Origin of the sequence: Salirhabdus euzebyi (assembly GCF_014207435.1) — a bacterium.
Taxonomy (GTDB): Bacteria; Bacillota; Bacilli; order Bacillales; family Alkalibacillaceae; genus Salirhabdus; species Salirhabdus euzebyi.
Map to the genome: position 1 here is coordinate 1 of NZ_JACHGH010000010.1, position 115,343 is coordinate 115,343.

General features: G+C 33.9%; 102 protein-coding genes and 1 riboswitch. Of the genes, 92 read left to right on the top strand and 10 right to left on the bottom strand.

Features of this window, described 5'->3' with window-relative positions:
• The 45 genes from HNQ94_RS14730 to HNQ94_RS14950 all read left to right on the top strand — a co-directional run.
• Positions 1-270 (top strand): PA14 domain-containing protein (locus HNQ94_RS14730; protein ID WP_260400954.1); only part of this gene is annotated, 270 nt, incomplete at its 5' end.
• A gap of 288 nt (positions 271-558) precedes the next feature.
• Positions 559-1,344 carry a glycosyltransferase family 2 protein gene (locus HNQ94_RS14735; protein ID WP_246200031.1) on the top strand — a complete coding sequence of 262 codons (786 nt, stop codon included), beginning with the start codon at positions 559-561 and terminating at the stop codon, positions 1,342-1,344.
• Between the two features lie 53 nt (positions 1,345-1,397).
• The gene (locus tag HNQ94_RS14740) at positions 1,398-2,798 is read left to right on the top strand and encodes a hypothetical protein (RefSeq protein ID WP_174496906.1); all 1,401 of its coding nucleotides are present in this window, start codon (positions 1,398-1,400) and stop codon (positions 2,796-2,798) included.
• On the top strand, positions 2,799-3,641 hold the full coding sequence (locus tag HNQ94_RS14745) for a glycosyltransferase (RefSeq protein ID WP_174496907.1): 843 nt from the start codon (positions 2,799-2,801) through the stop codon (positions 3,639-3,641). It begins immediately after the preceding gene.
• 4 nt (positions 3,642-3,645) lie between these two features.
• Complete coding sequence (locus tag HNQ94_RS14750) at positions 3,646-4,359, top strand: glycosyltransferase family 2 protein (protein ID WP_217423889.1); 714 nt, start codon at positions 3,646-3,648, stop codon at positions 4,357-4,359.
• Positions 4,360-4,440: 81 nt separating this feature from the next.
• Positions 4,441-5,313 (top strand): glucose-1-phosphate thymidylyltransferase RfbA, encoded by an 873-nt coding sequence (gene rfbA / locus HNQ94_RS14755; protein WP_174496908.1) that lies wholly within the window; start codon positions 4,441-4,443, stop codon positions 5,311-5,313.
• Between the two features lie 19 nt (positions 5,314-5,332).
• Positions 5,333-5,890 carry a dTDP-4-dehydrorhamnose 3,5-epimerase gene (gene rfbC, locus HNQ94_RS14760; RefSeq protein ID WP_174496909.1) on the top strand — a complete coding sequence of 186 codons (558 nt, stop codon included), beginning with the start codon at positions 5,333-5,335 and terminating at the stop codon, positions 5,888-5,890.
• 10 nt (positions 5,891-5,900) lie between these two features.
• The gene (gene rfbB / locus HNQ94_RS14765) at positions 5,901-6,923 is read left to right on the top strand and encodes a dTDP-glucose 4,6-dehydratase (protein ID WP_174496910.1); all 1,023 of its coding nucleotides are present in this window, start codon (positions 5,901-5,903) and stop codon (positions 6,921-6,923) included.
• Positions 6,923-7,768 (top strand): dTDP-4-dehydrorhamnose reductase, encoded by an 846-nt coding sequence (gene rfbD / locus HNQ94_RS14770; RefSeq protein WP_174496911.1) that lies wholly within the window; start codon positions 6,923-6,925, stop codon positions 7,766-7,768. The genes rfbB and rfbD overlap by 1 nt, the downstream gene beginning before the upstream one ends.
• A 358-nt stretch (positions 7,769-8,126) precedes the next feature.
• Positions 8,127-9,233 carry an MraY family glycosyltransferase gene (locus HNQ94_RS14775; protein WP_174496912.1) on the top strand — a complete coding sequence of 369 codons (1,107 nt, stop codon included), beginning with the start codon at positions 8,127-8,129 and terminating at the stop codon, positions 9,231-9,233.
• A gap of 127 nt (positions 9,234-9,360) precedes the next feature.
• The gene (gene galU, locus HNQ94_RS14780; protein WP_174496913.1) at positions 9,361-10,230 is read left to right on the top strand and encodes a UTP--glucose-1-phosphate uridylyltransferase GalU; all 870 of its coding nucleotides are present in this window, start codon (positions 9,361-9,363) and stop codon (positions 10,228-10,230) included.
• Positions 10,231-10,636: 406 nt separating this feature from the next.
• Entirely contained in the window at positions 10,637-12,361 is a 1,725-nt protein-coding gene (locus tag HNQ94_RS14785; RefSeq protein ID WP_174496914.1) for a phospho-sugar mutase, read from the top strand.
• A gap of 166 nt (positions 12,362-12,527) precedes the next feature.
• Complete coding sequence (locus tag HNQ94_RS14790) at positions 12,528-13,694, top strand: nucleotide sugar dehydrogenase (protein ID WP_174496915.1); 1,167 nt, start codon at positions 12,528-12,530, stop codon at positions 13,692-13,694.
• A gap of 232 nt (positions 13,695-13,926) precedes the next feature.
• On the top strand, positions 13,927-14,247 hold the full coding sequence (locus HNQ94_RS14795; RefSeq protein WP_174496916.1) for a hypothetical protein: 321 nt from the start codon (positions 13,927-13,929) through the stop codon (positions 14,245-14,247).
• Complete coding sequence (locus HNQ94_RS14800; RefSeq protein WP_174496917.1) at positions 14,231-15,796, top strand: LTA synthase family protein; 1,566 nt, start codon at positions 14,231-14,233, stop codon at positions 15,794-15,796. The genes HNQ94_RS14795 and HNQ94_RS14800 overlap by 17 nt, the downstream gene beginning before the upstream one ends.
• A gap of 153 nt (positions 15,797-15,949) precedes the next feature.
• Complete coding sequence (locus HNQ94_RS14805; RefSeq protein ID WP_174496918.1) at positions 15,950-16,996, top strand: DUF4309 domain-containing protein; 1,047 nt, start codon at positions 15,950-15,952, stop codon at positions 16,994-16,996.
• 175 nt (positions 16,997-17,171) lie between these two features.
• Positions 17,172-17,816 (top strand): hypothetical protein, encoded by a 645-nt coding sequence (locus tag HNQ94_RS14810; RefSeq protein ID WP_174496919.1) that lies wholly within the window; start codon positions 17,172-17,174, stop codon positions 17,814-17,816.
• Between the two features lie 66 nt (positions 17,817-17,882).
• Positions 17,883-18,053, top strand: coding sequence for a YwzD family small protein (locus HNQ94_RS14815; RefSeq protein WP_174496920.1), 171 nt, complete (start codon positions 17,883-17,885; stop codon positions 18,051-18,053).
• A gap of 212 nt (positions 18,054-18,265) precedes the next feature.
• Positions 18,266-19,027: a YveK family protein gene (locus HNQ94_RS14820; protein WP_174496921.1), complete on the top strand. Its 762-nt coding sequence runs from the start codon at positions 18,266-18,268 to the stop codon at positions 19,025-19,027.
• Positions 19,017-19,712, top strand: a complete 696-nt coding sequence (locus tag HNQ94_RS14825) for a CpsD/CapB family tyrosine-protein kinase (protein ID WP_174496922.1) — start codon at positions 19,017-19,019, stop codon at positions 19,710-19,712. Before HNQ94_RS14820 ends, HNQ94_RS14825 begins: the two co-directional genes overlap by 11 nt.
• Positions 19,713-20,021: 309 nt before the next feature.
• Complete coding sequence (locus HNQ94_RS14830) at positions 20,022-20,789, top strand: tyrosine-protein phosphatase (RefSeq protein WP_174496923.1); 768 nt, start codon at positions 20,022-20,024, stop codon at positions 20,787-20,789.
• A gap of 528 nt (positions 20,790-21,317) precedes the next feature.
• The gene (galU, locus tag HNQ94_RS14835; RefSeq protein WP_174496924.1) at positions 21,318-22,196 is read left to right on the top strand and encodes a UTP--glucose-1-phosphate uridylyltransferase GalU; all 879 of its coding nucleotides are present in this window, start codon (positions 21,318-21,320) and stop codon (positions 22,194-22,196) included.
• Between the two features lie 42 nt (positions 22,197-22,238).
• Complete coding sequence (locus tag HNQ94_RS14840; protein WP_174496925.1) at positions 22,239-24,065, top strand: polysaccharide biosynthesis protein; 1,827 nt, start codon at positions 22,239-22,241, stop codon at positions 24,063-24,065.
• A 32-nt stretch (positions 24,066-24,097) separates the two neighbouring features.
• Positions 24,098-24,478 (top strand): type II secretion system protein, encoded by a 381-nt coding sequence (locus HNQ94_RS14845; protein WP_246200032.1) that lies wholly within the window; start codon positions 24,098-24,100, stop codon positions 24,476-24,478.
• 555 nt (positions 24,479-25,033) lie between these two features.
• Entirely contained in the window at positions 25,034-26,164 is a 1,131-nt protein-coding gene (locus tag HNQ94_RS14850; protein WP_174496926.1) for a DegT/DnrJ/EryC1/StrS family aminotransferase, read from the top strand.
• A complete protein-coding gene (locus HNQ94_RS14855) occupies positions 26,164-26,796 on the top strand; it encodes a sugar transferase (protein WP_221452588.1) in 633 nt (210 codons plus the stop codon). The genes HNQ94_RS14850 and HNQ94_RS14855 overlap by 1 nt, the downstream gene beginning before the upstream one ends.
• Positions 26,797-26,896: 100 nt before the next feature.
• On the top strand, positions 26,897-28,063 hold the full coding sequence (locus HNQ94_RS14860) for a glycosyltransferase family 4 protein (RefSeq protein WP_174496927.1): 1,167 nt from the start codon (positions 26,897-26,899) through the stop codon (positions 28,061-28,063).
• A gap of 1 nt (position 28,064) precedes the next feature.
• Complete coding sequence (gmd, locus tag HNQ94_RS14865) at positions 28,065-29,144, top strand: GDP-mannose 4,6-dehydratase (RefSeq protein WP_174496928.1); 1,080 nt, start codon at positions 28,065-28,067, stop codon at positions 29,142-29,144.
• Positions 29,145-29,156: 12 nt separating this feature from the next.
• Entirely contained in the window at positions 29,157-30,089 is a 933-nt protein-coding gene (gene fcl, locus HNQ94_RS14870; RefSeq protein WP_174496929.1) for a GDP-L-fucose synthase, read from the top strand.
• Positions 30,090-30,222: 133 nt separating this feature from the next.
• Positions 30,223-31,203 carry an NAD-dependent 4,6-dehydratase LegB gene (locus tag HNQ94_RS14875; protein ID WP_174496930.1) on the top strand — a complete coding sequence of 327 codons (981 nt, stop codon included), beginning with the start codon at positions 30,223-30,225 and terminating at the stop codon, positions 31,201-31,203.
• A gap of 12 nt (positions 31,204-31,215) precedes the next feature.
• Positions 31,216-32,406 (top strand): LegC family aminotransferase, encoded by a 1,191-nt coding sequence (locus HNQ94_RS14880; protein WP_174496931.1) that lies wholly within the window; start codon positions 31,216-31,218, stop codon positions 32,404-32,406.
• Positions 32,399-33,457, top strand: a complete 1,059-nt coding sequence (locus HNQ94_RS14885) for a nucleotidyltransferase family protein (protein WP_174496932.1) — start codon at positions 32,399-32,401, stop codon at positions 33,455-33,457. Before HNQ94_RS14880 ends, HNQ94_RS14885 begins: the two co-directional genes overlap by 8 nt.
• A 98-nt stretch (positions 33,458-33,555) precedes the next feature.
• The gene (locus HNQ94_RS14890; RefSeq protein ID WP_174496933.1) at positions 33,556-34,410 is read left to right on the top strand and encodes a glycosyltransferase; all 855 of its coding nucleotides are present in this window, start codon (positions 33,556-33,558) and stop codon (positions 34,408-34,410) included.
• A gap of 4 nt (positions 34,411-34,414) precedes the next feature.
• Entirely contained in the window at positions 34,415-35,464 is a 1,050-nt protein-coding gene (locus tag HNQ94_RS14895) for an N-acetylneuraminate synthase family protein (RefSeq protein WP_174496934.1), read from the top strand.
• Between the two features lie 20 nt (positions 35,465-35,484).
• Complete coding sequence (locus HNQ94_RS14900) at positions 35,485-36,171, top strand: acylneuraminate cytidylyltransferase family protein (RefSeq protein ID WP_174496935.1); 687 nt, start codon at positions 35,485-35,487, stop codon at positions 36,169-36,171.
• Between the two features lie 37 nt (positions 36,172-36,208).
• Positions 36,209-37,516 (top strand): capsular polysaccharide export protein, LipB/KpsS family, encoded by a 1,308-nt coding sequence (locus HNQ94_RS14905; RefSeq protein ID WP_174496936.1) that lies wholly within the window; start codon positions 36,209-36,211, stop codon positions 37,514-37,516.
• 48 nt (positions 37,517-37,564) lie between these two features.
• A complete protein-coding gene (locus tag HNQ94_RS14910) occupies positions 37,565-39,259 on the top strand; it encodes an asparagine synthase-related protein (protein WP_174496937.1) in 1,695 nt (564 codons plus the stop codon).
• 9 nt (positions 39,260-39,268) lie between these two features.
• Complete coding sequence (murJ, locus tag HNQ94_RS14915) at positions 39,269-40,789, top strand: murein biosynthesis integral membrane protein MurJ (protein WP_174496938.1); 1,521 nt, start codon at positions 39,269-39,271, stop codon at positions 40,787-40,789.
• A gap of 78 nt (positions 40,790-40,867) precedes the next feature.
• Positions 40,868-42,118: an O-antigen polymerase gene (locus tag HNQ94_RS14920; protein ID WP_174496939.1), complete on the top strand. Its 1,251-nt coding sequence runs from the start codon at positions 40,868-40,870 to the stop codon at positions 42,116-42,118.
• Between the two features lie 31 nt (positions 42,119-42,149).
• Positions 42,150-42,788 carry an acetyltransferase gene (locus tag HNQ94_RS14925; RefSeq protein ID WP_174496940.1) on the top strand — a complete coding sequence of 213 codons (639 nt, stop codon included), beginning with the start codon at positions 42,150-42,152 and terminating at the stop codon, positions 42,786-42,788.
• A gap of 36 nt (positions 42,789-42,824) precedes the next feature.
• Positions 42,825-43,052, top strand: a complete 228-nt coding sequence (locus tag HNQ94_RS14930) for an acyl carrier protein (protein ID WP_174496941.1) — start codon at positions 42,825-42,827, stop codon at positions 43,050-43,052.
• A 1-nt stretch (position 43,053) separates the two neighbouring features.
• On the top strand, positions 43,054-44,301 hold the full coding sequence (locus HNQ94_RS14935; protein WP_174496942.1) for an ANL family adenylate-forming protein: 1,248 nt from the start codon (positions 43,054-43,056) through the stop codon (positions 44,299-44,301).
• A complete protein-coding gene (locus HNQ94_RS14940) occupies positions 44,298-45,023 on the top strand; it encodes an SDR family NAD(P)-dependent oxidoreductase (protein WP_174496943.1) in 726 nt (241 codons plus the stop codon). Before HNQ94_RS14935 ends, HNQ94_RS14940 begins: the two co-directional genes overlap by 4 nt.
• Positions 45,024-45,278: 255 nt before the next feature.
• Positions 45,279-46,649 (top strand): sugar phosphate nucleotidyltransferase, encoded by a 1,371-nt coding sequence (locus tag HNQ94_RS14945; RefSeq protein WP_174496944.1) that lies wholly within the window; start codon positions 45,279-45,281, stop codon positions 46,647-46,649.
• A 117-nt stretch (positions 46,650-46,766) separates the two neighbouring features.
• Positions 46,767-47,801 (top strand): glycosyltransferase, encoded by a 1,035-nt coding sequence (locus HNQ94_RS14950; RefSeq protein WP_174496945.1) that lies wholly within the window; start codon positions 46,767-46,769, stop codon positions 47,799-47,801.
• 20 nt (positions 47,802-47,821) lie between these two features.
• Here the strand turns inward: HNQ94_RS14950 and istB are convergent, their stop codons facing one another.
• Both istB and istA read right to left on the bottom strand, forming a co-directional pair.
• Positions 47,822-48,586 carry an IS21-like element helper ATPase IstB gene (istB, locus tag HNQ94_RS14955; protein WP_174496946.1) on the bottom strand — a complete coding sequence of 255 codons (765 nt, stop codon included), beginning with the start codon at positions 48,584-48,586 and terminating at the stop codon, positions 47,822-47,824.
• Positions 48,583-50,151 carry an IS21 family transposase gene (gene istA / locus HNQ94_RS14960; RefSeq protein ID WP_174496947.1) on the bottom strand — a complete coding sequence of 523 codons (1,569 nt, stop codon included), beginning with the start codon at positions 50,149-50,151 and terminating at the stop codon, positions 48,583-48,585. Before istA ends, istB begins: the two co-directional genes overlap by 4 nt.
• 357 nt (positions 50,152-50,508) lie before the next feature.
• On the opposite strand from istA, the gene HNQ94_RS14965 reads away from it, so the two are divergent.
• The 3 genes from HNQ94_RS14965 to HNQ94_RS19670 all read left to right on the top strand — a co-directional run bounded on the left by HNQ94_RS14965 (position 50,509) and on the right by HNQ94_RS19670 (position 53,467).
• The gene (locus HNQ94_RS14965; protein WP_174496948.1) at positions 50,509-50,715 is read left to right on the top strand and encodes a hypothetical protein; all 207 of its coding nucleotides are present in this window, start codon (positions 50,509-50,511) and stop codon (positions 50,713-50,715) included.
• A gap of 497 nt (positions 50,716-51,212) precedes the next feature.
• The gene (locus HNQ94_RS14970; protein WP_174496949.1) at positions 51,213-52,895 is read left to right on the top strand and encodes a tyrosine-type recombinase/integrase; all 1,683 of its coding nucleotides are present in this window, start codon (positions 51,213-51,215) and stop codon (positions 52,893-52,895) included.
• Positions 52,896-53,215: 320 nt separating this feature from the next.
• Positions 53,216-53,301, top strand: a riboswitch (cyclic di-GMP riboswitch).
• Between the two features lie 40 nt (positions 53,302-53,341).
• A complete protein-coding gene (locus HNQ94_RS19670) occupies positions 53,342-53,467 on the top strand; it encodes a hypothetical protein (protein WP_260400955.1) in 126 nt (41 codons plus the stop codon).
• A gap of 93 nt (positions 53,468-53,560) precedes the next feature.
• On the opposite strand, the gene HNQ94_RS14975 is transcribed toward HNQ94_RS19670, so the two are convergent.
• From HNQ94_RS14975 to HNQ94_RS14985, 3 genes are all read right to left on the bottom strand, one after another.
• Positions 53,561-54,028 (bottom strand): competence protein ComK, encoded by a 468-nt coding sequence (locus HNQ94_RS14975; RefSeq protein ID WP_174496950.1) that lies wholly within the window; start codon positions 54,026-54,028, stop codon positions 53,561-53,563.
• An 89-nt stretch (positions 54,029-54,117) separates the two neighbouring features.
• Complete coding sequence (locus HNQ94_RS14980; protein WP_174496951.1) at positions 54,118-54,369, bottom strand: helix-turn-helix domain-containing protein; 252 nt, start codon at positions 54,367-54,369, stop codon at positions 54,118-54,120.
• 139 nt (positions 54,370-54,508) lie between these two features.
• Positions 54,509-55,018 (bottom strand): sigma-70 family RNA polymerase sigma factor, encoded by a 510-nt coding sequence (locus HNQ94_RS14985; RefSeq protein ID WP_174496952.1) that lies wholly within the window; start codon positions 55,016-55,018, stop codon positions 54,509-54,511.
• Between the two features lie 314 nt (positions 55,019-55,332).
• On the opposite strand from HNQ94_RS14985, the gene HNQ94_RS14990 reads away from it, so the two are divergent.
• Together HNQ94_RS14990 and HNQ94_RS14995 are read left to right on the top strand one after the other, a co-directional pair.
• A complete protein-coding gene (locus HNQ94_RS14990; RefSeq protein ID WP_174496953.1) occupies positions 55,333-56,646 on the top strand; it encodes a hypothetical protein in 1,314 nt (437 codons plus the stop codon).
• A 111-nt stretch (positions 56,647-56,757) separates the two neighbouring features.
• On the top strand, positions 56,758-57,528 hold the full coding sequence (locus HNQ94_RS14995; protein ID WP_174496954.1) for an SGNH/GDSL hydrolase family protein: 771 nt from the start codon (positions 56,758-56,760) through the stop codon (positions 57,526-57,528).
• A gap of 113 nt (positions 57,529-57,641) precedes the next feature.
• Here HNQ94_RS14995 and HNQ94_RS15000 read toward each other — a convergent pair whose 3' ends face one another.
• Positions 57,642-59,372 (bottom strand): alginate O-acetyltransferase AlgX-related protein, encoded by a 1,731-nt coding sequence (locus HNQ94_RS15000; RefSeq protein WP_174496955.1) that lies wholly within the window; start codon positions 59,370-59,372, stop codon positions 57,642-57,644.
• Between the two features lie 12 nt (positions 59,373-59,384).
• Positions 59,385-60,839, bottom strand: coding sequence for an MBOAT family O-acyltransferase (locus tag HNQ94_RS15005; RefSeq protein ID WP_174496956.1), 1,455 nt, complete (start codon positions 60,837-60,839; stop codon positions 59,385-59,387).
• Positions 60,840-61,491: 652 nt separating this feature from the next.
• Here HNQ94_RS15005 and HNQ94_RS15010 point away from each other — a divergent pair.
• From HNQ94_RS15010 to HNQ94_RS15075, 14 genes are all read left to right on the top strand, one after another.
• Positions 61,492-61,998, top strand: coding sequence for a nucleotide-binding domain containing protein (locus HNQ94_RS15010; RefSeq protein ID WP_282960579.1), 507 nt, complete (start codon positions 61,492-61,494; stop codon positions 61,996-61,998).
• Entirely contained in the window at positions 61,991-62,143 is a 153-nt protein-coding gene (locus tag HNQ94_RS15015) for a hypothetical protein (RefSeq protein WP_174496957.1), read from the top strand. The genes HNQ94_RS15010 and HNQ94_RS15015 overlap by 8 nt, the downstream gene beginning before the upstream one ends.
• A gap of 169 nt (positions 62,144-62,312) precedes the next feature.
• On the top strand, positions 62,313-62,756 hold the full coding sequence (locus HNQ94_RS15020) for a zinc-ribbon domain-containing protein (protein WP_174496958.1): 444 nt from the start codon (positions 62,313-62,315) through the stop codon (positions 62,754-62,756).
• A 140-nt stretch (positions 62,757-62,896) separates the two neighbouring features.
• Positions 62,897-64,816, top strand: a complete 1,920-nt coding sequence (locus HNQ94_RS15025; protein WP_174496959.1) for a beta-N-acetylhexosaminidase — start codon at positions 62,897-62,899, stop codon at positions 64,814-64,816.
• A 615-nt stretch (positions 64,817-65,431) separates the two neighbouring features.
• Positions 65,432-66,784 (top strand): hypothetical protein, encoded by a 1,353-nt coding sequence (locus HNQ94_RS15030; protein ID WP_174496960.1) that lies wholly within the window; start codon positions 65,432-65,434, stop codon positions 66,782-66,784.
• Positions 66,785-66,969: 185 nt separating this feature from the next.
• Positions 66,970-67,749 carry an IclR family transcriptional regulator gene (locus HNQ94_RS15035; protein ID WP_174496961.1) on the top strand — a complete coding sequence of 260 codons (780 nt, stop codon included), beginning with the start codon at positions 66,970-66,972 and terminating at the stop codon, positions 67,747-67,749.
• A gap of 37 nt (positions 67,750-67,786) precedes the next feature.
• On the top strand, positions 67,787-68,539 hold the full coding sequence (locus HNQ94_RS15040) for an SDR family NAD(P)-dependent oxidoreductase (protein WP_174496962.1): 753 nt from the start codon (positions 67,787-67,789) through the stop codon (positions 68,537-68,539).
• Between the two features lie 27 nt (positions 68,540-68,566).
• Entirely contained in the window at positions 68,567-69,643 is a 1,077-nt protein-coding gene (locus HNQ94_RS15045; protein ID WP_174496963.1) for a zinc-dependent alcohol dehydrogenase, read from the top strand.
• On the top strand, positions 69,640-70,143 hold the full coding sequence (locus tag HNQ94_RS15050; protein WP_174496964.1) for a DUF1850 domain-containing protein: 504 nt from the start codon (positions 69,640-69,642) through the stop codon (positions 70,141-70,143). Before HNQ94_RS15045 ends, HNQ94_RS15050 begins: the two co-directional genes overlap by 4 nt.
• Positions 70,144-70,147: 4 nt before the next feature.
• The gene (locus tag HNQ94_RS15055) at positions 70,148-72,097 is read left to right on the top strand and encodes a TRAP transporter permease (RefSeq protein ID WP_174496965.1); all 1,950 of its coding nucleotides are present in this window, start codon (positions 70,148-70,150) and stop codon (positions 72,095-72,097) included.
• 58 nt (positions 72,098-72,155) lie between these two features.
• Complete coding sequence (locus HNQ94_RS15060; RefSeq protein ID WP_174496966.1) at positions 72,156-73,103, top strand: TAXI family TRAP transporter solute-binding subunit; 948 nt, start codon at positions 72,156-72,158, stop codon at positions 73,101-73,103.
• A gap of 62 nt (positions 73,104-73,165) precedes the next feature.
• On the top strand, positions 73,166-74,707 hold the full coding sequence (locus tag HNQ94_RS15065; protein WP_174496967.1) for a class I adenylate-forming enzyme family protein: 1,542 nt from the start codon (positions 73,166-73,168) through the stop codon (positions 74,705-74,707).
• A 40-nt stretch (positions 74,708-74,747) separates the two neighbouring features.
• A complete protein-coding gene (locus tag HNQ94_RS15070; RefSeq protein WP_174496968.1) occupies positions 74,748-76,505 on the top strand; it encodes a thiamine pyrophosphate-binding protein in 1,758 nt (585 codons plus the stop codon).
• 28 nt (positions 76,506-76,533) lie between these two features.
• The gene (locus HNQ94_RS15075) at positions 76,534-77,286 is read left to right on the top strand and encodes a citryl-CoA lyase (RefSeq protein ID WP_174496969.1); all 753 of its coding nucleotides are present in this window, start codon (positions 76,534-76,536) and stop codon (positions 77,284-77,286) included.
• A gap of 153 nt (positions 77,287-77,439) precedes the next feature.
• Here HNQ94_RS15075 and HNQ94_RS15080 read toward each other — a convergent pair whose 3' ends face one another.
• The gene (locus tag HNQ94_RS15080; protein WP_174496970.1) at positions 77,440-79,839 is read right to left on the bottom strand and encodes a S8 family serine peptidase; all 2,400 of its coding nucleotides are present in this window, start codon (positions 79,837-79,839) and stop codon (positions 77,440-77,442) included.
• Positions 79,840-80,646: 807 nt separating this feature from the next.
• Between HNQ94_RS15080 and HNQ94_RS15085 the strand changes: the two genes are divergently transcribed.
• The 21 genes from HNQ94_RS15085 (at position 80,647) to HNQ94_RS15185 (ending at position 103,909) form a co-directional block, all read left to right on the top strand.
• Positions 80,647-81,552 (top strand): dihydrodipicolinate synthase family protein, encoded by a 906-nt coding sequence (locus tag HNQ94_RS15085; protein WP_174496971.1) that lies wholly within the window; start codon positions 80,647-80,649, stop codon positions 81,550-81,552.
• Between the two features lie 67 nt (positions 81,553-81,619).
• On the top strand, positions 81,620-82,642 hold the full coding sequence (locus HNQ94_RS15090) for a LacI family DNA-binding transcriptional regulator (RefSeq protein ID WP_174496972.1): 1,023 nt from the start codon (positions 81,620-81,622) through the stop codon (positions 82,640-82,642).
• Between the two features lie 231 nt (positions 82,643-82,873).
• On the top strand, positions 82,874-83,884 hold the full coding sequence (locus tag HNQ94_RS15095; RefSeq protein ID WP_246200033.1) for a tripartite tricarboxylate transporter substrate binding protein: 1,011 nt from the start codon (positions 82,874-82,876) through the stop codon (positions 83,882-83,884).
• 45 nt (positions 83,885-83,929) lie between these two features.
• Positions 83,930-84,376, top strand: a complete 447-nt coding sequence (locus HNQ94_RS15100) for a tripartite tricarboxylate transporter TctB family protein (RefSeq protein ID WP_174496973.1) — start codon at positions 83,930-83,932, stop codon at positions 84,374-84,376.
• Between the two features lie 15 nt (positions 84,377-84,391).
• A complete protein-coding gene (locus HNQ94_RS15105; RefSeq protein ID WP_246200034.1) occupies positions 84,392-85,876 on the top strand; it encodes a tripartite tricarboxylate transporter permease in 1,485 nt (494 codons plus the stop codon).
• 185 nt (positions 85,877-86,061) lie between these two features.
• Positions 86,062-86,958, top strand: coding sequence for a ribokinase (rbsK, locus tag HNQ94_RS15110; protein ID WP_174496974.1), 897 nt, complete (start codon positions 86,062-86,064; stop codon positions 86,956-86,958).
• 326 nt (positions 86,959-87,284) lie between these two features.
• Positions 87,285-88,049: a DeoR/GlpR family DNA-binding transcription regulator gene (locus HNQ94_RS15115; protein WP_174496975.1), complete on the top strand. Its 765-nt coding sequence runs from the start codon at positions 87,285-87,287 to the stop codon at positions 88,047-88,049.
• 138 nt (positions 88,050-88,187) lie between these two features.
• Positions 88,188-88,994 (top strand): BtpA/SgcQ family protein, encoded by an 807-nt coding sequence (locus tag HNQ94_RS15120; RefSeq protein WP_174496976.1) that lies wholly within the window; start codon positions 88,188-88,190, stop codon positions 88,992-88,994.
• Between the two features lie 444 nt (positions 88,995-89,438).
• A complete protein-coding gene (gene pdxA, locus HNQ94_RS15125) occupies positions 89,439-90,443 on the top strand; it encodes a 4-hydroxythreonine-4-phosphate dehydrogenase PdxA (RefSeq protein ID WP_174496977.1) in 1,005 nt (334 codons plus the stop codon).
• A 187-nt stretch (positions 90,444-90,630) separates the two neighbouring features.
• On the top strand, positions 90,631-91,428 hold the full coding sequence (locus HNQ94_RS15130; protein ID WP_174496978.1) for an SDR family oxidoreductase: 798 nt from the start codon (positions 90,631-90,633) through the stop codon (positions 91,426-91,428).
• Between the two features lie 29 nt (positions 91,429-91,457).
• Entirely contained in the window at positions 91,458-92,123 is a 666-nt protein-coding gene (locus HNQ94_RS15135; RefSeq protein ID WP_217423890.1) for a cyclase family protein, read from the top strand.
• Positions 92,124-92,204: 81 nt separating this feature from the next.
• Positions 92,205-93,728, top strand: coding sequence for an FGGY-family carbohydrate kinase (locus tag HNQ94_RS15140; RefSeq protein WP_174496980.1), 1,524 nt, complete (start codon positions 92,205-92,207; stop codon positions 93,726-93,728).
• Between the two features lie 46 nt (positions 93,729-93,774).
• Entirely contained in the window at positions 93,775-94,866 is a 1,092-nt protein-coding gene (locus HNQ94_RS15145; RefSeq protein WP_174496981.1) for a M42 family metallopeptidase, read from the top strand.
• Between the two features lie 114 nt (positions 94,867-94,980).
• Positions 94,981-96,024 carry an autoinducer 2 ABC transporter substrate-binding protein gene (locus HNQ94_RS15150; RefSeq protein WP_174496982.1) on the top strand — a complete coding sequence of 348 codons (1,044 nt, stop codon included), beginning with the start codon at positions 94,981-94,983 and terminating at the stop codon, positions 96,022-96,024.
• A 145-nt stretch (positions 96,025-96,169) separates the two neighbouring features.
• Positions 96,170-97,636 carry a sugar ABC transporter ATP-binding protein gene (locus HNQ94_RS15155; protein WP_217423891.1) on the top strand — a complete coding sequence of 489 codons (1,467 nt, stop codon included), beginning with the start codon at positions 96,170-96,172 and terminating at the stop codon, positions 97,634-97,636.
• Between the two features lie 30 nt (positions 97,637-97,666).
• Positions 97,667-98,665, top strand: coding sequence for an ABC transporter permease (locus HNQ94_RS15160; protein WP_174496983.1), 999 nt, complete (start codon positions 97,667-97,669; stop codon positions 98,663-98,665).
• Between the two features lie 82 nt (positions 98,666-98,747).
• Positions 98,748-99,788: an ABC transporter permease gene (locus HNQ94_RS15165; protein ID WP_174496984.1), complete on the top strand. Its 1,041-nt coding sequence runs from the start codon at positions 98,748-98,750 to the stop codon at positions 99,786-99,788.
• A gap of 180 nt (positions 99,789-99,968) precedes the next feature.
• Positions 99,969-100,733 (top strand): DeoR/GlpR family DNA-binding transcription regulator, encoded by a 765-nt coding sequence (locus HNQ94_RS15170; RefSeq protein WP_174496985.1) that lies wholly within the window; start codon positions 99,969-99,971, stop codon positions 100,731-100,733.
• A 1-nt stretch (position 100,734) separates the two neighbouring features.
• The gene (locus tag HNQ94_RS15175; RefSeq protein WP_174496986.1) at positions 100,735-102,045 is read left to right on the top strand and encodes a four-carbon acid sugar kinase family protein; all 1,311 of its coding nucleotides are present in this window, start codon (positions 100,735-100,737) and stop codon (positions 102,043-102,045) included.
• Positions 102,046-102,067: 22 nt separating this feature from the next.
• Positions 102,068-103,486, top strand: coding sequence for a four-carbon acid sugar kinase family protein (locus HNQ94_RS15180; protein ID WP_174496987.1), 1,419 nt, complete (start codon positions 102,068-102,070; stop codon positions 103,484-103,486).
• A 39-nt stretch (positions 103,487-103,525) separates the two neighbouring features.
• Positions 103,526-103,909 carry a cupin domain-containing protein gene (locus HNQ94_RS15185; RefSeq protein WP_174496988.1) on the top strand — a complete coding sequence of 128 codons (384 nt, stop codon included), beginning with the start codon at positions 103,526-103,528 and terminating at the stop codon, positions 103,907-103,909.
• A gap of 50 nt (positions 103,910-103,959) precedes the next feature.
• On the opposite strand, the gene HNQ94_RS15190 is transcribed toward HNQ94_RS15185, so the two are convergent.
• Both HNQ94_RS15190 and HNQ94_RS15195 read right to left on the bottom strand, forming a co-directional pair.
• Positions 103,960-105,090 (bottom strand): response regulator transcription factor, encoded by a 1,131-nt coding sequence (locus HNQ94_RS15190; RefSeq protein ID WP_174496989.1) that lies wholly within the window; start codon positions 105,088-105,090, stop codon positions 103,960-103,962.
• A gap of 4 nt (positions 105,091-105,094) precedes the next feature.
• Positions 105,095-106,867, bottom strand: a complete 1,773-nt coding sequence (locus tag HNQ94_RS15195; protein WP_174496990.1) for a cache domain-containing sensor histidine kinase — start codon at positions 106,865-106,867, stop codon at positions 105,095-105,097.
• Between the two features lie 122 nt (positions 106,868-106,989).
• Here HNQ94_RS15195 and HNQ94_RS15200 point away from each other — a divergent pair, with 122 nt between their 5' ends.
• The 7 genes from HNQ94_RS15200 (at position 106,990) to HNQ94_RS15230 (ending at position 115,195) form a co-directional block, all read left to right on the top strand.
• Positions 106,990-108,009 (top strand): ABC transporter substrate-binding protein, encoded by a 1,020-nt coding sequence (locus HNQ94_RS15200; RefSeq protein ID WP_174496991.1) that lies wholly within the window; start codon positions 106,990-106,992, stop codon positions 108,007-108,009.
• A gap of 177 nt (positions 108,010-108,186) precedes the next feature.
• Complete coding sequence (locus HNQ94_RS15205; protein WP_174496992.1) at positions 108,187-109,299, top strand: ABC transporter ATP-binding protein; 1,113 nt, start codon at positions 108,187-108,189, stop codon at positions 109,297-109,299.
• Positions 109,274-110,944, top strand: coding sequence for an ABC transporter permease (locus HNQ94_RS15210; RefSeq protein WP_174496993.1), 1,671 nt, complete (start codon positions 109,274-109,276; stop codon positions 110,942-110,944). Before HNQ94_RS15205 ends, HNQ94_RS15210 begins: the two co-directional genes overlap by 26 nt.
• Positions 110,945-111,116: 172 nt before the next feature.
• Entirely contained in the window at positions 111,117-112,529 is a 1,413-nt protein-coding gene (locus HNQ94_RS15215; protein ID WP_174496994.1) for a phosphohexomutase domain-containing protein, read from the top strand.
• Between the two features lie 30 nt (positions 112,530-112,559).
• The gene (locus HNQ94_RS15220; protein WP_174496995.1) at positions 112,560-113,711 is read left to right on the top strand and encodes an ABC transporter substrate-binding protein; all 1,152 of its coding nucleotides are present in this window, start codon (positions 112,560-112,562) and stop codon (positions 113,709-113,711) included.
• A 14-nt stretch (positions 113,712-113,725) separates the two neighbouring features.
• Positions 113,726-114,352, top strand: a complete 627-nt coding sequence (locus HNQ94_RS15225; RefSeq protein WP_174496996.1) for an NUDIX hydrolase — start codon at positions 113,726-113,728, stop codon at positions 114,350-114,352.
• Positions 114,353-114,364: 12 nt separating this feature from the next.
• Positions 114,365-115,195: a hypothetical protein gene (locus HNQ94_RS15230; RefSeq protein ID WP_174496997.1), complete on the top strand. Its 831-nt coding sequence runs from the start codon at positions 114,365-114,367 to the stop codon at positions 115,193-115,195.
• Positions 115,196-115,343: the final 148 nt, after the last annotated feature.

Below are 115,343 nucleotides of genomic sequence, written 5' to 3' on the forward strand. Positions count from 1 at the left end.
TTTTCAGCTAGATACACAACAGCAAAAAGAGTGGAGTCTGGTGAATACATCTTACGTGCAAGAGCAGACGATGGGATCCGTGTTTATGTTGATGGAGAGTTAGTAATAGGCCGTTGGACTAATAGTTCATTTAGGGAAGATAATATCAAGATAACTATTGCGGACCGAGTGAATGTACCAGCTGGTGAAGAAAATATTCACTGGATAGAAGTTGAGTATTATGATTATTTAAGCGTGGGCAAAGTAGAAGTTCTTCTGGAGCAATCCTAAAGTTAAATGATAAAGGCATTGTTTTTAAACAATGCCTTTTTATCATTTATTAATTAATCAATTCAATATTGAAAATTTATATTATTTGTATTTCATTTTAATAAATAGAGAGACTATAGCTATGTTCATGTTTTAAAGATAGATCTTTTAAAAAGATAACAAATAGGTAAGGTTATTCATGATTTTAGTGCGAAACCAAAGAAATAGTATGATATAATTATTTTTTGAAATGCTGTTATTTTGCCAATTCAAAAATTATTGTATTAAATGAAAGAGTGCGTGGGAAATTTGGATAAAAAAAAACTTGCAATAAGTATAGTAACGTATAACAGTGAACATATATTTAAGGTTCTTGAAAATATCAAACAAGAGTTTGGCGATAATGATAGTTTTCGCTTTTTAATTTTTGATAATAATTCCGAAGAAGAATATAGAAACCGCCTAAGAGAATATCAGGATTTTGCCGATATTACGTTTAATAAAGAAAATAATGGTTTTGGATTTGGACATAATTTTAATTTGTTAAGTGCCAAGGAAGATTATTTTCTGGTTTTCAACCCAGATATCATACTCACAAGAAAGAATCTTGAGGAAATGATTAATATAATGGACCATGACGAAACCATAGCCTTATTAGTACCTAAGGTATTAAATGCTGATGGCACCACTCAACACTTAATTCGTGACCGTGTTTCAGTTTTTGATTATTTTTTGCGTTTCGTTCCATTTAAGTTTGTGAAGAGAATATTTAACAAACGTTTAGAGACCTATGAGTGTAGGAGAATAGAGAACTCACGTATGACTGATATACGAATTGGATCTGGATGTTTTATGTTAATTCGAGGGAATGACTTTAAAGAGATAAACGGGTTTGATGATAGATACTTTATGTATTTTGAAGACTATGACCTTTGTCTGGAACTAAAAAAACGGGGCAAAAGAGTTGTATACACACCATTCTCATCTGTAGTTCATTACTATGAGAGAGGCGCTCATAAGAACTGGAAGCTTTTTAAATTATTTATCAAATCAATGGTAAAATATTTCAATAAATGGGGCTGGCGTTTTTTCTAAAAGATACAAAAGAACAATTCAACTAGATATTTTATAACTGGGGGAAGAAAGAAATGAATAGGTTTGAAAAAATATTACTTACCGTTTTATTTATAGAACTATTTGTTGGTGGTGGAGGTCGACTTATTGACTTTGGCTTTTTATCGATCCGCCAAGTTTTATTTTTGCTACTAATTGCAACATTTTTAATTAGGATAATAAAAGAAAGAGCAATTTTAAATAAAGAAATTAACACATTTTTCCGTTTTACAGCAGTAACTATAGGTGTTTATTTGTTAATGGGATGGTTTATTGTTAGTGCTATCATTGGTTTTATAAATGGACATTCGACTTCTATAATTATAATGGATTTTTTAAGGGTATCTTATTTTGCAGCATATTTCCCTTTGGCATATTATATAACAAAGGATAGGTTCTCTGTGGAAAGGGTAATTTGTCTTTTAAAATACAGTGCACTTACTGTAGCAGTTTTTACGATTCTTATTGCATTATTAGGTAAAACATTCTTTGCTCCTAATTTTGATGCTTTTTATAGATTTATGAATACCATAATGAATGATGACTTATTTTTCAGACCTAGTAACAGTGTCTTTTATAAAAGTCATTTATTTGTAGTTCTTGGATTGGTTATTTCACTAAATTCTGTTCTAGGAAAAAAATATACAAAAGTTGATCTTTTAAACATAGTTTTATGTTCCATTTCAATAATATGGTCAGAAACTAGAGGATTCCTTTTAGCGTTTATGATAAGTGTTATTATGATTATAATATTGGATACTAAAGTTATAATAGACCCTGTGAAAGGAATAACTAGAAAGATAAAAGCATTACTAAATTCAAAAGTATTTATAAAAAAATCAATTATTTTGTTATTAGTGTTTATTTCAGTTCCTTTCCTATATAAAAGTATGACTTTGGAGAGATTTGGAGTAGCGGAGGAAACTCTTGAAGAAGATGAAATAGTGGAATCAGATGTTGACAATCCTGATTCAAAAGAGAATGAGGATGACAAGAGTAGTTTTGAGCCAGATGTAAACGATATAAGCATAAATGCAAGAATGAGCTTTATTCTTGCCTCGAAGGATATCTTAATTAGCAATCCAAGTAACCTTATTATCGGTACAGGTTATGGAGCTGAGATTGATGGAAGAGTAAATGGTATTGAAATGAGTTTTCTAGATATATTAGTAGAACAAGGATTGGTAGGTCTGTCAATTTGGTTTTTCTTGTTTCTTTTGGTATTTCTAAATATCCTTTATGTTTATAAACGAGGTGAGAAATTAGGCTCATTGGATATATCCCTCCTATCAGCTTTCATGGGACTCTTATTATTAACCAACATTAATCCATTTATTAACAATCCTATCGGAATTATTTTTTTCTTATTACTTCTTGTATATTCTCAAAATCGAAAAGAACAAGTAAAGTTAAAAAATAAAAATGGGGTTCTTTAATTGAAAATAACAATTGTAATTGTTTTGTATAATCAAAAAGTAGAAAGTAGTAAAACGTTCATATCACTTAATGAATCTTTAATGAATGTGAAGGGGGTTGTGGAAGACTTAGGGATTATCTTATACGATAACAGCCCTGAAAAACAAAACTTCAACCCTCATCAATATCAAAATCTCAAATTGTCATATGTACACGATAAAAGGAATATGGGAATAGCAACAGCTTACAATTATGCTTTTGATTGTGCACAAGAATATGATAGCGAATGGTTGTTACTTTTAGATCATGACACTGAAATAACACCTAATTATATTAACAAAATATTTGATTATTTAGATTATGAAAAAAATGTTGTGGCTCTAGTACCAATGGTGAATAGTGGGGGAACAATGATATCCCCTGTACATAGTTCTTCCCTGCGCCCTCTAAATGAAGAGAGGCCTTCAGTTGGGCTTCAATGCCGCCCTATAATGGCAATAAATTCCGGTACACTTGTTCGTTTGTCTTTCCTTAAAGAAATTGGGGGCTTCAATGAGGAATTTCCATTAGACTATTTGGATCATTGGCTGTTTTATGAAATATATGCTAGGGAGTATAAAGTATATATATTAAATGTCTATTTAGAACATGATTTATCCGTTATGAACTATAACAATGTTTCATATGAACGCTATCAAAGTATTTTGGATGCCGAAATAAATTTTTATAAAAACTATAAAAAAGATATGTATAAAATGTATCGAAAGCAATTATTAAAACGTCTTATTAAACAAATACTATTAGTGAAAAATAAAAAAGTGGCATTTTATACTTTGCGTCGGTTTCTTTCGATGAAGGGTTAGGTGTATGATGATTTCTGTTTGCATGGCAACATATAATGGTGAAAAATTTGTTATACAACAATTAGAATCAGTTCTTAAACAGCTAAATGATACAGACGAAATCATTGTTGTTGATGATGGATCTAAAGATCGAACTGTGGAGTTAATTAAAAGAAACTTTGGTGAACGAGTAAAGGTTAACCTTAATGAGAATAACTTAGGTGTCATAAAGAGTTTTGAAAAAGCTATTAAAATGGCAAAAGGTGAATATATTTTCCTTTGTGATCAAGATGATGTTTGGGAAGAAGTTAAAGTGAGTAAGATTTTAGAAGCGTTTAAAAACGAGAACGCGATGTTAGTTACACACGATGCACTTGTTGTTGATGCGAGTTTTGAAGTAATTCACCCTTCATGGAATGAGTATAATGGTAATAAAGTTAAACAAAATATTATTGGAAATTTACTAAAAAACGCTTTCACGGGTTGTATGATGGCCTTTCGAAAAGAACTAGTCCCGTACATTGTTCCATTTCCTCAATCAATTGAAATGCATGATCAATGGATTGCCTTAGTATGTAAAATTGAAAAAAAGAAGATAGTGCATCTTAGTGAGCCTCTCATGAAATATGTTCGGCACGGGAATAATGTTACCGGGATGAAAAAAAGGTCAATAGCAGAACAAGTAAAAGGACGATTGGGAACAATTAAATCAGTTAAACAGTACAAAAATAAAAAATGATTTGTTATTTAGTTTCTATTTTCTTACAATGTTGGTAGGGATTTTTTAGTAGAGAAATTAATTAATTAGGAGTTGATAGTTTTGAAAGGAATTATTTTAGCTGGCGGAAGTGGAACTCGTTTATATCCTTTAACAAAAGTAGTATCAAAGCAATTGTTACCGGTTTATGATAAACCTATGGTATATTACCCAATTTCCGTATTAATGCTTGCAGGGATTAAAGATATTTTAGTTATTTCTACACCTGAGGATATTTCTCGTTTTGAACAAATTTTAGGTGATGGGTCGGATTTAGGTATTAACTTTTCATATGCAGTTCAACCAGAACCAGGCGGATTAGCTCAAGCGTTTATAATTGGTGAAGAATTTATTGGTGATGACAATGTTGCATTAGTATTAGGAGACAATATATTCTATGGGCATGGTCTTTCTCAATTATTGCAAAATGCTGTTTCGAGAGAAAAGGGAGCATCCGTATTTGGATATTATGTAAATGATCCTGAAAGATTTGGTGTGGTTGAATTTGACAGTAATGGAAAGGCTGTATCTATAGAAGAAAAACCTAGTCAACCTAAATCCAACTATGCAGTAACAGGTCTTTATTTTTATGACAATCGTGTAGTCGATATTGCTAAAAATATAAAACCTTCAGATCGAGGAGAACTAGAAATTACGGATGTAAACAAAAAATATTTAGAGCTTGGGGATTTAAGTGTGGAATTATTAGGCCGAGGATATGCATGGCTTGATACAGGTACCCATGAATCTCTACTTGAAGCTTCTCAATTTATCGAAACAATTGAAAAGCGTCAATCGTTAAAAATTGCTTGCCTTGAGGAGATTGCATATAAAATGGGCTATATTAATAAGGACAAGCTATTAGAATTGGCAGAACCTTTAATGAAAAATCAGTATGGTCAATATTTAGCAAAAATAGCAAATCAAGCAAAGTAATTTGAAATGAGGGCAGGTAATGAATTTAATTAAAACCAAAATACCGGATGTGTTGATATTAGAACCAAAAGTGTTTGGAGATCACCGTGGTTATTTTATGGAAAGCTATAATAAAAATGTTTATGAACAGTTAGGCTTAAAATATGAATTTATTCAAGACAACCAATCATTATCTGAGGCCGTGGGAACGTTAAGAGGATTACACTTCCAATTAAATCCTAAAGCACAAACGAAAGTAGTAAGGTGCATAACGGGTGCTATCTATGATGTAGCAGTCGATATACGTAAGGGATCTCCTACATATGGAGAATGGATTGGAGTTATTTTAACGGAATATAATAAGCGCCAATTATTGGTTCCGAAAGGTTTCGCACATGGATTTTGCACCCTAGTACCAAACACAACAGTTGCCTACAAGGTTGACGAATATTATTCTCCTGAACATGATGGTGGCATTCTTTGGAATGATCCTGCGCTAGGAATAGAGTGGCCAACTAATTCACCAGTATTATCAGAGAAAGATACAAAGCATCCAACACTAGAAAAAGCTGATTTGAATTTTATATTTGAAAAATAGGAGGTAGCTCATGAAATTATTAGTAACGGGTGGAGCAGGATTTATTGGAAGTAACTTTGTTAGATATATGGTTAGAAAGTATCCTGAATACCAAATAGTAAATGTAGATTTGATGACATATGCTGGAAACCTTGAGAATTTAAAAGAAGTGGAAAAAGCACCTAATTATAAATTTGTGCAAGGTGATATTGCAGATAGAGAGTTTGTTAATGGTTTGTTCGAAGAGGAAAAATTTGATTTTGTTTTAAACTTTGCTGCAGAATCACATGTGGATAGAAGTATCACAAACCCGGATGTATTTGTTCGTACAAACGTTCAAGGTACCCAAGTACTTTTAGATGCTGCAAAAAATATTGGAGTTAAAAAGTATTTGCAGGTTTCAACGGATGAAGTATACGGAACCTTGGGTGAAACTGGATATTTTACTGAAAAAACTCCTTTAGAACCAAATAGTCCATATAGTGCTAGTAAAGCAGGTGCAGACTTATTAGTTCGTGCATATCATGAGACATTTGGATTACCAGTAAATATTACTCGTTGTTCCAATAACTATGGTCCATTCCATTTCCCAGAAAAGTTGATTCCACTAATTATTATTAATGCGCTGAATGATAAGGAATTACCTGTATATGGAGATGGTCTAAATGTTCGTGATTGGTTACACGTAGAGGACCATTGCCAAGCAATAGATTTAGTGCTACACAATGGACGAAATGGTGAAGTTTACAATGTAGGTGGAAATAATGAACGTACAAACATTGAAATTGTAAAGACGATCTTAAAGCATCTAAATAAGCCAGAATCATTAATTAAGTTCGTAAAAGACCGTCCGGGACATGATCGTCGCTATGCAATTGATGCGACAAAACTCCGAACTGAATTAGGATGGAACCCAAAATATAACTTTGATACAGGAATTGAACAAACCGTTAACTGGTATCTGAACAACCAAGATTGGTGGGAAAACATCATCTCTGGAGAGTATCAACAGTACTTTCAAAAACAGTATGGGGACAGGCTAGAGGTAGAATAATGATTGCATTCGTAACAGGAGTAAATGGTCAGCTAGGATATGATGTAGTAAAGCAATTAAAACACAAAGGGAAACATGAAGTTTTTGGTTTTAATCGGTCAGAACTAGACGTTACAGACGAAGATGCAGTTTTCCAACTTGTTAATAAAATTAAACCAAATGTAATCTTACATTGTGCAGCTTATACAAACGTTGATGGTGCAGAAGAAGATGAAGGTACAGCATATAATGTCAATGCATTAGGTACAAAATATTTGGCTCAAGCAGCCAAAGAAGTCGGTGCCAAAATGGTTTACGTAAGTACTGATTATGTATTTAATGGTTCCGCAAATGAACCATATGAAGTGGATGATCCTACGGAACCATTAGGAGCTTATGGTAGGACGAAATTAGCTGGAGAACAATTCCTTAAAGAATTGGTTAATGAGTGTTATATTGTAAGAACGGCTTGGGTTTATGGAATTAATGGAAATAATTTCGTCAAAACAATGATGAAATTAGGAACTGAACGTGATGAAATTGGGGTTGTATACGATCAGGTAGGCTCCCCAACATATACCGTTGATTTAGCTAATTTCATGCTGGAGCTTATGGAAACTGAAAAGTATGGTACGTATCATTTTACGAATGATGGAATTTGTTCTTGGTATGATTTTGCAGTTGAAATTTTCAAACAATCAGGAATAGATGTAAAAGTAAATGCATTAACAACCGAGCAGTTTCCTAGACCTGCTGCACGGCCGAAGTATTCCGTGCTAAGTAAAAAAGAACTAGAAAACCAAGGTTTTTTAAAACCACGCAGTTGGAATGAAGCCTTGGCAGCATATCTGGATGAACTAAAATAAATATTTATTAAAGGAGGGACAAAGAATTTTTTTTGACCCTCTTTTTTTGTGTTCAACAAGCGAATAGTTTATTAGTTTTTAAAAAAGCTGAAACATTTCTCTGTATAGTAACGTCTAACTATTCGAAATTCATTTTATTTAATTTAGGTCTTTTCAAAAGTGTTTGAGTAAAGTAATATGGTTTAAGGAATTCAAAATTCTGTAAATATTAGGTTTAGAATTTTTTAAACTTGACAAATATATTAAATATCTAGCAAACTTTTACCCAAATTAACAGAGTATGATAAAATGATTTCTAATATTAAAGATTACTAATTCTAATGTTTAATACAAATATGCTATTAGCATGGAGGGAATTATGTTACTTTTCACTTTAATTCTATGTTTTGTAACGGCTTTAGCTATAACGCCACTAATCAAAATGTTAGCTTATAAAATAGGGGCAACGGATAATCCTGATCACAGAAAGGTCCATCAAGTTGTGATGCCAAGATTAGGCGGATTAGCAATATTTATGAGTTTTATATTAGGTGTACTTATTATTAATCCAAGTGAACACTTCCACTTGCCTATTATAGATTTAAGTACTACTAGTATCCACCTACCTATTGTTATTGGTAGTTTCATAATTATTTTTACAGGAATTTGTGATGATATTATACAAATATCTCCTAAATGGAAATTACTTGGCCAACTTGTTGCTGCTATTATTGTGGTCGTTGTTGGTGATATTAGACTAGAGTTTATTAATTTACCATTTGGAGGTCAATTAAGCTTTGGTGAATATCTCAGCATTCCAATTACACTGATTTGGATAATTGGTATTACAAATGCTATTAATTTAATTGACGGCTTAGACGGTCTGGCAGCAGGAGTTTCTGCTATTGCTTTATTTTCTATTGCAGGCATGGCTGTAATGATGGGTAATCCGTATGTGATGGTTATGGCTTTAATTGTAGGCGTATCCGCGCTAGGGTTTCTTGTATTTAATTTCTATCCCGCAAAAATATTTATGGGAGACACGGGAGCCTTATTTTTAGGCTATATGATTTCTGTACTTTCTTTATTAGGCTTTAAAAATGTTACTTTTGTTTCTCTTATTGTACCGATCCTAATTTTGGCTGTTCCAATTTTAGATACAGCCTTTGCAATAATTCGCAGATTAATAAATAAGCAGCCACTTTCTTCACCTGATAAATCTCATATGCATCATTGCTTGATTCGAATTGGTTACACACATAAGCAAACTGTATTGGTTATTTACCTAATGAGTGCGATGTTTGGAATTGCAGCATTTATTTTTTCGCAAACAACAATTTGGGGTTCATTCATCGTATTGTTATTTATATTAGTTGCTGTTGAATTACTTGTAGAGAAGATAGGTTTAATTAAAGAGGATTATAAGCCACTTTTAAACTTTATTAATGCAAGAAAACCAATGAAATCTAAGTATAAAAATCTGTAAAAATTAGTAAAGCTACCTGTCTTTATTCTCTTAACTACAGGTAGCTTATATTTATAAAGAAGAGTTATATGTTAAACTAAGAATGATAATAATACTAAAGATAACATGTGGCAAAGGGGAAGAGTGAATGAAACGTGTGAAAAAGGCTATTATTCCTGCTGCGGGCCTCGGAACAAGATTTTTACCAGCAACCAAAGCAATGCCGAAAGAAATGCTTCCAATTGTAGATAAGCCTACCATTCAATTTATAGTTGAAGAAGCAATAGAGTCGGGAATTGAAGATATTATTATTGTGACTGGAAAAGGAAAGCGTTCCATTGAGGATCACTTCGATAGTAACTTTGAGCTTGAAGAAAATCTAATGAAAAAAGAGAAATACGATTTACTTGAAAAAGTGAAAAAATCATCGCAGGTAGACTTACATTATATTCGTCAAAAGGAGCCACTCGGTCTTGGACATGCCGTTTGGTGTGCAAGAAAATTCATTGGTGATGAGCCGTTTGGAGTTTTACTCGGTGATGATATTGTACAAGCCGAAACACCAGGTTTACGTCAGCTCATTATGCAGTACGAGGAGACTGGAGGATCTGTAATAGGTGTTCAAAGGGTAAGTGATGAAGAGACTCATCGTTATGGCATTGTAGATGCTGGAAATAAAGAGGGGCATCGTTATGCTGTTAATACTTTAGTAGAAAAACCTGCTCCGGGTACTGCTCCTTCAAACTTAGCAGTAATGGGTAGATATGTATTGACTCCAGAAATATTTAAGTACTTAAGTATGTTTGAAAAAGGTTCTGGTGGTGAAATTCAATTAACAGATGCAATTGCAAAGCTTAATGAAGAGCAACAAGTATATGCTTATGATTTTCAGGGTAAACGTTATGATGTTGGTGAAAAACTTGGGTTTATTAAGACTTCTATTGAATTTGCTTTACAAAATGAAGAAATTGGTTCAGAAGTTAGAGCAATGCTTGAGGTTCTAGTTAAAAATAATTAAATGTACAAAGTATAAGTAGTGACTTCATCCTTTAGGTGAAGTCATTTTTTATGTAATAAAAATAAATTGTTGGTTTTATCAATAATTTGTTAAAATACAATATATTGAACGTTTCCAATCAAAGCAAATTCTTTGCAAAAACCTCATATGCTTAGTTGCGGGATATTTTAGCGAAATAAGAAGAATAAAATTTATAGGGGAGGTTTTAAAAAGGTGAAACCTCAAGCTGAAATTTATGGAAAGGACTAGACTAAGTGGATAATACCAAGCCAAAAATGATAACATGGAGAAAATCCTGTATTTTCTAATTATCACATTACGATAATTTATATGGTATAAATATATTGAGATTATAATTGACAAAATTTGTGGGGTGGGAAGACACCCAATAATAGGAGGAATCCGCATGTCTTGGCAAGAAAATTATACTAAATGGGACCTTTTTGAAGACCTCGATGCAAAACTACGTGAACAATTAAATAAAATAAAAGACAATGAAAAATTATTAGAAGAAGCTTTTCATCAGCCGTTAACATTCGGTACTGGTGGAATGCGTGGAGAACTTGGGCCAGGTACTAACCGTATGAATATATATACTGTCCGTAAAGCAGCAGAAGGACTAGCGAAATACATAGAAAAACAAGGGGAGGAAGCAAAAGAAAAAGGAATAGTGGTAGCTCATGACTCTCGCCATATGTCACCAGAGTTTTCGTTAGAAACTGCTAAAGTAATGGGAGCACATGGAATTAAGACATATTTGTTTACTTCCTTACGTCCGACACCAGAGTTGTCTTTTGCTGTTAGACATTTGAATGCTTCTGCTGGAGTAGTTGTTACAGCAAGCCATAACCCACCAGAATATAATGGTTATAAAGTATACAATGAAGATGGTGGACAGGCTCCTCCAGCCCAAGCAGAAGAAATAGTTAAATTAGTTAATGAAGTAGAGAATGAACTATTAATTGAAGTGGCTTCCAAAGAAGATTTAGAGCAAAAAGGTCTTTTAAAGTGGATTGATACAGAAGTAGACAAGGCATACATGGATGCTTTAAACACAATTTCTTTAAATCCTACTGTAATAAAAGAACAAGCAGAAAATATTAATATTGTTTTTACGCCCCTACATGGAACTTCTTATGATTTGGTTAAGAATGGGTTAGAAGAGTTTGGGTTTAAAAATGTGACGATTGTAGAAGAGCAAGCAAAACCAGATCCAGAATTCTCAACAGTTGCATCACCAAATCCAGAGGAACACCAAGCCTTTACGTTGGCAATTGAGTATGGGAAAAAAGTGGATGCAGACCTACTTATAGGAACTGATCCAGATGCAGACAGATTAGGAGTTGCCGTTAAAACACCATCAGGGGACTACACGGTTTTAACAGGTAATCAGCTAGGAACTTTACTACTTGATTACATATTATCAAACACACAAAGTCTCCCAGACAATGGGCTTATGATTAAAACGATTGTTACTTCAGAATTTGGACAAGCAGTTGCGTCTCATTATGGGATTAGTACATTAGATACATTAACTGGTTTTAAATTTATCGGGGAAAAAATTCGTGAATACGAGCAAACCGGGGAATATAAATTCTTATTTGGATATGAAGAAAGTTATGGTTATTTAATTAAGGACTTTGCTCGTGACAAAGACGCAGTACAAGCTGCACTACTTTCCTGCGAAATGGGGGCTTATTGGAAGTCAAAAGGCAAGACGCTTTTAGAGGCCTTAGATGATCTCTATGAAAGGCATGGATATTATTTAGAGGATCTTCATTCCATCACATTAAAAGGGATTGAAGGAACAGAGAAGATCAAAAATATTATGGAAAACTTCCGTGAAGAACCACTCCAAAATGTTGAAGATCTTCAAGTTATTGCAATGGAAGATTATAAAAGTGGAACAAGAACGTATTTGGGTAACAATAAAACAGAAGTGATTAAACTTCCAAAATCAGACGTGATTAAGTTTAAGTTATCTGATAATTGCTGGTGCTGTCTTCGTCCATCTGGTACAGAACCAAAAATTAAATTTTATTTTGGAGTCAAAGGTGAAACAATACAAGCTTCTAAAGATAGATTAAATCAACTTAAAAAAGCAGTAATAGAAAGAATAAACAAAATTTAAACAAGCTAAGACAACCAGATACCTTTTAGAAAGTAATCTGGTTGCTTTGTCATAACTTAAAGTTATTAAAAACGAATCGGCACTTTTGTCACTGTTATTTAATAGTGATTTAATTCCTAAGAATTCAAATATAATTTTTAGATAAAAACAGGGATGTGTAAAATAGATGAAAATTGCAGTTGCTGGCACTGGATATGTTGGACTCTCAAATGCTGTATTACTTGCCCAACATTGTAAAGTAGTCGCACTTGATATTGTCCAAGAAAAAGTAGATATGATTAATAGAAAAGAATCACCAATAGTTGATAAAGAAATTGAACAGTTTCTCTCAATGAAAAAGTTAAATCTTGTTGCTACTACCGATAAATATGAAGCTTATCACGATGCAGATTTTGTTATTATTGCAACTCCAACTGACTATGATCCTGAGCAAAATTATTTTAATACAAGGTCTGTGGAAAATGTAGTTGAATCAGTATTAGAATTTAACCAAAATGCTGTTATGGTCATCAAGTCAACAGTCCCAGTTGGCTACACAAAAGAAATTAAAGCAAAATATGAAACGGATAATATTATATTTTCTCCTGAGTTCTTAAGAGAGGGGAAAGCGTTATATGACAATTTGCACCCTTCTAGAATAATTGTTGGGGAAAAATCAGAGCGTGCAGAAAAATTTGCAGCCTTGCTACTAGAAGGAGCAGTAAAAAAAGAAGTTCCGATTCTATTTACTGATTCGACGGAAGCGGAAGCAGTTAAGTTATTTTCTAATACGTATCTTGCTCTTAGGGTTGCTTATTTTAATGAACTTGATTCCTATGCTGAGTTGAAAGGTTTAAATGCGAAACAAATCATAGAAGGTGTTGGATTAGATCCAAGAATAGGTAGTCATTACAATAATCCTTCATTTGGTTACGGTGGTTATTGTTTACCTAAAGACACAAAGCAACTAAAAGCAAACTATGAGGATGTACCGAATAATCTTATAAGCGCAATTGTTGATGCAAACAAAACAAGAAAAGACTTTATTGCATCCCAAATCATCAAGAAGAACCCTAAAGTAGTAGGTATTTACCGATTAACTATGAAAACAGATTCTGATAACTTTAGATCTTCAGCTATACAAGGAATAATGAAAAGAATAAAAGGGGAAGGTATTGAGGTTGTCATTTATGAACCTGTATTAAGAGAAGAAACGTTCTATAACTCGAAAGTAATTAGAAATTTAGCTGAGTTTAAACGGTTATCTGATGTTATTGTATCCAATCGATTAGCTGAAGAATTAGAGGATGTAAAAGATAAAGTTTATACAAGAGATTTGTTTAAAAGAGATTAGATTAGTTAAAAAGGTGATTGCATTTATGCAATCACCTTTTTAACTTAGATAGTAGCAATCCTACTAAAAAGGTATTTTACTATAAATTTAAAAAAGTGATATAATTACCTGTAGGAAACGGACAAACGTATATTATATAATAACGGAGTTAAGAGAAACTTTTAATAATGTTAATAGTTTGTAAATTTAGAAATTCTAGTAATTATATTATTAATATGCAGGGGGAAAAAACATGACTTTTAACGAAATAATGGCATTAATAATGCCTTCTATAATTGCTTTGCTATTTTATTCTAAAGTTAACAAAAAAAATATGTCTATGTTTGAAATAGTTAGTAATTTAGTTTTATTTATGTTGATTACTAATTCTATATGTTATGCTATATTAATTTATCTGCAAACCTCACCAATCATTTTCAGTATATCATTTACTTTGAAGTATAGTGTTATGGCCACTTTCATTGCAGTTGTAGTTGCGATTTTATACAGATTTATTGAGTTAAATATAAAAATAAATATTAAAGTGGAGTCAATAAATGAAAAGAAAGATTAGTTTGATTATTAGTGTGATAACTTTTTTAGTTTTAATTACAAGTGCAGTTGTTATTGCTTTTATAAAATATATTGTTGATAATTTCGCAGATTCATCTATTGATGAAATGATTTTTTATATGATAAGTGGTATGAACGGGGCTGCCAGTGATGTATTTATTACTGGTATTAAAACAAGTATCGTTCCCTTTTTACTGATTTTGATCCTTTTGCTTCTCCCAATTATTCGTTTAAAGAAAAGAAAAAATGTTATCGAAATAAAGTTTAGAAATAAAAAATTCGAGATTCATTTTTTTCCTATTAAATTCCTTTATAAATATAGATTGATTTATGCATGTATTCTTTTATTTGTATCATTACTGACTAGTTACAAAATATTAGGAGTAGACAATTATATCAACCGGCTAAACGAATACTCAACTTTGATGGATGATTATTATGTGAGTGGTACCGATGTATCCATAACTTTTCCAAACGAAAAAAGAAATTTGATTATTTTATATTTAGAATCAGTAGAAAATTCGTTAATAGATAAAGATAACGGTGGAGGCTGGGAATATTCAGTCATCCCGGAATTAGAAAATATTGCACAGAATAATTTGAATTTCTCTAATTCAGATAAGATTGGCGGAGCACATCCTATTACTGGAACTACATGGACTGTAGGAGCTTTAGTTGCTACAACATCTGGAATACCACTAAAGATCCCTATAAATGGAAACGAATATACATCATCTGAAAATTTCCTAGCTGGTGCCTATACTTTGGGGGACGTTTTAAAAAACGAAGGGTATAATTTAGAGCTTATGTTTGGTTCAGATGCTAACTTTGGTGGACGTAAAAATTACTATACCTATCATGGAGATTATAAAATTTTTGATGTTAATACAGCAATTCAAGAAGGAAAGATGCTTGAAAGTGAACAAGTGTGGTGGGGATTTGACGACTCTCATTTGTTTGAATGGGCTAAAGAGGAAATAATTTCCTTGGCAAGTTCTGATGAACCTTTTAACTTTACTTTTTTAACAGCAAACACCCATTTCCCTAATGGCTATTTAGAGAGCTCGGCGGAAACCAAATTTGAGAGTCAGTATGAAAATGTATTTGCACACTCATCAAAACAAGTAGATGAATTTGTGAAGTGGTTTGAAGAACAGGATTTTTATAATAACACTACCTTAGTTATATTAGGGGATCACCTTAGTATGCAGACTGAATTTTTTTCCTCAAATATTTATGAGGGATACAGTAGAACAATGTATAATGCATTTATAAATTCTTCCATTGAACCGGTAAATGCAAAAAACAGAACATTTTCTTCATTGGATTTCTATCCAACTATATTAGGAAGTATAGGGGTAGAAATTGAGGGTAATCGTTTGGGTTTAGGTACAAACCTTTTTTCAGAAAGAGAAACCTTGGTAGAGGAGTTAGGGTTTAGTTTTGTAAACTCTGAGCTTTCTAAAAACTCAAGCTTTTATAACCGTAATATATTACAAGGAGATTATTTAGACTTATTGAAAAAAGCAGAACAAGGAAATCAGGAGTAATTTAAAGGATAAAATTTAATTAGTAGAAGTGTTTAAGAAGAGACAATCAATCAAGTATATTAATTGATTGATTGTCTTTTTTATTCTTTTCAGATTCTCTCTATTAACTTCTTTTACTATGATAGAGCTAATAAATAAAAAGGAATGATAAAAATGAAGAGAAACATATTTTATATGCTGTCAATTCTATTTTTATTTACAGCCTGTTCGGAAGATGCTTCTAAACAACAAGACAGTATCTTCTCAATTTACGGTATTAATCTAGGAGACACAATGGATACAGTAGTCGAAAAAGTTGGATTACCAGATGATAAAGAAGGTAGCCCTCAATATGACCAGGAAGATGTTCCTCCTGAATACCAAGACAGAGGCGAGTTCTGGATTTATGAATATGATGATTTCGATATCGTGTTTGAGGATAATAGAGTTATTACCTTAGCTGCAAGTGGGGATGAATTTCAAACCGATAAGGGAATTGGAATGTATTTTACACAACATGAAGTCGAAGAAAGTTATAAGAAATACCCTATTTACACAAGGGATAATGAGGAATATTACATAGAAGTTGGCGACAATTGGTTAGTGTTAGTACGTGATTATATGATCTATTATGGGGATCCATTTTTGCTAGAAACTGTTGGGCGAAGCTATGCGGATGTAGCGGATGAATTAACGTTAGTATCTGAGGGGAAAAGTTTATTTTCGTTTCAAAGTGATAACGACCAATCAAACAGATCAGAAACACCGACTCTATCACACGCTCCTAACATGAGTTTATATACGCAACCAAACGGTCCTTTTGACTTGTATGCCGCTGTTCATCAAAAAAACACACTAAAAACATTATCTGCAGGAAAAGTTCCTTATCTTCCCGTTACAATAGGGACAAAACGACAAGATATTGAAAGACAATGGGGAATGCCCTATCACGATTTCTGGGTATGGGAAGCTAATTATCCTTCTTATTTTAATATCGCCTTTGAATATGATGAAACTGATAGAGTTTCGGGGATTATCATTGAAAACCAAACGGACGGATTAACTCAAGAGAAGGTTATGGATTTATTTGGCCAACCAGATTCTGCTGAATGGGGAGCATTGTGGGAGCTTACCTATAACCTTGGAGAATATAGGTTAATCATCTACTTTGATTATGATGATTTAGATGAGCCTGTTATGAATTTTATTATAACAAAATAAATAGCAAATGCTGCTGTTCTAACTAGAACAGCGGCATTTTTTTTATGATTTTTAATTAAAACTAAAAATACTAATTTTAAAACTAGTATTCTCTAAAAACATCCGGTGATCTAGTATATTCCTCTATTAGTTTGTTAACACTATAAGTGAAATCAACAAGGAAGGGGAGTTTTTCTTGAGATTTACATATATTTACTTTATACTTGTAATATTATTTTTAGTTGGATGCGGTATAGAAACCACTATGGAAGAAGTAGAAGCTTCTTCAATAAAAACAAATCCAATATCGGAGCGTAAAACAAATATAGAGAAACGTTCTGCTATAACACCAACAGCATCTGCTTTAAATAATTCTGTTAAACTACTAAATGACATAATAGATTTAGAAAAGAGAATAGTCGACCCCCAAACTAACGAGGAAAATAACGAACTTTTTAATAAAAAAAATGATTTAAAAATTTCTATCATAACTGAAAATATTAATATTGGTATGAAACAAACGGAAATAATTCATTTGCTCGGTACTCCTAATGTTATTGGAATTAGTCCAATGAACGGGCAAGAAGTCTGGCGTTATGATTTTGTCAATGTAGAAGGCTATGTGTTCCATGAAAATGAACATTTTCAGGAGATGGGGATAGTCGATACTGTTGACATAGATGGTTTAAAGAGAGACAAGCTTTCTATGCAGCTATTCCTGAATTGGAAGGGTAATACCCTTTCACACATTGTCAACTATGACAAGCACGAAGAAGACATTAGAGAATATCGTGTATTCGAGAATAAAGAAGTGCGTGAAGTTATCCTTTCCCAAATGTGAGTGTGACGTTTATTTATGACTATCGTCTAATGTGATGGAGGAAATGATTTTTGAAAGAGTGATTAAATGTATAATGGCAAGAACAGTGAGGAATTAAAGGCTTTATTAGTAAATGCTTTTGAAAAAGGTAATGAGCAAACAGTTCAATTAGATGAAATGATGACTCAGTTAAAAAATGACCTTAGAGGTATTTTATACAAAGATGTTAAAAGAGCAAAAATTAGAAAGAATGCTTAAGTTTAAAAATATGTAACCAACTGGAAATTTTATTACTTCCAGTTGGTTATTTTTATGTTATATTAGTATATGTATATTCAGAAAAGTTACAAAAAACGACATTTTTATTATGTCATTTCCTTTTATATGTAAAATTACATAACTACTAAATTATTTTTCTGTGTTATAATCACTTTTGAACTTATTGGCTTTAAATCATTGGAGGTGCAATCATGGAAGAAACAATATCGTTAAAAGAGATATTCCAAACGATTAAAAAACGACTGCTATTAATCTTGTCTTTAATGTTTGGAGCTACAGCAATTGCTGCTATATTAAGTTATTTTTATTTAACTCCTATTTATCAGTCCTCATCGCAGTTTATCGTAAACCAACAAAGTCAAGATCCGAATGTCACCTACAATGTCAATGATATTCGTACGAACGTTGAATTAATTAACACATACAACGTTATCATTAAAAGCTCAGCTATTCTTGGACAAGTTATTGAAGAACTAGACTTAGATATGACCGTAAGTCAGCTTGACTCACAAATTCAAGTAAGCAGTGCACAAAACTCTCAGGTTGTGAACGTAGTTGTTCAGGATTCAAATCCACAACAAGCAACTGATATTGCAAACACTGTTGTAAGAGTATTTCAAAATGAAATTCCAATCTTAATGAATTTAAATAAGAATGTAAATAACGTACACATTTTAACAGAAGCAGAAACACCTACAAATCCGTCACCAGTAAAGCCGAATCCTAAACTTAACATGGCAATTGCATTTGTTTTAGGGGCAATGGTTGGAGTTGGACTTGCCTTTTTACTAGAGTTCTTGGATAACACGATTAAGAGTGAACAAGATGTGGAGAAACATTTAGGTCTTCCTGTACTTGGTGTCGTAACTAGAATGTCAGACGACGATTTCAAAACAACAGCAGGTGCGAATGTAAGAATTAACAGAAAGAGGGGTGGATCAATTGGTGCGTAAAAGTAAAAAGGTGAAACAAGCGCTTCGTCAATTAATTACGCAAATTAATCCGAAGTCTCCTATTTCTGAGCAATATCGTTCGATCCGCACGAACTTGCAATTTGCTTCTGTAGACAATGACTTACATACGTTAGTTATTACGTCTTCAGGCCCAAGTGAAGGGAAATCGATGACAGCTGCCAATGTTGCTGTTGCATTTGCTCAACAAGGTCAAAAGGTCTTACTAGTTGATGCTGATTTACGTAAACCAACCGTACACTATACGTTCCGTGTAGAAAACAAAAAGGGGCTTAGCAACTTTTTAATAGGTGAGTTAAGTTTAGTAGATATTGTACTAGAATCAGGTGTACCTAACCTTGGGGTTGTTACGTGTGGACCAATTCCACCTAACCCATCCGAAATTCTAGGCTCCAATCGAATGAACCAGTTCATTGAGCTAGCAAAGCAACATTTTGACTTAGTTATTTTCGATACACCGCCAGTACTAGCTGTAACCGATCCAGCTATTGTGGCGAAGCGCTGTGATGGTGTATTAATGGTAGTTCGTAGTAAGCAGACGGAATACGAAGCTGCAAAGAAATCAAAAGAGCAACTGCAGCAAGTAGGAGCTAATATTTTAGGTGTTGTATTAAATGATAGAGAGCTAAAAGATAGCAATTATTACTATTACTATGGAAGAAATTAAATGTTTAGGACTTAGTGCCTAGGCATTTTCCTTTTCTTCAAGCATATTACTTCAAAAAAATTGGTATCTATTTACAGTTTATTTTTCTATAAAAATATCTTTTTAACGGAAGTATTGGTTTGACAACAAGCAGGCTTCTCCTTTATTATTGTAAAGGAAGACAAGATGTTCCACGATTCTACTAAATTAGTAAAAAATTGTAAGCTAATCGACAGTATACACCCCTTTTCAAAACACTGTAATGTGCTAAAATTAAACACATTGAATAGGAAAAAAGTCGTGATTAATCGTTTTGGGGGTGGGGAAGTTATGATAGATATTCATTGTCACATTTTACCCAGTATGGATGATGGAGCAGCATCTATAAGAGAAAGTATCACAATGGCACAGGCTGCTGCAGAAGAGGGGATTCGTACAATAATCGCAACCCCGCATCATTTAGATGGGAAATATAACAACACGAGAACTGATATTGAAAAAGCTGTATATCAATTGAACGAAACACTCAAGGAATCCAATATACCAATTACCATTTTACCTGGACATGAGACGAGAATTAACGGAGACTTGGTAGATCGCATACAAAAAGAAGAGATTCTGCCATTAAATAAGACAAGCAAGTATGTTTTCGTAGAACTGCCATCCAGTCACGTACCACATTACACAAGTCAGTTACTATTCGATATTCAAGTAGCAGGATACACACCAGTAATCGTACATCCTGAGAGAAACTCTGTTCTCACACAAAATCCTGATTTACTATATCGTTTTGTTCGAAACGGGGCATTAACACAGGTAACTGCTGGAAGTGTGTGTGGGAAGTTCGGGAAAAAGATACAAAAATTCACACAAGATATGATCGAAGCAAATTTAACACATTTTGTTGCCTCTGATGCTCATAATACAACAACTCGAGGGTTTTACTTAAAAGAAGCTTATGAACAGATAAAGAAGGATTTTGGTAACGGAATGGTTTTTTATTTCATGGAAAATACAGAAAGCTTAATAGAAAACGAAGCGGTTGTTGGGGATCAGCCGCATCGGATTAAAAAGAAAAAGATATTAGGGTTATTTTAATATAAAATACATCAATAGAGAGAAAATAAAGAAAGCGTCTACATCTAAAAAAATATATAGAATCCTAACTTAAATATATTCTGAATCGAAAAGAGAATATTTGTGTGTAAAAAGTTAGGAGACTATATGCAATGATCGAGGATACCCAATGGGTTATAGTGTTTTTTACGCACTTAATTCATTGGGTATCCTCTTTTTTACCACTCTTTTTTACAAATAGTTCCATTGTAGTTGTATGATAAATATTTTATATTAAAACTAATTAGTTGAAATTTTCAGGTAATATCTCCTTACCTTTATCAATGGGGGTACTCGGCTATTCTGTGGGTAAAGGATTCTTTACCTTAGCGCTCGTCCGCAGTGGAATGGTGTGAGGGTGGGTTAAATGCCCAGCTTTTTATTTTTTCCATATTCTGCAAAATTTGTTGAAAAAAATTGATTTAATTGTAGATAGTCCATGAAAGACCATGAATGCGTGCTTTTTCATGGACTATTTAATAGAAGGATATATAGGGAGGATTAATACAAATGAAAAAGGTAAGAAAAGCTATTATACCAGCTGCTGGATTGGGTACTCGATTTCTACCAGCAACAAAAGCAATGCCGAAAGAAATGCTACCAATAGTAGATAAACCTACTATTCAATACATAGTAGAAGAAGCAATAGAATCTGGAATTGAAGACATTATTATCGTAACGGGAAAAGGAAAACGTGCGATAAAGGATCACTTCGATAACAACTTCGAGTTAGAAGATAACTTAATGAAAAAAGGGAAATTTGATTTGCTAGAAAAAGCAAAGCAGCCTGCGCAAGTAGACATTCATTATATCCGACAAAAAGAGCCATTAGGACTTGGTCATGCAGTATGGTGTGCGCGCAAGTTTATCGGCGATGAACCTTTTGCTGTATTACTAGGTGACGATATTGTACAAGCAGATACACCAGGTCTTCGTCAATTAATTAGCCAATATGAACAAACAGGTAGCTCTGTAGTAGGTGTACAGACTGTACCGGATAACGAAACCCATCGTTACGGAATTGTAGACCCTAGCACACAAGAAGGTCGACGCTATATGGTGAGCAACTTCGTAGAAAAGCCAGAACAAGGAACGGCTCCATCGAATCTAGCTATTATGGGACGTTACGTCTTAACACCAGAAATCTTTACTTTCTTAGATGAACAAGAAAAAGGTGCTGGTGGAGAAGTACAATTAACGGACGCCATTCAAAAGTTGAACGATCTCCAAAAAGTATATGCGTATGATTTTGAAGGGAAACGATATGATGTTGGGGAGAAGCTCGGCTTTGTAAGAACGACAGTAGAGCTTGCTTTACAAAATGAAGAAATCGGCAAAGAAGTTCGCGAAATGTTGAAAGAATTATTATTATCCGAAGTGAAAAACTGACCGACATAGAGAATGATTCGGTCGTGGAAGGATGTGAATGAGATGACATATCGTACCCGGCTAACGCTACTTATGTTATTAGATTCTATTATTGTGAGTACGGCCATTTTTGTTGCGTATTGGGTTGTTCGCCCCTATGCGGTTTTTGTGGATGTGGATGCTATTGTCTTAAGTGCAGTTGCTCTACTAGCCTTTCATCATTTATTTGCCATATATTACAAGCTATACAATAAAGTATGGGCATATGCGAGTGTAGGCGAACTAGTAGCAATCGTAAAGGCTGTTAGTTTATCCGTTTTCTCTGCAGGAATTATTCAATTTTTATTCAATAATTTTACGGTTTCTAGAAGAGCTCTAGTTGTAACGTGGATGCTACATATCATATTAATTGGTGGATCACGCTTTTTATGGAGGATTTATCGTGACCGTTACATTGCTCAAAATGATCAACAAAAACGAACATTAATTGTAGGTGCTGGGGCAGCAGGTGCAATGATTGCAAGACAATTAAAAAATGAAAAGCAAAACACAGATCTATACCCAGTTGCTTTCGTAGACGATGACCATACAAAACATAACATGCACTTGTATGAGCTTCCGGTTGTAGGTGCGGTTAAGGATATCTCGCATGTAGTAGAAAACATGCAAATTGAACATATCGTTATTGCTATTCCATCTTTAAGAAATGGAAAACTACAGGAAGTAGTCTCCATTTGTACGGGCACGAATGCAAAAGTGCAAATGATTCCGAAAATAGAGGATTTAATAACTGGGAAGGTTTCGGTAAGTCAGTTAAAAAATGTAGAAGTAGAAGATTTGCTTGGTCGAGAGCCAGTAGAGTTAGATATAGAGTCTATTTCTGAAAAATTAACGGGCAAGACGATACTTGTTACAGGGGCCGGGGGTTCTATAGGTTCAGAAATATGTCGGCAAGTAGCGAAGTTTAATCCTAAGAAGATCTTACTTCTCGGTCACGGTGAAAATTCTATCTATTTAATTGATATGGAATTAAGAGGGAGGTATACAGAAACATTTGAAATCATTCCTATTATTGCGGATGTTCAAGATAGAGAGAGAATATTTGAGATAATGGATACGTACAAGCCAGATGTTGTCTACCATGCTGCAGCTCATAAGCATGTTCCGTTAATGGAGTATAATCCGAAAGAAGCGGTGAAGAACAATGTTATTGGGACGAAGAATGTAGCAGAAGCAGCTGACACGTATAAGGTTGGTACATTTGTGCTTGTCTCATCTGATAAAGCCGTGAACCCAACGAATGTGATGGGATCAACGAAACGAATTGCGGAAATGGTTATTCAGAAGCTTGCCAAACAAAGTGAGACGAAGTTCGTTGCGGTACGGTTTGGGAATGTACTAGGAAGTCGTGGAAGTGTCATTCCACTTTTCAAAAAGCAGATCCAAGCGGGAGGTCCTGTAACAGTGACTCATCCTGACATTACACGATATTTCATGACCATCCCTGAGGCTTCAAGGCTAGTTATGCAGGCTGGATCTTTAGCAAGAGGTGGGGAAATCTTTGTTTTGGATATGGGTGAACCTATTAAAATAGTAGATTTGGCACAAAATTTAATTAAACTTTCTGGCTATTCAGTTGAAGAAATCGGAATTAAATATACTGGAATACGCCCTGGAGAAAAGATGTATGAGGAATTACTTGGGGATAATGAAGTACATCCGAAGCCTGTTTTTCCGAAGATATTTATTGGGAAGGCATTAGATGGTGAGTTTGATCAGGTGGAGTATCTGTTGGAGAATTATACTGGGTTTGATGAGGTTTATTTGAAAGATTATGTAATTGGTTTGGCGAATAATAGGGAAATTGATCGGTATAGTTTGGTAGAATAGAATTATCTGAAAAATGGAAGGAGTATAGGAATATGCTTCTTCCTAAAAACTCTGGGGTATTCGAAATGAAAAATAAAGAAGCGGGATTAACCTTAATAGAAATTATGGCTGTTATTGTTATTATAGGCATCTTAGCAGCCATTTCCATTCCTTTAGTCTCTAATATAATTGAAAAATCAAAGGAAGAAGTCTGCCAAACAAATATAATAATACTCGAAAGAAGTTACGAGTCGTATTTGGTCCTTAAAAGTGTTGAGCACACAGAGGTTGTTTTTGAACAATTTATGCGCAGCTATGATGGAGAATTGTGTGAGAATGATTGTGCTGTTAGTTATGGTGAAGGAAAAGTGCATTGTAGTACGGAAGTTGATGATGAGGAAGATGACGGTGGTGGAAGTGTGCCGTATTTATAAGTGGTTTGTTAGGGATTAAATGATGAAGTGGAAGTCAGAATGGTTAATAGATAACCACAACATATTGTGTTGGAATCAGTAGGAAATAGAGTAATTATACAATATATGGAATTTATCTATATAACATAGTACCATTTTGTTAGTATATAAAGATAAAATTGCTAAAATCGGTGATTTTGTTTTTGAAAAACGTTGATTTGACGGGCTTTTCGGTAACTTAAAATATGGAAAATATTGAATGGAGTTAAGGAACTGACTATCATGCTTAGATTGAACGTTAGAAACCTTGCGGGATAAGGGATTGAGGCGTTATTAGTTAGAATTATAGATTGATTGAATGGTATATATAATAGGAAGAAACTCGGTTTTGGGTGATAAATGCAAGAATATCTAATTCGTATTTGGTTGGTAGATTGAATAGATATTACGAGGTGGCTATCGGATATAGATAACATTTTAGTGGTTTAGTAGTTGGTTGGAGTGATAGTTTTGAAGATTCCAATTAAGTCCTAGTCTACTAAAAAATTAACTAAACAATGGAAGGAAGTCTAGAAGATGGAGTTGACAAAAGTAAACGAAAGAATATTCCTCTCTTCACCACATATGAGTGATGAAGGTTATGAAATGCAATATATTAAGGAAGCTTTTGATACAAACTGGATATCTCCACTTGGAGAAAATGTAAATGGATTTGAAAAAGAACTAGCAGAAAAGGTTGGTTCTAAAGCAGCTGCAGCACTTTCTTCTGGAACAGCTGCTATTCATTTAGCATTAAGAGCAGCTGGTGTTGGAGAAGGAGATATTGTTTTCTGTCCTACACTAACTTTCTCGGCAACTGCTAATCCAATCATATATCAAAGTGCAACTCCTGTTTTTATAGATAGTAATTATGAAACATGGAATATGTGCCCTAAAGCATTGGAAGAAGCTTTTGAGAAGTATCCAGAAGTAAAGGCAGTTATTGTTGTTCATCTTTATGGCCTTTCGGCAGATATGGATAAAATTATGGAGGTTTGTAGGAAACATAATGTTGCTGTTATTGAAGATGCAGCTGAGTCACTAGGTGGTTACTACAAGGGTCAACACACTGGCACGTTTGGTGATTATGGTATCTTCTCGTTTAATGGAAACAAAATTATTACTACCTCTGGTGGTGGGATGTTAGTTTCAAATAATGAAGAGAAAGTGGCTAAAGTTAGATTCTGGGCTACTCAATCTAGAGATCAAGCAAGGCATTATCAACATAGCGAACTAGGTTTTAATTACCGAATGAGTAATGTTGTTGCTGGGATTGGTCGCGGACAACTTAAGGTGTTAGAGCAAAGAGTAGAAAAGAAGAAATATATATTCGAATTTTACAAACGAGAACTCGGTGTTCATGACGGTGTTGAGTTCATGCCTGTAAATGATTGGGATGAACCAAACTATTGGTTGAGTTCAATGACACTAAGTGGCCAGGTTAGACCGATTGATGTTATGGAGGCTCTTGAAAAAGAGAATATTGAATCAAGGCCAATTTGGAAACCAATGCATTTGCAACCTTTCTTTGAGAAGTATGATTTTGTTGGGACGGACGTTTCAGAGAAATTATTTGGGAATGGTATGTGTTTACCTTCTGATACTAAGATGACTAATGAGGATTTGGAAAGGGTTGTTAAGATTATAAAAAGGTTGTGGTTGAAGTAATGAAAGAGTCTAAAGGTGGCATCTATAAAAAGTTCTTTAAAAGACCAATGGACTTCATACTTTCTTTAATTGCAATTATAGTGCTAAGTCCGGTTTTGTTAATAATAGCTATTCTTGTCAGAGTTAAGTTAGGTGGTCCAGTTTTGTTTAAACAACAAAGGCCAGGGTTTAATGAGAAGATTTTTATGATGTATAAATTTCGTACAATGACAGACGAAAGGGATGAGAATGGAGAGTTACTTCCTGACAGTGTGAGATTGACGAAGTTCGGAAGGTTCTTACGTTCTACATCGCTTGACGAACTCCCGGAACTTTTTAATATTCTTAAGGGAGATATGTCAATTATAGGTCCAAGGCCTTTATTGGTAAAGTACCTCCCTCTTTATAATGAGCATCAAAAGAGGCGTCATGAAGTAAGGCCAGGTCTTTCTGGTTTGGCTCAGGTAAGTGGTAGGAATGCTATTAGCTGGGAAGATAAGTTTAATCTAGATGTGAATTACGTTGATAATGTTAGTTTTATGAATGATTGGAAAATCATTTTTTCTACTATTAAAAAGGTTTTTGTCAGGGAAGGAATTAACTCAGAGACTGCAGCAACAATGGAACCCTTTAAAGGAGATTTATATAAATGAAATCATCTCACAATTTGAAGGTAGTGATATAAAGATTATAAATAATAATTTAAAAAGAGATCAAAGAAAAAGAACTTTTTATAAATGGAGAGTACAAAAAATGAATGTCTTAATTTTGTCACAGGCAATTGATAGAAAATATTTAAGGATTATATGTGATTCATTACCCAAGAAAAGTAAAATAACTCTCATAACAGGTAGTGAAATAAATGAAATTCATAATGTGGAGATAATTAAATCTCCAATGCATAATCCTAAGAGTATTGTTAGTAGGATACAAAGTTGGTTAAGCTTTAATATGTTTTTGAATAAATGGATAAAAAGGGGTGGAAATAATAAATTTGACTTAATATTTGCTACTTCAAACCCTCCAATTAATTCTTATATCGGTTACAAGATCAAAAAGAGGTTTTCAATACCTTTTATATATATGAATTGGGATATATATCCACAAATAATAGAGGAAAATTTTGAGGCGAAAATTGTTAAGGTAATTTGTAAGCTATGGCATCTTGTGAATAATAGAATTTACAAAAAAATTGATCGCATGATTACAATTGGAGATGTAATGGCTAAAAGTATAAATAAGCATCTTAAAAGTCCAATTGATATATCTGTTATCCCCATCCCTGCTAATACAAAACAATTAATGCCTGTTGAAAAGAATAAAAACTTATTTATTAAAGAACAGCAACTTATTGATAAATTTGTAGTTCTCTATTCAGGGAAAATGGGATATGGACATAATATTCCGCTAATATTAGAAGCAGCAGAAAAATTAAAGGAAATCAGTGATATTCAATTTGTGTTTATAGGGAATGGTCCAGGCTATAAAATAGTTCAGGATCACATGAAAAATGTTGATTCTCAAAATATAAAATTATACGGGTTACAACCATTGGATATTTTCCCATATTCAATGGCTAGCGGAGATATTGGAATAGTATCACAAGAAAATAAGCTAGCTCATCTGTTTATGCCAAGTAAAACATATGACATGATGAGTTGTGGACTCCCTATAGTAGGTATATGTAGTGGGAATGATGACTTAAGTAATTTAATTATTGAACATGGTGTTGGAGAGTATGTTTCGTCTAATGATCCAAACGATTTGGCACGTACAATTAGAAAGCTGTATGAAGATAAAGAGTTACTTGAAAATTATAAGAAAAATGCAAGGGAAGTAGCAGTTGAAGAGTATAGTTTTGAAAAAATAAAAGAAAAGTACGGTGTGCTTTTCGAAGGTATAGGTAAAGGAGAAAAATAACATGAAAAAAGCATTGATTACTGGTATAACTGGACAAGATGGATCCTTCTTGGCGGAGTTCTTAATAGAAAAAGGCTATGAAGTACATGGCGTAATTAGAAGGAGCTCATCTTTTAATACTGAAAGAATAGAACATTTATATATAGATGAACTTTTAAAAGATATGAAGATTAAAAGAAAGGTTCAATTACATTATGGTGACATGACGGATTCTACTAATTTAATAAGGCTAATTCGAGAGATACAGCCAGATGAAATTTATAATTTAGCTGCTATGTCTCATGTTAAAGTATCATTTGAAGTACCCGAATATACTGCTGATACAGATGGAATTGGTACTTTAAGATTACTTGAAGCAGTAAGGTTTTTAGGTTATGAAGATAGAACCAAAATTTATCAAGCATCTACTTCTGAATTGTATGGAAAAGTAGTAGAAGTGCCCCAAAGTGAAACTACACCTTTTTACCCAAGGAGTCCTTATGGTGTAGCAAAACTTTATGGTTTTTGGATTACAAAAAATTATCGTGAAGCTTATAATATGTTTGCTGTTAATGGAATTTTATTTAACCATGAGTCAGAAAGACGTGGTGAGACCTTTGTGACAAGGAAAATAACACTTGCTGCTGCAAGGATTCAAAAAGGTACACAGGAAAAGCTATACCTCGGTAACTTAGATGCAAGGCGTGACTGGGGTTATGCAAAAGATTACGTTGAATGCATGTGGCTTATGCTACAACATGATAGACCAGAAGATTTTGTTATTGCAACAGGTGAAATGCATACAGTAAGAGAATTTACAACCTTAGCATTTAAAGAAGCTGGAATTGAAATAGAATGGCAAGGCAAAGGTATCGAGGAAAAAGGTATTGATAAAGAAACTGGAAAAATTTTAGTTGAAGTTGACCCTAAATATTTTAGGCCGACAGAAGTAGAGCAATTATTAGGTGATCCTACAAAAGCAAAGACACAATTAGGATGGAATCCAACAAGAACTAGCTTTGAAGAGTTAGTGAAAATTATGGTCCGAAGTGACATGAAGCTTGTTGAGCGTGAAGAGAGAATTAGAAGAGAATTCGATTAGGGGCGTGTTTTTATGAATAAGGATGCTAAGATTTATGTTGCTGGTCATAGAGGAATGGTTGGCTCAGCAATTGTACGAACCCTTGAAGAGAATGGGTTTACAAATATCATTAAAAGGACATCAGAAGAGTTAAATCTTATTCGCCAAGAAGAAGTTGAAAGTTTCTTTAAGAAACAAAAACCAGACTACGTATTTTTAGCAGCCGCTAAAGTTGGTGGCATACATGCTAATAACACCTATCCTGCAGAGTTTCTTTATAATAACTTGATGATAGAGTCAAATGTGATTCATAGCGCTTATAAGTACAATGTGAAAAAATTATTGTTTTTAGGGTCGTCTTGTATTTATCCCAAAATGGCACCTCAGCCAATAAAAGAAGAGTATTTACTTACAGGATCGTTAGAACCTACAAATGAGGCTTATGCAATTGCAAAGATTAGTGGGATAGAGCTATGCAGGTTTTATAGAAAGCAATATGGTTGTGATTTTATTTCAGCTATGCCTACAAATCTTTATGGAATTAATGATAACTTTGACTTAGAGACTTCTCATGTTTTACCTGCACTTATAAGAAAATTTCACGAGGCGAAAATTAACAATCAAAAAGAAGTAGTTATATGGGGGACAGGAAAACCAAGGCGTGAATTCTTATATGTTGATGATTTAGCGGATGCTTGTCTTCACATAATGAAAGACTATAGTGACGAAATGCATGTGAATATTGGAACTGGTGAAGATATAGAAATTGGAGAACTAGCCGAAATGATTAAAAATATTGTAGGATTCAAAGGGGATATTGTAAACGACTTAACAAAACCTGATGGCACCCCAAGGAAATTGTTAGATGTTAGTTTATTACAAAGTACCGGGTGGGTATTTAATACAAAGCTAAATGCAGGAATAGAAAAGGTTTACCAATGGTATCTTGAACAAAAAAATAATTAGGTTTATTCTTGTTGAAAAAAACTGTTGGAACCATAATGAAAATTACAGAGAACAGATGTTGATTTTATCGTAATGAAAGAATTACCGATAGAAAGGGTTAAACATTTTTCTAAAAATATAGGAGGAGTATTTTATGAAATCAGTGTTAGTTACTGGGGCGGATGGTTTTATCGGAAGCCATTTAACAGAGAGGTTAGTAGAGGAAGGATATAAGGTCAAAGCCTTTGCATATTATAATTCGTTCAATACTTGGGGTTGGTTAGACACTCTACCAAAAGAAACATTAAAAGAAATTGAAGTGTTTACAGGGGATATAAGGGACCCTAATGGTGTAAAAGAATCTATGAAGGGGATGGATGAGGTATACCATTTAGCAGCGCTTATTGCTATACCGTTTAGCTATCACTCTCCAGATACTTATGTAGATACTAATATTAAAGGGACTTTAAATGTGTTACAAGCTGCGAGAGATTTGGGCACTGCTAGATTGTTGATAACCTCTACATCAGAAGTTTATGGAACAGCTCAGTATGTACCTATTGATGAAAATCACCCATATCAAGGACAGTCTCCTTATTCTGCTACTAAGATTGGTGCAGATCGTTTAGCTGAGTCTTTTTATAAAAGTTTTAATATGCCCATCTCAATAGTAAGACCATTTAATACTTATGGTCCACGTCAATCAGCAAGGGCTGTAATTCCAACAATTATCACTCAGCTACTTGCAGGAAAAGAAGAGATTGAACTTGGATCACTAACTCCAACAAGGGATTTTAACTTTGTGAAAGATACTGCTAATGGCTTTATCGAGATAGCAAAGTCTGAAAATACAATTGGCGAAGAAATTAATATCGCTACACAACAAGAGATATCAATAGGTCAACTCGCAGAAGAACTGATTAGACAAATTAATCCAAACGCAAGGATAGTTTGTGATGAACAAAGGTTAAGACCTGAAAATAGTGAAGTTAACAGATTACTTGGGTCTAATGAAAAAATAAAAAAATTAACAAATTGGAAACCTGAATATTCTTTTGAACATGGGTTATCTGAAACGATTGATTTTTTTAAACATAATTTAGATAAATATAAAGTAGATATTTATAACATTTAGGAGGGGGAACTAATGAATCAAAAATTTATTCCTCTTTCTGTACCAAATTTAAAGGGAAGAGAATTAGAATATGTAACTCATGCTATTGAAACAGAGTGGGTATCTACTGGTGGTGGTTATATAGATAAGTTTGAAGAAAGGATAGCAGAATACCTTAATGTTGAACAAGCTGTAGCTTGTCAAAGTGGTACTGCAGGACTACATTTAGCCTTAAGATTGAGTGGAGTAGGCTATGGAGACGAAGTAATTGTTCCTACATTGACATTTATTGCAGCTGTTAATCCAGTAAGATACTGTGGTGCGGATCCTGTTTTTATGGATTGTGATGACACATTGAATTTGGATTTAGATAAATTAACTGACTTTTTTGAGCGGGAATGTGAGATAAAGAATAATAAACTAATTAATCTTTCAACAGGAAAAGTGATAAAAGCAATAGTTGTAGTTCATATTTTTGGTAATTTGATAAACATGGTCCAGGTTATTAAATTAGCAAAAAAGTATGGTTTAAAAGTAATAGAGGATGCAACTGAGGCGTTAGGAAGCTTTTACACTGAAGGAGAATATAAAAATAGTTATGCTGGGACTATTGGAGATTTTGGTGTTTTTTCATTTAATGGAAATAAGATCATTACTACCGGTGGAGGTGGTATGTTAGTTGGTACTGATAGGGAGTTAGTTACCAAAGGAAGATACTTATCGACTCAAGCTAAGGATGATGGATTGTTTTATATACATGATGAAGTAGGCTATAACTATAGAATGACAAATGTACAAGCTGCAATTGGATTGGCTCAACTTGAACAACTTGAAAAGTTCATTTCAATCAAGGAAAAAAATTACTTTCATTATAAAGAAAAAATAAAGAATATAGATGGAATAGAAGTAATCGAATTTAATAGAGGTACGAGACCTAATTACTGGTTTTATTCATTCGTTATTGATTCTAAAAGATTTGGATTAGGAAGAGATGAAATAATGCTATACCTACAAGAAAAAGGGGTACAAACTCGTCCGATATGGGGCTTGATTCACAAACAAAAGCCTTATATTAACAATCAATCTTATCAAATTCAGAAAGCAAACCATTATTTGCATTCCATAATAAATTTGCCATGTAGTACTAATCTAAGCGAAGAGGATATAAGTACTGTGACAGACATATTAGCTTCTTTACATGCAAGGAGTGATCAAAATGTTTGATGTAAAACAAATTACAATTAATGAAAATATGTCAGTAATTGAAGCAATAAAAAAAATGGATGTAACTTCAAAGAAGATATTAATTGTAGCGAATGAAGAAAACAAGTTAATGGGAGTAATTACTGACGGAGATGTTAGAAGATGGATACTTAAAAATGGGAACTTAAGAAATGAAGTATCTTATATTATGAATACAAGTCCGATAGTAGTTAATGTAGGGGATGAAGAAAGTGCACTAGACATAATGAAGGATAAATTTATTGATGCCATACCTGTTGTTGACCGACAGAATAATGTAGTTAATGTTGTTTTTTGGAATAAAGAAGTTAATGGTGCATTTAAAATGTATGGGGATATAGATATTCCTGTAGTAATCATGGCAGGTGGTAAGGGTACGAGATTATATCCTTATACTAAGGTTCTACCAAAACCTCTATTTCCGATAGGTGATACACCAATTGTGGAAAGAATTATAAATCGATTTGTTGATTTTGGCGCTAAGAATTTTTATATGACCATTAATTATAAGAAGAATATGATAAGATCTTATTTCGCTGATATTGAAAAAGAGTACGACATCGAATTTATAGAAGAAGAAAAACCACTTGGAACTGGTGGTAGTCTTTCTTTATTAAGGGGAGAACTAATTACACCATTCTTTATCAGTAACTGTGACATTTTAATTGATGCTAATTATTCTGATATTTACAATTTCCATCAAAAGAATGAAAATAAAATCACTATGATTACTTCCCTAAAAAATTTCAAAATCCCGTATGGGATTGTTGACTTAGATGACTCTGGAATTATCAAGGAAACTCAGGAAAAGCCAGAATATACTCATTTGATAAATACAGGCATGTATATAGTAGAACCAGATTTACTAGATTATATACCAGAAAATCAATTTTTCCATATTACAGAACTTATTGATTTATGTATTGCTAAAGGTTACAAAGTTGGGACTTATCCGGTAAGTGAAGATTCTTGGTTAGACATGGGGCAGTTTGATGAAATGGATAACATGATCAAGAAATTAGGTGTAAAGTAATTAGAGAAAGTTGATAATGAATTAGAAGTGGAAATAAATCTTTAATATATCTATTTTTTACTATAATTTATAATTTCTGTGCAGGGTGGTTTATGAAGATGAATGTTGCTTTTGGAACAGTTATTTATGAGGAGGGTTTTGATTATTCTTTAGAATATATTAAATCTCTAAATCAGCAGACCTACAATGATTTTGATCTTCTTCTTCTTAACGATAACTTGTCTAAAAATAAATTAGATTTTATAACTGATAATTTAAAAGTAACGCCAAAGATTTATCAAGGTACAAATGGATTGAAGCCACATGAACTAAGAGTAGAGCTAATACAAATAGCTAAAAGTAAAAATTATGACATAATCATTTTTGGTGATTTTGATGATGTGTTTTCAGAGGATAGAATAGCATCGATAATGATGGAATTTAACGAAGATTTTGGCTTTTTTTATAATGATCTTTATAGTTTAGAGTTTAATAATAAGTTTTTTTCTGAGTTACCAGATATTACACAAAATATCGATAGTATTCTAGAATCAAATTATGTTGGCCTATCTAACTCAGCGCTAAATTTAAACCTAGTTAACCAAAAAATAATATGTGATTTAAACCAGTGTTCAAATACCATTTTTGATTGGTACCTTTATTCTTTGTTGTTGCTTTTGGGTCTAAAGGGGAAAAAAATAAAAAATGGAAAGACTTTCTATAGATTACACTCATTAAATGTAGCTGGAAAAAGCGAAAATACTCTTCAAGATTTAATGAAAGAAATAGAAGTAAAGGTTCGCCATTATCATTCTTTGAGCAATAAAAGCATTATTTTTAATGAAAAACTTAATAATTATCAAAGGTTAAAACATTCTATTGAAAGTTTTGAGATAAATATTATGGACTATGTAGATTATGATAACGATTATTGGTGGGGAAAATTAAATCTAGAAAAAATTGGAGTGGAGTAATATTATGATTAAATTTAACGGGAAAGAAATTAAAAACTTTTCAGAGCCATATATAATTGCAGAAATTGGTGCAAATCATAATGGAGATATAGGATTAGCTAAGAAGATGATAGATATTGCAAAAGAAAAAGGGGTTGATGCTGTTAAGTTTCAATCTTGGTCAAAAAGCTCAATAAATAGTAAAAAAGTTTATCAAGATAATTATTTTTTAGCAGACGATTATAGAAATCGTTCTGATCATACTTTGGAATCAATTATTGAAGCCTATAGCATTGGCAAGGAAGAGCAGAAAGAACTAAAAGAGTATTGTGATAAGGTTGGCGTAACTTTTTCTTCAACTCCTTTTTCAAATGCTGAAGTTGATTTCTTAGTAGATGAGCTAGATGTTGAATTTATAAAGGTAGCTTCAATGGATTTGAATAATCTTCCTTTTCTAGATTATATGGCACGAAAAGGGAAACCAATAATACTTTCGACTGGATTAAGCACTATTGCAGAGGTAGATGAAGCTGTAAGAACAATTATTTCTGCAGGGAATGACAAAATAGTGATATTACATTGCGTGTCTATATATCCGCCTAAGAATGAAGAGGTAAACTTAAATAATATTGACATGTTGAGAAATCTATATAATCTTCCAACTGGATATTCAGACCACACCATTGGAGTTACAGCACCAATTCTTTCCATAGCCAAAGGAACATGTTTGATAGAAAAGCATTTTACACTTGATAAAAATATGGAGGGTTGGGATCATAAAGTTTCCGCAGATCCTAATGAACTAGAGATAATGGTACGGGAATGCAAAAATGCATATAAAATGCTGGGGAGCTATTACAAGTATGTAAATGAGTCTCAAGAACGTAAAGATGCATTTCGAAGAAGTATTGTAACAACGAGAGATATAAAAGAAGGAGAGATTATCACAGAGGAAGATCTTGAGTTTAAAAGACCAGGAACAGGTATTGAGCCGAAATATAAAGACTTTATTATTGGTAAAAGAGCAAAAAGAAATATTCAATTTGATGAAATCATTAAGATAAGTGATTTCTAATTAATGTAGGGGGGAAAACTTTGATAGCAATTATTCCTGCTAGAGGAGGATCTAAGGGGCTACCACGTAAAAATATAAAACCACTTAATGGTAAACCTTTAATATATTATACAATAAAGGCAGCTAAAGAATCTAAATATATAGATAGAATTATTTTATCTACAGATGATCAAGAAATTGCTGATATAGGGGAAATGTACGGTGCCGAAGTACCATTTTTAAGGCCGCCCCATTTAGCAACTGATGCCGCAAAAGCTAGAGATGTTTATCTATTTACTCTAGAAATGTTAAATAAAGATTCAGAAATTCATAATGAAGACTTTATGGTACTTCAGCCAACATCTCCGTTAAGAAGGGCTATAGACATTGATAATGCGGCAGAAATTTTTTATCAAAATAATGCTGATTCTGTCATCTCTGTTGTTGAAGCCGAACATCCGCCTGATTGGTATAAAAAGATTAATCAGCATGGTCTTTTGATAGACTTCTTTTTAAGTAATAATAATAAATTAAATAGGCAGGAATATGAAAGGTCATATATTCCTAATGGGGCTATTTTTATTATGAAATATAATGTTCTCAAAGAACATACTACCTATTATACAGATCGAACCTATCCCTATGTTATGGGAAGAGAATTTTCAGTTGATATTGATAATAGGATGGATTTTATGTTAGCTGAGATACTATTAAAATCTAATAATTAGCTATTTGCCTTCGTATTGAGAGGAGAACATAGATAGTATGAATGTAGGCGTATATTTAAGACCTTGGAACGGTACCTTTTATACAAAACTTTCCGAAAAGACATTTCCGAAAGATCAGATTATATCTATATCCGAATTCAAGGGGGTGGCACAGTATTGGGTTGGTGACTCCCTATTTAATGGGAAGGATTGTAATAACTGTTTATTTGATAACAAGGAAATGATGGATATATACATTAGATGTAGATTTTTAAGATCGTTACCAATTGATATTTCATTTAATCTTATAAGCAAGATGACTGAAAGTATCCAAACCTTATTTGAAAAATATAAATTTAAAATCTTTATTGGACAACTTATTGATAATTACACATTAGATATAATAGAAAGAGTTGCTCAAAAAAAAAATGTTAAATTTATTAGCCTTGTTGGACATTTCATTAATGGATACTCAAGATTTTCCGCTAGAGGAGAATTAACAAACTTAAGACGGGATGTTAGTAAAGAAGAAATTTCAACAGTTCTTTCAAAAATAACCAAAGAAGATTATAAACCCAATTTTGATATCAATAAAGAACAGTCTCGTTTACTAGGAATCAAGTACTATTATAGGGAGAAAGTAAAAGAAAACTACTTCTCATTACTTAAGCACATTAAAAGTGATAAATACAATTACCACTATAATACGTTTACTTTTAAAAACAAAAATCTAAATGACTTTATAAATAAGAATACTGATTTTGAATTTAAAAAACTAAATGATGTTAATATTGATAGAGATTCAATATATATACCTTTACATTTTACACCGGAAGCAACTGTAGATTATTGGTGTGAAGACCCCTTATGTGCATTCTATGAGGACTCAATTATCGATTTAATTTGTAAATCATCACATAAACTTAATTTTATTATTAAAGAGCACCCAGCTATGTATATGAAAAGAGAGCTAGCGTTTTATGAGAAATTGGTAAGTTTCCCGAATGTGCAACTTGTACATCCATATGAAAATAGTAACTTGTTATTAAACAAGGTTGATAATATTTATGTGTACACAGGATCAGTAGGAGTGGAGGCTTTAATTAGAGGAAAGAAAGTTTTCTCGAAAACTAGTAATTATTATAGTGATCTTCACCCCAATATTAGTATTACACCTTATTTAAGTTCTACTGATGTTCAGAAAGTGGTTACAGAGTATGATGAAAAATTATTTATCAAGGAATTATTACAAGGCCTAATTCCTGCAAAACTTATAAACAATAAAAAGATTATGAACAGTGACCTTGAAGGAATCTCTAAATACTTAAAGTATTATATTGAGGAATGTAATATCTTATCTATTTAAAAAGTATATCTTTTAAATTAATTTGATAATAAAGTGGGTTGATCAAAAATGTACCTAGTAATTAATAAGATAGCGGAGTTGATATCTTGTTCTAATTTAAATAATCCACAGATATTTAAAATTAGTAACCATGAAATAGTCAATAAACCAATTAATAATCCAGTTTATGAGTTATTTGAGAAAGGACTTTATCAGTTTGACAGACCATATTTTAGATTAGAAAATAATAGCCTTAAATATATAGTCGTTCCTGCATGTTATAGTGGTGAAGTTTACTTTGTTGAAAAGGGAGACCAAATAATTTTAAGTGATAATTTTTTTGAAATATGCGCCAGTCTGAAAGTGGTATCTAAAGATATCGAATCTTTTGGTTTTTTTATGAATAAAGGGTACTTTCCTCCTGGAAAGACATGGTTTAAAGAAATTGGAAGACTCTTACCTAGAAATATATACAAAATTGACAATCATAATATAACTGGTAATTATATTAATGACTCTGAGAATTTTGAAGGGTTAAGTGATCACGAAAAGTATCAAATATTTAAAAAACGCCTTAATTCTGCTATTTTATATAATTCTTCTTCAGAACAAAAACATGGAGTAATGCTAAGTGGAGGTGTTGACTCTAGACTTATCGCACTGATTTTAGGAGCTAATAATCAAGAAATTAATACTTATACGATTAAGCAGTCACCTATTAGTATTGGTAACTTACTAGATGTTAAATTAGCAGCACAATTTTCTAATGATATTGGAGTTACACATAATGTTCCTGAATTAAATTTTAAAAATCTTGAATTAAATGAACTTGATTATATCATTAGTGAAATGCCACTAACTGTTCACATATCTTTAAACTTTTTGGCTTTAGGTTCAGCGATGAAAAATGATGGTATTGTAAATTCTTGGTGCGGACAAAATCTTGATAACCTATATAATTTAGGGCCAACAGGCAAGCTAGATTTTTCAATACCAGGTATGACTTCGTTGTTTAGAAGGTATTTTCTCAGTGATATGTATATATCCGCTTTAGATAAAGTTGAAGGCGGTTTTCTAGTAAATACGCTTATACAAAAAGCTATTGGGGTTTCTGGAGCAAAATTGTATAGTACCTTAAAAAGAACGGGGTATAAACCACCTAAAGATGTGTATGAGTTTATTCAAAACTTTAATACATCATATGATAATACAATTTTTACGAATTTGGATAAGAAAAGTATTCAAGGAGACATAAAGGATTCTAGTATTACATTACAAAGTGTAAGAAACGAGTTATTTAAACAAAAGGTTGAAGGATATTTATCAAGTGGGGAATCTGAAGTTGTTTTTCAAACTAATATGAAGAATAACTTAACCACAATTTTACCCTATTCATCAGAAATTATGATTCCTATTTTAAGAAGTCTAAGAACAACCATAAAAGATGTTTTAAAACCAAAGAGGTTTATGTATAAATATACTAATGAGTTTTCTACTGTATATGGGAAAAGTGTAATGGATTTCAACCTAAGAACAGAAAATGAACTTACAAAAGAACATAATCAAAACTATGATGCTCATTACGCTGCAAATCAAATATTAAATACAACTGTATTTGGTAGACAATTAAAGGAAATTAATAAAGATACCATTAAACATAAAAGCTTTACCAATGTACAATATTTACGAATAAACCTAATTAATTATTGGAAACATAAAATTTGGAGTACCCTAAACGAACTTAATGTAGAAATCAGAGAATAGGTAAAACAAATGTCTGATAATAATAAAGGTATTTTCAAATCAGTATTTACGCTAACGTCTATACTAATTATTGGTAAATTACTAGGGTTTGTGCGGGAGATAACTATCGCTTCAAATTTTGGTATAAGTCCAGAAACTGATGCCTATAATCTAGCAATGACAATTAACATTGTTATTATGGCTATAGCTGGAACAGCTTTGAGCACAGGAATGGTACCTGTACTCTCGGATATAAAATCTACAAGAAGTCTAGAGTTACAAAATAAATATCTGAGTAATATAAGTAATATAATTATATTAACCACAGGAATTTTTGCTCTACTAATTATTATTATTGCACCTTATATTGTTGAAATATTAGGTTCAGGTTTTACTAATGAGCAAAAAGTATTAGCTGTTGAGCTAACAAGAATAGGTACTCCTATTATTGTTTTTGTTTTAACTTCAACGGCTTTTAGTGCTTTCTTAAATAGTCGAGAAGTTTTTGGAATCCCTGCTATTGCTGGTGTTCTTAATAATATTATCTTTATCGTCTTACTGTTTTTCTTAAAGATAAATGGTGTAACAGGTCTAATGAAAGTAGCGAGTTTTGCATATTTTTGTCAGGTTCTATTTATAATTTTTTACCTACCAAAACAAAATTATAAACATAAAATGATAGTTGATTTTAAAGACAAAAACATGATAAAGACAATCTCGATTATGATCCCTATAATTATGGGTGCTGCTGTTCAACAAATAAATGTTTTAATCGATAAGATGATTGCCACATCGCTAACACCAGGTAGTATTTCTGCCTTAAACTATGCTAACATTCTTAACTTAACTATATTAACCGTTTTTATAATGGCAATATCAACAATTATATTTCCGAGATTAGCCAATGCTGCAAGTTGGAAAGATTATAGCAGCATGGTCTCAACTACTGAAAAGGCAATTCGTTTAGTGATACTAATTACTATACCATCTACAATTTTCATCGTTTTACTTGCAGATGATATAGTGAGAGTTATATTTGAGAGAGGGGTATTTGATTCAAAAGACACTTCCATGACTTCTACAGCATTAAAATTTTATTCTATAGGTCTTATAGGATTTGGAATAAGAGAAGTGCTTCATAAAGTATTTTATTCTTTAAAAAATACTAGAACTGTTATGATTAATGGAATTATTGCAGTTATTATAAATATACTTTTGAATTTTGCATTAGCTCCACTTATGGGCCACGCAGGTCTAGCACTTGCAACAAGTATCTCTGGAATAATAACAACTATATTGTTAATCCGTAGTTTAAGAAAAACGAAAGTTCAGTTAAAGTTTTCCAAAGTATTATATTTTTTAATTTTGATTCTAGTAATTTCATTAATTATGGGAGTTATTATTATAACTATAGGACATTTAATTAATGGGTGGCATCCTTTGATTATATTAGTGATACAAATCTTGATTGGTAGTGGTGTTTATGTTTTGTTATCATTATTAGCAAGAGTAAAAGAATTCTATTTTTTAAGGACATTATTAAAAAAATAGATCTAAATGTTTTAGAGTTGATAGGAGTTAACCTTTATGGTTGCAATTATTTTCAATGTAAAGGTCAGGAGAAAATAAATGAGAAGAAGAATTAGTATTAACTTTTTACCAAGTAAATTTATTCTATATGGACTACTTATTTATTTTGCATTATTTTTGGTGGGCCCATACAAATATACTATATATAGTGTTGAAGGTTTATTTTATTTTATCCTGGCATTTATATTTTTATTCGTAGGCGCATTTATAGGGGAAAGATCTTCAAATCAAAAGTCTTTTAATTATAAGATCTATTTAAGCAAGAAAGCAGAGATGTTTATATTATTTTTAATAATCATCTCATTTTTATCTTTTCTAGCTTACCTCTTTTATATTTTAAAAGTTGAAGGTAGTAATTTTGAATATGCCATGGGTGATATAAGACAAAATATTTCTGAAAATAGACCAATATGGCATAAAATTGCAGAAATATTAATGGATCTAGGGATCGTTATATTTTTAATTGTTTCCTCATTATCAAAAACAAATTTTAAAGTAACTAAACTTTTTTCAGTCATTGTTTTTCTATTACCCAGTTTTGCCTTGTTAGCTATTGGTGCTAGAGGAAAGGCTGTTATGACAATAATCTTATTTATAATAGCCTATTTATTACAGAAAAAGAGGGGTATTAATAATGGGTTAAATAAAGGTTTTGGTAAAGTTTTTATTTTGCTTGCTGTGATTATTTTTATTTACTTTATAATGCAACTTTTTAGTGTCCGAGGAATTGATAGGAGCATATATAATACATTTTTACTATACCCAGGTGATATGGAAATTAAACCCTTTTATGAATGGTTGTTTACTAAATTCCCTTTTATAACAGAAACTGGTAAAATGTGGATCTATTATACCCATAGCTTCCCTTTCTTTACGTGGCTATTTGATAATTCAGATTACACACAATTGGCTTATGGAGCTTTCCAATTTAGAATTTTTGGCTTTTTACTGCAAATAATAGGAATACCTTTTATTAATTATATAGATATTGTGCATTCACAAGTGTTTTATGGATATTATCCAACGTTTATTCAAGGTTTTCTGTTGGATTGGGGCCCAATTTACGGTTTGCTTTTTATTTTATTTAATGGGTTATTACTAGGATTTTTTTCGGTTAGTAATAAAAGGTATGGGTTTGGGTATTTTATTTTTCCATTAATATTGACAATGTGCTTTATAGCTCCAATATATTATTTTTGGCATATATCAAACTTCGATTGGGTTATTTTCCTTTATTTTCCTATTTATTTTATGATTAAAATACTAGGAGTAACTAAAGAGAAAGCATAACCTTATATAATTCTTAGTAGGAGGGATAATTTTGTACGATATAGTTATTGTGGGAGCCGGGGGATTTGGTAGAGAAGTTTATCAATATGCCAAAAGTATTTACCCTTCGGTTGAATATAGGATAAAAGGATTTCTATCAAATAATCCTGGGGATTTAGACGGTTTTGATGTTGATTCAATAATATTAGGAGATGAGAATTCCTACGAAATACAAGAAAATGATAGGTTTATTTTTGCAATAGGTAATATTCAAATAAAAAAGAGGATAATACCAATTTTGAAAGAAAAAGGGGCAAAGTTTTTAACACTTATACATCCAACTGCTGTTGTATTCGATACTGCAAAAATAGGAGAAGGAGTGGTAATAGGCCCCTTTGTAACAGTTAGCGATCATGTTGAAATTGCAGACTTTGTAATGATGAATTTCTATTCTTCGGTTGGACATGACTCAAAAGTGGGCAAATATTCAATTCTTTCCCCATATGCAACAGTTAATGGCTTTTCTACTTTAGAAGAGGAAGTATTCTTAGGTACACATTCAACTGTTACAGCTTATAAAACAATTGGAAGAGAAACACAAATAAGCGCTAATTCAGTTGCAATGTACAATACTAAACCATATTCCTTAGTCTATGGTGTACCTGGTAAAATAAAGAAAATATTTGGTTGATTATATATTATAAAGTAAACAGGAGGATTTTTAAAAATGATAAATAAAGTAGCGAACATAATTAATGAAATGCTTGAAGAAACAGGACAAGACAAAGTTGAAAATTTTGACCCATCCATGAGTTTACGTGATGAATTAAATCTTGATTCTTTAATGCTTGCAGAATTAACAGTAAGATTAGAAGATGAGTTTGGGGTAGACATCTTTGAGGATGGTGTTGTAAGAACATTAGGAGAAGTAATAGCAAAGTTAGAAGGTAAATAAAATGAATAAAATTTTTTTAGTATATAAACAAATGGAAGTCACTTATGAGAATTTAATTAATGATATAAATGCCAAAGAAACTTACCAGCACTATATATTCGTTAATGATAATAATCCATACAGTATATTTTTATCAATTATTCATAGTCTCTTATATAAATATCCGATAGAAATTTTAGATGGGGATTTCTCAGATATAGAGTTGGAAGAAATCGGTGTTAATAAAACGGCATTATCAGACTCTAAAAGTATTGAAAGATTATTAACAATTAATGATTTTAATGTTTTATTAGATAAAATATCTGAAAATGAAGATTGGTCGTTGTCTTTATACACATCCGGAACAACAGGTAGACCTAAAAAGGTGACGCATACTTTTCAATCATTAACTAGAAACGTCAAAACTGGGGATAAGTTTTCTGACAATATATGGGCTTTTGCTTATAATCCTACTCATATAGCGGGGTTACAGGTGTTTTTTCAATCATTAATGAATCAAAATACTATTGTCTATGCATTTAATGACCAGTTAACAAATTTATCTAATTTAATAGAGGAATATAATATTACTAATATATCAGCAACTTCTACTTATTATAGAAATGTACTGCCTTACTTAAAGGATAGAGAGTATGATTCTATTAAAAGAATTACTTTTGGCGGCGAAAAATATGACCCAAGTATTGAAGACAAACTTAAAACAATTTTCCCCAATGTCAAAATTAGAAATATATATGCTTCTACTGAAGCAGGGAGTTTGTTTGTTGCTAAGGGAGAAAAATTTATAGTACCTCATACTATAAAAGGTTTAGTAAAAATAAACGAAAACAATGAATTGTTAATTCATCAAAGTTTGCTTGGTAAATCTAATTCTTTTACATTTGAGGGGAATTGGTTTAATACTGGTGACTTAGTTGAATTTATCGATAATATTCACTTCAAGTTTATATCTCGAAATTCAGATATGATCAATGTCGGTGGATATAAGGTAAACCCCTTAGAAGTCGAAAATACACTTATAAATGTTGAAGGCGTAATCGATTTAGTAGTTAAGTCAAAGAAAAATAAAGTAACTGGGGAAATTCTTGTTGCAGATGTTGTTAAAGGCGATAATTATAATGATATGGAATTAAAAAAGTCTATTAAGCAGTATGGAGCAAAGCATTTGCAGGAATGGAAAATTCCAAGGATAATAAAGTTTGTTAATGAAATACCGAAGTCTCGTACAGGAAAGAAGGTTAGAAAATGAAATGGGTAATTGTTACAGGTGATTCAAAAGGTCTTGGTAAAGAAATAGTAGGTAAGATACTATCAGATACTGAATTTGGAGTTGTTGGTATAAGCCGTTCAAATGAAGAGTCAGTTAAAGAATTACTAGATAAATATCCTAATAGATTTAAACATATTTCTTTTGACTTAGAAAAAGTGGCGGATATAAAGGAACTGTATATAAAACAAATTCGGAAAATAGGTCCTATTTATGGATTAGTGAATAACTCTGCATATGCTTACGATGATATTGTATCTAACTTAAATGTTGAGAACCTAGAACGTATGTATAAAGTTAATGTATTTTCTCCGATGCACTTAACAAAATATGCTATTAGAGATATGTTATTAAATAAAATTGAAGGTTCAATTGTTCATATTTCATCAGTTAGCGCCCATACTGGTTATAAGGGATTAAGTATGTATGCTTCCACAAAGGGAGCTATGGAAGCTTTCTCTAAAAACACAGCAAGGGAATGGGGAGCTAGAGGTATTCGTTCAAACTGTGTTGTACCTGGTTTTATGGAAACGTCAATGAGTGCATCATTAACAAATGAGCAAAAAGATCGTATATATAAGAGAACATCTATGAAGAAGGAAACAGATGTAGAGAGTGTAGCGAATTCTGTTGTGTTCTTATTATCTGAAAAAGCCCGATCTATTACGGGGACTGCTATTCACGTTGATAATGGAACAATTTAACATCAAAAAGATAGGTGGAAAATATCATAAGTACACATAACTAAATGAATAAAGTAAAAAATCTCCTACTTAAATTAGGAGATTTTTTATTTAATAATTTATATTATTATGATATTGAAATAATCTAATTTTTAAAATTAAATAATGTAAAATACGAAAAGATCTTATAAAGGCATAATGAAACATACAAAATATTAAAAAAGTTTAATTTTAATTTTTTTTAAAATGAATCAGTTAAAAGTAGGAGGAGCATTAATGGACTTAATCTTATTATCTGGTGGATCCGGTAAGCGTCTTTGGCCATTATCAAATGATTCTAGATCAAAGCAATTTTTAAAGGTTTTAGACAATGGTTCCAATTTGGAATCAATGGTCCAAAGAGTATGGGGGCAGTTAGAAAAACTACAGTTAAATGAATCGACAGTAATAGCAACTAGTAAATCACAGGTGGATATGATTCATAGTCAGTTAGGAAATCATATTCCATTAATTATTGAACCTGAACGTCGTGATACTTTTCCTGCTATCGCTTTGGCTGCTACTTACCTATATTCTATAAAGTGTACTAGTTTAGAAGATGTAGTAGGAGTTTTACCTGTAGATCCTTATGTTGATATTAGCTTTTTTGAAAGAATAAAAGACTTAGAAGATACATTAACAACTTCAGGTGCTGATTTAGCATTAATGGGAGTCAGTCCTACTTATCCTTCTGCAAAATATGGCTATATAGTTCCTAAACAAGAAATTGAAAGTGACTATATTCAAGTCAGTCATTTTAAGGAGAAGCCTTCTGAGAAAGAAGCAGTAGAACTAATTGACCAAAATGCTTTATGGAATTGTGGGGTCTTCGCTTTTAAGCTTCAGTACATTATAGATTTATTAGAAGATAAAGGCTTACCAATTCAATATGAGGAACTATTAAAACAATATCAAAGCCTCGAGAAGATCAGCTTTGATTATGCAGTAGTTGAAAAAGCTGAAAAAATAGTAGCACTACCTTATAGTGGAAGTTGGAAAGACCTTGGTACTTGGAATACGTTAACAGAAGAAATGGGTACCAATCAAATTGGAAAAGGGATTATCAGTGATGATTCTTCAAATACTCATCTAGTGAATGAATTAGATATACCTGTAACTATATTAGGTATTAAAGATGCAGTTGTTGCTGCAAGTCCAGATGGAATATTAGTAACTGACAAAGCTGCAAGTCCAAGAATTAAAGAGGTACTAAAAGGATTTGACCAACGACCAATGTACGAAGAACGTCGCTGGGGATGGTATAAGGTACTAGATCATACAAAGTTTGAGGAAGAAAATGAAGTACTGACAAAGAGAATTGGTGTTAAAGCAGGGAAGAATTTAAGTTATCAGAAACATTATGCGAGAAGTGAAGTTTGGACAATCATTAAAGGCGAAGGAGAATTTGCTTTAAATGATGAGATCCGTGTGGTAAAGCCAGGTGATGTTTTAATCATTCCTGTTGAGGCAAAACATGGTATAAAGGCTAATACTGACTTAGAATTCATTGAAGTACAAACTGGTTCGCAACTTATTGAAGAAGATATTGTGCGTATATTCATGACATGGGAAGAAGTAGAGGAACATTGTAAATCTTTTGTTAAATAATTTTTATTATATACCCGCTTAGCCCTGCAATGGCTGAGCGGGTTTTTTTGATATTCATAAAAACTTTGGTAGTGAAATTTTTAAAAATTTCCCCACCTTGTAATTAGGTGATTATAAATGAAAACACTATGCTATTACATTTCGGATTATGGATTTGGACATGCATCTCGTAGTGTAGCTATTATTCGAGAATTATTGAGACATTCAGATAAGATCAGAGTATTTGTTTGCCACAGCTATGCAATAGACTTTATGAAGGAATCATTAGTTAATGAGAAGCGTGTTAAATATAGAGTAGTATCAACCGATATTGGATATAAGTTAAAGCACAACTCCTTAGAACCTGATATAAAAGGTATGGATATTGCTTTTGATTCATATATGGAAAGTCTAGATGACTTGGTAAAAGATGAGATAGAATTTTGTACAAATAATAATGTTAACCTAATCCTATCCGATATTGTTCCATTCCCTTTTAAGGTTGCAAAGGAATTAGGGGTACCATCTATAGGAATATCAAACTTTACTTGGTATACAGCATATAAACAATTAATAGAGAAGGGCAAGTTAGATAGATTTAAGGGCTATTACTCATTAATGGATTACCACTTTTCACTTGCAACAAGTAATGAGTTTGAATGGGGAATAATTGAAGAAAAGGGGTTTGGGTTCGTTTCTCGAGAATGTGATGATAATGAAGTACTTGAACTTAAAGAAAAACTTGATCCAACTGGAAAGAAGACCATTGTTTACTTTGGTTTAGGGATGAAGATATTCATGGACCAGTTAGATGTATTAGGTTTATGGAATAGCCCAAATTGTGTATTTATCGTTTCAAGTAATGTTGAAGTACAAAGAAAAAATATATACAAGATTCCAGAAGATTATACAGAATCCCAACATTTTATTGCGGCATCAGATATAGTCATCACAAAAGCTGGCTGGAGTACAATAGCTGAGGCAATTAACTCAAACAAGCCACTCATTGTATTGAATCGCAGTAATATGGAAGAAGATCAAAATACAATTCAATACTTAATTAGTCATCAAAGAGCTGATATTATGGATTGGAATCAAATAAAAGATTTGAAGATTAATCAAGAAATGATGGTGCAATTATCTAAACAAAAGAATATTGTGACCGTCAAGTAGAATGACACAATTTTTGCTGATTAATTTGAAACACTTTGATCACCAAATATGGTTTTTCGATGCTTCATTCGCCAACTATCTTCATTCAACTGGATGATCTCGACTCGATGCAATATACGATCTAAAATAGCTGTGGTTATTGCTTGATCTCCCAAAAGTTCTCCCCATTCCTTCGGACCTTTATTTGAAGTTAGGATTATAGATGATTGGTTGTATAGGTTGTTAATTAGGTGGAAAAACATATTTGCTTCATGTTTATCCATTGCCATAAACATTAAATCATCTATGATAACTAAATCTGCTTCCCTAATTCTATTCATTCTTGTTTTTGACTTTCTAGTAATCTCTTCAGTTTTCAAAGCGTGAATAAGGTCTCCCATGGTTGTGAATATAACTTTATAACCTTGATTCAAAGCCTCGATCCCTAAACCTATTGAAAGATGAGTTTTACCAACACCTGGCGGACCAAGTAGAATGATATTGTATAGTTGCTCAATCCATGTTAAATCCTTTAACTGGTTTAACTTCTTACTACTCAATGATTTTTGTTCTTTCAAATCGTATTCATCAACTGTACTGTGAAACGGGAACGTTGCCCACTTAAATCGCTTTTCTAATTGTTTTTCATCTCTACGTTTTTGCTCGTATGTTGCTACATCTAGGAGAAACTGAGTAAAGGAAGAATCCTTTTGCTCAGCCTCTCTGATTAGTGTAGGTAACTGATTAGCTGTTTCAGCTAGACGAAGGCTCCTCATCAAATCTTGTAATTGATTTAACTGACTCATCGAGAATCACCTTCCAATATTACAGTGTAAGCATCTACTTTCCTTTTTGGTGCTTCTGTCTCCATAATCCAACCAGAAACCTGGTTTAATGGAGTAACAATCTCAGCGGTGTCGGTCACTGTATCGTCGATTTGTCGTTGTCGTTTTACGTACAAAACGATGTCGCTGAAGTCTGTCGCACTATAAAGATTCCTTCTGATACACTCGCGTAATGCTTCTGATAGTATTTTCGCATTATTAACTTTTGTCTCTCTTAGAATAATTTGCAATTGATCTCGCATATAGCGAGGATATTTATCCCGAAGGGTATTTATATAGTCATATGCTAATTCTTTATCCGAAAACTGTTTGGCAACAGTTTCTATAAATGCATCTATTCCTTTCGTTCGGTCGCGTGAATGTTTTCTATCTTTTATTAATTGCCCTTTACCTTCAGGGATTTTGTGTTTGGCAATCAATTCTCCTGATTCTGATATATAGATTAATAGATGCTTGTCTTCGGTTTCCTTAATACTAACCACGTCATATTTATTAAAGGTCCCTAGTGGAAGAGAATACCTATTAGACAAGTAACGAATGGTATTGTCCTTATGGACACTTTTTGATATACTATTTTCATAATTATTTTTGATATGAATATTTTTGATGACCGGTCTTAAGTGTTGCTTTTCTAAGGAGAACACTTCGACTGGTCTTTTTTTTGTAGTATTGTGGATTTTATAATTACCTGTTCTATTTAGCCATTCTTGCCCTTGTTCATTCCAAGAGTCGATATCATGGAAGACTCTATGTTTAGCGAAATTGTGCTTAATAAAACCAATCACATTTTCAATCTTTCCCTTACTTTCCGGATCAGCTTTCCGACAAACCTGAAGGTTTAGTTTTCGAGTTTCCTTATATTGTTGGAACTCCTTTGTGAGTATCAAATCTCCACCATTCTCACTTACCACTATTAAATTATCCTGGTCATATACTAATTCCCTTGGAATTCCACCAAACCATTCGAATGCATTTTCGTGAGCTTTAATAACATCAATAGTTGTGAAAGGTCTATCCAACCATTCTTTATATTTATATCTTGAATTGGATAAGACAAAAGCTATGCAGCCTAATTTTACTTCTTTATTGTCATGCGTCTTTTGTTTAGTGAACCCAAAATCAACTTGAATTTGTTCACCCATTGGTGAATCAGGTATCGCTTCATAGACTCTTGGATGTGTTTCTTTAGCTATTCTAAATTCTTTTCTCAACTCTCTTACATAAGCCCGAACAGTACTTTCCCCAATCTTTAGTGTTTCATATTTCTCTTGTAACCAATCTTGTACTTGTGATGCTGACATATCTGGATGTTCCCTTAACCATGATAGAATCAGCTCTTTATGATCATCTAGTTTCTTTCTCCTTGTTAGTAATGAATCTACCCATTCTGCCATCTCCGAAGGAGATTTCCTAAGATGACGGTGTACAGTTGATCTTGATACTCCTAACTTTTCCGCCACCTTTGACTTACTAAATCCTTGTTTTATAAGCTGCTGTATCTCCATATACATTTCCCACTTATCCACCTTTTCTGTGTCCTCCAATGATGTATGATAATAAATCATAAACATCATACAATGGAAGGAACTTATATTTTACTGGTATATTTGGGTAAATAAGTGTTTCTTTTTATCTAGCGAAAACTGTCTACTTTAGTTTAGCAGTCACAAATATGGTCCTTGTAAAAAATGATAGTGAAAGAGTAGCAGAAGAGTTGATAAAAATAATTTTTAAGTAAAAATAAGCCCGTATAGCTAACAACTTTTTAGCTATACGGGCTTATTTTTTTTGGCTCTATACAGAACATACGTTCTTGTGTAAAATATTAATATTGCAACATCAATAAATATAAAAAAGCTTCAATACAGTTGGGAGGAATACAAATGATAAAAGAAGCTAGTATAATGCGAGTTGAATGTCCTGCATGTGGTTACAGGCTGCTGGATAAAGGAGATAAAGCTGCTGGTCCCGTACAAACGAAGTGCGGAAGATGTAAGCGGGTTTGGGAAGTTGAACTAGCAACAGGAGAGTTTAAACAAGTTAGTGGAAAACCAATAACGAGACGAAAAGGAGATAACGATGCGCCATGAGTTGCAAATCAATTCTACCTTAAGGTCCGGGAAATCAGTATAACTGATATACCTGGGCCTTTTTAATTTTATCAAAAGTTCATATTACGATGATACCAAGCGAGGAATCGATGGCATTACCCAATGCTGGATCATTTTTGAGAAGAAATGATCATCCAGTAAGTGAATGCACATTGAATCAAAAATAATTGGTACCGAGCAAGGAGTCGTGGTGTGAACTACCTATAAGCCGGACATGGATCGCCCTGCAAATAATGCAGTTGGGCGTTCTGTGTCCGGCTTATTTTTTTGTCTCTTTTTTTCACGGCTCCTTGCCGGGCTATGGGGGAAAAGAGAATGAGCAAAACTATCAAAATTGGCAAGGAAATAGTAGTTGTGAATTTGCAGATGTTCAAAATCTGAAATAAGATTCCTACAAAATCTATCTTCGTATAGATGTATATTAATTCCATTGTTGATTAGACTGATAAACTATATTAACTATTGGAGGAGAACGGATGGGAACGGACCCTAGTAATTCTTTCATTACAAAATTTCATGAAGAGCTAAAACAAAATATGTCATCTTTTCCTGTGAAAGTAGGAGAAATTGAGGGGAGTGGCCCTTTTCGCAAACGTTATGATTCTTATTTTTTAGATAATAATAAATGGAGTTTAGATAAAATAGGTAGAATCAAACAGTTTAGAAATATGGTGAAAAATAGCCCAACAATTAGAAAAAATATTAAATTTGAATTCAAGGAACCTGCTCTCAATCTAGAAGTTAAATATATATTCTATCATCGTTTATTTAATAATCGTTGGAAAGTGACAACGATGTTTCAATCTATTCAGAATCCAGTTAGGCGACTTACGGAGTTTATGAACGAATATAAACCTGATAAAAAATCATTTCTTCAATTAGATATTAAATTGACCGAGGAAGAATATGTACTTTGGTTACAAAAGAAGGGGATTAAAACAAAGCGGTTGAAGAGACGCCAGCCTCCTCATAATGATGTTGAATTTCACACGTCAGTGGCATCAATCTTGAGAATGGTATATGAAGAACTTGCTAAAATGGCAAATTTAGAGCAACCAAAGGAATGGAAAAAAGATATATGGGACGTACGCAATTTACATGCTGCTTATGGCATTGAATATAATAAAACAGTTTCTGAATATATAATTGATTTTAATAGAATTGTAATGCCAGGTGTCCGAGAAGAAGTGAAGAAATATTTTAAAGAAAGGCTACTGAGTAAACACAAATTTGCCTGGGGAACGTCCAAAAATTATATAACGGTCCTTTCTCAGTTTTTTCGTTTTATACATAAACTTAATCCTAAATGGCGGGATATAAGGGGATTGAAGCGCCATCACATCGTAAAATATATTGAATATCTTCACACATACATCACGAAACGTAAGGGTGAGAAGTCTAATCCAGAAATGTCTGTTGCTAAAGCCCTAGTAATAGTAGAAAAATTTATTTATGATATACAGCGCTACGGCTATAAAATCGCGCCAAAGATAGATGTTAAGTACTTGCTCTTTCCAGAAGATATCCCTAGGAGTAAAAGAAAATCGATTCATCAAATAGATTATATTCCTGAATTTGTTTTAAAGCAGTTATTTAAACATATCAAGGGTCTACATCCAGATGTAACAGCAGTCATCATGATAGCTTATAAAACAGGACTTAGGGTGTCAGACATTTTAACATTAAAGACGAACTGTTTAATAAAACTTAATGACCAATTTTGGCTAGAAGCAGACATTCGGAAAAGTAACATCATAGGACATCGTATCCCAATTGATGAGCACCTAGTTGAAGTGATTGAATCTGTTCTTGAGAGAAGAAGGGATATCTTTAATCCTGACCAATTTCTGTTTGTGAAAACGAAAGGGAACAAGAAAGGAGAACCGATTAATCAAACGTATATTCGCGCTCATCTCAAGGCGTATGCTGAACAAAACCATATTGAAGATGAATCCGGACGCCCCTTCCACTTTAGAACACATCAATTTCGGCACACTTTCGCCATGAAAATGTTAAATGGTGGCGCTGACCTTCTAACAGTGCAAGATATGATGGGGCATAGCTACCCTGAATCAACATTAACGTATGTGAAGATTTTGGATGAAACAAAGAGGCATGTTTTTGATTCAGTGATCCAAAAAGGAGAGTTTGGTATTTGAGGGACAGGTTTCTAGTCCTGATTATAATTTTAGATTGTATATTAAAATAATCAAGGTTTAGCTTATTTCATGTCATGGTGGGTTAATATAATAGGGTTACTTTCATCCAATTTACGTTGCATTTTCGAGCTCAATTGTCCCCTTTTTCAGTACAATTTCATTAGAAAAAGTAAAGAAATCAATGATCCCTTTTGATGTTGCGGGTTCTTTATATACCAGATTACGACTCCGATAATATGCACTTTGCTAAAAAAACGGAATAATTTCCCTTTATGCAACTAGGGCATGTATGTTACCATGTATTTAAATAAAATTAAAATCGTACGAAAGGGCAAACTCATTGAAAAGTGAGGACGCAAAACTAGAGGGGCTAAAGTCATTTTGATCAAGCCAGCCAGTTACCGAATACTGATCCTCCGTGAGATTATATACTAGGAGGTTTTTTTATGCAGTTTTTACATCGAATCATTTTGGGGTATTATTCTACTATCATTGGAAGTTGTATTGATGAAACAATGAAGGTTAAACTGATCCGCAAGATCGAGTATCATCAATCAAAGCTATCGGTTTAAACGTTAATGTATGAAAGTGGTTTAGCAAACTATTAGCTCAACTCTATATATAAAAGAGTTGAGCTTTATTTATTGGTTGATTGGATAGTCCTATCAGAAACTACAAAACTTCAGTATACATAAAGCAGTACGCTGCATTTGTTTTTCCATTACATAGTGTGATTCCTTTAAGGTAAGTTGTTCGCCGTTATGGAACATGATCGTGGAGGTGTTTGTTTTCGGAGTTTTATTTGGATGAATATGGCAGATATGGTTATAGAAAATCCAGGTACAATGGAATTGAGTTGGGGAATGAGTAGGGAAAGCAAAGGTTTTGTTAGAGGTATTAATTGGGATGGGGACTTTTCGTTTGGAGGCAGTTTGGTAGATGATGGCATCCCGTCTTCCTTCATAGGATGAGCCATTATGTAAGCAAGCAGTTTTGATTATTTGAAGTGGGGTTTTCTTGACGTGAATTTGGCGGTCGGTTTCTAATACGAGTGTATCGTATTCATGATGGAATATCGGTATAAGAGCCATCGTTTTTTCGTTTACATTGTAATCATTTTGAATAATTGTCATGGGGAATGACCTCCTTTTATGTGGATTTTTACATTTTGGTTGGATACAGTAGAAAAAATGAAATGGAGTAAAACGGGAAAGGGTTTTAACTAGGATTTCTTCACCTTCTTTAAATCTGTTTCTATTTCATTAAATAATTGCTGTTCAGACATACATAGCACTTTAGATAAACGATACAAGGTATAGGAGCCTGGGATTTTATGACCTCGTTCAATTAAGCCAAGGTAGTTTTCACTAAGATCGGCTTGCTCTGCTATTGTATATCTTGATAAGCCTAAATATTCTCTTTTGTACCTTATTTTTCGTCCTAGTAAAATTCCGAACAAATCTTTTTCCTTCATAGGTAGATTCCTTTTTAAAACAATTATCTAGTCCAACATATTCATTTAACACAACCTATAGGGATGAATTTGTTAATAACTGTAAATGATTAATAAAAGAGTAGAGTTCCTTATGGAAACTCTACTCCTATTCAGACTATTAATTTACATGAAGAAGTTTTCTAATTTTAGGTTTGGCAAGTCTTGCCCAGTTTTTAACTGCATCAACAGTGACCCCTTCATTCTCCGCAATCTCCTTTACTGATAAATCGTTTAGAACAAAAGAAGTGAACCAAATAAGCTGCTTTTCCGATAATGCAGCCTTTATTTTTTCAAGCGTGTACATATCTATAAGATCGTACTCGTCCGTGGTTACTAGATTCTCGAACGTAAACATGATTTGTTTATATTTTTCTTCCTTTTCCTGTCTTCTGTTTTGGTCCCTAATTGAACTAAGCAAGGCCTTTTCAATCCGGAAATAAGCATACGTAGAAAACTTTCCTCCTTTATCCTCATCATACGTTTCATATGCTTTCCAAAGAGCGATAACTCCTTCCTGATAAAACTCCCTATAAGGGTCTCGTATCCCCAACCTATGAATCAGATGGTAAATAATCCTATCATACTCTTTTAATACATCATTAAACGGCTGTTTTTTAACCTCTACCACTATGGCCTCGTTCTATAAAGGCGCCTTTACATAGTTATTCCGCGGTAGGGTAAGTGTATAAGGAATGATGGGGTTATTCATGTGGGGAAATTTTAAGTTTCTCACGTTATTTTGGACTTTATTGGTAGATAAGAAAGGAAATGTTTGATAAAGGGTTAGTTATTTTATGTTTCTATTAATTTGTTTAGTAATTTCAAATATAGAGTTTTTAAGCCGTAATTTGTGGCAAGATTAATAGTTTGTAATGTAGTATATATATTAGTTAATTGCAAAAGGGAAAGTGCCTTTTATAAAATAATAATTGAGGGGTTTGTATGAGAAAAATTAAGATACCTTATATTTATACAACAATATTTATTCTACTAATCATATTTGTCGTAGTAAGTATTCAAGTGTATCCCTTTGAATCTACTGCTAATATGATATCTTTTATTGTTAATGTATTGTCAGTGGTCATTGCATTTATCGCCTTTATTATTGCTCTTCAAACTTATATTTCAATCGACAGTGTAAACGCTATCACGAAAATGGAAGGAAATATACTAGAAAATGAGAATTATGTTACTTCTATTACTAGTTTAATTAGAGAGTATAGTATGAAGGACTCCAAAAGTGTTGGAGAAACTATTTTTAGTAATTTGGAGGGAAGGTTTTCTAAAAAGTCAAAGACTGCGATTGAATTAGCAACTAATTTACAATACTTCATTGATCTGATAGTCTTTTTTCCTTCATTGTTTCATTCAAGTGATGAGAATCAAAAGGAGAATATAGCAAGAATGAATAAAATCCTCTTAGAAATAGATAAGAGGAAAGAAGCTTTACTTGCGATCAGTACAGGTAATCTACTTTTAATTGAGGAAACAGTTAAATTGATAAAATATGTGATGAATTATCAAAAATTAGTACATAGTAAAAATTTTAATATTGCTGGAGATTTATTAGAAGTAAGAGGAATAATGCTTAAAAACCCAGTTACTCAAACTGTTTATTATAACTATTTAGGGTTATTTTATAATAAAAAGGCAATGGCAATTTTAAGAGATAGATTAAATCTAGGAAATGAAGATATTTTTCAAATAGAAAAGCTAAGGGATGTAATGAAAGAAATAGAGCTTATAGAAGAAGCCGATTTGGAACTAATTCGCATGTATTTAAAGGATTCAAATAAAGCTTTTAAAAAAGCATTAGAAAGCTGTAAAGAGAATTTGATGTGGAATAGTTTTATTAAATATAATGAAGCAAGATCTACCTTTTTTCTTCAATTGTTCTCACCTCATTATACTGGTGTAGAGTGGGAAAATATTATGAATGAAGCAATTTTCGCAAGGTATAGGCTTAACATATTAATAAAAGACATACTAGATTCTCAAGAAAAAACTTATTTACAAGAAGCATTTATCTATCAGGAATACTTAGCTAGATTTGTAAAATGTAATATAATGATTGCGATGAGGAAGGACCATACTAATTTATACAGCAGCCCCATTCACCTGTACCCAAATTATGATGGGTTGTTAGAAGAGTGGTATATTAAAGAGCCTTATAAAGGTAATTTTACAAATATTAGAGTTTATCAAAAAAACATAATTCGTTACCTAAAAAATAATGAGAACCATGTAAAAAAATAGATGATTTTAGAGGAAAGAAAAATAAAACTCTTCCATGTATTGACAAACTATTTAATAGAAATTATCTACAATAGAAATGGTTAGTATTTAATAGTATTGGAGGAGAGTTTTTTGAAGAAGATTTTTACTATATTAACAGTATTACTAGTTTCTTTATCTATGTTTTCTACTAGTGTATTTGCTAAAGAGAATGGTGGGAAAGAATCCCTTGTTGCTCTTGGTGATTCTATTCCATACGGTTTTAATTTAGAAAATAATAATCATCATCCGTCAAGAGAAGCATACCCTTATTTAATTGGGGATGAAGCTGACCTTCGAGTTAGAAATTTAAGTGTGCCAGGATGGAAGACTGATGACTTATTAACCGCAATTATGAATGATCAAAAATATCGCCAAGCCATTAAACATGCAGACTATATCACATTGAGTATAGGTAGTAATGATCTGTTAAAAGAATTTGGTAGTTCAGAAGTTCAAGGAAAGATAATGCAATTTATAGCAAGCCCTAATCCATTATTATTTGCAGAAATTCAAGAGGCTTTAGAAGTTGAGGAACTGGTGGAAAGCATGGAAGAAATCGTCTTGGAAATTCAATCGTTAACGGATGCCCCGATTGTTGTTTATAACATATATAATCCCTATGCTTACGATAGTCCATATTTCCGTGCGGGTAATCTACTCCTAAATGATTTTGCAGGAATACCTAGTATAAATTCCATGATTGAAAATGACTTGTCAGAACAGGATGTTACTGTTGTAGATGCATTTACAGCAATGTTTGGAAATGATGATAATCTAATAGATAACGATATACACCCATCGTTTATGGGACAACAGGAGCTAGCGAAAGTTGGGTATGAGGCGATAATGGATTTTGAGTAATTGTTATATTATAAGTGCAAAAATAAAAACGATAGAGACTTATGGTCTCTATCGTTTTCTAGTTGGATTAGTTTGATAGGTTTACCCATGGATTCTTTATCGAAAGTTGGGTCTCATTTCATACCTTCTGGATTCTCATCTAATAGTGCATGTAGATACCTTTCAGCTAGTTCATGAATTACTATATCTGGCTTTTCGTGTTGAATAATATCTGTATTAAATGCATAATCCCAAACATATATACTACTACTGAAATTCTCAGATAAATAAGGAATTAGAGCGTTACTAAAAGAGTCTCTAAACATTAACAGCTTATAGGAATTAGAAATAGATTCATTTCCTTTTACTACCAATCTGTTAGGGTTCGGGTAAATGCTTTTATCAATTTCTATATCCTTGACTGCACTTTTAAAGGTAGGATCTAAATTAATTCGTTCTTCCAATAAAATATCATTCATTGATAACATGAAAGCAAGATCACCTCCACCAGACGAATAATTTAGAGAATATTTTCCTATTGATAGTGGCTTTATATTTTCAAAATCCTCTCCTATAACGTTAACAATTTCACTATATGCATAAAATGCCCCTAAATCATTCCAATGGGTGTCATTTTTTCTATACAAGTTTTCTTCACCTTTATTTTTTATTAGTGTTTTTCTTAAATCTATTATGTCTATATCCGAATTGTACTCTAAATAGTTGATGAGTTGGTCAAGTCGTGATTCTTCCTTATGCTTTTTGATATTTGACGGTAAATATTCCGGGTATATTGTGTGTTTATTAGGTGCTACTGTTATATAAAATTTTATGCCTTGAGCCTCTAACCATTTTTTCCTTTCTTCTAAATTACTTTTTATAGTTTCCAACTCTATATCATCAAAATGATTTACTCCTCGGTAATCTTCTGTGACACCTTCATCATTATAAAATAACCAACCATCTTTCCCTATTAATACTCTATTAATAGGAGAAGTTTTTAAATATTTGACTTTTATAACATTATTCCATTTAATAAGTTTATCCCTAAAACCAAAGTTATCATTTATATACGTTTCATATTTTCTAATATAGTCAGTATAAGTTTCTTCTCTTAAATTTAATTTTGGTTTTGCTGCCAAATCCCTTTTTTCAACACTTGATAAATTAGAGTCGATACCTATAATTGTAACAAAACTAGGTATGATTAGAATAACTATAAAAGCAAAAGGTAGTAAAGAACTATTAAACTTTTTCAGATTTATAGTTTGAATAACATTTAAATTTGTTATTTGGAGAAACCAAAACAAAATAAAACTTAATAATAATGAAAAAATAAAAGAGATTACTATCTTAAAGGAGTTATTGTTTAAGTATTTATCTATATTCTCAACATCATCAATAATAAAATAAGGATCGTCCCCACTAGGTTTAATTTTAACTAAATTATTCTCAACTCCAATATGTTCGATATGGTTTGTATAATTATGGCTTTCCACAACCATATCAGCACTCCACTCGTATTCCCTAGAGGTCTTATTCCAGGTAATATTCTTTACATAGATTGTCCCTGGGGATGTTCCAAAGTCAAATCTTAAGCTTTTAACGTTAGATGGTAATGAAAACTGTAAACTTTGGAACAAATCATTGTTACTTACATTTATCACTTTAGAATCATTTTCGTTAAAACCATTTCCAATATCGTAAAATACTTGATATACATCATCCACCGGAGATTTTACTTCAACAAATAGATTTGTATGGCTTTCTCCACTAGTACTTGTAAAAAAATAAAAAGACAAAAATAAGAAAATTGTACTTAGAAATACGTTTATTATTGTTTTTTTTCTTCGAGTTAATAACATTTTTTTAACTCCTTAAAACCTAAAATATATAAAAGGATTATATGTTGATGTTGCTAATGACATTATCGAAAATATTAGTACTAAAATATAAGTTATTGGATTTAAGAATCCGTAGAAAAATCTAATAATTAAATATTTTATATCGTTACTGCTAACAACATAGTTTTCAACTTTTGATGTCATAATCTTAAGCAGAGGTGTAGCACCTATTATTCCTATGATTAAAATTAATAGGACTTCATTAGTTATAAAATAATGAACATTATATATATTAGAAGTGATTTTAAAAGGATTAAACATGGTAGTTATATAGTTGATAGATTCATCTAAGGTTTCCGACCGGAAGAATACCCAGCCTATCATGACAATTAATAAAGTATATAAATATTTTATAGGGGTCCAAACCCTTTCTAGCACCAGACCAAAACCAATTCTTTCTATTACGAGAAAAAAGCCATGAAATAATCCCCATATAATAAAATTCCAGCTAGCACCATGCCAGAACCCAGTTATAATAAATACTATAAGTAAATTTCTATACGTATTAAACCTAGTTGTCTTACTACCACCTAAAGGAATATATACATAATCCCTGAACCAAGTTGATAATGAAATGTGCCAACGTCTCCAAAATTCTTTTATAGATTTTGAAATGTAAGGGTAGTTGAAGTTTTCTAAAAATTTGAAACCAAAAATTCTTCCTAATCCAATCGCCATATCTGAATACCCAGAAAAGTCATAGTATATTTGGAGTGAATAGCAAATTATTCCTAGCCAAGCAAGACCAGATGATAAATCACCACCACTTAAAGAAAATATTTCATCAGCGATTTTCCCCATAGGGTTTGCTATTAAAACCTTTTTACCTAACCCGATAATAAATCTTTTAACCCCATAATTTATATCTTCCATCTGGGTAATACGATTTTTTATTTGCTCAGCGACATCACCATATCTCACGATGGGTCCTGCTACTAATTGAGGAAATAAAGATATATATAAAGCTAAATCTAATGGATTTTTCTGAGCACGACTTTCACGTCTATAAACATCAACTACATAAGATAAAGCTTGGAATGTAAAGAATGATATACCAATTGGTAAATCTATGGGCTCTAAATATATCGGTTCCATTCCAATTTTAACTATTAGAATATTAATATTTTCTACTATGAAATTTAAATACTTATAAAAAGCTAGTATACCTAAATTGGCAATAATGGCTACAGCAACGATTTTTTTTGCCAGATTCTTTTTATCTATATAATTCTCTACCAACGCTCCGAAGAAATAGTTTATCGCTATAGATAAAAGCATTATTAAAACATATTTTGGTTCTCCCCAAGAATAGAAAAACAAACTTGCAATTAAAAGGAATATATTCTTATATCTATTTCTAATTAAAAAATAGCCTATTAATACAACGGGTAAAAAAACAAATAAAAAAACTGGTGAGCTGAATACCACTAAAAATCCACTTCCCTCTATAGATCTATAAAATAAATAGGTTTACAATAATAGTTTTTTAGCAAAATAGGTAATGATAGTATTAGGTCAAAACAGTATAGTAAAACATCAATATATTATTATAAAACATTTATTGTGACAATACTATACAAATTACTACTTCTTTCGACCTTGCTTGACTGATATAAAAAAATCACCAGATCGGTAAATTTAATATAACCCAGCAATCAATATACACCCTAGTTAATTAAAGCTGGAAGAACAATTAATATAATGTTTTCTATGCGGTAGAAAAAGAAAAGAAATATGAGTTAAAGGAATTTAATTACGAATTGGGGCGGGAAACTGGAGGTTCCTTCCAATAGAGTTCCGAGGTTAGTTGGGTCGCTTCCGTGGCCTGGGATGGGAAAGTAATGATGATATTAACTTACAAGCTTACTTGAATTTATTCATATATGAGGATAGCCATTCCAGAGGGTAAACTTGGCTGAAAGCACTAAAATTATTATTTGTTTGAACGGCTTCTCTAATTAACATTACGTAAACAAATACTGCCCGAAGGAAGCATAATACGAGGGTAGTCTTTTACCATTATAAAGGCTAAAAGTACAGCTTGATGGGATAATTAAAGGAACTATATACAATTTTCATTATCTTAGCTGGAAGCTGTTCTGCGGCAACCCTACAGCAGATTGAAGAATTTCAATCAAGTGGGGGCAAGTCTATTAAAATGGACCCTATTGAACTAGTAGAGGGAGCTTTAACAAAAGAGGATATTTGGAAACAAATTGAATCAATTAATGAAGATGCAGTATTAGTGTGCAGTTCTGATAAACCAGAAAACGTTAAGAAAGCCCAGGAAGCAGGAATGGAGAAAGTTTCCGAAATGCTAGAACAAACTACAGCGTACATTGCAAAGAATGCAGAAAAGAGTGGGGCAAACCGGATCATTTTAGCTGGTGGAGAAACATCTGGTGCTGTAACACGAATTCTTGGGTATGATTCATATTTAGTCGGAGAAAGTATTGCTCCTGGAGTTCCAGTAATGGTTCCACTTAAAAATAAAGATTTAAGGTTAGTCCTTATATCAGGTAACTTTGGTCAAGAGGACTTCTTCCTAAGAGCTGTAGATATTACAAAGGATGATACAAATGTCTAGTTTAGACCAAAAGTTTCAGGATGCTATTTGGATAGCGAAAGCATTGTTTGACAGGGATAAAGCTACAGGATTATCCGCAAATTTAAGTTTTCTTCATGATGACAAAATATATATTACAGGTAATGGGACTTTTTTTGGCAATTAATTACGTAAATCCCTACTCTTTCAAAAGAGTGGGGATTTCTCCTTTAAGTCGAATTCCTTCATTTTAAAATAGTAATAAGAGAAAAAGACTCCATTTATATGGTAGACTTAATAGGTGCTCATACATAAACTTAAGCAATCACAAGTGATTTAATGTGGGGGAAAAGCTGATGAACTTTTGTAGTAGTTGCGGGGAACAGGTGAATGGAAAAATGAATTTTTGTATGTATTGTGGGTATCAGTTGAGTAAGGACGAGCATACCCAAAATCAGGCTGTTTCTTCCTCTTCGAATACTACTTCAAAGAAGAAAAAGGGATTTAATCTAAAAGGGCTTGTTGCAATTGTATTTGCCATTGTTTTAGCTGTAGAAATTTTCTTTTATATGAGAATGGAAATGCCAATAACATATGAAACTACCTATCATGGGGAAAATAAATTAAAATGGGATGCCACTGCTTATCGTACATCCGAAAAATTGGATTATGAAACGTTGAATGAAAATAAAAAGAAGTACGGATTTTTAATTGGAGGAACTATAATAATTGGAGCAGTTGCTGTATATATGACACCGAATAGAACAATAAGTAGAAAAGATCATCCACCTTCAAAATGAGGGTGGATTTCTTTATGTGCTCCTTTATCTTTTTAACATCACCAAAACGGGTAGAAATATTTTGCACAAAGAAATATAAAAATTGGGCATTACTAACTATAAAAGAGCTAGAAATTATCTCGAAGGAGGAGAAGTTCCTTATGAACGAGACACTTTTATTACTACCTCATCCTAAAATCGTTATGTTGGGTAGCGGATATTATAACTTGGATAGCTCCTTCACGTTTATCTCTCCAACGGACATTTCAGATTTTGTTAGACAGTATGCCGCTAAATTATTGCTGGTAGAAGGGGTAAAAACAGAGGATTCAGCTGATATTGAGTTTATTAAAAATCCTAATCTTTCAAGGGAAGAGTATCAAATTGAAATTCTACAAAAAAGAATAAAGGTACATTATAGGGAGCTAAATGGTCTATATTATGCTTTCGTCACACTTAAACAAATGGTAAAACAATATGGGGAAGAAATTCCTTGTATGAAGATAGAAGATTGCCCAGACTTTGAAGTTCGAGGGGTAATGCTAGATATTAGTCGAACTAAAATACCAACACTAGACACTCTTTACGAGTTAATTGATCTGTTGGCAGATTTAAAAATCAACCATTTCCAGCTATACATAGAAGGCTTTTCTTTTGCCTATCCATCGTTTGAACAATTCTGGAAGAATAAGAGTCCTATTACAGGAGAAGAACTTAAACTTTTGGATGCCTATTGTAAGGAGCGATTTATTGACTTTGTTCCGAACCAGAACTGTTTAGGTCATATGGCTCCATGGCTAGAGACTGAGGAGTTTAAACATTTACGAGAAGTACCAGGTGAGATGACATTTATGGGGAGACCTGCAAGTCCTACTACGATGAACCCAATAGATGAAGGGAGCGTGGATTTAGTTAATAGGATGACAGATGATTTTTTACCGAATTTCACCTCCGACAATTTTAATGTGAATCTAGATGAGCCCTTTGAATTAGGAATGGGTAAAAGTAAGCCTATAGCAGACGAAATTGGTGTTGGACAGTTGTACGTGAACTATGTAAACAAGATACATAAGATGGTGAAAAAACATGAAAAGAAAATGCTCATGTGGGCAGATGTAGTATCAAGACACCCAGAAATCATCGACCAGCTTCCTAAAGATATAACCTTGTTAGAATGGGGCTATGAGGAAGCACATCCGTTTTCTGAACGTGGCAAAATGTTGAAGGAGTCAGGACTTGATTTTTATTTCTGTTCTGGTACAAGTAGTTGGTTAAGCATAGCAGGAAGAACAAATAACATGATCAACAATATTGCCAATGCCGTTGAAAACGGGAAAAAGTATGGTGCCAAAGGAATTTTAATCACGGATTGGGGCGATGCTGGTCACTGGCAATCCCTTTCTATTAGTTATCCGGGATTTAGCTATGGTGCTGCTTTAGCATGGAATTCATATAGTAAGGATGATATTGACTTACAAGCATACTTGGATTTATTCATATATGAGGATAGCCATTTTGTAATGGGAGATTTTAGCTTAAATCTAGGTAATTATTATTTATATGAGGGACTTTCCCTCGTTAACATGACATTAACTAATGCCGCACTCAATTTTTTAGGTCTAGTTTCAAAAGAAGAATATACAATGATTATGGAAAATTTGGCGGAAATTTTAGGACCAGTAATGGATGAGGAATCCAAAAAACTATTACAAGAAAATATTAAAAATCGTACGGAATATGAATATGACTCGCTTAAAACCTATTTGAGTGGATTGAAGGATAAATTGAAAAGCCATAGTATGAAAAGAAAAGATGCTCAGGTTGTGGAAGATGAATTTAGCAATGCCATACGCTTAATTGAGTTAGGGGCAGATTTGATAAATTTCATAAACTGTAGTGGTGAGTTGAAACCGGAGAATCAGCAGGAATTACTGACGAAGATGAGTGAAGATCTAACTACTATTATTGCTGAACAGAGAAGATTATGGTTACGGAGAAATAAGCCAGGTGGTTTAGAGGAAAGTCTTGGGCCGTTGATTAGACTTAAAAGCCAGCTTGAAGCGAAAATAAAAGATATTTAAACTATTTAATAAAATTGTAGAAGATCCTCCTTCTTTTAATTTAAGAAGGAGGATCTTTTCTGTTAAAGTCATTTTAGGTCCTTATCCAATTAGTAAAACTATCTGCTTTGAACTTATAATAGTGATGTTAATAGTAAGACTATAGAATCAAGAAAATAATAACCATAAGTAAATGATTTCTTACATACTCCTGAAATAACCATCTATTTGCTAATCTACTTATTCATGGTGAGAGGATTATAAAAAAATCCCCCATGGCAATTAGGTAATTTTTTGATTGCTTCACATCGGAACACCCCAATCGTTAAAAACAATTAGTTATTAATTGTCAAAACATTCTATTTATTATGATAAGATAAATGTTAAAGTGAAAAAAACATTTCAAAAAATTATCCTAGATTAAAGAATGTCGTTACCTCTGTACGATGAATTGGATAGGTAGCAATGTATCATCCATCTAATCACGTTTGTTAATACTTCAACCATATAAAAAAATACTACTTCTAAATAAAAACGATTATTATTTTGAAATTGTACTTAATTACAGTAACCCATTAAGTTGTTTACAATTTGAATGTAGGAATCACAAATATAAGGGAGGGGTGTTTTAGTAAAGTGCTAATTAAATTAAGAGGTATAAACTATGCATTAATTTTCTTTTTATTTTTTGTTAACTTCTTTTTTAGTAGTTGGATTTTAGATATTATCGTTACTTTTTTGACTATTACAGCTTTATTAATAACAGTGCCATTTTTAGAAAAGCTGCCTAAATTTTTATCGACTATTTTTATTTTATGTGGAATTAGCATAAGTCTTATGAATGATATTTCTTTTGAAAAGACTTTCTTATCCTTTTCGAATATGGTTGGTATCGTTGTTTTTTTAGGAATGATTCCAATTATATCTTTACCAATAAGATCCACAAACATCAATTTAAATTTAAAGCCTAATAAAAATTTGTCAAATAGACAAGCGTTTTTCTTATCAGAATCATTAGTTTTTAGTTTAGCTAGTTTAATAAATATGGCAGCAATACCAATGACATCCTCAATAATGAAAGATAAACTGTCGGTGAATATTCAAAATGGTCACAATATGCTTTCTGAGTCATTAAGTCGCGGATGTGCTCTAGCTATGATCTGGAGCCCAATAGGTGCTGGGGTAGCTGTTGTATCTGAACTAACTAATCTTTCCCTAATATCCCTCCTCCCATTTTGTCTACCAATGGCAATATTAGGGGTTTTACTAGATAATTTTATTTATTCGTTAAAACATAAAGGTGCCATGATAACAGAAAATCCATTACGCCAAATTGTTAATTTTTCATTTTCTGATATTACAAAGATTTTAATACCAATGTTGCTATTTATGATTTGTATAGCTATTTTAGATGAACTTTTCTCTTTGGGGATTATGTTTCTAATTACGGTTACTTCAATACCATTTTCACTCCTCTATGCTCTACTTACAAAAAAGTTCACAGAGTACGGTATTAATTTAAAGATACATTTTAAGAAGGATGTTCCAAATATGGCCGTACAATTTAGTATGTTGCTGGCAGTGGGTTTCTTTATTAAAGTCTTGGAAAATTCGCATTATATTGAAGCGATTTTAAGAGCGATTGTCGATTATAGTAACACCTTGGGGACAAGTGGGATTTTAATTCTTACCACATTTTCGGTAATTTTGATATCTGTGTTTGGTGTACACCCATTAGTAGCGATAACATTAATGGGCTCTATTATCGATCCTATTCAATTAGGAATTTCCCCATTGCTTTTCGGAGTTATACTTTTAACATCTTTCTCTTTGAGTATTATGTTATCTCCTTTTAACGGGACAAATAATTTAGTTTCCATTATGACTGGAAAATCTTCATTTTTAGTAGTGAAAAGCAATCTTATGTTTTCAGGAGCTTTCATTTTAGTCATATTCATATTTATAACATTCATTAATTTTATAAATTAAAGATATCTGTTTTTATTATTCAGAAAACACCTGGTTTCCAGGTGTTTTTTACTTTTATAAATAACGTAAAAATCTGGTCATTAAAATTGACAGAATTTATTGACAATTAAACAGAAGTAAATTATAATTTAACCATAAAGTGGAGTTATACTCCACATAGTGATAAAAAGTAAAAGAGGTTGAAAATGAAAAATTTAAAAATTCAAGCACTCCAAAAAGCATTCTCTATATTTGAGTTATTTGCTTCTAATAGTAAAACTGAATTGTCTGCCAGTGAAATTGGCAAAAGTCTAAATTTTCCTACAGGAACTTTATATAGATTTTTATCAGATTTAGAAACTGCTGGTTATTTGAAACAAGACAAAGTAACCAAAAAGTATCAACTTGGGTTAAAGTTTTTGGAATTGGGAGCCATAGTATCTAATCAAATTGATTTAAGAAAGGTTGCTTTCCCTTACTTGGAGGAACTAAGAGTTAATTTAAATGAAAATGTAAACCTTGGAATATTAGATGGTCATGAGGTGGTTTACTTAGAACGATTGGAAAATGCAAGACTGGTCCGGATAAATGTTCGAGTAGGTTCGAGAATCCCTATTCATTGTTCCTCAATAGGAAAAGTATTACTTGCGAATCAGCCAGAAAATAAATTTGAAGGGATATTAGAAAAGTTAGACTTTAGAAGATTTACTGAATTTACAATTACTGATAAGGATCTATTTTTAAAAGAAATATGTAAAATAAGAAGTCAAGGATTTGCAATAAGTGATAGAGAGTTTGCGGATGATATCCGAACAGTATCTGCTCCAATTTACAACAGTTCAGGTGTTATTGAAGGGGCTTTTAATGTCTCGGCACCATCTTACCGTCTCTCGTATGATTTGATAGATAGAGAAGTAATACCAACTATCAAAAAAATCGGTGAAGCAATATCAAGAAGTATAGGGTTTCAAGGGTTTTATAATTAGTATTAAATTTGTAAGCGCTAACAAGGAGGGGTCATTAATGTTTAGTAACAAAGTAGTCTTAGTAACTGGTGGTGCAGGTGGAATTGGAAGTGGTATTTCTAGGATGTTTTTAAGTGAGGGGGCAAAAGTTATAGTAAGTGATATTTCAAAAAAAAACATGGAAACGTTTAGGTCCACACTGAATCAAAATCAAAAAAAAGGTGTAGATTTTTATAAGGCTGATGTTGGAGTATCTAGTGAGGTAAATGAAATGATTAAATTCATTCAGGAAAAATATGGGGTAATAGATATAGTGGTCAATGGAGCGGGTTTTGGTATTATCGCACCATCCATCACGGATATATCGGATGAAGAATGGGATTTAGTTGTTAATGTTAACCTGAGAGGTACTTTTTATACTTGCCGTTCTGTTACTCCAATAATGAAAGAAAGGAAAAGTGGGAGAATTATTAATATTTCCTCCTTAGCAGGACGAACAAAAAGTGTTATTGCTGGTGCACATTACACTTCAGCAAAGGCTGGGGTATTAGGATTGACACGCCATTTAGCTGCTGAATTAGCGACACATAATATTACAGTAAATGCTGTCTGCCCAGGGGTAATTTCCACACCGCTAGTCCAAGGACAAAAAAGTGATGAAGAGCTAGACAAGATTGCTTCTAAAATACCAGTAAAAAAATTAGGACAGGTAGATGATGTGGTTCATATGGTGAAATATTTAGCATCACCAGATTCCTCCTATGTCACTGGTTCTAGTTTTGATGTAAATGGAGGACTTTATATGAATTAATGAATACCTTTTAAAGGAGGGGAACATATGGGGAAAGAAAGTTCATCAATGGTCTTAGTAGCACCTGAAAAATTTGAATTAAGATATGTAACTATACCTAATGTGGGAAATGACGACATGATACTTAAAGTAGAGATGGTTGGGATTTGTGGAACAGATAAAGCATTATATAATGGGACTCATGATCAAAAACATTACCCACTAATTATGGGACATGAGGTAGTTGGTTTTGTTGAGGAAATAGGTGAAGGCGCCAAAGAAAAGTATAAAGTTGAAGTTGGAGACCGAGTAACAGTAGAACCATTTGTAAATTGTAACCGCTGTCATTACTGTTTAGAAGGTCATTACCAATTATGTGAATCCAAAACGTGTTATGGGTTAACGATGAGTGTGAATAACTATCCGTTTGTTAGTGGTGGATATGGTCAATATATGTACATTCTCCCAAATTCAAAGGTTCATAAAATAGAAAGGGCAGTTCCGCCCGAAGCTGCATGTATGTCATCAGTAATTGGTAATGGAGTTAGATGGATTAAGACAAAAGGAAAGGTAAATAAAGGGGATAATGTGGTTATAATTGGTCCTGGTGCTCAGGGGCTTTCGAGTGTGATAGTGGCAAAAGAATTAGGTGTAAATGAAATTATTGTAATTGGTTTGGAAAAAGACTTTGAAAAGTTAAAAGTTGCTAAGGAGTTAGGGGCAACAAAAACACTAATACTAGATAGAGATGGCTTTGAAGCTGAATTAAAGAAAGTAGTTGACATTATAAAAGTGAACGTTGTAGTTGTTTGTACGGGAGCGGAGTCAGCCATTAAACTTTCTACAGACATTATAAGTCCCTTAGGGAAAATTATTTTAATAGGAAAAAATGGTTGGCAACCAGTAAATATAATAACCGATAAACTTGTAAATCATGAAATTGAACTAATTGGTGGATATGGTCAAGCGGGTGATACCGAATATGCTGTAGATATAATTAATTCAATGAAACACGATGTTGAGAAAATTGTTTCACATACATACCCTGTCAACCAATCTGAGACAGCCATGCAATTGTTCATTGATCAACCTGAAAGATGTATTAGGGTAGCGCTCAAACCATGAAAAAAAACAAAAAAAAGATATTTGGATTAATTGGAGCTATCTTTACTGTTTTATTTCTATCAGGATTTGTGTTTACTTCAACATATGTTCAAATATTTTGTTCGAACGATTTGATCTATGAAAAAAAAGTAGAAAAAAATGACCATTTAGAAATTATGTATGAGCATTCCTTATACAAGGTAAAGCAAAAAGAACGTTTTATAATTAATAAGAACAAATTTATTTTAAATGAAATGGTTTTTGGTAATTATCTGGCCCTGGATTATTACGATCATAATTCAAAAGGTAAATATTTCAAAGATAGTAAAGGGAATTACCACTTAATTGGTATGAATTACTCAATGGAAAAAATAGAATTCATGAATGCTAATTTTAGTGATCATATTGTTAAATTAGCTGATGAGACTATTAACTTAGGAAAAAAAGCTTCCAAGGGTAAAATTATTGTTATTACTATTGAGAACAAACCTATATTTTTACATTTTATAAAAGGGAGGTAATAACTTGGATATCAAAGATTTAGAAGTTGAAGAGGAAAACACGAAATTCAGATCTTTTAAGGGACACCTAAAAATAATAGTTTTTATTTTGGCAATAGCCTTTTCAATTTTTCAACTAACAATTATATATTATCCAGTAAACACTGTTCAGTTAAGAATTATTCATTTGATGTTTGGGTTGGTATTAATTTTTACTCTGGTTCCAGCAATTAAATCAAAAAAGACTTCACCAATTACTATTTCTGTTGATCTTGCCCTAATTACCCTATCCCTTATATCTTGTTTCTATATAGCAAAAGAAAGTGTCCAACTATCCAGTGAACGATTAGGGTATTACAATTCATTTGATATATTTGCCTCTATTGTTCTTCTAATCTTAGTTATTGAGGCAACTAGGAGAATTCTTGGTTGGGCCTTACCGATTATATCGATTTTATTTATTTTGTACGCACTATTTGGTTTTCTAATACCTGGTAGATTGGGTAATGCTGGATTTAGTTTTGAAAGAATTTCTACAAGCGTTTCATTATGGACTGAAGGAATCTTAGGTACACCTCTGGGAGTTTCTGCTTCGTATGTTACATTATTCGTTATATTTGCCGTTTTCTTACAACGTACAGGAGCCGGACAATTTTTCATAGACTTAGCACTATCGGTATTCGGTAGATTTAGAGGTGGCCCTGCTAAAGTGGCGGTAATTGCCAGTAGTTTGTTTGGGAGTATATCAGGAAGTGCTGTTGCAAATGTGGCTGGTACTGGAACTTTAACCATACCATTAATGAAAAGAAATGGTTTTAGTAAGTATGATGCGGCCGGGGTCGAAGCAGTTTCTTCATCTGGGGGACAATTGATGCCTCCAATAATGGGTGCTTCCGCATTTATCATGGCTGAAATACTAGGACTACCGTACTCCATGATCATACTTGCAGCATTGATTCCAGCTATTCTTTACTATACTTCTGTTTTTATTTCCGTAGATTTTAAGGCTATTAAAATGGGGTTAAAAGGTATACCGAAGAGCCAATTACCTAGTTTTAGAAAAACTTTTAAGAAAGGCTGGCACCTATCAACTCCACTTATTATTCTTATATATCTATTGGCCTTTGAAGGTACATCTCCTGGAAAGGCAGCCTTTTGGGCAATCGTATCTTCAGTGTTAGTTACCATGTTCCGGAAAAACACAAGAATGTCACTTAAAGAAATTTTATCTGCTCTACAAAAAGGTGCTTATTCTGCCTTAGAAATTGTTGCAGTTTGTGCTTGTGCCGGTATTGTAATTGGGATTTTTACTTTAACAGGCCTAGGCCTTAAATTCTCTGGTATTATTATTGAATTTTCACAGGGAAGCTTAATACTTCTTTTAATCTTAACTATGATAGCTTGTTTAATTGCTGGTATGGGTGTACCAACTGTTGCTGCATATTTAATTGTTGCGGTATTAGTAGCACCTGCCTTAGTTAGAATAGGAATTCAACCTATTGCAGCCCATCTATTTGTATTCTATTTTGCTATTATTTCTGCTATTACTCCTCCAGTTGCTTTAGCATCTTATGTTGCTGCAGGTATATCTGGTTCGAACCCTTTCAAAACCAGTATTAAGGCATTTAAGCTCGGCCTTGCAGCATTTATTATTCCTTTCATGTTTGTGTATAATCCAACATTAATATTCGAAGGACAGCCAATAGAAATTTTAGTAGGATTTACAACAGCTATTTTCGGGGTAACACTACTATCTGGTTCATTAGAAGGCTACTATTACTTCTTTGGAATTATAAAAAAATGGTTAAGAGTGGTATTATTTGTGGCTTCTATTACACTTATACATCCTAATGTTTATACAGATTTAGTTGGTGCTGCATTCCTACTTATTTTCGCAATAGTAGTTATGGTTAAAAGAAAAATTAGTAGTAACAATCAAGATTTTAATGGTACTGACAGTGGTTTTACCAAATAAAGGGGGGTGAAACAACTTTAAAGAAGGGATTTTTCAAAAAAACAAAGGAGGCTTTAAAATGCCCAAAAAGATTTTGATGATGTTGTTTGTAATGATGTTAGCAGTTGTTGCTACTGCGTGTAATGAAGTGGAAAGAAGATCAATTGGAACTGGTGGTAGTGGTGGGGTATTTTATGTTGTAGGTGCAGGAATGGGGAATATAGTTACAAATAATTCTGATTCAATAGAATTAACTGCCCAATCTACAGCTGCAACCACAGAGAATTTAAACCTAGTAGATTCTGGTGATTTAGATTTTGGCTTTGGTGTTTATGACGCAGCTATTGAAGCTTATAACGGTGAAGGCGCATATGATAGAAAATATGAAAATTTGAGGCTGGTATTAGCTGGTCATGGTGGCTATCAACATATTATTGTAAGGGATGATTCTGATATTCAGAGTATAGAAGATTTTGAAGGGAAAAGGATAGGTATTCCGCCAGGGAATATAGGTGAGAAACTAGCTAAAGCTACTGTTGAAGCTTATGGTCTTACTTTAGATGACTTAGAAGTGGTGCCTTTATCTTTTGCTGAAATGTCCACAGGATTAAAAGATGAGAATCTTGATGCAGCATTTGTTTTTGCGGGAATTCCTGCATCAACCATTATTGAACTAGGTACTTCTCTTGATATTCGTTTTATTAGTCAAACAGACGAAGGGTTAGACAGGTTGGTAGAAGCTTATCCATATTGGTTTAAAGCAACAATTCCTGGATCAGATTACGATGTAGATGAAGACATAAAGACATTTTTGGCCCCTTATGTGGTCTTTGCTAATAAAGACGTACCGGATGATGTAGTTAGTGAATTCATAGATATAACATTTACTCATAATGATGAATTGGTAGAAGTGCATCCTGAAGGTCAACACTATACAGGCAATAATGATTTTTATAATTCAGAAGCACTATTACCATACCATCCAGGCGCCGAAGAATATTATAAAGAAAATAATATTATAGATTAGTCTAAAAAAGGAGGGAGTAATTCTCTCCTTTAATAGTTATATTTCACAGGAGGTATTAGTTTGTGAATCAAATTGGATACTTAATTACAAGAAGCGGACGATATTATAAAGATAATATAGCTATTATAGATAACGAACAAATATATTCCTTTAAAGAGGTAAATGAAAACTCAAATGCAATTGCTAGAGGACTATTGAGTTTGGGTTTGGAAAAAGGGGATCGTGTAGCTGTTTTATTAAAAAATTCAGCAAATTTTGTTTTTTGTGACTTTTCATTAGCAAAAAGTGGGTTAGTTAGAGTACCCATAAATCCTAAATTAAAAGAAAATGAAATTGAATATATACTAAAGGATGTTGAAGCTAAGGCAATAATATTTGATTCTAGTTTTAGGGAGATAATAAAAAAAATAAAAGATAGTTTAACTCATCTCGAATATATCATACAAAGTAATACTGATTTAAATGATGAACAGCCTTCTTTGCAAAGGTGGATTAGTACTAGGTGCAAAAAAGATATTATTGTAGAAACAAACGATAATGATCCTTATCAAATTTTATATACATCTGGGACTACTGGAAAGCCTAAAGGTGCTGTTATAAGTTATAGATCAAGGCTAGAAACGATAAACAATGTATTTAGTGATGAACTAGAAATTAAGCCCCATGATCGTATGCTTCATGTTGCTTCCTTAGCACATGGAAGTGGTTCAAAGGTGTTACCTCATTTTATAAAAGGTGCTGCTAATGTATTTATTCATAAGTTTTCGCCAGAGATCTTTTTTGAAGTTGTTGAAAAACATAAAATAAATAATACATTTTTAGTTCCGACTATAATCGGTATGCTATTAGATTATGAAAATAGGTTTAATTACAATATACATTCTTTAAAGAATATTCTTTATTCAGCATCTCCTATGCCTAAGGAAATGCTTAAGAAAGCAATAGAGTTTTTTGGTCCTGTCTTAGTTCAAGTTTACGCTCTTACTGAAGCTCCTAACCCCGTGCTGGTACTTCCAAAAAGGGAACATCTCTTATTAGAGGATAACGATAAATTACTTGAATCTACTGGAAGAGAAGTAACAAATGTTCAAGTGAAAATCGTAAATGACGCAGGTGAAGAAACTGTAGAAGAAGAAGTTGGAGAGTTGGTAGTTAGAGGTAATAACGTAATGAGTGGATATTGGAAAAGAGAAAGAGACACTCAGGAAACGATAAAAGACGGATGGCTATATACTGGTGATTTGGGTTTTATTGACAACAATGGTTACTTTTATATTGTAGGACGTAAAAAAGACATGATTATTAGTGGTGGATATAACGTTTATTCGAGAGAAGTAGAAGATGCAATTTACGAAATTGCTGGTGTAAAAGAAGTAGCTGTTGCTGGTATTCCAGATGAAATTTGGGGGGAAGCTGTTTCAGCATTTATTGTATTAGAAAATGACAATAATCTTTCTGTAGAACAAATAAAGAACCATTGCAAGCGTTGTTTAGCAAATTATAAAAATCCTAAAAACATAACTATAGTTGCTGAATTGCCAAAAAATGCGAATGGTAAAGTTGATAAAAATAAACTCAAAGAAATATATCAACAACAAATTTGAAATGTTATGTATAAAGAAAAAAGATTAGCGGAGGTTTCTTATGGAGAGAAAAGCTGTAGATGTAATGTGTGATCTTATTGAGGAAGCGGAAATTGAATACGTTTTTGGTATACAGGGTGGTATAACGTATAGACTCTTTAATGCGCTAGGGCGGAGAGGAAAAGTAAAACTAATTATTGCGCGCCATGAACAAAGTGCAGCAATTATGGCAGCAACATATGGACGATTAACTGGAAAACCCGCAATACTAATGGGGCAGGGACCTTTTATTGCTTCCAGTGGGGGATTTGGAATTATAGAAGCTTATCTTAGTGGTTATCCCTTAATCGTGATTTCTGATGCTGTAACTAATTCATTTGGTCAAAAGGGTATGATACAGTCAGGATCTGGTGAATATGGGTCCTTTGATTTACTGGGAATATTGAGAAAAATGACAAAATACACAGGTCTTGCTACAACTCCAAAACAAGCAATACAAGGATTGCAACAAGCAATTAAACATGCATGTACAGATAGAAAAGGACCAGCCGGGCTAGTAATTTATCAACCAGAAGTGTATGAAGAATTTAACGAAAATGAACCGCCATATTTATATGGCATGAGTGGATACATTTGTGAAACACAAAAAAGTAGTCCTAATGATGAGCAAATTAAAAAGGCTTTTGAGCTGATAGGAAACGCTGAACGCCCTGTTATAATTGCAGGTAACGGTATTCATATGTCTAACAGTTATGCTGAGCTAAAAGAGTTTTGCGAATTAACAAGTATCCCTGTTGCAACTAGTTATCGAGGAAAAAGCGTCTTAAACGAAGATCATCCGCTCGCATTAGGTATGCTTAGCGACTATGGGCAACTAGTTGCAAATACAATAGTGGGTGAAGCTGATTTAATTATTTCTTTAGGTTGTAGACTTGGTCCATCTGATACCGCACAAGAAAATCCAGCATTAATTAACCCTCAAAAACAGAAAATAATTCAGGTAGACATAGATCCTCATAGAGCTGGATGGACATTCCCGATAGACCTATCTCTAATAGGTGATTTAAAAGCAACACTTCAAAAATTTAACGAAAATGCATCTAGTATAGTAAATCAAGTTGTAGCAACTCAAAGAAAGGAACGAGTACAGAAATATAAAAAAGAGCTAGGTTATTTTGAAGACCCATTTACAACAATAGATTCATCACCTGTATACCCACAGAGGATAATAGGGATTTTGAATGAAGTTTTGCCGAAAGATGCATTTTTGATGACAGATGCCGGAACAAATCGAGCTTGGACTGCCCATCTATATCAAAGCAAAACAGCTGGAAGTGTTGTAGTTCCAGGTGGAATAGCTGGAATGGGTTCAGGTCCGCCAGCAGCAGTTGCTACTAAAATTGTTAATCCGGATAAGTGTGTTGTTGCAGTTGTTGGAGATGGTGGAATGGCGATGACAGCTAATTCAATTTCTACTTCAGTACAACATAATTGTCCAGTTGTTTTGATAGTTATGAATGACTCGCGTTTAGGAATGCCTTCTGCTAGACAAGGTAAAAAGACTATTGCAACTCATTTTACTGACACAAATTTTGCAGATATTGCAAAAGGATACGGGGCCAAGGGCGTCCGAATTAAGGATTCAACTCAATTTAAGAGTGCCTTAATAGACGCAATTAACAGTAATGTAACTACAGTATTAGATGTAATCATTGATGTAGAACGAAATTACACGAAAGAAATAAATGCAGTCACAGAAAAAATGAAAAAGTATAAAAAAGTAGAAGCCAATCCTTATGATGAAAATGCCTTTTTTTAGGATAAACTGATTTGAAGGGGGGAGAATGATGAAATTTAATACTAGTATTGGATTTTCAGACTCTGAGAATATACTTATTTATGGTAAAGACTTGTGTAATGATTTAATTGGAAATGTAAATCTTGGAGATATGGCTTTTATAGCAGCAACTCATAGACTCCCAACAGAAAATGAGTCTAGGATGCTAAATGCAATTATGGTAGCACTATGTGAACATGGCTTTACACCAAGTTCAATTTCAACAAGATTAACCTATCTTGGCGCTCCTGAATCTACACAAGCAGCTGTTGCTGCAGGTTTGTTAGGAGCTGGAAATGTTTATTTAGGTTCAATGGAGTCTACGGCAAGGGTTTTACAGGAATCTGTGGGATTCTATGGGAATTTAGATAATGACGAAATGGTTAATAAAATTTTATCTAATTATAAAGATAAAAGGTTTCCTGGATTTGGTCATCCCATTCATAAGCAAGTTGATCCTAGAAGTAAGAAGCTTTTTGAAATGGCTGAAAATTTAGGGTTTAAAAAAGGTTATAGTAAACTAATCACGGATATTCATAAAAGCTTGTGTGAGATAAAACAAAAAGAAATTGTATTAAATGCTTCAGGTGCTGTTGGTGCAATATTATCAGATATGGGTTTTAAGTGGAATATAGTTAAGTGTTTTGCACTAGCAGCAAGATCAGTTGGTTTAATAGGGCATATACTAGAAGAACAGGGGAAAGATAGAATATCTCAAGACCTTTGGGATTATGTTCAAGAAAACACAAAATATAATATGTAAAACTTAGATGATGTAGATATATAAAAATCACAAATTGTTAAAATGATAGAAAATACTATTATCTGAATGTATTTATCATATGTTTCTCCTAGAAATACATTATTAAATAAGAATCCAGCTGGAATTGCCAGCTGGATTCTATTTAGTAAAACTTTAGTTTTTCGTTACTAAGTACGCTTTATACTCGGTAACTCCTGCTTGTTCTACATATACTCCTAATACGTATTCTCCATCTTCCAGTTCTTCGCCTCCTACTTTTCCATCCCATAAGAATTCATGGTAGGGAGCTGGTGCATTACTAAATGTACCTAATGTATCAATAGGTTCACCAATTTTTTCTCCATTCAGTTCGAATAAATTATATTGAACTACTTCTGCACCACCAGGTAAATATGAACCAACATAGTAGGATCCTTCCTCAACCTTTTCTAAAAATGCACCAGTCAGGCGCGGATAGTCTGGTTCACCGACAAATAAAATCGATGGCACATCAATTTTTTGTGTTCCATCACTTACTGAAATAGTTGCTTCATAATAACCGGGTTCTAATTTAGAAGTATCTACTTGAACATTAAAGTTAACTTGTTGTGATTTTCCTGGGTTAACCTTTAAGTTATTACTTGTAGATACTTTAATTCCATCTGGATTTCCAGCAAATTCAACGTCAAAGCTATAACTCTTTCTTTCACTTGATAGGTTTTTAATTTCAAAACTTTGTTTTTCTACTTGTTTACCTGTATTTTTTACAAATTTACCGAAAGAGTGACTACCAGGAGCTACTAAAGTAGTAGTATTTAATGCATCAACAATCCGGATACTACCTGCACCTTGTGAATTGTGTGCATAAGCTTTACCTGTAGCTGGATCAATCACATCAACAGCTGTATTCATTAATGCCGCTTTAACATCTTCTGTTCCCCAATTAGGGTTCTTCTCTAATAGTAATGCTGATGCACCAGCAACGTGAGGAGCTGACATGCTTGTTCCTTGTAATGCTGCATAACCATTACCAGGGAAAGTACTCACGATATTAACACCCGGTGCAGAAACATCAGGCTTAATCATCCATGTAAGTGTTACGGGGCCACGGGATGAAAAGTCAGCCATAACTTCTGGGTTAGTTGTAACATATTCAAGATCAAAAGAAACTGTATTGTTTCCTTTTTCTAATTCACTAAGTATTTTCTGACCGTCTACACCTGACATTTTAATTGTTGGTACTTCCATTCCCGGGATTACAAAATCAAATTCTTCAGGTTCACTATTGAAAATGATTGCACCAACAGCCCCAGCTGCTTTTGCATTTGCAGCTTTATCAACAAAAGGAATAGCTCCTCTGCTGATGAGGGCAATTTTACCTTCAACATCAATATCCTTAAAGTCGTCCGGATTTCCTAAACCAGCATTAACAAACTCGTATTCATTCCCATCAAGAGCAGTTAAGTCCTTTACATCTGCATAACCCATAACTTTATCACTTTCATATGAGACATCACCTGTAGTAGTTGTCTCTACACTATAAACTTCATACGGAAGTTGAGTAGCCCCTACAGAAATAGCATCACGGGATGTACCTGGAGATCCTACTGTCCAGTTGTCAGGACCGCTGTTTCCGTTAGAAGTCACGGCTACAACCCCTTCAGCCATTGCCCAGTCTAAAGCAATAGACGTTGCCCAGTCAGGATTGTTTAGTGAGTTACCTAGTGACAAGTTCATCACGTCAGCTCCATCTTGAACCGCAAGTTCAATACCAGCAACAACATCTTCCGTGGTACCACCATCAGGACCTAATACACGATATCCTAACAATGTAGCATCAGGAGCAACACCCTTAATCGCACCATTGGCTGCTACTGTACCAGAGACGTGAGTACCGTGGTATTGTCCTGCTCCTTCTTGTGGGTCATTGTCATCGTCTACAAAATCGTATCCTTTGTAATCGTCAAAAGCATGTGCTAAGTCAGGATGAGTATAGTCAACACCAGTATCGATAACTGCTACAGTTACTCCTTCACCAGTAAAACCAGCTTCCCATGCTTCATTGGACCCTATAAATGGAGCACTATTCATCATTTCTGGACTAAATGCTTCTTCCGAAATTACTTCTGCAGATATTACTTCGGCTGTATAATGAACATTTGGATAAACAGCCTTTACGCCTGGAATTGCTGCTAGTTTCACAATTTCATTGCCAGGTAGTTCTACAGAGAAACCAGAAAATACATAGTCATATTCTCTATTAACATCAGCGTTTTTAACTGCTTTTTCTAACGCTTTAATGACTTTTCCTCTTTCGGACTTCAAGTTAGCCTTTGTTTGGCTTGTCCCTTTATGCTTTGCTTCTACAATAGACTCTTCCTCTAACTCAACTATTACAGACGTTGGTCTGTCTGAGGACAGTTCAATGTCACCTAATATTTCAGCTAATGGTATTTCAGAAAATTGAGTTTTTGACTTTTTGCCCCCATTTGCTGCTACAGTAAAACCAAAAATAGAAAAGATTAGTACAAATGCTAATAAGCTAAATAAGATTTTTGAAAAATTTCTCTTCATGTCTTTATACGTCCTCCCCTAAATAAATTGATTAAGTTGAGTTTCCGCATCACCCTTCTCCTATGTATGAATCCACCTCCTCTAAGAATGAAGGTATAAAATATGGTACAAATATATAACTTATGGATTGTTATCCATTATCCTTCAGATACTTTTCGTAATATTCAGACAACATTCACCATATTGGTAAATAATAAAACTATAAATCTTTTTAAAGTTACACAATTAGCAGTTTAGTAACAAAGATAGACTCTGTAAGTATCGCAAAATGAAAAAAAGATTAGAGTATTTTCTTCTATGTGGAATGGGATCTCGGAGAAAAAGGTAGAAGTAAATAGTTAAAAGGGAAACAGAAAAAATTATAGTTATCGATGATTTCCAACAGGTTCTCCAACTTATTATGGGTTTTGATAATTAGACTGGAAAGAAGAAGTGTTAATAATGCATTTTAAGTAATTGACTTTTAGTGCATCATGCCAGTAAACACCCAAAAACAAAATACAAGACTGGATGCGCAATAGTTGATATTTGTGAAAGAGTTTAAAAAAAGCCATTTGTTAATGTCCAGTTTACATTCATGAGAAAATATTTTAAATTTACAGAAAATTCATTGTAATTAAGTAAATTTTGGTTTATAATCAAAAAAATAAAACGTTTTACTATTATTATCTTTAAAAAGTAATAAAACTCTTATTAGTTTTTATGTATTCGCTTACAATATGGTTTTTCTTATAAAAAAAACTAATTTTTTTAAATTAAATAGTGAAACGTTTTACTAATTTCCATTATAAAAAAGGAGATGGTCCATTGAAGCGTTTATATGGTGTTACAACAGCTATGGTTACACCCCTAGATGAAAAAGGCAATCCACAACTCGATCAGCTTGATCAATTAACCGAATTTTTGATAAGTAAAGGTGTACATTGTTTGTATCCACTAGGAACAACAGGGGAAATGCTTCGGTTGAGTGTTAAGGAGCGAAAAGCAGTTGCAGAAAGGATTGTTCAAAAAGTTGCTGGAAGAGTTACAGTCTATGTTCATGTAGGGGCAATGAAACAAGAAGATACAATTTCATTAGCCCAACATGCTCATGCAATAGGTGCAGACGGGATTGGTGTTGTAACACCGATATACTTCTCTGCTAGTGAACAAGAGTTGGAAGAATATTTTGTAAATGTTTCGTCAAGTGTTCCTGAAGATTTCCCTGTTTATTTGTATAATATTCCACAGTGTGCTAGCAATGATCTGTCAGCAAATGTAGCCCAAAACGTTGCCAATCGCTGTAAAAACGTAATTGGTATTAAGTACAGCTATCCGGACCTACTAAGGGTAAATGAGTACCTAGGTATTAATGAAGGACAGTTTTCCGTTTTACCTGGAGTAGATAAACTATTCTTGGCAGAGTTGGCTATGGGGTGTGATGGTGTTGTTTCCGGTGTATCTTGTGTTTATCCAGAGCCGTTTGTGGAATTGTACAATTCCTTTAAAAATAATGATTTAGAATCAGCAAGAAAGTTTCAAAAGTTAGCAATTGATATCTGTGAAACTTTAAAGAGTGGTAGTAATATGGCTTATTTTAAATCTGCATTAAAAATGAGGGGCCTAGATGTAGGCTATATGAAAGCACCTCAAATGGATTTATCTGAATCAGAAAAAAGCATACTTGAAGAGAATTTAAAAGAAATTGATAGTGTATGGACATTAAAAGCTTGAATTTTAGAATAGAATTTTATAATTAAAACGTGTAAATAGTGAAACGTTTTATCAAAGTGGAGGCATCATGAAAAATATAACAATTAAAGATGTAGCTAAACATGCAGGTGTGTCCATTGGGACGGTTTCAAAAGTACTTAACGAGAAAGGATATGTTGGGAAAGAGACAAGGAAAAGAGTCTCAGAGGCTATAAAAACACTAAACTATCAAGTTAATGCTAATGCTCGCAGTTTAAAGGCTATTAGAACGAAGAAAGTTGGCATGATTGTTTCTTACATATCCAATTATTATTTAATGTCAATAGCAAAAACCATTGAAGATACATTAAGAAGTATGGGCTGCCACATGTTAGTTATGAGTCATAATGAAAATGAACAGACAGAGAGAGAATTACTACAGTTGATTTTAGAACAAAGAGTTGAAGCACTTGTCTTAATTCCAACAGGTGCAAATAAAGATTTAGTTCAACTTGTAATCGATCAAAACATCCCAGTAATTTTAGTAGATAAAAAGGTTGAAGGAATCACTACAGATCTGATTGTGGATGACAATTACTATGGGTCGTATGAATCGATTTCATACTTACAATCACTAGGACATAATCGTATAGGAGTTATTTATGGCTTATTAAAAAATTCTGTAGGTAAGGAAAGGCTTGAAGGTGCTTTAGATGCAATAGAAAAACTTAATTGTTCATCTGATAAAAATCTCATTATGCCGGGCGACTTTAACGAGATAAAGGCTTATGAAAGTGCAACTGAGTTACTGTTACTCCCCAATCCGCCGACTGCTATTTATTGCTGTAATAACACGATGACAGTTGGTTTACTTAAAGCCATCAATGATAGAGGGTTAAGCATACCTGATGATATATCCGTAATAACCTTTGGGGATGTTGCCCAATGGGAGTTAGTAAAGCCACCACTTACGCTAATGACCCAGCCTCTTAAGAGAATAGGTGTGGAAGCTGCAATCCTGTTAAAAAATAGGTTAACGATGGAAGAAGATTATTCTCCAATACAACTAGTTATCAAACCAGAACTGCAAATACGTAGTTCTTGTGCAAAGCCGGCCTTTAAGCACTCTTAAGGTGAAATATACTAACAGTTTCCGTGATTAATCAATAATGAGGTTATACATCAGTTAATGTAAGCGCTAACAAAATAAGGTTTATGAAAACTTGAGTGTAGGATTATTCTTAGAGTCAAAAAATCAGTAATAACCTTCTATATTATTTTCAAACTATTTATCCTACTTGTATTATTTTTACTCTTTTTTATAGAAGGATTTATATAAAATAATTTGAAAGAGGGGAAAGAAATGAAAAAATGGTACTTAATGATTTTAGTTTTATTTATTGCGTTGTTGGCAGCTTGTAGTTCGGAAGCAAATAATTCAGGAGGAGAGAATGAAACAGAGGATAATACTCAAGACTCAAACGAAGAGTCAAAATATCCAAATAAACAAATTGAATTAGTTGTGCCATATTCTCCTGGTGGTGCTTCCGATATGGTTGGACGAACAGTAGGTTCTTTCATGGAGAAGGAATTAGGTGTTCCTGTAGTGGTTACTAATAAAACAGGTGGTACCGGTGCTGTAGGTATGTCTTATGTTGAAGGGAAAAACCCGGATGGATATGGAATTGGTTATGTTCCTGTTGAAATGTCTATGGTAAAAGCGCTTGGTTTTGCAGATGTTGAGCCTGCCAACTTTGAGTTGCTAGGAAGAGCTATTGTGATTCCAGCAGCAGTAACAGTCCCGGCAGATGCACCTTACGATACAATTGAAGAATTTATACAATACGCTAAAGACAATCCTGGTCAAATACGTGTAGGCAACTCTGGAACAGGTTCAATCTGGCACATTGCAGCTGCTGGACTTGCAGAAGAAACAGGTGCTGAGTTTAAATATGTACCATTCGATGGTGCGGCTCCTGCTGTAGCAGCTTTACTTGGTGGTCATATTGAAGCTGTTTCTGTTAGTCCGTCAGAGGTTAAAGCAAATGTTGATGGAGGAGATTTGAAGATTCTTGCTGTTATGAGTTCAGATAGAGACCCTACATTCCCTGATGTTCCAACATTAATTGAATCAGGTATTGATCTTGAAATTGCAGCTTGGGGTGGATTTGCTGCACCTAAAGGTATACCTGATGATGTTAAATCAGTCTTGGAAGAAGCGGTTAAGAAGGCAGTAGCTTCTGAGGAGTTCCAAACAGTATCAACCGAAAGAGGATTAAATGCATCATACCTTTCAGCCGAAGAGTTTACTGATTTTGCAAGTAAACAATTTGATTTCTATAACGAATTAATTCCAAATATGGACCTACAGTAATTCTCTTAATTCATTGGGAAAACAGAACAAAGTAGGTGATGAAAAATGAAAAAAGCGAATGTCTTGTTTGATATTGTGGTTATAACAATCTCATTGTTTTTCTTTAGTAAGACGTTTTCGTTTCCAGAAGGAATTGGTCAAGGCGGGATAGGTCCCGCCTTTTTTCCTAAAATTATTTTAGTTACAATAATATTTTTTTGTCTAATAGATATTTTAAAAGTTATTTTACTTAATAAAGTTCAAGAGGAAGGTAGACACTTTTTTGAAGGAATAACTAGGCATCATGCTATTAGCTTTTGTGTAGTTGTTGGGAGTATGATTCTCATGATATTTTTCCTTGGTAAATTACCATTTATCCTAATTTCTATAATTATGTTATTTATACAATTTATAGTTTTAAAATTAAAAGTTCTTACTTCTTTAGTGACTGCAGTGATATTAAGTATTTCGGTGTATCTTATTTTTGTTAAAGGATTTAGTGTCCTTCTATAAAGGGGGAAATATAAATTGATTGATGCTTTAATGCAAGTTCTCCAACCTTCTGTTTTTATGTATATGATTATCGGTGTAATATTGGGAGTGTTTATTGGAGCTTTGCCTGGCCTCACTGCCACAATGGGTGTAGCCATCCTTGTTCCTTTAACATTTTGGCTTCAACCTCAAGAGGGATTAGCAATGCTAATTGCTATTTATTGCTCTTCGATTTTTGCAGGAGGGATTCCAGCAATACTTATAAATGCACCGGGAACACCTGCCTCTATGGCTACAGCATGGGATGGGTATGAACTTAATAAAAAAGGGCAGACAGGTTTAGCGCTTGGTATAAACGCAATTTATTCCGCTTTGGGAGGGCTTGTTAGTACTATTTTTCTCTTAGTGGCAGCATTTCCAATTTCTAGAGTAGCTTTAAGTTTTGGCCCACCTGAATATTTTGCACTTGCAATATTTGGGTTATCCATGATGATTAGTGTGTCTGGGAAATCTATTGCAAAAGGTATGATAATGGGATTCATTGGGCTATTTATTGCCACAATTGGATTGGATCCAATATTATCGTATCCTCGCTTTACATTTGATAACCCGAACTTATTAGATGGGATTTCTTTTATACCTATTATGATTGGGCTTTTCGGTTTAGGAGAGGTGCTTTCTCAGATTTTAGAATCAAACAAGAAAGAAAAAGTTAAGAAAATTAAGGTTGGGAGAATAATTCCAAATAAACAGGAGCGAAAACAAATGAGGAAACCTTTTTGGTTCTCTTCTGCTCTATCGACAATAATTGGTGCTATTCCTGGTGCAGGCGGAGATATCGCTTCCCTTATAAGTTGGGAACAAAGCAAACGTTTTTCAAAAAAGAAAAAAGAATTTGGAAAAGGTTCCCTAGAAGGATTAGCTGCGAGTAGTACTGCTAATAATGCTGTTATTGGTGGAGCTTTTACGACCATGTTAACACTTGGATTACCAGGTGATAGTGTTACCGCCATATTAATTGGGGCTTTAATGATGTATGGCATGCAACCTGGTCCTGTACTTTTCACCGATCATGTGGATTTTGTATATGTCATAATTATTCTCTTATTTATAGCAAACCTGATAGTACTATTTGTGGGTCTTGCTGGTGCAAATTTATTTTCAAGAATTATGTTAGTAAAAAGGGAGTTTATTTGGGTAGCAGTAATTCTGTTTAGTATTGTTGGAGCTTATGCCTTAAATAACTCTTATTTTGATGTATGGGTTATGGTTGTCAGTGGTATCATTGGAGTAATTTTAAGAAAACTAGATTTCCCTTTAGGTCCTTTGATTCTTGCTTTAATATTAGGTCCTATGGCTGAATCTAATTTAAGACGTTCATTGTCAATGAGTCTAGATGGAACAGCAGCATATTTTTTTAGTAGACCTATTACTGTAACCTTACTTTCATTGGCAATATTATCATTAGTTTTCCCTGTTATAAAAAATGTAATTAAAAAGTACAAAACTAAAAATAGTTAAGCAGATTATACTGTCATACTATGATATTTGAGTCCATTCCTAACTTAAGGGGAGTGGACTTTCCTAATATTAATTTTCTTCATTCGATAGAAGTTTGCTAGAGTCTATTATCGAATTTGAATAATTCGTTTCATTATGAGGATTTTTCCAATTGTATAAAGTAATGGGAAATGAGGGTGTGAAAAATGAATGTACTCGTAGTTGGAAGTATAAATATGGATTTTGTAATGGACGTTAAAGAAATTGTGAAACCTGGCGAAACCACATCTAGTAATAACTATGAGATGTTTTATGGTGGGAAAGGCTCTAATCAGGCCGTGAACTGCGCAAACCTAGGTGCGGATGTATCATTTATTGGGAGCCTTGGTGAAGATGATTATGGACGGAGAATAATGAATCATTTCAACAAGGTAGGAATCCAAACAGAAGGTGTTTCCGTTAGATCACAAACAGGGATTGCTGTTATACAGATTGATTCAAATGGTGAAAATGCAATTGTTTTAGTGCCTGGTGCTAACTATAGTCTTACCGAAGAAGACGTCAAAATGAATGATTATCTTTTTAGAGAGTGTGATATTGTCTTATTACAATTAGAAATACCTATTCAAGTTGTAGAAAAAGCAGTTGATTTAGCTTGTAATTATGGGAAGAAAATTATCTTAAATCCTGCACCTGTTAAGAAATTGTCAAGCAATCTATTAAATAAAATAGACATTTTAACTCCAAATAAAATCGAACTAGAAGAATTAACCGGTATTAAGGTGAATTCCTTAGAAGATATTGTCAAAGCGGGTAGACTACTAATTAATAAGGGAGTTAATAAGATTATTACTACTCTTGGCAGTAAAGGATCCGTTTTAATAACTAAGGAGTCTTATCATGCTGTTCCGTCTGAAAAATGTTCTGTTGTGGATACAACTGGTGCAGGTGATGCTTATAATGCTGGTTTAGCGGTTGGATTAGTTCATGGTTTAAGTGAAATAAGTGCAATGGAATTAGCCACACGTGTTTCGGCTTTTGTAGTAGGAGAGAGAGGAGCTCAACCGAAAGTGCCTTCAATTAAGTATTTTCTTTCTACATAGCTTTTCATTAATTCTTAGTAGAGGTTTTAAAATTTAGCCTAAATGGTAGAGTGATGTTAATATACTCTACCATTTTTTCTTAGTGTTTTCCTCTGATGGGTTTAAATACCTAATCATATCCTCAAAAATTATTTTACCTTTTACAGTATTAACATAGTTGCTTATAAAGGCTTACAACCTTTCAAAGAGAAGATTCCTTTTTGACGTTTTATTATGGTGCTTTGAAATTTGATGTTTTTATAAATATCGACCTCAAATCTTCAAAAAATTCTTAAAAGTTCAAACTATTCATTGACAATTCGAACAAAAAAAGTTATCGTTTAAACATGAAATATGTTAAAAACCGCCAAAAAGAGATTGTAGAATTACTTAATCAAACAGAAAAAGTGTTAATTAGTGATTTGAGTGAACAATTTAATGTGTCAGAAATGACATTAAGGAGAGACTTAGAAGCTCTTGCCCAAAAAGGAGTGATCAAACGTATTAGAGGTGGAGCGGTTAAGGTAAATCAAGGGTCTTTTGAGTTGCCGTTTGAAATCCGTTATGACAAGAATCATGATGTAAAGGATAGAATTAGTGAAATTGCAGCTAACATGATTAAAGACGGAGAAACTGTTGTTATTGACACTGGTACAACAGCATTAGCTGTAGCCGAAAAGCTTAAGGAAAGAAATAATTTGACTATTGTAACATCCAGTTTGAGAGTCGCTTGGCTTCTAGCAGATTGCCCAAATATAAACCTAATTGTTACAGGTGGAGTTGTGAGAAATGGGGAAAGATCGCTTATTGGTGAATTAACCGAAGATGTTTATGATGTCTTCTTTCCCGATACTTTTATATGTGGTGTAGGCGGCGTGGATATTACAAGTGGCTTTACTGATTTTAATCTTGATGATGCACGAGTGAAAAAGAAGGCCATTCAAGCATCACAGCGTACAATAGTCGTGGCAGATAACAGTAAAATTGGGAAAACTGCTTTTGCAAAGATAGCCCATTTAGAAGAAGTAGATACATTGATTACGAATAAGATAGCAAATACAGACGTAATTAATCAATTGAAGAAAAATGACTTAACTGTAGTGTTAGCGTAGATTCGGATAGAGGCAAAATGCGTATGAACTTACATAACAGATACAAAGGCTAATACTTTTGAAAATAAGGTATCAATTTAAATATTATATAAATCTATCAACTTGGTTCAAGTGACCACAAGAAAGGAAGATTTTGTTATGACATGGATGAAGGAAGTAATAGGAACAGAAAAGGCAATTATAGCAATGTGTCATTTATTGCCGTTACCAGGTGATCCATATTTTGATAAGGAAAAGGGAATGGATTACGTAGTAGAAATGGCTCGAAAGGATTTACACGCACTTCAGGATGGTGGTGTAGATGCTGTCATGTTTTCGAATGAATTTAGCTTACCGTATTTAACGGATGTTAAAACGGAAACAGTAGCAGCTATGGCACGAATCATTGGTGAGCTTATGAGTGATATAAAAATACCATTTGGTGTAAACGTATTGTGGGATGCTAAAAAATCACTAGATTTAGCTGCGGCAACAGGTGCAAGTTTTGTTCGTGAAATTTTCACGGGCGTTTATGCTAGTGATTTTGGTACGTGGGATACTAACGTAGGAGAAACGATTAGACATCAATATCGAATTGGTGCCGAGAATGTTAAGTTATTATTTAATATTGTTCCAGAAGCGGCAAAATACTTAGCTGATCGAGATATTGAGAGTATTGCTAAGTCAACAGTCTTTAATAATCGTCCGGATGCCTTGTGTGTTTCAGGTCTTACTGCCGGTGCCCAAACAGATGCACAGTTACTGAAGAAAGTTAAAGAGGTAGTACCTGATACTGTTGTTCTTGCTAACACAGGAGTTAGATTATCAAACCTTGAAGAGCAACTATCTATAGCAGATGGAGCGGTGACTGGAACTACATTTAAATATGATGGGAAATTCGAAAATCATGTTGACGTTAAAAGAGTAAAAGAATTCATGGATAAAGTAAAACAATTTCGATCATAAACTGAAACGATTGCAACATTTCATTATAAAACGAGAGGTGTTCCTCTGTTACACCTCTCGTTTTGATAATTTTTAACACAATCACCCAGTGTTTTGTTTAATGCTAACACCGTGTACATTTCTTATAGACTCAGCCCTTAATAATTTGCATATATGTATAGATCCTTTTCTTACTTAACCCTAGTATAAATACTCATAATACCCTGTATAATAAAAGTTAGTTTAGTAGTTAAATTAATCAAAATTTTTATAATTTTGTTGACAATTAATTTCATTCATAACATAATATAACATAATCGCACATACAAATGTTAAAAGTTAACAACAAGTGTAATTCACCATACAATGGATGGAGTCAATATTAATTGTTTTTAAAAAATTTAACTATTAGGGACAACTTCAAAAAGTGTACCTTAATTTACTTTATACAAAGGGAGTGTATACATGGGGAATAAAATTATAGCGATTCCAATGGGGGATCCCGCTGGAATAGGTCCAGAAATTGCTGTAAAGGCACTAAGCAAAAAGGAAATTTATGATCAATGTTCACCTTTACTTATTGGTCATAAAACGGTTATCGAAAATGCGATGAGCATTACGAAAACAAAGTTAAAGATTAATGAAATTAGTGATCCTGCTGAAGGAAAGTATGAGTGGGGTACTGTCGACATCATATCACTTGATAACCTTGATATTTCTTCACTAAAATTCGGTGAGGTTCAAGCTCAAGCTGGAAAGGCAGCTTTTGAGTATATCGAAAGTTCAATACAATTAGCATTAGATGGAAAAGTAAGCGCTATAGCAACTACACCAATTAATAAAGAATCGTTGCAGGCAGCTAATGTTCCGTATACTGGACATACCGAAATGTTGGAAGCGTTGACAAATTCACATGATCCTCTAACGATGTTTGAAGTTCGTAATATGAGAATCTTTTTCCTTACACGTCATTTGTCTTTAAAGGATGCGATTGGCACGATCACAAAGGAACGTGTTTATGATTATTTAATCCGTTGTGATGAAACACTGAAAAAGCTAGGTATTGAGGATCGAGTTATTGCTGTAGCAGGATTAAATCCTCACTCTGGGGAGAATGGACTTTTTGGCAGGGAAGAAGTAGATGAAATTGAGCCTGGTATTGAGGCGGCAGTCAATAGTGGAATTAAAGCATTAGGTCCAGTACCGGCAGACTCTGTATTCCATCACGCGTTAAATGGTAGATACGCAGCTGTGTTGTCCCTTTACCATGACCAAGGACATATTGCAGCTAAAATGACAGATTTTGAACGAACTATTTCTATTACAAATGGTTTACCGTTTCTTCGTACATCTGTTGATCATGGCACAGCCTTTGATATTGCTGGTAAGGGAATTGCTAGTAGTGTAAGTATGGAAGAATGTATTAAACTAGCAGCTAAGTATTCTAAGGCTTTTTACACGGTTTCTTAAAGTAAGCGACCGTGTAAAGAATTTTTTTACCTATAAATCTCAGAAAATTCTGTTATGTGAGAGTTGTTGCTAAGTAATAGAATGGTAGATTTTTTAGTCATTATTCATCGCTAGTTTGGATGTTATTTTGATTCAACTAACAGCATTATTCACTCTTAAAATTAATTTCATTAAGGAGATGTAAAAAATGGGAAGATTAGAATCAAAAATTGCAATTGTTTCAGGAGCAGGATCTGGAATTGGTAAGGCAACATCGCTTGTTTTTGCACAAGAAGGGGCACATGTGATTTGTGCTGATATTAATATGGAAGCTGCAGAGGCTGTTGTAAAAGAAATTAAAGAAAACAATGGTGAAGCAACTGCGTTATATGTAGACGTAGCGGAGGAAAAGAGTGTTATCGAGTTTGCAGAGCAATGTAAAGAAAAGTTTGGTAGAGTAGATGTTTTATTCAATAATGCTGGTATCGACACTGCTGGTGGTAAGTTACACGAGTATAAAACAGAGTTATGGGATAAGATTATGGCCGTTGATTTAAGAGGAACATTCTTAGTAAGTAAATATATCATTCCTTTAATGTTGGACAACGGTGGTTCTATCATCAACTGTTCTTCTGTATCTGGAATTGGAGCAGACTTCAACCGCTCTGGATATAATGCTGCAAAAGGCGGCGTACACAATTTAACAAAGACTATGGCTATTGATTATGCAAGAGATGGCATTCGTGTGAATCAGATTGCACCGGGAACAATTGATACCCCATTAATTGAGCAAATTCTTGGAGTAGAAGGAGCTGAAAAGTTCAAAAAGTCCTATGAACTAGTTGATCCAATGGGTAGATTAGGTAGACCAGAAGAAGTAGGTAAAGTAGTGCTATTCTTAGCTTCAGATGATAGCAGCTATGTAACTGGCGAATCTATTTTAATTGACGGTGGACACATGGCTTACACTTGGCCTGGAGAGCTATTATCAGACATTAAATTATAATTCTTACTATTTAAAAGGGAGGAAAGATGATGGTTAACATTAAAAAGATCATTGATTTATCTCAACCTTTGTATCATAACTGTCCGGGATGGGCTACATATAAAATGACAACGGTGAATTATGAAGCAGTATATCCTGTCGACGGTTTTACTGCTGAAAGATTAGATTTAAATGTCCATACAGGAACACATATGGATGCACCATTCCACTTTTATCCAGACGGGAAAAAAGTAGACGAAATCCCGATTGGCCAATTTTTTGGTGAAGCTGTACCGATTAATCTATTTGGCATTGCACCAGAAGAACCAATTGGAAGAAAGCATTTAGAGCCATATGCGGATAAAGTGAAACCGGGTGACATCGTTTTACTTTGTACGGGATGGAGTGAAAAAAGAGGATATTCAAATGATTACTATTATGAGTGGCCTTTCTTATCTAGAGAGGGTGCAGAATGGTTAGTTGAAAAACAGGTTAAAGGTGTCGGTATTGATGGATTAAGTATCGGTGGATGGGCAGAAGGAAATGGTCCCCCAGCACATGAAGTTCTGTTAAGTAATGAAGTGTGGCCTTTAGAAGAACTAAATTTAACAGAAGAGTTGTTTACGGAAGAACGCTGGTTTTTATCTGCAGCCCCTCTTAAATTACAAGGTTTTGGCGGTGCGCCTGTACGAGCTGTTGCGATAAAGTTTGAATAAAATTTTTTCTGTAAATAAATGTAACCCCTTTCATAGAGTGATAGATTTTATTCTTTCATTAAAATTTAGGAGGGACGTCACATGGCCTATGTGTTAGGTATTGATATTGGTACGTATGAATCGAAAGGGGTGCTGGTAGACCGCTCCGGTAAGATTATCGTTACGAAATCAGTTCCTCATAAAATGGAAGTTCCAAATCCAGGCTGGGCAGAGCACGATGCTGAAGGTGTTTGGTGGAACGATTTTAAAGTAATAAGTAATTACGTCGTAAATGAAGTAAAGAAAATGGGGATTTTACCAAAAGATATATTGGCTGTTGGTGTAAGTTCTATTGGTCCAGCAGTAGTCCCGATTGATAAAGACGGTAATCCGTTAAGAAAAGCAATTTTATACGGAGTAGATACACGTTCTCATGAAGAAATTAATTTACTTAATGCCGAAATGGGAGAAGAAACCATTTTTGAAATATCTGGTCAATATCTTTCCGCTCAATCACAAGGTCCAAAAATTCTTTGGATAAAAAGAAATGAAGCGGAAGTTTATGAGAAGACCTACAAGTTCTTAAGTGGATCCGGTTATATCGTATATAAGCTAACAAGCGAAATAATCATCGATCGATACACGGCGGCATCCTATTCGCCATTAATGAATATTCACAAATTGTCTTGGGATCAAGAAGCAGTTTCGAAAATTACAGAGATAGAAAAGTTACCTGATTTGGTATGGAGTAATGAAATAATCGGTGAAGTAAATGAAAAAGCTGCATTGGAAACTGGTCTATTGCAAGGAACGAAAGTAATTGCTGGAACAGTAGATGCCTTGTCGGAGTCCATTAGTATTGGATCCATTAATCAGGGAGATTTAATGCTAATGTACGGAAGTTCCACTTTCTTTATTAACGTTACGGATTCCTTCAAAAAAACGAAAAAGTTTTGGCCTAATATTCATGGGGTGGAAGGACTTTATACGGTAACTGGTGGAACAGCTACTGCTGGATCTTTAACTAGATGGTATGTAGACGAGCTCATGCTTCAATTTAAAGATAAAGAAGAATTAAAAAACGTAGAAGTCTCCGACATGTATACATATATCACGGAGCAAGCAGAAAAGAGTCCGGTCGGATCAAATGGATTAATCACCCTTCCGTATTTTAGTGGGGAAAGAACTCCTATAAACCACGGTAATGCTAAAGGGATGATGTTTGGCCTTACTCTTCGACACACTAGTGCTGATATATACCGATCGCTCATAGAAGGCATTGCATTTTCCATCCGACATAACATTGATGAAATGAAAAAGCTAAACACTTCTATTAATAGAATTTTAGTAGTTGGTGGCGGAGTGAAGAGTAAGCTTTGGCTACAAAGTGTAAGTGATATTTGTCAAATAAAGCAAATTGTCCCGAAAACGATCGTTGGTGCTTCTTATGGAAATGCTTTTCTTTGCGCAATGGCATTAGGATGGTATTCCAAGCTAGAAGATATTGACCAATGGGTAGAAATAGCTTACGAGGTGGAACCAAAGCAAGAAAATTACGAAATGCTAGAACGTAATTATGAAAAATATAGAAAGCTGTATGAAAACACAAAATTATTAATGGATTAACAGTCGCAACAAGCTTATCACTTCATTCATTAGTAGGAGGAAAAAAGTGAGCAATATAAATAGATTAAAAGATAAACTTCAGCACCTAACATCAATCGTTGGACTAGCTGGACATGAGGATAAGGTTATCAATTATGTCAAAAACAGCATCCCCAATCATGACGTGAAGGTTGATAACCTAGGGAACGTAACAGTAAAACTAAATACAAGTAAAGATGAGGATCCTTTGCGAGTAATGGTTTTTGCGCATATGGATGAGCTAGGTCTTATTGTTAAAAGAATAGAAGAAAATGGATTTTTGAGAGTGGAACGTTTAGGTGGAATACCGGAAAAAAGCTTAGCTGGCCAATCCCTTGTGATCGACACAGGTGAAAAGCAATGGCAAGGCATTATTGGCACAAAATCCCATCATATTACTCCAGAAAATGAAAAATATTCAGTAAAACGTGTGAATGATATTTATGCTGATTTTGGTTTTCGTAGTAAAAAAGAAGTGATGGATGCTGGTATTAGGATTGGAACGCCGGTAGCTTATTCTAGGCAGTTTTTCAGTAATGATTCCATTGTTTTCAGTAATGCAATCGACAATCGTGTAGGATGTTTAGCTTTACTGGAATTGATTGAACGTTTGGAAGGTCAGCATTTACCTTGCGAACTATACATCGTGTTTTCCGTGCAGGAAGAATTTAATTTACGAGGCGTTTTGCCTGCTGTACGGGATATAAAGCCTCATGTTGGAATTACGATTGATCTTACACTGGCAACTGATACTCCTGATCTAGAAGGGGTAGCTGATATCCAATTTGGAGCAGGACCAAGCATTGCAACTTATACATTCCATGGTAGGGGAACATTGGGGGGATTAATTCCAAATCCTAAACTAGTCAACCATGTTAGGTTAGTAGCTAGTGAAAATGAAATACCTCTCCAGGATGCTGCGTTTATCGGGATGTTAACAGATGCATCGTTTGCGCAGTTAGAAAATGATGGGATTGCTTTCGTTGATTTAGGCTATCCGGCTAGATATACACATGCACCAGTCGAATCAGTTGATTTACATGATGTAGAAAAACTAATTCAGTTAACGGAGAAGTTAGTACATTCCTTTAATAAAGGCTTTAATGTGAAACGAGGATGATTTCCAAAAAGGAAATTTCCATATATAAAATGTTTTATATGGAAAAGAGGTGACTAGTAACTGTCAAACATGTTTCAAAATTATTTCCAAAAAAACTCTTAAGGGGAGAAAAAAATGAGAAAGAACAAATTATTTTTAGTGGGACTTTTAATGCTTATCATGTCCGTTGTACTTCTTGGCTGTAACTCTGATGCATCTGGTAATTCAGATGATGGTAATTCAAATGGTGGCAGTGATGATGGTAAATACAAAATTGCAACAGTTGTAAAGCTATCAGGTGTAGCTTGGTTTGACCGTATGGAAGAAGGTGTTGATAAGTTTGGTGAAGATACTGGTCATGAAACTTTCCAACAAGGACCTCAACAAGCGGATGCAGCACAACAAGTGCAAATTATTGAAGATTTAATTGCTCAACAAGTTGATGCTATTACAGTAGTTCCTTTCTCTGCTGAAGCATTGGAGCCTGTTTTAAAGAAAGCTAGAGATGCAGGAATTGTTGTTATTTCACACGAAGCTGATGGTATGGAAAACGTAGACTTCAATATTGAAGCTTTCAACAACTCTGATTATGGAAAATTCTTAATGGATAACCTTGCTGCAGCTATGGGTGAAGAAGGCGAATACATGACAACTGTAGGAAGTTTAACAAGTAATTCACATATGGAATGGGTTCAATCGGCTCATCAACACCAACTAGATAACTATCCTAACATGACAGCGGTAGTAACAGAAGTTGAGACTGGTGATGATTTGAATACTGCTAGTGAGAAATTCAGAGAAACTTTAAAAGCACATCCTGACTTAAAAGGTTTCCAAGGTTCAGCTTCAACTGATGCACCTGGAGCGGCTTTAGCTATTGAAGAATTAGGGCTAGAAGGTCAGATTTCTGTAGTTGGAACGAGTGTACCTTCTGTTAGTGGTCAGTATATTGAAAATGGTTCAATAAACGCAATTACTTTCTGGGATCCTGCTGACGCAGCATATGCGATGAACACATTAGCAGTTATGATTCTTGACGGTAAAAAAGATGAAATTCAAACTGGCTTAGATCTTGGTATTAAAGGTTATGACAGCTTAACTGTAAAAGATGGTAAATACATCTACGGTAATGCATATGTAAAAGTTGATAAAGATAACCTAGACGAATATAATTTTTAATTAAAAAAATCACTTAGGAGCATGTAAATACTTTCGTATAAGCGTGCTCCTAGGCTGATTACATATCTAAAATTTTTGTCGTTTCAACAGTTTTTTAACTCTATGTTCGTACCGAATGTCTAGTTGAAAGGAAGGTGTATTTCTCTTGGAACCTTTAATCGAGATGAAAGAAATAAGCAAAAACTTTGGTGGCGTAAAGGCCCTAGAAAACGTCAATTTAACTATATACCCTGGTGAAGTCCACTGTTTAGCAGGAGAAAATGGATGTGGAAAATCAACGTTAATTAAGGTTTTATCTGGAGTACACACACCTGATCATGGTGAAATATTTATTAATAAAAAAAGATATAAAAGGTTACACACCCAAGAATCAATTCAAGAAGGTATTCAAGTTATTTACCAGGATTTTTCTGTTTTTCCAAATTTAACGGTTAAAGAGAATCTTGCAATGGGTTATGAAATGTCAAACAACAAAAAATTGGTTAATTGGAAGTTGTTTGAAAAAATTGCCAAGCAAGCTTTAGAAACTATTGATGTAGATATTGATATTAATGAAAAAGTTGAAAACTTGTCGGTAGCAGATAAGCAATTAATTGCTATTGCCAGATCCCTTCTGTTTAATGCGAGGTTAATTGTCATGGACGAACCGACTACAGCATTAACAGACAAAGAAGTTCAATCGCTTTTTAATGTTATTAGTAATCTGAAAAGAAAAGGGATTTCTATTTTATTTGTAAGCCATAAACTAGAAGAAATCTTCACAATTGCAGAACGTGCCACTATATTGAGGAACGGTAAAAATGTGACCGAGCAACTCATAAGTGAATTAGACACAAATCAATTAATTTATCACATGACTGGTAGAGAAATTAAGGAAACAACATATGAATCTGAGTTTAATGAAAATCAGAAACCACTACTGAAATTGAAGAATTTTGGTTTAAAATATATGTTTGCAGACGTTAATTTAGAAATCTATCCAGGGGATATTGTAGGCGTAACCGGTACTCTTGGGTCTGGTAGAACGGAGCTTGCAGAGGCTATCTTTGGAATTGCAGCTTCAGACTCAGGAACTATGGAAATTAACGGAGAAGAAGCTAAAATTAAAAATCCAAGGCAAGCCGTTAAAAGAAAAATTGTATATGTTCCTGAAGACCGATTAACAAAAGGTTTAATTTTGGAACAGTCAATCGAGAGAAATATCATTATATCGACTGTTGAAAATTTATTGAAAAAATTTAGATTAATTAGTGATAACAAAGTGAAAAATTCCGTAGATTATTGGATAAAAAACCTAGGAATTGTAGCTAAGTTTCCGAAACGAAATGTAAGTGTATTATCTGGAGGGAACCAACAAAAGGTTGTACTTTCTAAATGGTTAGCTAGTGAACCTGATATATTAATTTTAAATAGCCCAACCGTTGGGGTCGACATTGGATCGAAGGAAGAAATACACGAGGTTATTAAAGAGCAGGCTAGAAAAGGTATGGGAGTTATTTTAATCTCGGATGATATACCTGAGTTAAAACAAAACTGCAATAAAATTGTAACGATGGACAAAGGTAAAGTAATTTCGATAGATCATATTAGTGAATATGCCATGAGTAGGTAGATTTTAATTATTAATGAGAGTTGGTGGACAATGAAACGAATATTGAAAACTAATGAATTCTATATAACTATCGTACTAGTATTATTAATTTTTTATATTGGAAGTCAAAATAGTACATTCTTTTCTATTAATAATTGGTTTGATTTAATTCGTAGTGGAATTGTACCTGGAATATTTGTCATTGGTACGTTATTGGTTTTAATTTCCGGTGGAATTGATGTATCTTTTCCAGCGATAGCAGCATTTAGTATGTATACGACTACCTCTATTATAACGAGTTTGGATTTTGATGTTCCTGTCATTTTTGCTTTTGTAATTGGAGCACTAATCGGACTATTTCTAGGATTCATTAACTCTATTTTTATCGCATTTTTAAAGTTACCAACACTTATTGTGACACTGGGAACTGCTTCCATCTATAGTGGTTTTCTATTAACATTTATCGATGATGGACAAATTACAAGGTTGCCAGAAGCTATGACAAATCTTTCAAAAACTAGAATTTTTGAAATCACCACAGACTATGGAACGATAGGTATACCAGTCGTATTTTTAATTACAGTAGCAATCGCCGTTTTAGGGTGGTTTTTACTAAAGTATACAATGATTGGCAGATCTATTTACGCTTTAGGTGGGGATGAGGTTTCGGCTGAACGTATGGGGATCTCTTCTGTGAAAATAAAAGTATTTGTTTACTGTTTCGTTGGTACTCTAGCTGGGATAGCAGGAGTTATCCATACAATCATGACTCGTAATTCAAACGCTAGTGATTTATTAGGTGGGGAACTATTAATAATTGCTGCTGTTGTATTAGGAGGAGCTAGAATTACTGGTGGACATGGAACTATTTATGGATCATTAATCGCACTATTATTGATCTTGATTATCCAAAATAGTCTTATCTTGTTAGGGATTCCTTCTTATTGGCAACGCTTTGTAATTGGTGCGCTAATCCTAATAGGTACTGGATTATCCGCAATTCAAGTAAAAAGATCGCTTGAGAAGAGAAATCCTATCATGACGGAGTAACATAATTCCTTTAGGTATGTTAATTGGAATTTAAATTGGAAGCTAGAACGGGTACAATGACTATGGCAGAGGGGTGTAAAGAATGTCTAACCCACTTCATGTTAATGAAGATAAAAAACAAGGACGTTTCAACTTAAACAAAGATTTTATTGATAAGTATGGTGATTTAACTTTATTGTTTTTTATAATGATTAGTGTTTTCGCGATTATGGCAATCATTAATCCTAATGTGTTTTTGTCACAAGGTATGATGCTTTCCATAGCAAACCAATTTCCTATTTTAGGATTATTAACACTTGCTATGATGTTTGCCATGGTTTCTGGGGGTATTGATTTATCCGTTGTTAGTACCGCTAACCTGTCTGCGATTATGGCATCAATCATAATGGTTCAGTATATTCCTGCGGATGCTTCTGCAGGTGTAACAACTCTTTATATTTTGTTAAGTATTGTTTGTGCATTATTAGTTGGGTGTGTTGCTGGATTATTTAATGGTATTTTGGTTTCCGTTGTTGGAATTCCGGCAATAATAGTTACCCTTGGAACGATGCAATTATACATGGGTATAGCTCTTGTATTGACGAAAGGAAAATCGATTGTCGGTTTACCAACAATCGTTTCAGAAGTAGGCGCAGGCACTCTTTTTGGGATTCCTTTTCCATTAATCATATTTATTATGTTTGTTATCTTCTCATACTTTGTTTTGAACTTGAGAGATTATGGACTAAAATTGCAAATGACTGGATCTAACCCTACTGCATCAAAATTCTCTGGGATAAATGTAACGTCTATTACGATAAAGGCGTATGTAATAAGTGGTCTACTTGCAGCAGTTGCAGGCTTGTTAATGACAGCAGCAACGAATGCAGCCAAAGCAGATTTTGGCACAACCTACCTTTTACAAGCAATACTAGTTGCTGTTATGGGTGGGGTCAATCCTTACGGTGGTAGAGGTAAAGTAGCTGGAGTGGTTATGGCTGTAATTACGATGCAAATTCTATCCAGTGGGCTTGGTATGCTTCAAGTGAGTAACTTTTTTAAAGACTTTATGTGGGGTACAGTATTAATCATCGTTTTATTGGCTAATTTATTTTACAACAAAAAGATAAGTAAACTATCTTAGGTATTTGTATTAATTGTTAGGTGATGACACGATTTAGTTTTTGATTTACCAAATAATATAAGAGGTACTTTTATGAAAAGGAGTATCTCTTTTTATTTGAATTGTAAGTTTGAATGATCGAACAAAATATAACAAAATGGATGTTAGATTTAAACAAACAATAAGTGAGGTCTGAAAATAATGCTACCTTTTGAAAGAAGAAAGTGGTTAGAGCAGCAGATTAAAATACATAAAAAAATTGACATTGAAGAGGTTTCATCACAGTTAGATGTATCTTCAATGACTATTCGGAGAGACCTTACAGAACTAGAAAAAAACGGTATAGTGATTCGAACACATGGAGGAGCTATTTCAGTAGATTCTGTTTCAGAAGAAATTCCTTACTCATCTAAAATGACTAAAAATATTGCAGAAAAAAAAGCGATATCACTTCAAGCTCTCCAATTAATTAAGGAAAATTCAACTATCATATTGGATTCGGGAACTACAACATTAGAGCTAGCTAAATTATTAAAAAACCGAAATGATTTAACTATTGTTACCAATGATGTGAAAATTGCTAATGAATTACTAGAAAGTTCAAATCATGTCATTGTAACTGGTGGTGAGTTACAACAAGGAGTTGGTGCTCTTTATGGTACAGCTACTCAAAATATGCTATCTATCATTCATGCCGACATCTTTTTCTTAGGGGCACACGCTATTGATTTAGATCATGGAGTTACAGCACCAACTTTTGAAAAGTCTTTAATTAAACAATTAATGGTTAAAGCCTCCGAAAAAACTTGGCTCTTAGCAGACTTTAGTAAATTTAATAAGAAAGCTTTCTCGAAAGTTTGTAGTCTAACAGAAATAGAAGGATTAGTTACGGATTCTAATATTAAACCCTCCATTGTAGACGAATACGGAACGAAAATAAAAATTATTTATGGGGAAGGTAATTAATATGAAGGTTGGGGTTATTGCAGATGATTTAACGGGAGCCAACGGGACCGGGGTCAAGTTGACGCAACAAGGCTTAAAAACGTTTACGAATTTTAATGATAAGGAAATTAATATACCTGAAATAGACGCTGCTGTTTGTATTGATACGGATAGTCGGTATACCTCCCCTGAATGTGCACAAGAAAGAGTAAGAGAAGCAATACGAAAATTACAAAAATGGGAAACTGATATCATTTGTAAAAGAATAGATAGTACATTCCGAGGTAATATTGGTCCGGAAATTGATGTTTTATTGGATCATATAACAGACACAGTTGGTATCATCGTCCCCTCTTTTCCTGCCACGAACCGAATTGTTACAGGGGGATATATGTTAGTGAATGGTATACCGTTACAGGAGTCGGACGTTGCAAATGATCCTGTTACACCCCTTTGTGACTCCTATTTACCCTCAATTTTAAATAAGCAGACTAAGCAAAAAGTAGAGTTAATACCATTAAATAAGGTTTCAGAAGGAAGCCTTGTGATTGAAAAGGAAATCAGCAATCATATCCAAAATGGAGCTCGGTTAATACTTTGTGATGCTATTACCGAGGAACATATTGAGTCGATCGCCGAATCTATGACTAAAATTAAGCATAAGCAACTAATTCCTATAGATCCAGGACCGTTAACAAATTATTTTGTAGAAAAAACAAGCAATCTTCAAGAACAAGACAAAGCGAAAATCTTAGTCTCCATAGGAAGTGCAACTTCTGTTACGCAAGGTCAAATTCAATTTTTAGTCAATAAATTAAAAGCTAAACCGATTTTCGTTCAACCTAGTAAACTAGCAACATTTAGCAATGAGTGGAACGAAGAAGTTACTCGAGTGGTACGTGAGGCTACAAAAATTGTTAATAAAGAATCTGTTATTATTGTTACCACTAACCACCCTGATTTTCCAAAGATAGATTTTAAACGTATTTCAAAATTGGAAGGGGTTTCAGACGATTTACTAGCGAAGAGGATAACGGACGGACTAGCTGAAATTAGTAAACAGATTTTACAATATTCTAATGGTTCTATAAAAGGGTGTTTCTTTAGTGGTGGAGATGTGACGTCATCTTTTTGTAAAAATGTGAAGGCGAGTGGAATTAATCTAATTGATGAAATTATGCCACTAGTTGCTTTCGCAGAAATTGCTGATGGTGAATTCGATGGTCTACCTATTGTGACCAAGGGTGGACTAATTGGAGACTCAACTGCAATTTATGAAAGTATTATTTATTTGAGTAAAAAATTAAAAAGAAATAAGGTTCCCAACGTTTAGAGGCAATGTAGGAGTTGGTTAAATGAAACAAGAATTAATTGACTATCAAATAGAATGGGAAGAACCCGGAGCCAAAGAGAAAGTAAGAGAAATAGTCCAATCAAGCAAAAAGAAAATTGTAGTTCTCGATGATGATCCAACAGGCTCTCAAACTGTTCATGGAGTTTCGATACTTACGGAGTGGACCAAAGAAGAGTTGAAAAAAGCCTTTTTAAGTAATGAACCTCTGTTTTTTATTTTGACAAACTCTCGAAGTCTAACATCATCCCAGACCGAAATCTTACATAAAGAAATTGCAACTCATTTATGTGAGGTATCAAGGGAAGAAGCTATACCCTTTACCCTAATAAGTCGTAGTGATTCTACTATGAGGGGACACTATCCTATTGAAACAGATGTGTTAGCAAAAACAATGCAGGACGAACAATCGGAAAACTACGATGCCCATTTTATCATTCCGGCCTTTTTTGAGGCCGGTCGAATGACATTTGAGGATGTTCATTATATTGTGCAAGATGACAAGTGGACACCTGTAAATAAAACGGAATTTGCAAATGACAAAACCTTTGGCTATAGCAACGGCAATCTTAAAAGATGGGTTGTAGAAAAAACGAGTGGGGATTATAGATTAGAAGATTGTAAGGCCATCTCTATTGATTTACTCCGAAAAGGCTCAAAGGAAATAGAGTCATTTTTGGAAGGACTTGAAAATAACACCCCTGTTATTGTAAATGCTCTAAGTTATGGTGATTTAGATGTGTTTTCTCTTGCTGTTCATAGAGCTGAAAATAGGGGGAAAAGGTTTCTATATCGAACTGCCGCATCATTCGTAAAATCATACTCCGGAATACCTAACAAAGACTACCTTTCTTATAGCGATATATTTCAAAGCACTCCGAAACAAAAAGGCGGATTAATCATCGTTGGATCCCATGTTAATGTTTCTACTCTTCAATTAAATGCTCTGATTAGTAAAGTACCAGTAAAATCATTTGAAATTAATGTTGGACAGTTACTAGACTCTAGCACAGCAAAAACATATTTAGAAAAGTTAGTTGAGGAAATAAATAAGAGTATCGAACATGGAGATACTACAGTTATCTATAGTAGTAGAGAGTTAATATCAGCAAAAGATAAGGTCCAAAGCTTACAAATTAGTAAAAAAATATCTAATTATATTGTGCAACTAGTAAGGTCCATAGAAGCTGAACCCCGTTATATCATTGCTAAGGGTGGTATTACATCAAGTGATATTGCCACAGATGCGTTAGACATAAAACAAGCCATGATATTGGGTCAAATTGTACCGGGAGTATCTGTTTGGATAACGAATAATAATTCAAAATATCCATATATTCCTTATATAGTATTTCCAGGTAACGTTGGGGAAGAGGATACTTTAATTGGTATTGTAGATATTTTGGAGAATAGGAAGAAATAGATAGTCAATAATTTTAATAAAATAGGGAGGAGTTTTAAAATGAAGTATGTTAGTAGATCTAATATAAAACCTAATCCACTTCCAGGAAGAGTAATTCAAAGCGCAGTTGGAAAAAATAGTGCTGTTGACAGTAATAAAATGTCTGTTGGCTTTGCCAATTACTCGGAACAAAGTGGGCCAATGGAGCCACATCATCATGCTGAAGAAACCGTATATATTATTGAGTCTAACAAAGGTTATGTTAGGTATGGAGATGCCAAGGATAATTTAGGAGAAAGAATCCCACTAGAAGCTGGTATGTTACTGCACTTCCCAGAACTAGAATGGCATGTGTTTGAGTATGATGAAGGTGGATCAGTAGATATCATGTTCATTTATGGCCAAGTAGAGAATATACGTCCTGAGGAAATTACTTCAAATTAATAATAAGAAAAAGATTAGAATGATTTTTCCATTCTAATCTTTTATATTTTCTAAGATATAACATGACCTTCAAACTTCCTCCGATAATCCCCAGGTGTACAGCCTTCATGTTTTTTAAACAACTGCCCAAAATATCTTGCTTCTACAAAACCTACTTCATTGGCAATTTCATACGTTTTAAGCTTCGTAGTTTTTAATAGATCCTTTGCCACTTCTAAGCGTTTGTTCGTGACATAATCGACGAAGTTCATTCCAGTATGCTGCTTAAATAGTCTACTAAAGTAACTATTGCTCATGTGTAGTTTTTTCGCCATTTCCACTTGATTAAGAGGCTCCATGTAATGTTGGTTAATGAACATAAGAACATCTTCAAAATCTAGTGTGTATTTTTCATCTCTATATTTGTAGATGGTAACGTTACCTTGTTCACAATAGGACATGGATGCAACGTTTGCTTGTTTATATATGCTAACTAGTTGATCAAGTTCGCTCGTCAGTAGACTGCAGGAAAGTTCTACTTTACTTTCACAATCCGCAAATTCAGCTTTATAATCTGAAAGAATCGTATCCCATTGGGCTTCATTTTCAATAGAATGAAAAAGATACATTTCTTTATTATCCTTCTTATCTATTAAAAGGCAGTTTGTCCGATTAGCAGGATGCAGATTATCAGACTCTATGATCATCATTCCATATTTAGCCTTTAGTGTTTCAAAAGATTGGAGTTTCGTTAGGTGTTCTTCTTGATGATGCTCGATATAATCTTTTACAACTAAAGCGATTAAATCTGCTTTTTCTGTTTGTTGCTCTTTAAGAGTTTTGGTTATATTGAGCATCGTTTCCTTTAGCTCATCGACATTTGTTGGTTTTAATAAAAAGTCATCTGCACCTAATTTGATTGCCTTTTGGGCATATTCAAATTCATCATGTCCAGTTAGGATGATCATTTTAAGCGAAGGGTATTTGTCCTTACACGTCGCAATCAAATCAAGCCCGCTCATCCCGGGCATACGGATATCTGTTAAAAGTACATCCGTTTGCCTGGCTTCCAACATATCTAGTGCTTCAAAGCCGTTTTTGGCTGTGCCAACCACTTGAAGACCCCACTCTTCCCAAGGGATGGTTTTCTCTAGTCCTTCTCTAATTGTCCATTCGTCATCAACAATTAATAGTTTAAACATGACTCTAACCCTCTTTGTATGGAATGATTATTTCAATGCACGTTCCTTCGTCAACTTTTGATGTAAGGTTCCAGGAATAGTTATCGCCGTAGCTTAAGAATAAACGTTTTCTTACGTTTTCAATGCCAATTCCGAGCTCTTCCATTGCTAATCCTTCTTCCATTTTCCGATTAACAATCTCAAGCGTTTCTTCATTCATGCCGACACCGTCATCTTTTACGACTACTTTTATGTTTGCTTCGTGCTCGGTAATAGAGATGGAGATATTTCCTTTTTCCATCTTGTTTTCAAGTCCATGTACAATGGCGTTCTCAACGATAGGTTGTAGCAGTAGGGCAGGGATGCGTTCGTCTTTTATTTCCTCATCCACATGCACTTGGACATCAAATTTATCTTTATAGCGATACTCTTGGATCGTTAAATAGTTTTGTAGCTGCTTCACATCTTGTTCAATCGTGACGAAGTCTTCTCCTTTTCGAACGGAGTATTTCATAATGTCACTTAAGGAGACGACGATTTTGCTAATGTCTTCTACCCCTTTTAAACGAGCGAGCCAGTTTACCGTTTCTAGGGTGTTATAAAGGAAATGCGGATTAATCTGTGCTCGTAAAGCTTTTAGTTCAGAGTCCTTCATTCGTACTTGCTTCTCATAGCTTTCCTGAATAGACACCTTTAACTGTCTTAACATCCGATTAAATCGTTTCCCAAGAATACCAATGTCGTCATGGAATTTGGAATCGAAGCGGACGTCTAAATTCCCTTTCTCTACTTCCTTCATTAAAAACATAATTTTGTACAACGGTTGCGTAATCGTTTTGGATAAAAAGTACGCTAACCAAGCAGAGAAAATAATCCCTAATAATGCTAGATTCCACGTTAAGCTTCGGATTAGGTTGTTTTTTTGCTCAATGATATTTAATGGGATCATACTAATTAACTTTAAGCCGGTCTCTGATGCTGTATGGTACGTTAATATAGATGGAGTTTCTTCCCACTCAAATTTAAAGAAACCACTGTCCCGGGACATAACTCTATCAAAATAATCAGCTTCTAGCCTCGTCCCAACGTTTCTTTTGTCGGGTTGTCCTGAAATAACGTAGCCTTGTTCATCTAGTAAGAAAAACTGCTGGCGGTTATAGTAATTATTTTCTTCATAGATGCTAGATAGCGCTGACTCATGGATGTCTACTAGAATGTAGCCAAGTTTTTCGTTCGTTTCCGAATCAACGAGTAAGCGACCAGCACTTAACACGATTTCTTTTGTGTCTAGTTGGTTCACCGAATAGTTCGTGTCCCACACGATTGTGCCTTGTCCTTCATTCGCTTTTCGCAAGATTCCCCAGTTTTCTCTTATTCTATTATATTGATTAGGTAAGTATTCGTTGGAAAAATAGCGATCTCCATTTAAACCGATGACATAAATGTCGACTTCCCAATCCTTTACTCCCATAATGGTTTCAAACACTTCATTCACTTTATCGTAGTCTTCATACTTTTCTTCTAAGCTTCTAGCAGGGTCTCTTTTTAATGTTTCTTCTATTAAATCATTTTTATAGAAGAAGAGTGTCATTTGCTCGATGTCTTTTAAGAAGTAGGTGAATTGATTATTAATAGAAGATAATTTTTCGAGTTCGTTCTCGCTAATTTCTTCTTGGAGCACGCTCGAAATATATTGAAATGTGAAAAAGCCTAACAGTAACAGTGGTGTAATAGACGTAATTAATATGACGATCATAAGTTTTGTACGTAAATTTAAACTTTGGATTTTGTTGATCATCTGCTCGACCTTCATTCGTGGAAAAATGTTATACATTTTAGGAAAAATATATGATTGTATCCGTTTTCATAGGTTGCTACTATTTTAATTGTATCATAAAACATTACAGGGGGTTTTGTAGAATGAAGAAGATTCTGACTTTATTACTTATGGCAGCTTTAGTGTTTGCTTTAAGCGCATGTGGCTCAGATGAGGAAGAAGGTTCTGGTGGAGATTCTGACACACTAACTGTTTATTCTCCTCACCAAAACGAAATTATTAATCCAATCATCAAAGAATTCCAAGACAGAACTGGAATTAAAGTTGACGTTGTAACTGGTGGTACTGGTGAACTTTTAAACCGTGTTACTGCTGAGGCTGACAACCCAGGTGGAGATGTATTCTGGGGTGGTGGAGCTGAATCATTAGAAGCTTTTGCTGATAGCTTCGAGCCTTACAAAACAGCTGAAGATGAAGCAATTCCTGCAGATTTCAAAAGTCCAACAAACGTTTGGACAGGTTTCTCTGCACTTCCAATGGTAATTATGTATAACCAAGATATGGTTTCTGATGCAGACGCACCAAAAAGCTGGGGCGATCTATTAGATCCAAAATGGACAGGCAAAATTGCTTACACAGATCCTAGTAAATCAGGTTCATCTTATACGCAATTAGCAACAATGCTAACAGCTTATAATGGTGATGGTTCTGAAGGATGGGACTTTGTAAAAGACTTCGTTGCAAATTTAGATGGAACAATTCTTTCAAGCTCTAGTATGGTTCCAAAAGGTGTAGCTGATGGGGAATTCCCAGTAGGTTTAACACTTGAGGAAGCTGCTTACCGCTATATCGCTGGTGGAGCTGCAGTAGGCGTTCATTATCCTGAAGAAGGTACATCTGCTGTTCCAGACGGTGTTGCACTCATTAAAGGTGCAAAAAATGATGCAAATGCAAAAGAATTTATTGATTTCTTAGTAAGCAAAGATGTTCAAGAAATGATCGTGGAAGACTTCAGTCGTCGTTCTATTAGAAGTGATGTAAATCCTCCAGAAGGATTAGTAGCTTCTGACGAAATTCCTTTAGTAGATTATGACTTTGAATGGTCTGCTACTAGCAAAGATGAAATCATGGAGAAATTCCAAGAAATTCTTATTTCACAATAAAGGGAAGCTTCAATAAGTGGGGGTTAACTTCACTTATTGATAGCGAAACTTATCGGAGTATTAGCGTCCATTCTAAGTCTTAAGGGCTGGTTATGGACGCTTGCTCCGGGACAATACAGGCAGCTAGTAAAGGGATCGAGTTTATAACTTGATCCCTTTATCAAGAGGAGGGGCATTATGGAGGAACATATAAAGATACAAAATGTAAGTAAGTACTTTGGGGAAAATAAAGCAATAGACAACATTAATATCACCATCAACAAGGGTGAATTTTTTACATTATTAGGTCCGAGTGGTTGTGGGAAAACAACGTTGCTTCGTACGTTGGCTGGTTTTTATCAGCAAGACGAAGGGGATGTTCATTTCGGTGATACATTAATTAACGACGTTCCCGCGCATAAACGAAATATCGGGATGGTATTTCAAAATTATGCGATTTTTCCACATTTAACAGTTGGGGAAAACATCGCTTACGGATTGAAAGCACGTAAAGTGAATAAAGAGGAAATTAAAGTACGATCTAAAGAAGCACTAGATATGGTAGAGCTTACGCATCTACAAGATCGTCAGCCATCTCAATTAAGTGGTGGGCAGCAGCAACGTGTTGCGCTTGCGCGTGCAATAGTTATTCATCCTGGTTTGTTGTTAATGGATGAGCCGTTGTCAAACTTAGATGCCAAGCTACGTGTCAAAATGCGTGAGGATATTAAACAACTACAAAAGAGCCTAAACATTACGACTATCTACGTAACACATGACCAAGAAGAGGCACTTGCTGTATCAGACCGAATCGCGGTTATGAAGGATGGAAAAGTACAACAGGTTGGAAGACCGCATGAAATTTATTTAAGCCCATCAAACAAATTTGTGGCGAATTTTATTGGTAGTACGAACTTTATGGAAGGCACTCTTTCTGGTGTAGACGGAGATAACAATGCAACGGTTACAGTAGAGGGAGTTAAGTTTGCTACGAAGTTATTAAACCGAGTGGAAGGGAAAGTACTTTATTCCGTTCGTCCAGAGCAGGTGAAGTTAAAGCCTGTAGAGGAAACTGGTGACACGTTATTAGAAGGAGAAGTAGTGGATGCGACGTTCTTAGGAGAGTCTGTTGTCTACAAAATTAAGTTCCATTCCGGAAATGTGATTAGTTCACATGAGCATTCTATTAGATATAACATGCTGCGAAATACTGGGGATAAGGTGAAGGTAGACTTAAACCCTGAGGAGGCCGTTATATTTAATGAAAGCGGGGAGGAAGTACTGAATGAGCACAAGAACATTAGCAAGTAGACGTAATCCTTTCCGCCAGTTTGACTTTTGGAATTATGTAACAATTGCAGCCTTTATTTTGATTGCTTTTTTCTTGATTTACCCCCTGTTTAATATATTTTTAAATAGCTTTTGGCAGGATGGAAAAGTTTCTCTAGAAAACTATCAGGAATTTTTCTCTTATAAATACTATTATTCTGCCTTGTTGAACAGTATTATCGTTTCCACAGCAGCTACCTTTTTTGCTTGTTTATTAGGTATTCCAGTTGCTTACGTCATGTCGAGATTTAATATTCCGTTTAAAGGATTTTTTCATATTTTAATTATCTTGACGTTACTTTCCCCACCATTTATTGGGGCATATTCTTGGATTTTAATGTTAGGAAATAACGGGTTTATTACGAACTTTTTCAGAGATTTTGGTATTGATATGCCGTCTATTTACGGCTTACACGGGATGATTTGGGTATTTACCCTACAATTCTACCCGCACATTTACTTATATGTTTCCGGAGCTTTAAAAACAATTGATGTATCGTTAGAAGAGGCATCTGCTAGTTTAGGGGTTTCTGGTTTCCAACGTATTCGTAAAGTAACCTTACCATTAATTTTCCCTACTGTTTCAACAGGAGCTTTGATGGTATTTATGGCATCCTTCGCTGATTTCGGTACACCGATGTTAATCGGCCAAGGGGAAAAGGTGCTACCAATTTTAGCCTATGAGCAATTCATTAGTGAAATGGGATCAAATCCAGCTATGGCTAGTACGTTAAGTATGATCTTGTTAGCTGTTACAACGACCGTTTTATTCGTCCAGCGCTATGTTGTAACGAAGAAAACGTACACGATGAGTGCATTACGACCACCGAAAATTATTAAGTTAGCTGGAACGAAAAGAGTTTTTGCAACGCTTTTTGTTACAGCAGTTGTGGCGTTATCGATCATTCCACAGGCTACCGTTATTACGACTTCATTTTTAAAGACGAACGGGCCAGTTTTCGCCGGTGGATTTAGTTTAGATAGTTATCGAGAAGTATTATATAAAGTACCACAGGCGATTACCAATACCTTTATGTATGCAAGTATCGCCATTGTGATAATGGTATTCGCAGGGTTGTTATTATCTTATGTCGTCGTGAGAAGAAAGTCGAAAATCACTTCGCTTTTAGATGCGTTAATTATGATTCCATATGTTATTCCGGGTACGGTTTTAGGTATTAGTTTAATTATTGCCTTCAATAAACCACCAATTGAATTAACAGGAACATGGGTAATTCTTGTTATCGCATACGTGATTCGGAAGCTCCCGTATACGATGCGATCGAGTACCGCCATCTTGCATCAAATTGATAAAAGTGTCGAGGAAGCCTCGATTAGTTTAGGGGTTCCACCGATGAGGACGTTCTTTAAAACAACAGCGATTTTAATGATACCTGGTGTGTTATCTGGTGCCATTTTGAGCTGGGTAACGACGATCAACGAATTAAGTTCAACGATTGTCCTATACTACGGGGCAACGCGAACGATTACGGTGTCAATCTATAGTGAAGTATTTACATCCAACTTTGGAACCGCAGCAGCATTGGCATCCATCTTATCCTTAACGACGATTATATCCTTAATTATCATTAATATTATTTCCGGTAAGAAGGATGTAACGATATAAAAAAAGAGACTTATCGGGGTGTTAGCGTCCGTCTTAGGTATAGAAGTAAGGAACTACGGACGCTTACTCCGGGATAAAGAGAGACTTACATGGGGGATGAGGATCCCCCTTATTTGTAAGAGAGAATTGTCTAGGTTGCAACGAGAATAAATTACGCCAAGGAGGATGAAAAATGATCAAATTTGGAACCGGTGGATGGAGAGACATTATTGGCGAAAATTTTACGTTTGATAATGTACGTAAGTTTTCCCAAGGTGTTTCCAATCAAATTATACGAAGTGGAAAACAAGCACAAGGTGTCGTAATTGGCTATGATAACCGATTTATGGCAGAGGAGTTTGCGAAGGCGTCCGTAGAAGTATTTGCTGGGAATAATATCCCGGTTATACTGTTAACTCCTTCTGTGCCAACACCTTTAGTGAACTTCGTAACAATAAAAGAAGAGACAGCAGCAGGTCTTACTTTTACCGCTAGTCATAATCCGCATATATATAACGGGATTAAATACGTGCGTGAAGGAGGATTACCTGCAACAGAGGATATTACATCGGAGTTAGAAAATGTCATTAATAATATTAGTATGGATGAGGTAAATAGACTTTCGTATAAAAAAGCATTAGCGAGTAGTTTAGTAGAGAGAAAAAATTACACGAATATGTTTATCGAGTTCATCGAATCCCAGCTTGATATGGAGTTAATTAAACAGTCTTCCATTAATGTGTTATATGATCCAATGTTTGGGACTGGTGTCGATTCTGTTTTAACGTTGTTAGTAGACACACGCTCGAACGTGAAAATTATTCACGACAAAGCAGATCCACTATTTGGCGGACGTGTTCCGGCTCCTACGGAAAGTACCCTATGGCGATTAATGGGTATGATGAAAGAAGGAGAATATGACATTGGTATTGCGACAGACGGTGATGGGGACCGCATTGCCGTTATCGACGAAGAAGGAAACTATGTCGATGCGAACGAAATTTTAACAATCTTGTACTACTATTTTATGGAATATAAAAAAGTACCAGGAAACGTTGTCCGTAATATTTCGACTACGCACTTGTTAGATGAAATAGCAGAACACTACGGCTTTGAATGTATCGAAAAACCAGTAGGCTTCAAACATATTGCTGAAGGAATGCTACAATCTGATGCGATTATTGGTGGAGAAAGCTCTGGTGGTATTACAATCAAAGGCCATTTGTTAGAAAAGGACGCTATTTTGTCTGCTGGTGTATTACTAGAAATGCTAGCACATACTGGGAAATCGATGAAAACTATACGAGATGAGATTTCGAATAAATTTGGCAAACGCTTTACGAAAGAAGCCAATTATACGTATGAGGCAGAGAGAAAAGATGAAATCCAAACGCTAATTGCGAATGTAAATGCTGATTCTATTTATGCAGGCACTTTAACAGCACATAAAACCTTTGATGGGGTTAAGTGGGAATGGGAAGATGGCACGTGGTGCTTAGTGCGTTTTTCCGGAACCGAACCTTTACTGCGCATAATGGTAGAGTCTCCACAAGAGGAAAAATTAGCAGGAATTGTGCGAAACGTCTGTGCTATTATTGAGGAGTAAGGCAAAAACGTTTAGCTAGGAGCCCATAAAATGAAGCTGAAATTACTTTTTCTCTTATCCATTTCTATCATTATTATCTGTATTTTTTACATAGTAGATTTGCTCAATCAAGACTTTGTGCTGAACAAGGAAGATGAGTATGACTCTACGATAAACATATGGATAACAAGTAGTGGGCTTGCTCCTAGCTTGGATCAATTTGAAAATGAATACAACGTAAAAGTAAATGTGAGGCAATTTAATGATAAAGAGGCATTGATGGAAGAACTTACTTTATCAAATGTTACTAGTGAGCTTCCGGATGTGATAGAGGTAAATGATCATGATGGAATGGATGAAATAGTAAAACAGTATGACGTATACCCGATCGAACGTATTTCTTCTGATCTGTTGACACAGTTTCATCCGTCCATTCATAAAAGTTTTACTTATCAGGATAAGCTATATGCGTACCCGTTAGGAATGGAAATCCCGTTACTGTTTGTGAATGAATCCCTTTTAAGAAATCATTATACGGACGGGGAAACTCTTTTTCCGTTTGAGAAGCACTTGGGAAAATACAAAGAAATCCAGGATAAGATTAATGAGAACAACAATATTCAGCCTTTCTGGTTGTTTCATTTTGACGAACAAATTCCTTTTTACTGGGAGGCAAAGGTAGCTTCTACAATAGGACCGACCAATGCTTCTTTTGACGACATGTGGAATGACTTGGTCAATGTGTATCAATTAGTTCCTCCTTTAGATAACCATATGGCAATTACGCGATTTGCTAATTTGGAGGTAGGGGCGCTCGTGTCAACGTCTGTGCATTTGCAAACAGTACAAGAGTTAATCGGGAATTCCTTTGAGTTTGACGTCATTCCGTTTATCCCGAACAGTTATCCTATTCTCGTATCTGGTCACGGGTTAGTTGTGATGAATGAAAACGAAATGGTGGATGAGTTATTTACCTTTTTAAATAAAGAAGAAATACAATTACAGTTTTTAGGCAAAAATGGCTGGCTTCCTGCTGCGAAAACGTTAATGGAGGACACCGCATTTGTGCATGATCTCCCCATGTCAAAATACATTAGTGAACTGCTACAATACGAGCATCTTTTTATTGGCACAGAAATAGAAGAGGCGAGTAGAGAAAGCTGGACAGATATTAAAAATAAAGCGATTGAAATAGAGAAATAGAGTGAGGTGATAGGATGGATGCGGCGGAGCAAATTAAACAATGGGCGAAGGAACTAAAGAGTGTTGCCCAAACCGGACTAACGTACGGGAAAGATGTATTTGATAAAGAGAGATATTCTCAAATGCATGATTTAGCGACAACGATGCTATCCTATATTTCTGGTATGAGTGAGGACGAGGTAATAGAAAAACTCCCAATCGAATCGGGTTATACGACTCCAAAGATGGCTGTCCGTGGAGTCGTCATGCAGAATGGGAAGCTTTTAATGGTTAAAGAGGCCGCAGATGGACTTTGGTGTTTACCAGGTGGCTGGTGTGACATCAATTTAACCCCAAGTGAAAACATCGAAAAAGAAATAGAAGAAGAGACAGGGTTGAAAACAAAGGCTGTTCGGCTAATCGCCTTTTTTGACCAAACGAAAAAAAATCCTTCGGTTACGATGCAGCATATCTACACCGTTTATTTTTTATGTGAAGTTTTAAGTGGTGATTTAAAAGGAAGCATAGAAACAAAAGACGTAGGATTTTTTGCTGTAGACGATATTCCCCCATTATCCTCGGAACGAATAACACAAGAACAACTTACGATTGCTCTAAATGCAGTAACAGAGCAGAACAATCAGACCGTTTATTTTGATTAACGAGGTGTTGTAATGAAAATAGAAGAACTGTATATCCAATCGAAATCTGGTGACATGTCTCGTTGTGAAGACGGTTATTTTTTAAATGACCACTACGCCGTCGTCATCGATGGAGCAACGAGTGTATCCGATCGTTTTTATGATGGGAAGACACAAGGCCAGTTAGCTACGGATATCATTAAAACGGCCTTTGAAACGTTGAATGGTACGGAAGACATTCAGGATATTATTCATGTGATTAATGAACAATATAGCCAACTGTACAAAAGCCTTGGATTGGAAGAAGAGGTAAAAAACAAACCATTCCTTTGCCCGAGCGCATCGATGATTATTTACAGTAAGCACCACAGCAAAGTTTGGATGGTCGGCGATTGCCAATGCTTCTTTAACGGTGAGCTCCACCAAAATGTTAAACATATTGATGTGGTGTTTGGTGAAGTAAGAAGTATTTTGCTGCAAGGAGAATTGATCCGTGGTGCAACGGAGGAAGAACTACTTGCTGATGATGTAGGTTTTCAAATGATCAAACCACTGATTCAGAAGCAGTATAATTTCCAGAATACAAATCCAGAATCGAATTTGAGCTATGCGGTAGTGAATGGGTTTCCGATTCCACCGGAGTTGATCAAGACAGTGGATGTGCCAGAGGATGTAGTGGTGATTTCCCTTGCATCAGACGGATATCCAAAAATTTATGAAACGCTAAAACAATCGGAAGAGGAATTAGCAAAGATAATCGAGGTTGACCCTCTTTGCATCCGTGAAAACGTGGCGACGAAAGGGTTAATCCAAGGTAATGTGTCTTTTGATGATCGAACGTATATGAAAGTGAAGATTAAGTGAATGTGAGCAGTTTTTCCTCTGATTTTGCAAGAGAAAAAGCTGCTTTTTTCCGCCTATCTTGCTGAATTATAGGCTGTGGCGGAATGATTGAAGGTTCGGGGTGGAAGATTAAAGGTTGAAGCGTATTATTGCAGGTTCGCGGGGAATA

What these genes read in the sequence shown, in the direction of transcription:
- HNQ94_RS15190 (WP_174496989.1), bottom strand. Translation starts at nt 105,090, where the DNA reads ATGTTTAAACTATTAATTGTTGATGACGAATGGACAATTAGAGAAGGA.
- HNQ94_RS15115 (WP_174496975.1), top strand. Translation starts at nt 87,285, where the DNA reads ATGAAATATGTTAAAAACCGCCAAAAAGAGATTGTAGAATTACTTAAT.
- HNQ94_RS14800 (WP_174496917.1), top strand. Translation starts at nt 14,231, where the DNA reads ATGAAAAGAAAGATTAGTTTGATTATTAGTGTGATAACTTTTTTAGTT.
- HNQ94_RS14820 (WP_174496921.1), top strand. Translation starts at nt 18,266, where the DNA reads ATGGAAGAAACAATATCGTTAAAAGAGATATTCCAAACGATTAAAAAA.
- HNQ94_RS15225 (WP_174496996.1), top strand. Translation starts at nt 113,726, where the DNA reads ATGGATGCGGCGGAGCAAATTAAACAATGGGCGAAGGAACTAAAGAGT.
- HNQ94_RS15050 (WP_174496964.1), top strand. Translation starts at nt 69,640, where the DNA reads ATGAAAAAAAACAAAAAAAAGATATTTGGATTAATTGGAGCTATCTTT.
- galU (WP_174496913.1), top strand. Translation starts at nt 9,361, where the DNA reads ATGAAACGTGTGAAAAAGGCTATTATTCCTGCTGCGGGCCTCGGAACA.
- HNQ94_RS15045 (WP_174496963.1), top strand. Translation starts at nt 68,567, where the DNA reads ATGGGGAAAGAAAGTTCATCAATGGTCTTAGTAGCACCTGAAAAATTT.
- HNQ94_RS15210 (WP_174496993.1), top strand. Translation starts at nt 109,274, where the DNA reads ATGAGCACAAGAACATTAGCAAGTAGACGTAATCCTTTCCGCCAGTTT.
- HNQ94_RS14945 (WP_174496944.1), top strand. Translation starts at nt 45,279, where the DNA reads ATGGACTTAATCTTATTATCTGGTGGATCCGGTAAGCGTCTTTGGCCA.
- HNQ94_RS14855 (WP_221452588.1), top strand. Translation starts at nt 26,164, where the DNA reads ATGAAAGAGTCTAAAGGTGGCATCTATAAAAAGTTCTTTAAAAGACCA.
- HNQ94_RS14805 (WP_174496918.1), top strand. Translation starts at nt 15,950, where the DNA reads ATGAAGAGAAACATATTTTATATGCTGTCAATTCTATTTTTATTTACA.
- HNQ94_RS15230 (WP_174496997.1), top strand. Translation starts at nt 114,365, where the DNA reads ATGAAAATAGAAGAACTGTATATCCAATCGAAATCTGGTGACATGTCT.
- HNQ94_RS14950 (WP_174496945.1), top strand. Translation starts at nt 46,767, where the DNA reads ATGAAAACACTATGCTATTACATTTCGGATTATGGATTTGGACATGCA.
- HNQ94_RS15015 (WP_174496957.1), top strand. Translation starts at nt 61,991, where the DNA reads ATGTCTAGTTTAGACCAAAAGTTTCAGGATGCTATTTGGATAGCGAAA.
- HNQ94_RS15120 (WP_174496976.1), top strand. Translation starts at nt 88,188, where the DNA reads ATGACATGGATGAAGGAAGTAATAGGAACAGAAAAGGCAATTATAGCA.
- HNQ94_RS14815 (WP_174496920.1), top strand. Translation starts at nt 17,883, where the DNA reads ATGTATAATGGCAAGAACAGTGAGGAATTAAAGGCTTTATTAGTAAAT.
- HNQ94_RS14845 (WP_246200032.1), top strand. Translation starts at nt 24,098, where the DNA reads ATGCTTCTTCCTAAAAACTCTGGGGTATTCGAAATGAAAAATAAAGAA.
- HNQ94_RS14930 (WP_174496941.1), top strand. Translation starts at nt 42,825, where the DNA reads ATGATAAATAAAGTAGCGAACATAATTAATGAAATGCTTGAAGAAACA.
- HNQ94_RS15080 (WP_174496970.1), bottom strand. Translation starts at nt 79,839, where the DNA reads ATGAAGAGAAATTTTTCAAAAATCTTATTTAGCTTATTAGCATTTGTA.
- HNQ94_RS15150 (WP_174496982.1), top strand. Translation starts at nt 94,981, where the DNA reads ATGAGAAAGAACAAATTATTTTTAGTGGGACTTTTAATGCTTATCATG.
- fcl (WP_174496929.1), top strand. Translation starts at nt 29,157, where the DNA reads ATGAATAAGGATGCTAAGATTTATGTTGCTGGTCATAGAGGAATGGTT.
- HNQ94_RS15165 (WP_174496984.1), top strand. Translation starts at nt 98,748, where the DNA reads ATGTCTAACCCACTTCATGTTAATGAAGATAAAAAACAAGGACGTTTC.
- HNQ94_RS15075 (WP_174496969.1), top strand. Translation starts at nt 76,534, where the DNA reads ATGAAATTTAATACTAGTATTGGATTTTCAGACTCTGAGAATATACTT.
- HNQ94_RS14885 (WP_174496932.1), top strand. Translation starts at nt 32,399, where the DNA reads ATGTTTGATGTAAAACAAATTACAATTAATGAAAATATGTCAGTAATT.
- rfbB (WP_174496910.1), top strand. Translation starts at nt 5,901, where the DNA reads ATGAAATTATTAGTAACGGGTGGAGCAGGATTTATTGGAAGTAACTTT.
- murJ (WP_174496938.1), top strand. Translation starts at nt 39,269, where the DNA reads ATGTCTGATAATAATAAAGGTATTTTCAAATCAGTATTTACGCTAACG.
- HNQ94_RS14975 (WP_174496950.1), bottom strand. Translation starts at nt 54,028, where the DNA reads ATGACAATTATTCAAAATGATTACAATGTAAACGAAAAAACGATGGCT.
- HNQ94_RS15095 (WP_246200033.1), top strand. Translation starts at nt 82,874, where the DNA reads ATGAAAAAATGGTACTTAATGATTTTAGTTTTATTTATTGCGTTGTTG.
- istB (WP_174496946.1), bottom strand. Translation starts at nt 48,586, where the DNA reads ATGAGTCAGTTAAATCAATTACAAGATTTGATGAGGAGCCTTCGTCTA.
- rbsK (WP_174496974.1), top strand. Translation starts at nt 86,062, where the DNA reads ATGAATGTACTCGTAGTTGGAAGTATAAATATGGATTTTGTAATGGAC.
- HNQ94_RS15025 (WP_174496959.1), top strand. Translation starts at nt 62,897, where the DNA reads ATGAACGAGACACTTTTATTACTACCTCATCCTAAAATCGTTATGTTG.
- HNQ94_RS14790 (WP_174496915.1), top strand. Translation starts at nt 12,528, where the DNA reads ATGAAAATTGCAGTTGCTGGCACTGGATATGTTGGACTCTCAAATGCT.
- HNQ94_RS15100 (WP_174496973.1), top strand. Translation starts at nt 83,930, where the DNA reads ATGAAAAAAGCGAATGTCTTGTTTGATATTGTGGTTATAACAATCTCA.
- HNQ94_RS14875 (WP_174496930.1), top strand. Translation starts at nt 30,223, where the DNA reads ATGAAATCAGTGTTAGTTACTGGGGCGGATGGTTTTATCGGAAGCCAT.
- HNQ94_RS15135 (WP_217423890.1), top strand. Translation starts at nt 91,458, where the DNA reads ATGGTTAACATTAAAAAGATCATTGATTTATCTCAACCTTTGTATCAT.
- HNQ94_RS14750 (WP_217423889.1), top strand. Translation starts at nt 3,646, where the DNA reads ATGATGATTTCTGTTTGCATGGCAACATATAATGGTGAAAAATTTGTT.
- HNQ94_RS15060 (WP_174496966.1), top strand. Translation starts at nt 72,156, where the DNA reads ATGCCCAAAAAGATTTTGATGATGTTGTTTGTAATGATGTTAGCAGTT.
- HNQ94_RS15220 (WP_174496995.1), top strand. Translation starts at nt 112,560, where the DNA reads ATGAAGCTGAAATTACTTTTTCTCTTATCCATTTCTATCATTATTATC.
- HNQ94_RS15040 (WP_174496962.1), top strand. Translation starts at nt 67,787, where the DNA reads ATGTTTAGTAACAAAGTAGTCTTAGTAACTGGTGGTGCAGGTGGAATT.
- HNQ94_RS14970 (WP_174496949.1), top strand. Translation starts at nt 51,213, where the DNA reads ATGGGAACGGACCCTAGTAATTCTTTCATTACAAAATTTCATGAAGAG.
- HNQ94_RS15185 (WP_174496988.1), top strand. Translation starts at nt 103,526, where the DNA reads ATGAAGTATGTTAGTAGATCTAATATAAAACCTAATCCACTTCCAGGA.
- HNQ94_RS15170 (WP_174496985.1), top strand. Translation starts at nt 99,969, where the DNA reads ATGCTACCTTTTGAAAGAAGAAAGTGGTTAGAGCAGCAGATTAAAATA.
- HNQ94_RS14880 (WP_174496931.1), top strand. Translation starts at nt 31,216, where the DNA reads ATGAATCAAAAATTTATTCCTCTTTCTGTACCAAATTTAAAGGGAAGA.
- HNQ94_RS14905 (WP_174496936.1), top strand. Translation starts at nt 36,209, where the DNA reads ATGAATGTAGGCGTATATTTAAGACCTTGGAACGGTACCTTTTATACA.
- HNQ94_RS15140 (WP_174496980.1), top strand. Translation starts at nt 92,205, where the DNA reads ATGGCCTATGTGTTAGGTATTGATATTGGTACGTATGAATCGAAAGGG.
- HNQ94_RS14920 (WP_174496939.1), top strand. Translation starts at nt 40,868, where the DNA reads ATGAGAAGAAGAATTAGTATTAACTTTTTACCAAGTAAATTTATTCTA.
- gmd (WP_174496928.1), top strand. Translation starts at nt 28,065, where the DNA reads ATGAAAAAAGCATTGATTACTGGTATAACTGGACAAGATGGATCCTTC.
- HNQ94_RS15130 (WP_174496978.1), top strand. Translation starts at nt 90,631, where the DNA reads ATGGGAAGATTAGAATCAAAAATTGCAATTGTTTCAGGAGCAGGATCT.
- HNQ94_RS14910 (WP_174496937.1), top strand. Translation starts at nt 37,565, where the DNA reads ATGTACCTAGTAATTAATAAGATAGCGGAGTTGATATCTTGTTCTAAT.
- HNQ94_RS19670 (WP_260400955.1), top strand. Translation starts at nt 53,342, where the DNA reads ATGCAGTTTTTACATCGAATCATTTTGGGGTATTATTCTACTATCATT.
- HNQ94_RS15070 (WP_174496968.1), top strand. Translation starts at nt 74,748, where the DNA reads ATGGAGAGAAAAGCTGTAGATGTAATGTGTGATCTTATTGAGGAAGCG.
- HNQ94_RS15090 (WP_174496972.1), top strand. Translation starts at nt 81,620, where the DNA reads ATGAAAAATATAACAATTAAAGATGTAGCTAAACATGCAGGTGTGTCC.
- HNQ94_RS14965 (WP_174496948.1), top strand. Translation starts at nt 50,509, where the DNA reads ATGATAAAAGAAGCTAGTATAATGCGAGTTGAATGTCCTGCATGTGGT.
- HNQ94_RS15215 (WP_174496994.1), top strand. Translation starts at nt 111,117, where the DNA reads ATGATCAAATTTGGAACCGGTGGATGGAGAGACATTATTGGCGAAAAT.
- HNQ94_RS14860 (WP_174496927.1), top strand. Translation starts at nt 26,897, where the DNA reads ATGAATGTCTTAATTTTGTCACAGGCAATTGATAGAAAATATTTAAGG.
- HNQ94_RS15020 (WP_174496958.1), top strand. Translation starts at nt 62,313, where the DNA reads ATGAACTTTTGTAGTAGTTGCGGGGAACAGGTGAATGGAAAAATGAAT.
- HNQ94_RS14895 (WP_174496934.1), top strand. Translation starts at nt 34,415, where the DNA reads ATGATTAAATTTAACGGGAAAGAAATTAAAAACTTTTCAGAGCCATAT.
- HNQ94_RS14935 (WP_174496942.1), top strand. Translation starts at nt 43,054, where the DNA reads ATGAATAAAATTTTTTTAGTATATAAACAAATGGAAGTCACTTATGAG.
- pdxA (WP_174496977.1), top strand. Translation starts at nt 89,439, where the DNA reads ATGGGGAATAAAATTATAGCGATTCCAATGGGGGATCCCGCTGGAATA.
- rfbD (WP_174496911.1), top strand. Translation starts at nt 6,923, where the DNA reads ATGATTGCATTCGTAACAGGAGTAAATGGTCAGCTAGGATATGATGTA.
- rfbC (WP_174496909.1), top strand. Translation starts at nt 5,333, where the DNA reads ATGAATTTAATTAAAACCAAAATACCGGATGTGTTGATATTAGAACCA.
- galU (WP_174496924.1), top strand. Translation starts at nt 21,318, where the DNA reads ATGAAAAAGGTAAGAAAAGCTATTATACCAGCTGCTGGATTGGGTACT.
- HNQ94_RS14980 (WP_174496951.1), bottom strand. Translation starts at nt 54,369, where the DNA reads ATGAAGGAAAAAGATTTGTTCGGAATTTTACTAGGACGAAAAATAAGG.
- HNQ94_RS14830 (WP_174496923.1), top strand. Translation starts at nt 20,022, where the DNA reads ATGATAGATATTCATTGTCACATTTTACCCAGTATGGATGATGGAGCA.
- HNQ94_RS15180 (WP_174496987.1), top strand. Translation starts at nt 102,068, where the DNA reads ATGAAACAAGAATTAATTGACTATCAAATAGAATGGGAAGAACCCGGA.
- HNQ94_RS14940 (WP_174496943.1), top strand. Translation starts at nt 44,298, where the DNA reads ATGAAATGGGTAATTGTTACAGGTGATTCAAAAGGTCTTGGTAAAGAA.
- HNQ94_RS15175 (WP_174496986.1), top strand. Translation starts at nt 100,735, where the DNA reads ATGAAGGTTGGGGTTATTGCAGATGATTTAACGGGAGCCAACGGGACC.
- HNQ94_RS14850 (WP_174496926.1), top strand. Translation starts at nt 25,034, where the DNA reads ATGGAGTTGACAAAAGTAAACGAAAGAATATTCCTCTCTTCACCACAT.
- HNQ94_RS15160 (WP_174496983.1), top strand. Translation starts at nt 97,667, where the DNA reads ATGAAACGAATATTGAAAACTAATGAATTCTATATAACTATCGTACTA.
- HNQ94_RS14990 (WP_174496953.1), top strand. Translation starts at nt 55,333, where the DNA reads ATGAGAAAAATTAAGATACCTTATATTTATACAACAATATTTATTCTA.
- HNQ94_RS15000 (WP_174496955.1), bottom strand. Translation starts at nt 59,372, where the DNA reads ATGTTATTAACTCGAAGAAAAAAAACAATAATAAACGTATTTCTAAGT.
- HNQ94_RS14795 (WP_174496916.1), top strand. Translation starts at nt 13,927, where the DNA reads ATGACTTTTAACGAAATAATGGCATTAATAATGCCTTCTATAATTGCT.
- HNQ94_RS15205 (WP_174496992.1), top strand. Translation starts at nt 108,187, where the DNA reads ATGGAGGAACATATAAAGATACAAAATGTAAGTAAGTACTTTGGGGAA.
- HNQ94_RS14785 (WP_174496914.1), top strand. Translation starts at nt 10,637, where the DNA reads ATGTCTTGGCAAGAAAATTATACTAAATGGGACCTTTTTGAAGACCTC.
- HNQ94_RS15200 (WP_174496991.1), top strand. Translation starts at nt 106,990, where the DNA reads ATGAAGAAGATTCTGACTTTATTACTTATGGCAGCTTTAGTGTTTGCT.
- HNQ94_RS14890 (WP_174496933.1), top strand. Translation starts at nt 33,556, where the DNA reads ATGAATGTTGCTTTTGGAACAGTTATTTATGAGGAGGGTTTTGATTAT.
- HNQ94_RS15195 (WP_174496990.1), bottom strand. Translation starts at nt 106,867, where the DNA reads ATGATCAACAAAATCCAAAGTTTAAATTTACGTACAAAACTTATGATC.
- HNQ94_RS14775 (WP_174496912.1), top strand. Translation starts at nt 8,127, where the DNA reads ATGTTACTTTTCACTTTAATTCTATGTTTTGTAACGGCTTTAGCTATA.
- HNQ94_RS15035 (WP_174496961.1), top strand. Translation starts at nt 66,970, where the DNA reads ATGAAAAATTTAAAAATTCAAGCACTCCAAAAAGCATTCTCTATATTT.
- HNQ94_RS14740 (WP_174496906.1), top strand. Translation starts at nt 1,398, where the DNA reads ATGAATAGGTTTGAAAAAATATTACTTACCGTTTTATTTATAGAACTA.
- HNQ94_RS14840 (WP_174496925.1), top strand. Translation starts at nt 22,239, where the DNA reads ATGACATATCGTACCCGGCTAACGCTACTTATGTTATTAGATTCTATT.